Origin of the sequence: Nocardioides sp. GY 10113 (assembly GCF_004919105.1) — a bacterium.
Lineage (GTDB): Bacteria > Actinomycetota > Actinomycetes > Propionibacteriales > Nocardioidaceae > Nocardioides.
Genome location: NZ_STGK01000011.1, coordinates 57359 through 171281 on the forward strand (window position 1 = coordinate 57359; position 113923 = coordinate 171281).

Genomic DNA, 113923 nt, shown 5'->3' on the forward strand with positions numbered 1-113923 from the left:
CAGCGACGGCACCAGGCGTCGCGGCACCGGTCGGGTCGCCCAGCGCGCCGCGTGCACGCCGAACGGCGCGAACCTGGCGAGGTACATCACCGGCGCCAGCAGCGCGATCTCCACGGCGAGGGCGTCGTCGAGGACCGGTGCGTCGAGGATCAGCCCACGCACGCGGCCCGGAGCCACCACGGCCGTCTCCAGGGCGATGTTCGCGCCCAGCGCGGTGCCGCCGACGACCGCCTGCTGCGCCCCGAGGTGGTCCAGGAGCGCGACCACCTGCTCGGCGAAGCCGGTCACCGAGTAGCTCAGCGGGTCGGCCGGCCGGTCGGACCGGCCGTGGCCCAGCAGGTCCGGCACGACCACGTGCAGGCCCGAGGCCGCCAGCGACCGCGCCAGCCGGGCCTGGACCCGGCGCGGCGCGAGCACCGGCGGCACCAGGACCAGCCAGGCCTCACCGGCGCCGTACTCGGTGTACTCGATGCGGTCCCGGCCCCGGGCGGTGTCCAGGAAGTACTGTCCGACCTGCTCCGAGGCCAGGATCCGCTGCGCCATCGTTCCCCCTGTGCTGCCCGTTCCGGCGGCTAGCCGACCGACGGGATGGTGATCGCCTGGGCGCGGTTCGCGGCGCAGACCACGGCCCGCAGCGAGGCGGTGACGATGTTGTGGTGCAGGCCGATGCCCCACACGATCTCGCCGGCCACCTCGCACTCGACGTACGCCGCGGCCACGGCGTCGCCGCCCGAGGAAAGCGCGTGCTCGGCGTAGTCGAGGACCCGGATGTCGGCGCCGGCCTGGCGCATCCCGTCCACGAACGCCGCCACCGGGCCGTTGCCCTCGCCGGAGAAGACCCGCTCCTCGCCGCGCACCACCAGGTGCACCTGCTGCTGGTCGTCGCCCTCGCCGTCGGTGACCGAGGACCAGCTGGTCAGCGAGTACGGCTCCTCGCGCTCGAGGTACTCGGCGCGGAAGATGTCCCAGATCTGCTGCGGGGTGACCTCGCCGCCGGCGGTGTCGGTGTGCGCCTGGATCACCCGGCTGAACTCCATCTGGGCCCGCCGGGGCAGGTCCAGGCTGTGCTCGGCCTTCAGCACGTAGGCGACGCCGCCCTTGCCGGACTGGCTGTTGACGCGGATGACGGCCTCGTAGGTGCGGCCGACGTCCTTCGGGTCGATCGGCAGGTACGGGGCCTCCCACGGCACCTCGCCGACGGGCTTGCCCTGCTCCTCGGCGATCCGGTCCAGGTCCTCCAGGCCCTTCTTGATGGCGTCCTGGTGGGAGCCCGAGAAGGCGGTGTAGACGAGGTCGCCCGCGTAGGGGTGGCGCGGGTGGACCGGCAGGTTGGTGCAGTACTCCACCGTCCGCCGGATCTCGTCGATGTCGGAGAAGTCGATCTGCGGGTCGATGCCCTGGCTGAACAGGTTCATGCCCAGGGTGACCAGGTCGACGTTGCCGGTGCGCTCGCCGTGCCCGAACAGGCAGCCCTCGACGCGGTCGGCGCCGGCCATCAGGCCGAGCTCGGTGGCGGCCACCGCGGTGCCGCGGTCGTTGTGCGGGTGCAGCGAGATCGCGGAGAACTCGCGCCGCGACAGGTGCCGGCCGAAGTACTCGATCTGGTCGGCGTAGGTGTTCGGCGTGGACATCTCCACGGTCGCCGGCAGGTTGAGGATGATCTCCCGGCCCGCCTCGGGCTGCCAGATGTCCGAGACCCGCTCGCAGACCTCGAGCGCGAAGTCGGTCGGCGTCTGGGTGAAGATCTCCGGGCTGTACTGGTAGCCGAAGTCGGTGCCGGGCAGCAGCTGGTCGGCGTACTTCATGACCCACTCGGTGCCGCGGGTCGCGATCGCGATGCACTCGGCCTCGGTGACGCCGAAGACCACGCGCCGGAACAGCGGCGCGGTGGCGTTGTAGAGGTGGACGGTCGCCTTGTCGGCGCCGACCAGGGACTCGACCGTGCGGCTGATCAGGTCCTCACGGGCCTGGGTCAGCACCGAGACCCGTACGTCGTCGGGGATCCTGTCGCCCTCGATGAGCTGGCGCACGAAGTCGAAGTCGGTCTGGCTCGCGGCCGGGAAGCCGATCTCGATCTCCTTGTAGCCCATCTTCACCAGGAGGTCGAACATCTTCATCTTGCGGGCCGGGCTCATCGGGTCGATGAGCGCCTGGTTGCCGTCGCGCAGGTCGGTGGAGAGCCAGCGCGGCGCGGCGGTGACCCGCTGGTCGGGCCAGGTGCGGTCCGGCACGGTGACCGGCTCGAAGGCGGTGTAGCGGTGGTAGGGCATACCGCTGGGCTGCTGAGCGGGGATGGTGGTCATGAGTTCCTCGGCTGGGGATGTCGACACTGATGCAGGTCGAGGGGTGGCGCCGGGCACGCGACTCACTCCGCAGCGAGGGGTCCGGCTTCAGACCTCGCTGCGGCTACTAAGGAGGAGCGCGCGCATCATGACCCCACCAGGGTAGCGCACCGCGGCCCCTACGCTGTCCGGGTGTCCCGCCTCCTGATCGTCCACCACTCCCCGACCCGGTCGCTGGAGCGGCTGCGCGACGCGGCGGTCGCGGGCGCCCACGACGAGGAGATCACCGGCGTCGAGGTGGTGGTCCGGCCCGCGCTGGAGGCGAGCGCCGAGGACGTGCTGACCGCGGACGGCTACCTGCTGGGCACCAGCGCCAACTTCGGCTACATGAGCGGGGCGCTCAAGCACTTCTTCGACTCCACGTTCCTGGCCGTGGGCGGCGCGCTCGATGACTCCGGCGCGGCCGGCGGCGGTGCCGGCACCGGCGGGGCGACGGCGGGGCGGCCCTACGGGTTGTGGGTGCACGGCCGCTACGACCTGACCGGCGCGGTCCGGTCGGTCGGCTCGATCGTCGGTGCCCTGGGCTGGCGGCAGTCCTACGACGTCCTCGAGGTGCTCGGCGCCGTCGACGAGGCGTCGGAGCGGGCCGCCTACGAGCTGGGCGCTACCATCGCGGCACTGCTGGCCTGACCGGGTCGGCACGCGACGAGGAGGGCCGATGCGGCGAAGCGTGATCGCGCTGCTCGCCGTGCCCGTCCTCCTGCTCGGCGCGTGCGGCACCCAGCCGCAGGGCGGCAACTCCGACCCCGCGCAGGTCGACTCGGTCGAGCAGCCGGAGGTCGGCGCCTGCCGGGCGCTCACCCCCGACGACGTCAGCCGGCCGGCCAACGCGACCCTCACCGTGGACTGCGCGGAGAAGCACACCGCCGAGACGTTCGCGGTCGGCGACCTCCCGGCGAAGTTCACCAACGCCGAGTACGACGCGCAGGACCTCAGCGCCTGGGCCTACCAGACCTGCTCGGACGCCTTCGCCGAGCACCTGGGCGCCGACGAGAGCACGGTGCTGCGCACGATCCTCAGCTGGGCCTGGTTCCGCCCGTCGGAGAAGGCGTGGGCCAAGGGCGCCCGCTGGTACCGCTGCGACGTGGTCGGCGGCAGCGCGACCAGCACCGCCTACGCCCCGCTCCCCGAGTCCACCCACGGCCTGCTCGCGGGGCGGCCCAACGACCGGTGGATGGTCTGCGCCCGGGGCAGGTCGGTGCCCGAGGGCGAGAAGGTGCCGTGCTCGCGCCAGCACGACTGGCGCGCGGTGACCACGATCAAGCTCGGCGAGGAGGACGATCCCTACCCGGGCGACACCGTCGTCGACTCGCGCACCCGGGCGTACTGCCAGAAGTCGATCAGCGCGTGGCTCAACTACCCGGCGACCTTCGACTTCACCTACACCTACTTCCACCGCGCCGAGTGGGAGGCGGGCAACCGCCGGTCGGTCTGCTGGGCGCAGACCGATGCGTAGCCGCCGGGCCCTCGGCACGGTCGCGCTGCTGATCGCCGCCGGCGGGATGCTCGTCGCTTGCACCGACGACGACCCGGACGGCTCCGAGGGCCCGCGCTCCGCGGAGTCGTCGAGCGCCGCGGCCGAGTCCACGGCGCCGACGCCGACGCCGGCCGCCCGGCCGCCGCGGACGCCGAAGGTCGGCGCGTGCTACCGGATGGCCTTCGACGCCGCGCTGGCACCGACCAGCGGCGCGCGGCCCAGGGACTGCGCGGAGCCGCACACGGCGGAGACCTACCGGGTCGGGTCGCTGGACACCCTCGCCGACGGGCACCTGCTCGCGGTCGACTCCGACCGGGCACAGCAACAGGTGGCCGAGGCCTGCCCGGGGCGACTCTCCTCCTACGTCGGGGGCGACCTCACCGACCTGCGCCTGAGCATGGTCCGGCCGGTGTGGTTCACCCCCACCGTCGCGGCCTCCGACAAGGGAGCCAACTGGTTCCGCTGCGACGCCGTCGTGGTCACCGGCAGCGCCGGCCTCTTCCGGACCACCGGCAGCCTGCGCGGCATCCTCGACGGCGCGCGCAGCGACGAGGTGGCGATGTGCGGCACCGCCGCACCGGACGCGGCGGCCTTCGACCGCGTGCCGTGCGCCGCCCGCCACTCCTGGCGCGCGATCTCGGTGGTCACCTTCGTCGCGCGCGACTACCCGGGCGCCGCCGCCGCCCGCGAGCGCGGCCAGGGCACGTGCGAGGACGCCGCCGAGGCGCTGGCCGACGACCCGCTCGACTTCGAGTGGGGCTACGAGTGGCCGACGAAGGCGCAGTGGGGCAACGGCATGACGTTCGGGCGGTGCTGGGCGCCGGACTGACCCCGCGCGGGGGCGCTAGACGAAGACGATCTGCGCGCCCTCGGCGATCTCGATGAAGTCCGACGCGCTGATCACGCCCTCGACGCCGGGGTGCAGGTCCGCCGCGATGATCTTCATCATGTCGTAGCTGAGCTTGCAGGCCCACATGTGCACGCCCGCCGCGTGGATCATGTCGAGGAACTCGGGGATCTCCGGGATGTCCTCGTCGGCCAGCTGCTTCTTCATCATCTTGGTGCCGATGCTGGTCATGCCCGGCAGGCCGCCCATGCCCTGCGGCATCGACTTGTACTCCCACCCGCGTCCGAGGCGTGCGAGCTCGGGCATGTGCATCGCGGTGTTGCCGAGCATCGTGAACTTCAGGTTGTCGTTCATCTTGCGGTTGACGATGTCCAGGCCCCAGAAGGTGAAGAAGATGTGGACCTCGACGCCCTCGCTGAGCGCCGCGTTGCCCATGATCAGCGCCGGGTAGGCCATGTCCAGGTTGCCCTTGGAGCAGATGAAGGCCATCTTCCGCGGACCGCTGTACGCCGGCACGGAGGCGCCGTCCACGGCGCCGCCCGGCTGCGCGGCGACCGCCGGGCGGTCGCCGAAGTCCGGCATCACGAAGCCCTCGGGGATGGTGGTGGCGGTCATGTCGCTTCTCCTCTCACACGCAGCCGACGGGCTTGGGCAGGCCGGCCAGCCAGGCCATCTTCTTGGCCGGCTTGCCGGGGTAGAGGCGGTAGAGGTCGCGGACCTCGAACCCGCCGACAGTCTGCATCCGGCGCAGCGTCGGGGTGTTGCCCTCCTCGCCGGCGTCCTTGCGCATGAACAGCAGCGGCGCGAGGTGCTCCTCGTCGAGCTCGACGCCGATCAGCGCAGCCAGGTCGTGGGCCAGTTCCTCGCTCCACTGGTCGCGGACGGTGAAGAACCCCTCGTCGTCGACGTCGAAGGATCGACCGTTCAGGGTGTTGGTGGGCATCGCAGGCTCCTCCTCGATCCGGCTCAGGCCGACTTCTTGCCGGACATGGACATCTTCACCGGGACCGGCAGCCGGTGGCCCGGCAGCAGCATCCGCCAGTAGATCTGCTCGAACGCGAGCTTCCCGAGGTGGTTGGCCCGGGTGTTGCGCAGCAGCGACATCGGTCCGACCCCGGCGAGCGGGAAGGTGCCGGGCAGCGGCTCGGTGTCGTAGTTGAAGTCCAGCAGCAGCGCCTTGCCCCGGCCGGTCTCCAGGAAGCAGTTGGCGTGGCCGTCGAAGGCGTTCGGCAGCGGCCTGTCCTCGATCGCGGCGAGGAAGTTGTCGATGAAGAGCTCGGTGGCGAAGTGCGCGACCGAGCCCGCCTTGGACGTCGGGATGTTGCTGGCGTCGCCCAGCACGAAGATCCGCTCATGCTCGGTGGAGCGCAGCGTGTGCTTGTCGACGGGGACGAAGCCCATGTCGTCGCCCAGCCCCGAGTCGATGACGAACCGGGCGCCGGTGTGCGGCGGCACCGTGACCAGCAGGTCGAACGGCAGCGCGCGGCCGTCGTACGAGTTCAGCGTGCTGGCCTCGTTGTCGACCCGCTCGACCGCGAAGTCCGCGGCCAGCCGGATGCTGCGGTCGTCGAGGAGGTCGCCGAAGGTCCGCGAGGCGATCGGCTTGGTGAACGCCCCGTCCAGCGGGGTGACGTAGGTGATGTCGACCAGGTGCCGGATCCCCCGCCGGCGGAAGTGGTCCTCGACCAGGAAGGCGAACTCCAGCGGGGCGACCGGGCACTTGATCGGCATCTCGGCGACGTGCACCAGCAGCCGCCCCTTCTCGAAGGTGCGCAGCTTGTCGCGCAGCGCGGTAGTGCCCTCCAGGGAGTAGAACTCGTGCACGGTGTCGCGCCACAGCGGGCCGTCGGCGACCCCGGGCACCAGGTCGGGGCGGGGATGGGAGCCGCTGGCGATGATCAGCCAGTCGTAGGTCAGCTCGGTCCCGTCGCCGAGCTTCACCGACTGGGCATCCGCGTCCACCCGCTCGATCTCGGCCTGGACCATCTCCACGCCGTCGGGCAGGAACGCCCGGCGGCTGCGGACCACCCGCTTCGGGTCCATCCAGAACGGGATGAAGAGGTAGCCCGGCTGGTAGTGGTGGTCGTCGTCGCGGTCGACGATGGTGATCCGCCACTCCTCGTCGAGCTTGTCGCGCAGCAGGTTGGCGGCCATCGTTCCGGCCGTCCCGGATCCCAGGATCAGCAGCTGAGGCATGTCCCCATCGTCTCGGCCGCGGGCAGCGGCGGTTAGGGTCCGACGCCCCTGAAGGCCGCCGCGGAGGTCCTTGAGGAGCGGGACCTGCGACCCCGTTGCCGCGGTGCACGGAGAGACCGGCCAGTGGGTGATCTCCCGACCCCCGCCCCAGGCCTGGTCGGCGTCCGCTCAGTGGCCCGTCAGCGGACCAGGTCGGCGAACCAGACGGTCCGGTGGGTCCAGTTCTCGGCGCCCAACCGGATCCCCGAGCAGACGATGACCACCACCTGCGGCGGGCCGCCGGTCGCGTAGACCCGCGCCACCGCGTCGGGGTCCTCGGGTGTGACCACGATCCTCTCCGCCGTCCGGTAGCAGGCCATCCGCCCGTCGGCGTCCTCCAGCACCATCAGGTCGCCGACCCGGTAGGAGTCGAGCAGTCTGTTGCCCATCGCGGAGCCGTCGGACCAGGTGTGGGTGGTCAGCCCGACGAGGCCGCGACGCGACCCCGGCTGGGCGCCGTCGGCGTCCCAGGCGAACTCCTGCTTCGCGGCGCTGGTCAGCGGCGGTACGCCGAGCACGCCGTACTCGTCGCGCGGAACGGGCCGCACCACGTCGTCCTCGACGATGCCGGGGATCGTCAGCGACGAGGGGACGAAGCCGCCCCGCGCTGCCGAGCGGCACTCGTCCAGCAGCCTCTGCGGGCGCAGCGGCGACGCACCGGGGGCTGCCTCCGGGGCTGCCGCGACCTCCGTCGCCGTCTCCGGCGGCACCGGAGCGGGGTCCGCGGCCTCGTCACCCGAGCCGAGCAGGAGCCAGGAGACGGCGACCAGGCCGACGATCGCGGCGACCACCACGACCACCACGGCCACCCGCAGCCGACGCTCCACCGGCTCCCTCCCCTTCGACGTCTCGGACGCTGACACGTGCGGACCCGGTCAGAAGCCCAGCTTGCGCAGCTGCCGCGGGTCGCGCTGCCAGTCCTTGGCGATCTTGACGTGCAGGTCCAAGTAGACGGGCGTGCCGAGCAGCGCCTCGATCTGCTGGCGGGCCTCGGTGCCGACCTTGCGCAGCCGGGCGCCCTTCCTGCCGATCATGATGCCCTTCTGGGAGTCGCGCTCGACGTACACGCTGGCGTGGATGTCGAGCAGCGGCTTGTCCTCGGGGCGGTCCTCGCGCAGGCCCATCTCGTCGACCACGACGGCGATCGAGTGCGGCAGCTCGTCACGGACGCCGTCCAGCGCCGCCTCGCGGATCAGCTCGGCGGCGAGGATCTCCTCGGGCGCATCGGTGAGGTCGCCGTCCGGGTAGAGCGGCGGGCCCTCGGGCATCAGCCCGACCAGGAGCTGGCCGAGCAGGTCGATCTGGTCGCCGGAGACCGAGGAGACCGGGACGATCTCGGCCCACTCCGTACCGGTGTCGCGGCCCAGCGCGGCGATGTCGAGCAGGTGCTCCGCCAGCCGGTCGGGAGCGACCAGGTCGGTCTTGGTGGCCACGGCGATCTTGGTGGTCCGCCGGACCTTGGCCAGCTCCTCGACCAGGAACCGGTCGCCGGGACCGACCTTCTCGTCGGAGGGGAAGCAGACCGCGACCACGTCGACCTCGGCCCAGGTCGTCTTCACCAGGTCGTTGAGCCGCTCACCGAGCAGCGTGCGCGGACGGTGCAGGCCGGGGGTGTCGACCAGCACCAGCTGACCGTCGGGGCGGTGCACGATGCCGCGGACCACCGTGCGGGTGGTCTGCGGCTTGTCGGAGGTGATCACGATCTTCTGCCCGACCAGCGCGTTGGTCAGCGTCGACTTGCCGACGTTGGGGCGGCCCACGAAGCAGGCGAAGCCGCTCCGGTGGCCCTCGGGCACCTCGGCGCCGCCGAGTCCGGTCATCCCGGTGACGGGCGCGGGCGGCGGGAGGGCGCCGAAGTCCTCGTCGAACTCGGCCTCGTCGTCCCAGTCCTCGTCGTCCTCGTCGTCGTCCTCGTCGTCGTCCTCATCCGCTGAGCCCGCGAGGTCGTCGGCGTCGAGGTCGTCCTCGTCCACCTCGTCCTCGGCGAACTCCTCGGAGTCGGCGACGTCCTTGGCGTCCTCGAGCCGCTCGACCTCCGCGAGGTCCGGCCGCTCGCCCTGCTGCTCGTCCTGCTGCTCGGTCATCGTTCCGCCTTCACTCGGCCTTGGCCCGGGCGTCGTCGTAGTCGGCCCAGATCTGCTCGTCGCTCTTGCCTGCCGCCTTGCCGGCGCGCCAGATGGGGCCGGGGTCGACCGCACGGGGCTGCCGCTCCTTGACCGCGCGCCAGTACCCCATCACGTCGTAGTGGGTGCTGGGCATCTTCCGCTCGCGCATCAGGTGCTTGCGGATCGCGCGCATCTGGGCGGACTCCCCCGCCATCCAGAAGTAGCCCTCGCCCTCGGGCCAGTCCAGCCCCTCGACGATCTCGGCCAGGCGGCTGGTGCCGTCCTCGGCCGGCGCGGTCCAGCTGACGGAGGCGCCCTCGGGCAGGTACGACGCGAGCTCCTCGGGCAGGTCCGCGGCCTCGGCGTGCACGTGGACCGGGATCCGGCCCACGTGCGCCTCGGCGATCCGGGCCATCGCCGGCAGCGCGGTCAGGTCGCCGACCAGCAGCAGCCAGGCGGCGTCCGCCGGTGCGTCGAAGGAGCCCTTCGGCTCGCTGATCGTGACCTGCTGGCCGACCGGGTCGCCGGCGCCGCCGAGCGCCCACTCGGTGACCAGCCCGACCGCGTGCACCACGACGTCCAGCACCAGCTCGGCGCCGTCGAAGGAGCGGACCGTGTAGTAGCGGGACTGGAACTGGCCGGGCACCACCAGGCCGACCCACTCGTCGGGGATGCCGGTGGACTCGAACCGGGCCAGGCCGGGACCGCCCAGGGTCAGCCGCACCAGGTGCGGACTGATCCGCTCCCGTCGTACGACGTCGGCGGTGAACTGCTGGGCACGGACACTCACCGGCCCAGGCTAGCGGGGGCGGTCGTGAACGCGGTCATCGCGCGCGGCCGCCCCGGCCGGCCGTCAGGGGCCGGTACCGCGGAGGTTCCCGCCGACGAAGCCGCCGCCGGACGTTGCTCGCGACGGTCCACTCCGCCGAGCCCCCACCGAGGTGGTCGATCCGCACACCGCTGCGGTGCGCGGAGCCGGACGACCCGGGCGTGCTCGGAACGGGACTCAGAACTGGTGCCGCAGCGGGTACCCGCTCGCCCCGTCGACGGTCTTGGTGGCCAGCACGTGGTGGAGCTGGATCTCGTTGCGCTCGAACGCGATCCGCGACCCCGCCATGTAGAGGCCCCACACCCGAGCGGTGCCCTCGTCGGTCTCGGCGACGCAGGCGTCCCAGTTCGCGGCGAGGTTCGCCGACCAGCCCGCCAGCGTCTTGGCGTAGTGCACCCGGATGTTCTCGTGGTGCTGCACCTCCAGGCCGGCGTTCTCGGCCGCGCGGACGATGGTGCCCGAGCCGGTCAGCTCGCCGTCGGGGAAGACGTAGCGGTCGATGAACGCGCCCGCGGTCGGCTTGCCGCCGCTGTAGTGGCGGGTGATGCAGTGGTTGAGCAGCCGACCCTGCGGCTTGAGCCGGCCCTCGATGAACCCGAAGTACGACGGGTAGTTCGCCACCCCGATGTGCTCGGTCAGGCCGATCGAGCTGACCGCGTCGAAGTCGGTCTCGGGCACGTCGCGGTAGTCGGAGAACCGCACCTCGGCGACGTCGTCGAGCCCCTCCTTCTTGATCGCGTGGGCGGCCCAGTTGGCCTGCTCACGGGAGAGGGTCACGCCGAGCGCCTTGACGCCGTAGTGGCGCGCCGCGTGGCGGACCATTCCGCCCCAGCCGCAGCCGAGGTCGAGCAGCCGCTGGCCGGGCCGGAGGTCGAGCTTGCGGCAGATCAGGTCGTACTTGTGCTCCTGCGCCTCCTCCAGCGTCGCGTCCGCCGTCGGGTAGACCGCGCAGGTGTAGGTCATCGACGGGCCGAGCACGTACTCGTAGAAGGTGTTGGAGACGTCGTAGTGGTGGTGGATCGCGTCGGCGTCCCGCTCCTGGGAGTGCCGTCCCCACCTGCCGAGCGCCCGCAGCCCCTCGAGCCGGTGGCGCCACGCGGGCAGGTGCTCCTGCGGCGGCGGCGCGGGCGGGACCAGGTTGCCCAGCCCGAGCGTCCGGACCAGGGCGAGCAGGTCCCCGGGCTTCGGCAGGCCGAAGTCGGTCATGTCCTTGAGCAGGCTGAACGCCGGGTACGGGTCGCCGGGGTGACAGCCGTGCAGCACCAGGTCGCCGGCGACGTAGGCGCGGGCCAGGCCGAGGTCGCCCGGGGCGGTCAGGATGTAGGCCAGACCGCGCTCGTTGACCAGCTCCAGCCCGAACTCCGAGTCCGGCGGTCCGGCCTGGCTGCCGTCGTACGCCTTGAACCAGAGCGGGAGCCCCCCAGGGAAGAAGGACTCGATCGTCGGCGCGATGCCACGGGTGGTGCTCATCGACTCTTCACCGCCTTGTCATAGAGGTTGGTCAGCCGGTCGTCGGGGTCGTAACGCTGCTTGAGCGCGGACAGGTTGTCGGTGTTGTACAGCGCCGCGAACTCCTCGGGGCCGTAGAACGCCTCGGAGTAGAGCGACTTGTGGCCGCCCAGGGCGTGCACCTTCGCCTCGATCGCGCGGTTGCGGGGCGCGTCGACGGCCTCCGGCCCGACGTGCACGGTGCCCCAGAAGCCGACGTTGACGTAGAGCCGGCCCGGATCCAACGGGTACGTCGACCAGCGCCCGCCGTCACTCGCGCCGGTCGAGACCAACGGGCACAACCACACCGGCCGCATCCCCACCTCGGCGTCGAACCAGTCCAGGAACTCCCCCAGCGCGTCGACCGGGACCTCGATGTCCTGCACCACCCGCTCGCGCTGCGGCCGGCCGGCACGCCGGTCCAGCCGGTCCGCGACGGCGAACCGACGGTCCAGGTGGAGCAGCCTCATGTAGACGTCCGAGCGCCGCCAGCGCCGCGGCCAGAGCCGGCGGATCCTCGGGTTCTGAGCGCCGAACGCACCCGAGCACCAGAACCAGTCGGTGTCCCAGCGCCACAGGTAGTCGTACATCGTCAGGAGGTCGGTCTCGCGCTCGGCGACCGAGCGGAAGTAGACCTGCTGGCCGGTGTAGTCGCTCGGCCCCGCGACCCCGGGGACCTCCGCGGGGTCGTCGGTCCAGCGGGCCAGGGTCAGGTAGTACTCCCCCGGCGCGAAGGCGACGCCGTCCATGCCGTGGACCGGCTGACCCTCGTGCTCGCCCGTCGCGGCGACGGTGGCCATCGCCTTCTCCAGCAGGCCCGTGTCGTCGAACCGGAGATGGCGCAGCGCGACGAGGCCCGGCACGGGCTCCAGCCGGATCCGCAGCCGCGTGGCGTAGCCCAGGGAGCCGTAGGAGTTCGGGAAGGCGTCGAAGAGCGCGTCGCCCGGTCGGGTGGTGACCACCTCGCCGGCGCCGGTGAAGACGTCCATCTCCAGCACCGACTCGTGCGGCAGCCCGTTGCGGAAGCTGGTCGCCTCGATGCCCAGGCCCGTGACCGCGCCGCCGAGGGTGATCGTGCGCAGCTGCGGGACGACGTAGGGGATCAGGCCGTGCGGCAGCGTCGCGTCCACCAGCGCCTCGTAGGTGCACATGCCCTGCACCTCGGCGATCGGCCCGAACGGGGTCTCCGGCAACACCTCGATCACGGCGTCCAGTCCGGAGACGTCGAGGCCCGGGGCGGCGGTCGCGGACCGCGCCCGGAACAGGTTGGTGGTCGGCTTGGCCAGCCGGACGGGGGCGCCCTCGGGGATGGAGGCATAGGATTCCGCCAACCGGGCGACGGCCCGGCGGTGATCTCCCCAGGACCGGTAGGGCATGCCGGTCAACCTACTCCCCCGTAGGTGTCGTCGGGGTTTCAGTTCCGCGAAACCTGGCGTCGTACCAGGTCAGAGGCTCAGCGAGCCGCCGATCGCGCCGCGCGGGTCGCCGGTGTGGACCAGGACCCCCGAGCCACCGGCGACGTCGCCGAGCGCCGCGGCGTCGGCGTCGGCCAGCGCGCCGGACTCGCCGAGCACCACGCAGGCGTCGACGCCCGAGGCGCCCGAGGCGACCGCCATCGCGACCACGGCCTGCACCGCGCTCAGCCGCAGCGAGGGCAGGTCCACCGTCGCGGCGGCGTAGGTGCGTCCGTCGGTGTCGCGCGCGGCGGCGCCCTCGGCGGCACCGATCCGGGCGCGGGTGGCGCGGGCCAGCGTGACCAGCTTCTTGTCCTCGGCCGACAGGTCAGTCATCGTCGGTCCCCTCCTCATCGTTGGCGCGGTCGTGGGCGCGGTCCCTGACCAGGTCTCGCGCGCGGTCCGCGGTGCGGGCGATCAGCACCGTGCCGATCCGGTTGCGGCGCCCCGACGCCTGCTCGGCCTCGAAGCGTAGGCCGTGCGCCTCGACCACCGAGCCAGGGATCGGCACGCGGCCCAGGTGCTTGGCGAGGAGGCCGCCGACGGAGTCGACGTCCTCCTCGTCGACCGAGAAGCCGAACAGCTCGTCCAGGTCGTCGACCGGGTAGCGCGAGGGCACCCGGAACAGCCCGGCCTCGAGCTCCTCGACCTCGATCTCGGCCGCGTCGTACTCGTCGGTGATCTCGCCGACGATCTCCTCGAGCAGATCCTCGATGGTGATCAGGCCGGCGGTGCCGCCGTACTCGTCCACGACCACCGCGACGTGCTGGCGGCGGGCCTGCATCTCGCGGAGCAGGTCGTCGACCGGCTTGGACTCCGGCACCCAGTGCACCGGGCGCATGATCTCCTCGACCCGCTGGGTCAGCTCGACCTCGGGGTCCTCGAAGTCGCGCCGTACGACGTCCTTGAGGTAGGCGAAGCCGCGGATGTCGTCGAGGTTCTCGCCGACCACGGGCATCCGGGAGAAGCCCGAGCGCAGGAACAGCGAGAGCGCCTGGCGCAGGTTCTTGTGGGACTCGATGTAGACCACGTCGCCGCGCGGGACCATCACCTCCCGCAACGTCGTGTCGCCGAGCTCGAAGACGGAGTGGATCATCTTCCGCTCCTCGGCCTCGATCACCTCGGTGGCCTCGGCGAGATCGACCATCTCGCGCAGCTCGGTCTCGGTGGAGAACGGGCCCTCGCTGAACCCGCGACCGGGGGTGATCGCGTTGCCGAAGGCGATCAGCAACCGCGGGATCGGTCCCAGGACCCTGGTCAGCACGGCCAGCGGCGCCGCGGAGTAGAGGGCGACCCGCTCCGCGTGCTGACGCCCGAGCGTGCGTGGGGCGACGCCGATCACCACGAACGAGACGACCAGCATCACCGCGACCGAGACCGCGAGGCTGGTCCACCAGTCGCCGATCTCCTCGGAGAAGAACAGGGTGACCAGCACGATCGCGGCGACCTCCCACAACAGCTCCAGGAGCAGGGCCGTGTTCAGGTGCCGGGGCGCGTCGTCGAGGACGCTGACCAGCCGGCGCGCGCCGGCGCGCCCCTCCTCGACGAGCTCCGCCGCGCGGGCGCGCGAGAACGAGGAGATCGCCGCGTCGGCGGCCGTGAAGAGTCCGGCGAGGACAACGAGGAGGGCAGCCGTTCCCAGCTGCCAGATATCACCGCTCGACATGTCGTCAGGCGCGCCACTTCGCGAGGAGCTCGTCCTGGAGACCGAACATCTCCTTGTGCTCCTCCGGCTCGGCGTGGTCGTAGCCGAGCAGGTGCAGGATGCCGTGGACGGTGAGCAGCTCGAGCTCGGCGAGGGTGCCGTGGCCCGCCTCGGCGCCCTGGCGCTCGGCCACCGCGGGGCACAGGATCAGGTCGCCGAGGACGCCCTCCTCGGGCTCCTCGTTCACCTTCCCCGGACGCAGCTCGTCCATCGGGAAGGCGAGCACGTCGGTCGGCCCCTCCTTCTCCATCCACTTCTCGTTGAGCTCCGCGATGGTCGCCTCGTCGACGGCCTTGATGCAGAGCTCGGCCTGCGGGTGCACCCGCATCCGGTCCATCACGAACCGGGACAGCTCCGAGAAGTGCTTGACGTCGAGGCCGCTGCCGGACTCGTCGAGGATCTCGATGCTCACTTCTCCATGCCCTTCTTCTGGGTCTTGGGGCGCTTGCGGGGCGCCGTGCCGGCGGCTTCCTGCTGCTTCTCGGCGTCGAACGCGTCATACGCCGCCACGATCCGGCCGACCAGCTTGTGTCGGACCACGTCCTGCGCGGTCAGCCGGACGAAGGCGAGGTCCTCCACGCCGTCGAGGATCTCCTCGACGACCCGCAGACCCGAGGAGGTGCCCGAGGGCAGGTCGACCTGGGTGACGTCGCCGGTGACCACGATCTTGGAGCCGAAGCCGAGCCGGGTCAGGAACATCTTCATCTGCTCGGGCGTGGTGTTCTGCGCCTCGTCCAGCACGATGAAGGAGTCGTTGAGGCTGCGGCCACGCAGGTAGGCCAGCGGCGCCACCTCGATGGTCCCGGCCGCGAGCAGCTTGGGGATCGACTCGGGGTCGATCATGTCGTGCAGCGCGTCGTAGAGCGGGCGCAGGTAGGGGTCGATCTTCTCGCTGAGCGTGCCCGGCAGGAAGCCGAGCTTCTCGCCGGCCTCGACCGCCGGCCGGGAGAGGATGATCCGGTTGACCTGCTTGGCCTGGAGCGCCTGGACGGCCTTGGCCATCGCCAGGTAGGTCTTGCCGGTGCCCGCGGGGCCGATGCCGAACGTGATGGTGTGCTGGTCGATGGTCTCGACGTAGCGCTTCTGGTTCAGCGTCTTGGGCCGGATCGAGCGGCCGCGGTTGGAGAGGATGTTGAGGCTCAGCACGTCCGCCGGGCGCTCCTCGCCGCCGCGCTGCTGGCGCAGCATCGTCGCGACCCGGTCCACCGTCTCGGGGGTGAGCCCCTGACCGGTGCGCAGGATCGCCACCATCTCGTCCAGCAGCCGCTCGGCCAGCATCACCTCGTCCGGGTCGCCGGCCAGCGTCACGCGGTTGCCGCGGACGTGGATCTCGACCGCGTAGGCGCGCTCGACCTGGGCGAGGTGCTCGTCCCCGGGGCCGAAGAGGCTGACCATGTCGATGCTGTTGGGCACCACCACGGTGTGGCGGGTGCCGGTGGGGCGGGAGGGGGCGTGTTGGTCGCTCATCCGGGCTTTCTGCGAGTACGGCGGAAGGGTGCCCTCCATGGTACGCGAGGGCACCGCCTGCCAGCGCGGCCCGGGATCAGCCCGCCGCGAACGGCAGGTCGCCGCCGGCCAGCAGGTGCAGGTGCGCGTGGAAGACCGTCTGCCCGGCGCCGGCGCCGGTGTTGAAGACCAGCCGGTAGTCGTCGTGGCCCTCGGCGATGGCGACGGCGCGCGCCGCCGTGACCATCTCGGCGGTGGCCAGCGGGTTCGACTCCGCGATGGCCGCCGCGTCGGGCTGGTGCTCCCGGGGCACCACCAGGACGTGCAGCGGCGCCTTGGGGGCGATGTCGCGGAACGCCACCGTGCGCTCGGTGGTGTGCACGACCTCGGCCGGGATCTCGCCGGCGACGATCTTGCAGAACAGGCAGCTGGGGTCGGTCGGCACGTCCGCGGCGGTCTCGGCAGTCACGGTGCCCAGCCTCCCAGACCCACCGATTCGGTGCCACGCCGTGTCAACCCTCGGCCGGGGTCGCACGTGTGACTAGCGTGACCGTCCATGCAGCCGTCGACGGAGCGCTGCCCGGCCTCGCGGCGCCCACGGGGTACGCCGTGAGCGACGAGCGCGCCCGCGAGGAGGCCCAGCGGGAGGCCGACGCGGCCGTCGAGGAGCTGTACCGCCATCACTGGGACCGCATGGTGCGGCTCTCCTACCTGCTGGTGCACGACGAGGGCATGGCGGAGGAGATCGTGCAGGACGCGCTCGTGGCGCTGCACGAGAAGTGGGACCGGATCGACGACCACGACCACGCCGCCGCGTACCTGCGCCAGACCGTGGTCAACCGGTCGCGCTCGGCGCTGCGCCACCGCTCGGTGGTGCAGCGCTTCCTGGCGCGCCAGACGGGCACGGACGAGGCGCCGAGCGCGGACCAGCCGGTCCTCGCCGACGACCACCGGCACCTGATCCTCGGGGCGCTCGCCGAGCTGCCGCGCCGCCAGCGCGAGGTGCTCGTGCTGCGCTACTACCTCGATCTCTCCGAGGCCGAGATCGCCGACACGCTCGGCATCAGCCGGGGCGCGGTGAAGAGCCACGCCTCACGCGGGTCCGCGGCGCTGCGGACCGTCCTGGACCGTCTCGGGCCCGATGTGAGGGGAACCTGACCATGCCCGACCGTCCCGACCAGCCCGAGGCCGGCGACCCGCGATCCCGCGAGGCCCCGGCCCCGGACGAGCTCCGTTCCACCCTGCACCACGCCGCCGCGGGCCTCGCGCCGGGCGACCGGCTGGGCGACGTCCGACGGCGGATCCGGGCCCGGGCCACGACTCGCGCACCGCGCCGGTGGCTGCCGGTCGCCGTCGGGGCCGCCGTGGCCACCGCGGCGGTGGTGGTCGCCGCGGTCACCGTCGGCCAGGTGACCGGCGCCGCGAGCCGACCACCGGCAGCGGGACGGACGCCGACCGCGGCCACCGCCGGCGGCCCGGTGGCGCTCTACTTCGTCGCCGAGACCGCCACCGGGCCCCGCCTGTTCCGGGAGTTCGCGACCCTGCCCGGCGTCGTCTCCACCCCGGACGGCGCCACGCCGTCGGCCACCGACGCGACGGTGCTGGCGGCCCTCGGCGGGCTCGCCGCCGACCGCGGGCCGGCGGACCCCGACTACCGCACGCTGTGGCCCGCGGGCGCGTTCACCGCCGCGGCGGTCCGGACCGGTCAGGTCGTCGTGGACCTCGCGCCGGCGGCGCTGCGCCGTCCGCCCGGCGTCTCCCGCGGCGAGGCCCTGCTGGGGCTGCAGCAGGTCGTCTACACGGCCGAGGCCGCGATCGGGCGCGCCGTACCGGTCAGGTTCACCGTAGGCGGCGAACCGGCTCCGACCGTGCTCGGCCTGGGCACGCGGGGCACCGTCGACCGCGACCGCCAGTACGCCGTCACGGCGGTGGTCAACATCAGCGACCCGGCCGAGGGCCAGCGCGGCGGCGACACCCTGACCGGCGGCGGCACGATCGGCGAGTACGTCCCGGCCGTGCGCTGGACGCTCACCACCGCTGGCGGCAGGGTCGTCGAGCAGGGCCGGGCCAGGATCCTGGCCGCCGGAGAGGGCGGCACCACCGAGCACGCCCGCGGCTGGGAGACGCCCCCGATCGATCTCGCCGGCCTGCCCGCCGGCGAGTACACCTTCACCGCCCTCGTGCGATCCGTCGGACAAGGCTCCGGCGCGCCCGCCACCTTCACCGACGACCGCACGGTGGTCGTGCCGTGACCCACCCGCTCGCCCCACACCCCACGGAGGTCCCACCGATGCACCGAACCCACCGCCGCCCCCCGCATCCGCCGTCGGGGCGGACCATGGCGACGCTCGCCGCGGCGGCGCTCGCGCTGGTCACGCTCGGCGGGTGCGGGGACGACGCCGGCAGCGACGTCACCGACACCGCCACGGACGGCACGGTCAGCGAGGGCCCCAGCAGCGAGACGACCGTGCCGGCGGGCGACCTGCTGGTGACGCCGTTCTACGTCGGCCAGACCCCGCAGGGCGACCGACTGTTCCGCGAGCTGCACCGCGGCGCGAGCCCGGCGGACGTGGTCGGGTTCCTGATGGACGGCGCCGCGGACCCCGACTACCGGACGCTGGTCCCGGCCGGCAGCCTGGCCGAGGGCACCGGGCTGGACGGCACGGGGAGCGACGGCGCGTACACCGTCGAGCTGGCCGGCGCCTCGTGGACCGAGCGACCCGCCGGGATGAGTGCCGCGGAGGCGCGGTTGGCCGTCCAGCAGGTCGTGTGGACGCTGCAGACGGTGCAGACCGGCGACGAGTACGACCCCGGCGCCCGCAACGACGCGCCGGTCGACTTCGTGCTCGACGGCGAGAAGGTCGACTACCTCGGCCTGCCCAGCGGTGCGACGGCGAAGCCGGAGCTGAAGGTACTCGCGCTGGTCAACGTCGTCACCGGCTTCGAGGCGGGGCCGCTCTCCGGCGACAGCGCGCCGGTGACCGGCCTGGCCAGCTCGTTCGAGGCAACGGTGCCCTGGCAGGTCCTCGACGCCGACGGAGCGGTGGTCGTCGACTCGTTCTCCACCGCCGACGGCTGGATGGACCGCCTCTACCCCTGGACCGCCGAGCTCGACCTCACGGCGCTGGGGCCGGGCGACTTCACGTTCGTGGCGGCCACCGACGACCCCTCGGGCGGGGAGGGCGGCGGGCCGACCCAGGACACCAAGGAGTTCACCGTCGAGTGACGGTGAGCCGGCGGTGAGCCGGCGGTGAGCCGGTGGTGAGCCGGTGGTGAGCCGGCGGTGAGTCGTGTGCTGAGCCGGTGGTGAGTCGTGTGCCTGGGAACCCGCTCTGGGCGGGCGTCAGGCACACGACCCGGGCGGGGCCCTGCGGGCTGGATGTAACACGCCGTTGTACGCACTACCCGGTCGTCGTGGGCGCTTGGAGCCCGTTCGAACGGGCTCGAAGCGGCGACAACGGCCGACCAGAGCCGGGTACGGCGTGTTACATGTCCAGCCGCGCCCCCAGCGGGTCCACGGCCCCTGTCGCACTCACGCGGGCCGACGGCCCGGTTGAGCGTGGCCGGCTCCGCTGATCACTCTCGGGCGGCCGAGGTGCAGGTACGGCGCGGCGCCGACACGGGCGACGGTGGCCGCCCGACCGCTCCCCAGGTCCGCCCCGGCGTGGTGGCCGGCCGGCCGATCAGTCGCCGGCGCCCCAGCGCGCGGTCCGCGACAGCAGCGCGGCCGCCGCGGCGACCCCGGCCGTCGAGGTGCGCAGGACCTCGCTGCCGAGCCGGCAGGAGACGGCACCGGCGGCCACGAACCGCGCGACCTCGTCCTCGGTCAGGCCGCCTTCGGGACCGACCACCAGCAGGATCTCCCCGACCGACGGCTCGGCGATGGCCGCCAACGGCTCCTCGGCGTCCTCGTGCAGCACCACCGCGAGGTCCGCGGCCGCGACCAGCTCGGCCACCGTCGTCGTCGTGGCCAGCGGCTCCACCTCCGGGTGCCACGACCGGCGCGCCTGCTTGGCCGCCTCCCGAGCGGTGGCGGCCCACTTCGCGTGGGACTTGGCGGCACGCTCGCCCTTCCAGACCGCGACGCTGCGCGTGGCCGCCCACGGGACGATCCGTGCGGCGCCGATCTCGGTCAGCACCTCGACCGCGAGCTCCCCACGGTCGCCCTTGGGCAGCGCCTGGACGACGGCGAGTCGCGGCATCGGCTCGGGGTGGTCGGCCACCGCGGTGACGGTCACGTCGAAGGAGCGCTTGTCGGTGCGAGCCACCTCGCCGGTCGCCACCCGCCCCAGGCCGTCGGCCAGCAGCACCGACTCCCCCACCCGCAGCCGGCGTACGACGACGGCGTGGTGTGCCTCGTCCCCCTCGACCGTCACCGTGGCGCCGGCGGCGACACCGTCCAGCGACGGCACCAGGTGCTGCGGCAGGGTCATCGGCGAGCGCCCGGCATCAGTGCCCGAAGGCGTCGCGGAACCGGCCGAAGAGCCCCTTGTGCGCCGCGCGTACGTCGCCGGTGGGCTGCTCCTCGTCGCGGAGCCGGGCGAGCTCGCGGAGCAGCTCCTCCTGGCGGGCGTCGAGCTTGGTCGGGGTCTCCACCGCGACGTTGACCACCAGGTCGCCCCGTCCGCCGCGCAGGCCGGGCACGCCCCGGCCGCGGAGCACGACCTCGTGACCGGACTGCGTGCCCGCGGGCACCGCGAGCTCGAACTCGGTCTCGACCGCGGTCTCCTCGGCGTTCTCCAGGTCGGCCTCGAGCGTCGGCAGCGTGAGCGTGCTGCCGAGCGCCGCGGCGGTCATCGGGAGCGAGACGGTGCAGTGCAGGTCGTTGCCGTGCCGGGTGAACGTCGGGTGCTGCGCGACGTGGATCTCGACGTACAGGTCTCCGGCGGGCCCGCCGCCGGGGCCGACCTCGCCCTGCTCGGAGAGCTGGACCCGGGTCCCGGTGTCCACGCCGGCGGGGATCTTCACCGTCAGCGTGCGGCGCGAGCGGACCCGACCGTCGCCGGCGCAGTCGCGGCAGGGGTCCTGGATCACCGAGCCGTAGCCGCGGCAGGCCGGGCACGGGCGCAGCGTCCGGATCTCGCCGAGGAAGGAGCGCTGCACGTGGGCCACCTCGCCCTGGCCGTGGCAGGTCTCGCACGTCACCGGGTGGCTGCCGGCCGCGGCGCCCTCGCCGTTGCAGGTGGTGCAGCGCACCGCGGTGTCGACCTTGAGCTCGCGGGCGACGCCGAAGGCCGCCTCGGCCAGCTCGACCTCGAGCCGGATCAGCGCGTCCTGACCGCGTCGGACCCGGGACCGCGGACCCCGGCCGCCACCGCCGCCGGCCGCGCCGCCGCCGAAGAAGGCATCCATGATGTCGGTGAAGGAGAAGCCGGCGCCCTGCCCGCCGAAGCCGCCGCCGAAGGGGTCTCCGCCGCGGTCGTAGCTGGCCCGCTTCTGCGGGTCGGAGAGGACCTCGTAGGCAGCCGAGACCTGCTTGAACTGCTCCTGGGCCTCCGGGTCCGGATTGACGTCCGGGTGCAGCTGGCGAGCCAGCTTGCGGTAGGCCTTCTTCAGGGTGGCGTCGTCGGCGTCCCGGTCGACACCGAGGAGCTCGTAGAGGTCCTGGGACACGATCTGGTTTCTTCCTTCAGCTCTCGTCGAGGATCCGCGACACGTAGCGCGCGACGGCGCGCACGGTCGCGATCGTGGTGGGGTAGTCCATCCGGGTGGGGCCGACGACGCCCAGCGAGGCGAGGCCGTCCCCGGGGCCGTAGCCGGAGGTCACGACGCTGGTCGAGGCCAGCTCCTGCACGGGGCCCTCGGCGCCGATCCGCACCGTCACGGTGTCGCCGGAGCCGGCCTCACCGAGCAGCTTGAGCAGCACCACCTGCTCCTCCAGCGCCTCCAGCAGCGGCCGGATCGCGCTGTCGAAGCTGCCCCCGAAGCGGGCCAGGTTGGCGGTGCCGCCGACCACGATCCGCTCGTCGGAGCGGTGGTCGCTCATCGCCTCCACCAGCGCCGGGACCGCGGCCTCGGTGGCGGCGGTGACCGGCTCGTCACCGGCCAGCAGGTCGGTCAACGCGGCGACCGCATCGGCGATCGTCTCGCCGGTGGCGGCGAGGTTGAGCCGGGTCCGCAGTCGGCCGAGCTCCTCGTCGGAGATCGCCTCGGCGAGCTCGACCACCCGCTGCTCGACCCGCCCCGTGCTCAGGATCAGCACGGTGAGCAGCCGCGTCGAGGTCATCGCGACGACCTCGATGTGACGCACCGTCGAGCGGGACAGCGTCGGGTACTGCACGACCGCGACCTGCCGGGTCAGCTGGGCGAGCAGACGCACCGACCGGTGCACGACGTCGTCGAGGTCGACGGCGCCGTCGAGGAACGTGGTGATCGCGCGACGCTCCGCCGTGCTCATCGCACGGACGGTGGTCAGCCGGTCCACGAAGAGCCGGTAGCCCTTGTCGGTCGGCACCCGCCCCGCGCTGGTGTGCGGCTGCGCCAGGTAGCCGGCGTCCTCCAGCGCTGCCATGTCGTTGCGGATCGTCGCCGGCGACACGTTGAGCCCGTGGCGCTCGACCAGCGCCTTGGACCCCACCGGCTCCTCGGTGGCGACGTAGTCCTCCACGATCGCCCGGAGCACGGCGAGCCTGCGGTCCTCCTGCATGCCCACCTCCTGGATCTCGACACCCGACACAACCGGCCGGACGGGGGCCGTCTGCTGGCACTCCGCCCGGATGAGTGCCAATCCTACCGTCGTCGCCGAGGAGGGCCACCTCGGCGCACCCGAGGCCGTACGGTGGGGCGGGTGAGACTCACCGAGATCGCGGACCGGGTGTGGGTCGGCCGCTACCCCTGGTTCGACGTCAACGTCGCCGTCGTCGGTGGGCGCGACGGCCTCGTCGTCGTCGACACCTACGCCTCCGAGGCGTCGGCGCGGACGGTCGTCGACGAGGTACGCGCGCTGGGGGCCGGAGCGGTGCGGGCGGTGGTCAACACCCACGAGCACTTCGACCACGTGCTGGGCAACCACGCGTTCCGACAGGCGTTCCGGCCGGCGGGCGGTGAGCTGCCGATCCACGCGCACGAGGAGGCCGCCGCCCGGACCGCCGCGGCGGTCCGCGCGGTCCAGGACTCCCCCGGCCACGAGGACGACCCGGACTGGGCCGACCTGCGGGCGACCACGGTCGTGCCGGCGGACCACCCGTTCTCCAGCGCCGCGGCGATCGACCTCGGCGATCGCGTGGTCGAGCTGGTCCACCCCGGCCGCGGCCACACCGGCGGCGACCTGGTGGTCCGCATCGGCGACGCCGACGTGCTGCTGGCCGGCGACCTGGTCGAGGAGTCCGGACCGCCGGCGCTCGGCGACGACTCCTTCCCGATGGACTGGCCGGCGACGCTGGACCTCGTGCTCGGGCTGACCACCGCGGACACGGTGGTCGTCCCGGGCCACGGGGCCCCGGTGGACCGCCGGTTCGTCGAGGACCAGCGCGACCTGCTCGGCACCGTCGCCGAGACGATCCGCGACCTGGCGACCCGCGGGGTTCCCGAGGCCGACGCACTGGGCGCCGCCGCCTGGCCGCTGCCCGCCGAGGCGCTCGCCGACGCCGTACGGCGCGGCTACGCGCAGCTGCCGGCCGTGCGCCGCACGCTGCCGATGGCCTGAGCCGCTCCCCCCGCGCCGGCCCGCGGCGTCAGCACGCGGCGTCAGCACGCGGCCAGGCGCGCCAGGGCGTCCGGGACGGAGACCCGCCCGTAGGTCTGCACCAGCAGGCCACCCGCGGCGCGCTCGGCGTGCTCGCGGGCGGCGACCTCGCGGAACCAGGCCGGCACCTCGCCCTGGCGCCGCTCGACCAGGCCGACCCAGCGCAGGATGTCGGCGGGCACCGAGGGACCGGGCAGCGCCACGCTCTCGCCGTCCAGGACCGCCTCGCGCAGCTCGATCGCGCTGGCCAGGGGGTGCAGGGTGGCCGTGAGGTTCTCGTGCACCCGCGCGTCCGTGGCCTCCAGCCGCACGTCCGGGTCCGCCACCGCCCCGGCCGCGCCGTACCGGAAGCAGGAACGCAGCCGATCGGCGGCCGCCGCCTCCTCCGCCCAGGTGCTCGGGCCGTCGCGGAAGGAGCCCAGATCCCCGCGCGGGCCGTCGGGGAGCGCCAGCCGGGTGATCGCGTGGGCGTTGACCGCCTCCAGCAGCGCCAGCGGGTCGCCGGCGGGCAGCCGGACCTCACGACGCGGCGGCCAGAGGTCGAGGTGGCTGCAGTCGCCGTGCGGCCCGCCGACGTGGAAGACGTAGACGTCCGGGTAGGTGGGCCGCCGCGAGCGTCGCTCGGGGCGGACGTCGTAGAAGAGCGCGATCGCCAGCTGGGTGAGCAGGCCCGCGCCGAGCGCCCCGAGCGGCTCGCGGACCACCACGCCGTACCGGTCCGAGGCGGTCCAGCCCGGGAAGAGGTCCTCGGGCGTCGCCTCCTCGCCGTCGACGCTCACCGCGAACTGGTCGGGGTAGAGCTGGTCGGCGACGTGCACGCCGCCGATGCTCCCCCAGCCCCGAGGCCGGGCTGTTGCGCGGCGATCACGCGACTGTGACGCGTCGAACCCGAAAACCCGGCCACCCGCCGACACGCCTCCGCCGGTTCGGGGGCCGGTGATGAGAGTGTCTTCGGTCGTGGCAGACCGATACGGCACCGATGTCCTGGCCGGCGACTGGAACGTCCCCAAGCGGGGGCGGGCGGTGGAGGCCCCCGCCGACCACGGGCTGGTCGTGGAGGAGGTCACCAGCGACTGGTGCGGCGAGATCGTCGCCGTCGACCGCGACCTGCACACCGTCACGCTGGAGGACCGGCGCCGCAAGCGGCGTACCTTCCCGCTGGGCCCGGGCTTCCTGCTCGAGGGCAAGCCGGTGATCCTGGTCGCGCCCGTGCGGCAGAAGGCGCCGGCCAAGCCGACCCGGACCGCGAGCGGCTCCATCGCGGTCCACGACGCCAAGGCGCGCGTGGCGCGGGCCAGCCGGATCTTCGTCGAGGGTCGCCATGACGCCGAGCTCGTCGAGAAGGTCTGGGGCGACGACCTGCGGATCGAGGGCGTGGTGGTCGAGTACCTGGGCGGCGTCGACGACCTGGCCGACCACCTGGTCGGCTTCAAGCCCGGCCCGCAGCGCCGCGTCGGCGTGCTCGTGGACCACCTGGTCAAGGGGTCGAAGGAGTCCCGGATCGCCGAGGCGATCCGCCGCGGACCGCACGGCAAGGACGTCGCGATCGTCGGCCACCCGTTCGTCGACATCTGGCAGGCGGTCAAGCCCGACCGGCTCGGCCTGAAGGCGTGGCCGACGATCCCGCGGAACATCGAGTGGAAGAAGGGCGTCTGCCAGCACCTGGGCTGGCCGCACCGCGACCAGGCCGACATCGCCCGGGCCTGGCAGCACATCCTCTCCAAGGTGAAGTCCTACGACGACCTGGAGCCGGCGCTGCTCGGGCGGGTCGAGGAGCTGATCGACTTCGTCACGGCGCCCTGAGGGCGCCGCCGCTCAGCGCACGATCCGGCCGTTGCCGTCCCGCAGCGTCGCGGAGGCCAGCATCACGATCCCGTCGACGATCCCCCAGAGGATGAACGCCGGGAAGGTCGCGAAGCCGATGAAGGCGCACATCAGCGGCAGGCTGATCAGGGTGCCGAGCAGCTGGGTCAGGCCGATCCCGACGTTGCCGGCGTAGAGCCGCCCGATGCCCGGCAGGCTGAACAGCGACAGGACGAGCTGCAGCACGCCGGCCACGACCTTGGACTTGTCCGAGAGCGGCAGGCCGCTGATCGGGTCGATCCCGTACGGCGCGTGGACGACGGGGTACGCCGCAGGCGGCTGCCCGTTCGGACCGGGTGGCATCGGCTGCCCGTAGGGCAGGTAGCGCTGCTCGCCCGGCTCGGGGTCGCCCGGCTGCCACTGGCTCATGGCCGCATCGTAGGCGACCTCGAGGCGTCTCGGCCCGGAGCCACGCTCAGCCCAGCAGGTCGCGGACCACCGCGTCGGCCAGCAGTCGCCCGCGGCGGGTCAGCACGACGCGGTCGCCCTGCTCGGCCGGGTCCAGCACCAGCCCGTCCGCGACCAGCGTCGGGATCGCCCCGGTCGCCGGCGCCACCGCCACCGGCAGCCCCTCGCGCAGCCGCACCTCCAGGAGCACCCGCTCCAGGCGACGGGTCTCGGCGTCGAGCACCTCACGGCCCTGGGCCGGCGTGCGCTCGCCGCGGATGCGCTCGGCGTAGGCGACCGGGTGCTTGACGTTCCACCAGCGGACGCCGCCGACGTGGCTGTGCGCGCCCGGCCCGACGCCCCACCAGTCGCCGCCCGTCCAGTACCCGATGTTGTGCCGGCACCGGGCGTCGTCGTCGCGCGCCCAGTTGGACACCTCGTACCACCCCAGGCCGGCGGCGGTGAGCGCCTCGTCGGCCTGCACGTACTTGTCCGCCAGGTCGTCCTCGTCGGGCATCGGCAGCTCGCCGCGGCGGACCCGGCGCGCCAGCGCCGTGCCCTCCTCCACGATCAGCGAGTACGCCGACACGTGGTCCGGCGCGCAGGCCAGCGCCGCGTCCAGGGAGGCCGCCCAGTCCGCGGCGGACTCCCCCGGCGTGCCGTAGATCAGGTCCAGGCTGACCTGGTCGAAGCCGGCCGCGCGCGCGGCGGCGACCACGCCGGGCACGCGCTCGGGGTCGTGGGTGCGGTCCAGGACCGCCAGCACGTGCCGGACGCTGGACTGCATGCCGAACGAGACGCGGGTGAAGCCGGCGGTGCGCAGCCGCTCCAGCCGGTCGAGGTCCACCGAGTCGGGGTTCGCCTCGGTGGTCACCTCCGCGCCCGCGGCCAGCCCGAACTCCTCGTCGATCGCCGCCAGCACGGCGCCGAGCGCCTCCGGCTCGAGCAGCGTCGGCGTGCCGCCGCCGACGAACACGGTCTGCACCGGCAGGTCGACGTCGCCCAGCACCTGCCGCGCGCGTCGTACCTCGGCGACGGCCTGGTCGGCGAAGGTCGCCCGGGAGACGCCGGGGCCGAGCTCCTCGGCGGTGTAGGTGTTGAAGTCGCAGTAGCCGCACCGCACCCGGCAGAACGGGACGTGCAGGTAGAACCCGAAGGGACGCTGGCCGAGCTCGGCCAGCGCCGCGGCGGGGAGGGAGCCGTCTTCGGGGACGGGCTCCCCCTCGGGCAATGCGGACGGCACCCCTGAATACTCACACGGCCCCCGCTCGACGGGCACATCGAGCGGGGGCCGTGCGGGACACCGGGAGCGGCGCCCCCGGGATCAGCTGTAGAAGGAGTCGATCAGGCCCTTGTTGTTGGACTCCACGACCGCGCGCTTGACCTTGAGGGACGGGGTGAGCTCACCGGACTCGATGGTGAGGTCGTGGTCGAGCAGCTTCCACTTCTTGATCGTCTCCCAGCGGTTCAGCTGGGCGTTGAGCGCGTCGACGTACTCCCCGACCATCGCCTCGACCTTCTCCGAGCGCACCACGTCGGTGTACGACGCGCCGGCCATGCCGTTCTCCGCCGCCCACGCGGCCATGGCGTCGGGGTCGAGCGTGATCAGCGCGGAGACGAAGTTCCGCTCGGCGCCGAAGACCATGAACTGGCTGGCGTAGGGGCACAGCGCCTTGAACTTGGCCTCGATCGCCGGCGGTGCGACGTACTTGCCACCGGAGGTCTTGAAGAGCTCCTTGATCCGACCGGTGATCTTGAGGAACCCGTCCTCGTCGATCTCGCCCTTGTCGCCGGTGCGCAGCCAGCCGTCCTCGGTGAACGCCTCGGCGGAGGCATCCGGCCGGTTGTGGTAGCCGGCCATGATGTGCGGGCCGCGGAGCTGGACCTCGCCGTTGTCACCGATCCGGACCTCGGAGCCCGGGAGGGCGGGGCCGACGGTGCCCATCTTGTAGTCGTTGGGGTGGTTGACCGTGGCGCCGGCGGCGTTCTCGGTCATCCCGTAGCCCTCGAGGATCAGCACGCCGGCCGCGTGGAACCAGCCGGCGATCTCGGGGTTGAGGGCCGCGGAGCCGGAGATGAAGAACTTCACCCGGCCGCCGAACCGCTCGCGCACCTTGCTGAAGACCAGCTTGTCCGCGACGGCGTGCTGCGCCTTGAGCAGCGCGGGCACCGACTTGCCGGCCAGGGTCAGCTCGTCGACCTTGGTGCCGACGCCGAAGGCCCAGTTGAAGATCTTCTCCTTCAGACCGCCCTCGGCCTGCTGCATCATCACGATCCGCGCGTGGGCCTTCTCGAAGATCCGCGGCGCGGCGCCCATGAAGGTCGGCTTCACCACGCCGAGGTTGTCGACGATCTTGTCGACGCGGCCGTCGATGGCGGTCGGGAAGCCGCAGGCCATCTGGGCCGAGGTCAGCACCTTGCCGAAGACGTGGGCCATCGGCAGCCAGAGGAACTGCAGGTCGTCCTCGTGCAGGATGTCCTGGGCCTTGATCGCCTCGCCCTCGTAGACCCACGCGCGGTGCAGCGTGCGCACGCCCTTGGGCCGGCCGGTGGTGCCGGAGGTGTAGATCAGGGTGGCCAGCTGGTCGGCGGGGATCGACTTGGCGATGTCGTCGATCGCGGTCGGGTGCTCGGCCAGGTAGGCGTCGCCCAGCTCCGCCAGGGCGTCCAGCGAGAGCACGCCCTCGCCGTCGGCGTCGGCGTCGTCGAAGGAGACGACCTTGACGATCGCCGGCAGCTCGGACCGGTGGGCCTCGATCTTCTCCAGCTGCGAGGCATCCTCGATGAAGACCACCCGGCACTCGGCGTCACCGAGGATGAAGGCCGCGTCGTCGGGCTTCGTCGACGGGTAGACGGTCGTGGTGGCGCCGCCCGCGCACATCACCGCGAGGTCCGCCAGGACCCACTCGTAGCGGGTGTTCGAGACGATGCCGACGCGCTGCTCGGACTCGAGGCCGAGCGCGAGCAGGCCGGCGGCGAGCCGGCGCACCCGGTCGCCCGCCTGACGCCAGGTGACGGACTCCCACGCCTCGCCGACGGGGAACCGGAACGCCTCGGCGTCCGGGTTCACCTCGACGCGGTCGAGGAACTGCACGGCGCAGTTCTGCGGCATGTGGTCGATGAAGCTGGTGTCGTACGTGATGGCCATGACGCTCCCTGCGCGTGATGTCGTCTGTCCCGAGTCCGAGGTGGATACGGGAGAGTAACCTAGATCACTCCGGACTCGGGCGCGACGTGACCCCCGGCACGCGATGTTCGTGCGATCTGCACAGACGCGGCCGGTCAGCCGCGTGCGAGGTACTCGTCCATCACCCGCCGGGGCAGCTCCGCGAGGCCGTCGATCGCCGCCAGCTCGGGCAGCCGCGACCGGTCCAGGTTGAGCGCCACGAACAGGTCGACGACCGTGATCCCGTGGGCGGGCACCGACTCGACGACGATCTCCTGACCCGCGGCGACCTCGCCCGGCTCCAGCACCCGGAGGTAGGGCCCCGGGCGCAGCGCCTGCGTGAAGCGGCGCACCCACTGGCTCTCGTCGTAGCCCTGGTCGCCCATCCAGCCCTTGAAGACGTTGCACGGGGTACGCACGGAGGCGACCTCGAACAGCGCCTCGCCGATGCGCCACCGGGTGCCGATCACGGTCGCGTTCAGGTCCAGCCCGACGGTGGTGAGGTTCTCGGCGAACATGCCGGAGGCGATCGGCTGACCCAGCTCGCCCTCCCACCAGTCGAGGTCCTCGCGGGCGTAGGCGTACACCGCCTGGTCGAGGCCGCCGTGCACGTCGGCATGGCCGACCTGGTCGCCCTCGAGGCCGAGCCGATGCGCTCGGACGGGTCCCTCGACCGCGGTCTTGGCGGTCGCGGTGCGGAGGGTGCGGCCGCCCCACTCGACCTGCTGGGGCATGCCGACGCTGACCGCTTCGAGGTGTGCCATGCGCCCATTCTGGTGGCGGCGGCCGACCACGTCACATGCATTCCGGTCGGTGTCCGACGGCAGGACCGACCGGCGCGCTCGGGACGCGATCAGTCCTGGACCGCCTTCGCGACGGTGATGCAGCGGGTGATCCCGCTCCGCTGGTCGGGACCACCGGAGCGGTGCAGACGGTGGGCTGCGAGCACGCTGCGGACGACCACCCAGTCCCGGGCGCGGTGCTCGTCCAGGTCCGCGGTGTCGACCAGCGTGTGGAACCGGCGCCGGATCCCGTCGCGCACCGAACCGAACGCCCCCGGCGCGGCGTACTCCTCGAACCGGTGGCGCAGCATCGGCTCGAGCTCGTAGTGGGGGTCGCCGTTGACCGGACGGGGCGCGATCGCCACCCAGGTGCCCTCCTCCGCGCGGGGCAGCACGTTGCCGTAGTGCAGGTTGCCGTGCACGACGGCCGTCGGCGGCTCGGCGGCCAGGTCCGCTGCGAGCGCGAGCGCCTGGTCGACCATCCGGCGGGGCATCGGCAGCGAGGCGGCGTCCGCGGCGAGCGCCGCCCGCCACTCCCGCAGGTACGACGGCAGCGACCGCAGCTGGGGCATCGGCGCGACGTGCAGCGCGACGTAGAGGCCACCCACCACCTCGCAGGCCTGCTCGTCCCAGTGGTCGGCGAGGTCGACCGGCTCCAGGCGCTCCAGCAGCAGCGCCCGCCGCCCCGGATCGGCGCGCAGCAGCCGGACCGCCCCGCGACCGCGCCAGCGCTGCAGCGCCAGGTGCTCGTCGTCCGCCGCCGGCGCGGGTCGGGCGTCCGCGCGGGTCACCTTCAGCACCGCCGGACGACCGTCGCCGGTGCGGACCGGCCGCACGTCGGCCCGCCGGCCCGCGACGCTCGGCCCGTCCGGCGCCAGCTCCCAGGCGTCGGTCAGCGCGTCGAGGTCGGTCACGCCCCGACCCTGCCAGAGGCGGGGTCGGGGCGGGACGGGAGGAGGCGCGGCAGCGGGCGTCCGCGGCCCTCAGGGCAGCTGTACGTACCCGTGGCGCATCTTCCACAGGAAGTACTTCTCGAAGCCCAGCTTCATCAGGTGGGCCTGCGGTCCGGGGATCAACACCCCGTGCTTGCGCGGCGGCAGCATCTTGTCGGCCAGGATCACCACGCCGTTGTTCCCCGCGTCCATGACGCAGACCGCCTTGATGTCGCCGAACTCCTTGCGCGCCTCCGGCACCTCGCCGCGGATCTGCGCCGCGATGTTCCGCGCGGCCGTGTGCGCCATCTGCTCGGTCGGGAAGCCGGTCTTGGGGATGCCCACCGGGGTCGGGGTCTGCCACGGCACGTCGACCGCTGCGGCCACGCCCACGGCGTACACGTCGTCGTACTTCTCCGACTGGTAGGTGTCGCGGACCCGGACGTAGCCCTTCTCGTCGGCCAGGTCGGGGGTGTCCTTGAGGAACTCCTGCCCGAGGAACGGCGGCACCACCATCGAGTACGCGAACGGCAGCCGGGTGCCGTCGGCGAGCTGCATCATCCCGTCGTCGATGTGGTCGAGGCCGACGGAGATGTGCGCGTCGATGCCCTCCTTCTTGAGGAACATGCCGAGCAGCTGCTCGCCGTGCGGGAGCCCGCCGATGCCGAAGTGGCCGAGGAACGGCTCGGAGGTGACGTAGGAGAGCTTGACGTCCTTGTGCAGCCCGGCCTTCTTCAGCTGGTAGGCGGTGTTGAAGAGGAACTCGTACGCCGCGCCGAAGCAGCCGGCCGACTGGCTGGCCGCGACCACGATGTCGCCGGGGTCCTCGAGGTAGCGACGCCAGCCGGCACCCGCGCGCTCGGCCTCGGGCAGGGTGGTGATCGTGTAGGCGTTCTCGGCGAAGCCGGGCACCACGTCGGTCTTGTTGTGGTAGCCGGTGGCGATCACCAGGTAGTCGTAGCCGAGCCGGCGCCCGTCGGCCAGGACGACGCGGCGCTGGACCGGGTCGACCGCGACGGCGGCCTCGTGGACGAAGACGATCCCGTGCTCCTCCAGCGTCGGCACGACCGGGAACGTGATGTCCTCCCGGTCGCGCTTGCCGAAGGGCAGCCAGATCAGGCTCGGATTGAACAGGAAGTGGTCATCGGGGGCCACCACCGTGACGTCGACGTCTCCGTGCAGCTCGTGACGGACGGCGAGGGCCGCGGTCAGGCCCCCGAAGTTCGCGCCGAGCACCAGCACCCGCTTGCGCATCGCGCACCTCCTGGATCGGTTCTGTGTCCGATTCCAGGGTGACCCCCCGGGGGGATGTTGAGCAGGGGCGAAGGTCCCCCGACCGAGGGACCTGGACCGCCTACTTCTTGGGCTTGTCCCCCGCCGGGCCCGTGGTGGAGAGCGCGGCCACGAAGGCCTCCTGGGGCACCTCGACGCGGCCGACCATCTTCATCCGCTTCTTGCCCTCCTTCTGCTTCTCCAGCAGCTTGCGCTTCCGGGAGATGTCACCGCCGTAGCACTTGGCGAGGACGTCCTTGCGGATGGCGCGGATCGTCTCGCGGGCGATCACCCGGGCGCCGATCGCGGCCTGGATCGGCACCTCGAACTGCTGCCGCGGGATCAGGTCCTTGAGCTTGCCGGCCATCATCACGCCGTAGGAGTACGCCGCGTCGCGGTGCACGATGGCGCTGAACGCGTCGACCGGGTCGCCGTGCAGCAGGATGTCGACCTTGACCAGGTCCGCGGCCTGCTCGCCGGTGCGCTCGTAGTCGAGGCTGGCGTAGCCCTTGGTGCGCGACTTCAGCTGGTCGAAGAAGTCGAAGACGATCTCGCCCATCGGCAGGATGTAGCGCATCTCGACGCGGTCCGCCGACAGGTAGTCCATGCCCTGGAGCTGGCCGCGCTTCTCCTGGCACAGCTCCATGATCGTGCCGATGTAGTCCGAGGGGCTCAGGATCGTGGCGCGCACGATCGGCTCGCGCACCTCGGCGATCTTGCCCTCGGGGAACTCGCTGGGGTTGGTCACCTCGTGCTCGGTGCCGTCCTCCATCTGCACCTCGTAGACCACGTTGGGCGCGGTCGAGATGAGGTCGAGGTTGAACTCCCGCTCCAGCCGGTCGCGGGTGATCTCCATGTGCAGCAGGCCGAGGAAGCCGCACCGGAAGCCGAAGCCGAGCGCACCGGAGGTCTCCGGCTCGAAGGTGAGCGCGGCGTCGTTGAGCTGGAGCTTCTCCAGCGACTCGCGCAGCACGGGGTAGTCGTCGCCGTCGATCGGGTAGAGGCCGGCGTAGACCATCGGGTTGGGGTGCTGGTAGCCGCCGAGCGGCTCGGTGGCGCCGCCGTGCTGGGAGGTGACGGTGTCACCCACCCGCGACTGGCGCACGTCCTTCACGCCCGTGATCAGGTAGCCGGTCTCCCCCACGCCGATCTCGCCGGACTTGACCTGCTCGGGGCTGATCACGCCGAGCTCGAGCATCTCGTGGGTGGCGCCGGTCGACATCATCTTGATCCGGTCGCGGTGGCTCAGCTTGCCGTCGACCACCCGGACGTAGGTGACCACGCCGCGGTAGGTGTCGTAGACCGAGTCGAAGATCAGCGCGCGGGCCGGCGCATCGGCGTTGCCGACGGGGGCCGGGGTCTGCTTCACGATCTCGTTGAGGACCGCCTCGACGCCCTCACCGGTCTTCGCGCTCACCTTGAGCACGTCGGACGGGTCGCAGCCGATGATGCCGGCCAGCTCGGCGGCGTACTTCTCCGGCTCGGCGCTGGGCAGGTCGATCTTGTTCAGCACCGGGATGATGTGCAGGTCCGCACCCATCGCCAGGTAGAGGTTGGCCAGCGTCTGCGCCTCGATGCCCTGGGCGGCGTCGACCAGCAGGATCGCGGCCTCGCAGGCCTGCAGCGACCGGGAGACCTCGTAGGTGAAGTCCACGTGGCCGGGGGTGTCGATCATGTTGAGCACGTAGGTGCCCGGCTCGGCGCCCTGCTCGTTGCCCTCGGCGACGCGCCACGGCATCCGCACGGCCTGGCTCTTGATGGTGATACCGCGCTCGCGCTCGATGTCCATCCGGTCCAGGTACTGGGCGCGGGCGGCGCGCGGGTCGACCACCTCGGTCAACTGCAGCATGCGGTCGGCCAGGGTCGACTTGCCGTGGTCGATGTGCGCGATGATGCAGAAGTTGCGGATGATCGACGGGTCGGTGCGGCCCGGCTGGGGGGCGGCGGCGTTCGGGACTGCGGGCATGGTGCCCCCATCCTCCCAGAGCGGGGCGGCCCACGCTAAACGGTGCCGCCGAAACCCCGGGGCCGGCGCCCGCCACCGGGCGTCGCGGGCCGTCGGCGCATGGCGTCGGCCACACTGTGCGGGTGAGCACCGCCATCCCGACCGCCCTCCCGCACGGCCGGACCGCCCGCCGCCTGGAATGGGCCCACCTGCCGCCCCACGTCCGGGCGCTGGTCGAGCGGCAGTGCGGGTCCCCGGTGGTCGAGGCCGTCTCGCAGACCGCCGGCTTCACGCCCGGCTTCGCGTCGCTGCTGCTCTGCGAGGACGGCACCCGGCACTTCGTGAAGGCCGCCTCCGCCCGCGCGCAGCGGATGTTCGCGGAGTCCTACCGCACCGAGGCACGCCGACTGCGCACCCTGCCCCCGGGCACCCCGGCCCCGCGGCTGCGGTGGGTGCACGACGCCGACGACTGGGTGGTGCTCGGGATCGAGGCGGTCGCCGCCCGGCCACCGCACCGTCCCTGGCAGCCCGACGACCTGGCGGCCGCGTCGGCGACCGTGACGGCGATGGCCGACCTGCTCACACCCGCCCCGGTCGGCCTCACCTCGGCCGTCGAGGAGTTCGCCCCCTGGCTCGAGGGCTGGCGCGGCATCGAGCACCCGCAGGCGGCGGAGTTCCGCGATCTCGCCGGGCGGTACGCCCACGTGGTGGCCGGCGACACCCTGGTCCACACCGACATCCGCGACGACAACCTGCTGTTCCTCGGCGACGGCACGGTGCTGCTGTGCGACTGGAACTGGCCCGTGGCGGGTGCGGCCTGGCTGGACTCGCTCCTGCTGCTGCTCGGGCCGCGCGGGGACGGGCTCGACGTCGAGGCCCACATCCGCAACCACCCGCTGCTGTCGGCGGTGGACCCGGAGGAGATCGACATCGTCCTGGCGCTGGTGCTGGGCTACTTCGTCGCCTCGGCGGCGCAGCCGGTACCGTCGTTCTCGCCGTACCTGAGGGAGGCCCAGGCCTGGCAGCGCGACGTGCTGCACGACTGGCTCACCGAGCGACGGGACCGGACCTGATCGGGCTGCCCCGGCCCGGCGGCGCTCGATTTGGGGCGGGCACCGGCCACTGTTAGCCTTGTTCGTCGCGTCAGGACGTGTCACGACCACGCCCCGACGCCCTCCGGACCGAACCAGTAACTTATCGATCCCCCGGGATCCCGATCTTCAACGAGGCAGACACACCGTGGCGAACATCAAGAGCCAGATCAAGCGGAACAAGCAGAACGAGAAGGCGCGCGAGCGCAACAAGGCCGTCAAGACCGGCCTGAAGACCGCCGTCCGCAAGTTCCGCGAGGCCGCCGAGGCCGGCGACAAGGACGCCGCCGTCATCGCCGGTCGCAACGCGACCCGTGCGCTGGACAAGGCCGTCTCCAAGGGCGTCATCCACAAGAACCAGGCCGCGAACCGCAAGTCGGCGATCATGAAGAAGGCCGCCTCCCTCTGACCTTCCCTGGCTCCGGTCCGGAGTCGACCGCCGAGCGGCGGGAGCTCGCAGCAACGCTGCTTGAGCTCCCGCCGCTCGTGGTTTTCGCGGGGGCCGGCAGCGCGGCGCGACGACGGCGCCACGACGGCGCGACGCGCTCGGCCGATCGGCTCAGCGGCGGTGGTCGCGCAGCGCCGCCACGGTGAGCACCAGGCGCTCCAGCGTGTACGACGCGTCGCTGGCCGCGCCCTTGAGGTCCGCGTCGGCGCGCGCGATCTCCTGCAGGGCCCGGCCGATGCCGTCGGGCGACCAGCCGGCGGCCTGCTTGTTCAGGTTCTTCGCCTTCCACGCCGGCATGCCCTGGACGCGCACGCCGCCGACGTGGTTGGCCAGCGTCCGGGTCTGGGCCGCGATGGCCGAGAGGATGTAGACCTCGGAGGTGCCGGCCTCCAGTGCCCAGCGGAGCTCGCCGAGGGCGCGCTCCCGCTGGCCGGCGAGGATCGCGTCGGCGATCTCGTAGTTCTTCACCTCGGCGCGGCCACCGAAGTAGCGGCGCACCTTCTCCTCGTCGATCCGCTCGCCCGGGAAGTCGTTGGTGAGCTGGTCGACGGCCGCCGACAGCGAGCGCAGGTCGGCGCCGACGGCCTCGGTCAGCACCTGGGCCGCGGCCTTGTCCAGCCGGGCACCGAGGCGCTTGGCCTCGCCGACGGCAAACTCCGGCATCTCCCAGGGCTTGATCTCGGCGGACTTGATCTCGGTCACCCCGGCGGCCTTGCGCAGCTTGGCGAGCACCCCGCTGCCCTTGGCGCCGCCGCCGTGCACCAGCACCAGCGCGACGTCCTCGGCGGGGCCGGCCGCGTAGTCGAGCAGGCCGGCCACCGACTCGTCGGGCAGGTCCTCCAGGCCGCGGACGACCACGCAGCGCACGGACGAGAAGAGCGACGGCGCCGCGAGCTCGCCCAGCGTGGCCAGGGTCAGCTCGGCGGCCGCCGCCTCGGAGAACTCCGACTCGGGGTCGTGGCCGCGCACCGCGGCCTTGACGTCGGCGACGGTGCGGGCGGCGAGGAACTCCTCCTTGCCGGTGATCAGGACGACCCTGCCCAGGACCTCGGCGACGCGCATGGCGCCAGCCTCCCACACGGGCCCGACGCCTCACCGCTCGGTGGCGACCTGCAGCCGACCGCCGTCGCCGAGCAGCACGGCGACCCCTCCGGACCGGTCGGTCCGGAGGACCGTCGCCCCGGCGGCGGCCAGGGCATCGACGGTCTCCTCGGCGGGATGGCCGTAGTCGTTGTCCGCGCCGACGGAGATCACGGCCACCCGGGGCGCGAGCGCGCCGAGCCAGCCGAGGTCCTGGTGACGGCTGCCGTGGTGGGGCACCTTGAGCACGTCCACGGTCAGTCCCTCGAGCCGTCGCTCGAGCGCCTGCTGGGCGGGCGGCTCGACGTCGCCGGTCAGCAGCAGCCGTACCCCGGCGACCTCCACCAGAAGGACCACGCTGGCGTCGTTGGCCGAGGAGCCGTCCCCGGCGCCGCCCTGCGGCGCGGTGAGCGCCGGCGCCAGGACCTGCACGGTCGCGGCGCCGATACGCCGGGACGCGCCGTAGGGAGCCAGGTCGAGCGGGACCCCGGCCCGCCGCGCCCGGTCGGCCACCGCGCGCACCCCGGCGGGCGGGTCCAGCACGCCCGTGGCCTCGATCCGTCCGACGGCCCGGCCGTCGAGCACCCCGCCGAGCCCGGCCACGTGGTCGGCGTGGAAGTGGGTCAGCACGACCAGCGGGACCTCGCGGACCCCGAGCCGGTCCAGGCACCGGTCGACGAGCCGGTCGTCCGGCCCCGCGTCGACGACGATCGCGGCACCGGGGCCGACGGCCACGGCGAGCGCGTCGCCCTGGCCGACGTCGCAGGCCGCCAGCAGCCAGCCGCGCGGCGGCCAGTCGCCGGTCCCCCACCCCGCGGACCCCGGCCACGCGCGCCCGGGGATCCCGAGGACGACCACCAGCAGCCCCACCAGCACCGGTACGCCGACGGCTCGGCGCCGCAGCAGCGCGGGCGCCACCGCGGCCAGCGCGACGCAGAGGACCACGAGGGCGCCGAGGGCGACCGGCCCGGTCCCCCAGCCGAGGGAGGCGCCGGGCAGGCCGGCACCGACCCGGGCGACGACGACCAGCCAGGCCACGCACCAGCCGGCGAGGACGCCGACGGCCGCGCCCGCCGCGGGCCAGGCGAGCCCGACCAGGCCGGCGGCGAGGCCGAGCACCGTGGCCGGGCCGACCGCGGGAGCCGCGGCCAGGTTGGCGACCACGGCCACCAGGCTCACCTCCCCCGAGATGGCGGCGACCAGCGGGGTGCAGGCGAGCTGGGCCGCCAGGGGCACGGCGACCGCCTCGGCGACGCCGGGCGGCAGCCAGCGGGCGAGTGCCGCGGTCAGCGACGGCACCAGCACCACGATCCCGGCGGTGGCGAGCACCGACAGTGCGAAGCCCGCCGAGAGCGCCAGCCCCGGGGAGAGCAGGAGCAGCGCGACCACCGCCACCCCGAGCGCCCGTAGGCCGCGGCGGCGCCCGTCGCGGCCGAGGGCGAAGAGCCCGACGGCACCCATCGCGGCGGCCCGGAGGACGCTCGGCTCGGTACGGGCGAGCAGCACGAAGCCGGCGATGCCGACCAGCCCGAGCACCGGCAGCAGCCGCCCGCGGACCCCCACCGCCCGGGCGAGCACCAGGAGCAGGCCGACCACCAGGGTCAGGTTGGTGCCGCTGACCGCCGTCAGGTGGGTCAGCCCCGTCGTCCGGAACTGCGCCTCGAGGTCGGCCGGCAGGGCCGCGTCGTCGCCGTCGACCAGTGCCGGCACCAGCGCCGCCTGGGTCGGCGGGCGCCCCTGGACCGCGTCGCGGATCGAGGTACGCAGCGCGGTGGCGGCGCGCCACCACACGTCGGGGCGTTCGGTCACCTCGGGCGGCCCGGCGCCGGTGAGGAGGGCGACCAGGCCGGCGTCGTCGGGCACCGCGAGCCGGCCCCGCGTCCGCACGGCGGACCCCAGCGGCACCTCCGCCCAGCGCGGGTCGCCGAGCACCAGCACCGTGCCACCCGTCCGCACCGCCGCACCTCGCGCGCTGACCGCGGAGAGCCCGACCCGCACGACCACCTGGTTCCCGGAGGGCCCCGCGACCGTCCGCGGGTCGGAGGACACGGTGCCGGTGACGACGGCGACGGCGCGTTCCTCGGCGTAGGCGCGGACCGGGCTGTGCTCGCTCGCGCGGTGCCGCAGCTGCGCGCCGGTGGCGACCGCGAGGGCGACCAGGCCCAGCGCCAGCGCCCCGCGGGCGCGCCCGCGCCACCGGGTCTGCCGGGCGCGCGTCAGCAGGGCGGCGCCCAGCAGCGCGCCGGCGCCGGCCAGCGCGGCCCACCACCCGGCGGTGCCGAGCACCGCGACGGCGATCCCACCCGCCCAGGCGCCCAGACCGAGGAGCGGGACGCGGAGGTCCTCCGCCGCCGGTCGGCGGTCCCGCCCCACGTGAGAGCCGACCGCTAGAGCGTGACGTGCGGGCGGAGCGTGGCCAGCGTCTTCTCCCCGATGCCGTCAACCTCGAGCAGCTCCTCGACGCTGGTGAAGACACCGTGCTCGGTGCGCCAGGCGATGATCGCCGCCGCCGTCACCGGTCCGACCTCCGGGAGCTCCTCGAGCTCGTCGGGGGTGGCGAGGTTCAGGTTGACCAGGGGCGCCGGCACCCCGACCCCGGACGCGACCGCCCCGGCGGTCGAGGGCGGCGCCGCCCCCACGGCGCCGACGAGGATCTGCTCGCCGTCGACCAGCGGCCGGGCCAGGTTGATCCCGGTCAGGTCGACGCCGCCACGCGCGCCGCCGGCGGCCTCGAGCGCGTCGACGACGCGGGCCCCGGGGTCGAGCACGACGATCCCGGGGCGGCGCACCCTGCCGGCCACGTCGACGGTCAGCGGGGCCGGCGCGCCGCCGGCGTCGCCGGCGACCTCGGTGGCACCGGCGACGGTGGCACCGGTGGGGACCTCCAGCAACGGGGCAGCGGCGTCGATCGGCACGGGCTCGGGCCGTGGGCGCTCCCGGGTCACCCACCACGCAGCGACCGCCAGCCCGACGGCGACCACGACGGCCACCACGGCGAGGTGGGCCGGCTGCCACCCACGGTGTCCCCCGGGCAGCCATCGCGACCACCGCGCGTCCCGCGTCAGCCCGCCGTCGCGGCGGGCGGCGTGCCGTCCGGGCGCCGGGATCCGGGGCGGCGGGGACGCCGCCGGCGCGGCAGGGGCCGGGGTGGTCGCGGGGGCCGCGGTCGGGAGCTGGCGCACGTGGGTCACCCAGTCCGGCGGCCCACCGACCGACGCGTCGCGCACGATGTCGGCGTCGCCGGCCGCGAGGTCGGCCGCGAGCGCCTCCAGGCGGCGTGCGGCGACCTCGGCGCGTACGCGGTCGGTGGGTCGGTGATCGGCTGCCCGGCGCATGCCCGGACGCTAGGCGGCACCGCCGCCCGCGGGGCCGCCGCGCAGCCCGACTGGGGATGACGGGCGGCGATCGTCGCCTCTGTGGAGGAGAACCGGGCCGCGGTGATCCAGCCGGTGACCCAGCCGGTGACCCTGCCGGTGATCCAGCCGGTGACCCAGCCGGTGACCCAGCCGGTGATTCAGCCGATGACGGGCGCGATGCACACCGCGAGCATCCCGGGGCCCACGTGCGCCCCCAGCACCGCGCCGAGCTCGCGGCAGCGCACCGGTGCCACCAGCCGATCCCCCAGGCGCTCGGCGATCCGCTCGGCGAGCTCGCCGGCCCGTTCCTCGGCATCGAGGTGGGCGACGACCACCTCGACCGGCCCGTCCCCGGCGGCCTCGACGGCGAGCGCCTCCATCCGGCTGATCGCGCGGGCCGCCGTACGGACCTTCGCGACCGGCACCACCTCGCCGTCGCGGATGGTCAGCAGCGGCTTCACGGCGAGGACACCGCCGACGACGGCGGCGGCCCCGCCGACCCGGCCACCGCGGCGCAGGTACTCCAGCGAGTCGACGTACAGCAGCGTGGTCGTCGCGTCGGCCCGCCGCCGCGCGGCCTCCTCGGCCTCGTCCAGCCGGCCTCCGGCGGCGAGCACCGCCGCGGCGGCCTCGAGCGCGAAGCCGGTGGCGGGGCCGATCTGGCGCGTGTCGAGGCAGCGCACCTCCACCCCGGCGTCGCGGGCACCGAGCGTGGCGGACTCGACGGTGCCGCTGACCTCCCCGGAGACGTGCAGCGACAGGATCCCGGTGGCGCCCTCGGCGGCGAGCCGCCGGTAGGTCTCGGCGAAGACCGCCGGCGCGGCCCGCGAGGTGGTCACCGGCCGCTTGTCGCGCAGCGCCGCGGCGATGGCCTCGGGGGTGGCCTCCGGGGCCCCCTCCTCGAAGCACTCGTCACCGATCACCACGAGCAGCGGAACGACCGTGACCCCCAGCTCGGCCACCCGTTCGGGCGCGAGCTCGGCGGTGGAGTCGGTGACCAGGACGATCGGCATGCGGCGAAGGCTAGTGTCCCGAGCTCGAGATCCGCACCGATGGTCGCACCCTGGGCGCGCCCTGTCGGCAGGGATCTCGCGGCCGGGACACCGGCAGGGGCACCGACCGGTCCGCCGGGCGAGCGCCCGGCGGTCCGGCTGCGTGGCGCTGGACCGGTGTCGGCCTCAGACGACGATGTTGACCAGCTTGGGCGCCCGCACGATGACCTTGCGGACCGCGCGGCCGTCGATCGCGCGCTGCACGCCCTCGTCGGCCATCGCGGCGGCCTCGAGGTCGCCCTCGGAGATGTCCGGCGCGACCTCCAGGCGGGCCTTGACCTTGCCCTGGATCTGGACCACGGCGGTGACCGCGTCCTCCACCAGGAGCGCGGGGTCGACGGTCGGCCAGGCGGCGCGGGCGACGGTCGGGGCGTGGCCCAGCCGCTCCCACATCTCCTCGGCCGTGTACGGCGCCACCATCGACAGCAGGATGGCCACCGCCTCCGCGGCCTCGCGCACCGCGGGGTCGGCCGGGCCGCAGCCGGAGTCGATCGCCTTGCGCGTGGCGTTGACCAGCTCCATCACCCGGGCGACGACGACGTTGAACCGGTAGGACTCCACCAGCTTCTCCGCGTCGGCGACCGTGCGGGCGGTGACCTTGCGCAGCGCCAGGTCACCGGCGGCGACGTCCGCGCCGGGCTCGGAGGTGACGTCGCCGGCCAGGCGCCAGGCGCGCTGCAGGAACTTCGCCGAGCCGGCCGGGGAGACGTCGGCCCAGTCGATGTTGTCCTCCGGCGGGCTGGCGAAGACCAGCGTCAGGCGCACCGCGTCCACGCCGAACTCGGCCAGCTGCTCACCGAGGTTCACGCCGTTGCCCAGCGACTTGCTCATCTTGCGGCCGTTGTTGATGACCTTGCCCTGGCTCAGGTACGCCGAGAACGGCTCGTCCCAGGTGAGCAGGCCCGCGTCGCGCAGGGCCTTGGTGAAGAACCGGGCGTACAGCAGGTGCAGCACCGCGTGCTCGTCGCCGCCGATGTACAGGTCGATCGGGCCCCACGCGTCGGCCAGCGCGGAGTCGAAGGCCTGGGTGTCGTCGTTCGGCGACAGGTAGCGGAAGAAGTACCAGGACGAGTCCACGAACGTGTCCATGGTGTCGGTGTCCCGGGTCGCCGGGCCCCCGCACGTCGGGCAGGTGACGTTCACCCAGTCGTCCGCGCCGCCCAGCGGCGAGGTGCCCTTGGGCTTCAGGTCGGCACCGCGCAGCTCGGGCAGCTCGACGGGCAGCTGGTCCTCGGGGACCGGGACCTCGCCGTCGACCGGGCAGTGGATGATCGGGATCGGCGCACCCCAGTAGCGCTGGCGGGAGAGCAGCCAGTCGCGCAGGCGGAAGTTGACGGTGCCGGTGCCGTGCTGGCCGGCCTCCAGCAGCTCGATGGCGGCGTGGATCCCGGCGTCCTTGTCCGCCGTACCGTCCAGGGGCCCGGAGTTCACGTAGGTGCCGCTGCCGGCGGTGGCGACGCCGGAGACCGCCGGGTCCTCCTCGCCGGTGCCGACGACCATCCGCACCGGCAGGTCCATCGCCCGGGCGAAGTCCAGGTCGCGCTGGTCGTGGGCGGGCACCGCCATGATCGCGCCGGTGCCGTAGTCGGCCAGCACGTAGTCCGAGGCCCACACCGGGATCTGCTCGCCGTTGACCGGGTTGGTGGCGTGCACGCCCAGGAAGACGCCGGTCTTCGGCCGGTCGGTGGCCAGCCGGTCGATGTCGGAGGCCTTGCGGACCTCCTCGCGATAGGCCTCCAGCGCGTCCCGCTGCTCGGCGGTGACCAGGCGCTCGGCCAGCTTCGCGTCGGCGGCGACCACCATGAAGGTGGCGCCCCACAGCGTGTCGGGGCGCGTGGTGAAGACCGTGATCGGGTCGTGGCCCTCGACGTCGAAGGTGACGTGGGCGCCCTCGGAGCGGCCGATCCAGTTGCGCTGGGCGTTGACGACCTTGCCGATCCAGGTGTCCTGCAGGTCGTCCAGGCAGTCGTAGAGCTCCTGGGCGTAGGCGGTGGTGCGGAAGTACCACTGGGTCAGCTCGCGCTTGGTCACCTCCGCGCCGCAGCGCTCGCAGGTCCCGTCGGCCAGCACCTGCTCGTTGGCCAGCACCGTCTGGTCCTTCGGGCACCAGTTGACCGGGCTGTTCTTCCGGTACGCCAGGCCCTGCTCGCGCAGCTTCAGGAACAGCCACTGGGTCCACCGGTAGTACTCCGGGTCCGAGGTGTGCAGCCGGCGCGACCAGTCGAAGCTGACGCCGTACCGCTTCATCGAGGCGAACTGGGTGTCGATGTTGCCGTAGGTGTAGGTCGCCGGGTGCTCGTCGTTGCGGATCGCGGCGTTCTCGGCGGGCAGGCCGAAGGAGTCCCAGCCCATCGGGTTGAGCACCTCGTAGCCGCGCAGCCGCCAGTACCGCGAGATCACGTCGTGGATCGCGAACACCTCGGCGTGACCCATGTGCAGGTCACCGCTCGGGTAGGGGAACATCGTCAGCGCGTACTTCTTCAGCCGCTCGCCCGAGAGCACGGCGGCGTCGTCGGCCCGGAAGGGGTCGATCTCGTCCCAGACCGGGAGCCACTTCTCCTCCACCGCGAGGGCGTCGTACGACGCGGGGCCGGACTCCCCCGGCGCCGTGGTGTCGCTGGGGATCTGCTGGTCGGTCTGCTCGCGCATCTGTTCTCTCTCGTGCTCCGCTGGTGGTGCGCCGGACATGCAAAAGCCCCTCGCGCTGCAAGGGGCGGCCGCGTCGTTCGTGAAGGTCGGGGAACGACGCGGCTAGATAAGGAGAAGCGTCCGGATGGTCACCTCTCTAGGGTACCGCCTCCGACCCCGAGCGCGTGCCTCCCAAGGCGGCGCCGTCGCGAGCGGCGTTTCCGGCGCGTAGCAGGCGCGGACCTGGGAGGCACGCCCTAACCTCGTCACCCATGACGCTCCCCGACATGTTCAACCTGGATGGCAAGGTCGCCATCGTCACCGGCGCCTCCTCCGGCCTCGGTGTCTCCTTCGCCCGCGCGCTGGCCGAGGCCGGGGCCGACGTGGTCCTCGGCGCCCGCCGCGTGGACCGCCTGATCACGACCGAGAAGCTGGTCACCGAGGCCGGGCGCCGCGCGCTCAGCGTCGGCACCGACGTCGCCGACCCCGACTCCTGCACCGCGCTCGTCGAGGCCGCGATGGAGGAGTTCGGCGCCGTCGACATCCTGGTCAACAACGCCGGCGTCGGCACCGCCGTCCCGGCCACCCGGGAGACCCCGGAGCAGTTCCGCCAGGTGATCGACGTGAACCTCAACGGCTGCTACTGGATGGCGCAGGCGTGCGGCCGGGTGATGCGGCCCGGCTCCAGCATCATCAACATCTCCTCGGTGCTCGGCATCACCACCGCCGGACTTCCCCAGGCGGCGTACGCCGCGTCGAAGGCCGGGCTCAACGGGATGACCCGCGACCTCGCCCAGCAGTGGACCGGCCGCAAGGGGATCCGGGTGAACTCGATCGCGCCGGGCTTCTTCGCCTCGGAGATGACCGACCAGTACCCGCCGGGCTACCTGGAGCAGCAGCAGACCCGGATCCCGATGGGCCGCAAGGGCGACCCGGCGGAGCTGGCCGCGACCGTGGTCTTCCTGGCCTCCGAGGCCTCGGGGTACATCACCGGGCAGACGCTGCCGGTCGACGGCGGCATGACGATCGCCTGAGGGCGTCGGGGAATCCCCGGTCGACCGGGGATTCCCGGGCGTGACGGCCAGTGCAATGGCCGTCACGCACCGGAACTGGCCGTCCGGTGTGACCCATGAGGTTGCTGAGGCACACGCCCGCGGGCGTCGACACCCGCCACCACGACGAGGCCCCGGACGCCGACGGCGCCCGGGGCCTCGATCACGCTCGAGCAGCCGCTCAGGCCCGGTAGGCCACGCACACGGCCGGCCGCGGGTAGTCCCCGCCGTCGGGCCAGGTGCTCGCCGGCGCGTCGAACGAGGCGCCCGAGACCTCGCCGGGGTGCTGCGGCGCGAAGAAGAGCGACCGGTCGCCGTCGTACATCAGCGGACCGCAGCACTCCGCGCCCTTCGGCACCGACAGGAACTGCTTGACCTGGCCGCGGTTCGGCCCCGCCACCGGGACCCGGAACAGCCCGTCGTTCGCGCCGAGCGCGTTGCCGTCGGTGGCGATCCACAGGTTGCCGGCGCTGTCGAAGGTGACGTTGTCCGGGCAGCTGATCGGGCTGACCTGGTCCTTCGGGAAGCCGCCGAAGTAGGTCTCGGGGGCCTCCGGGTCGCCGCAGACCAGGAGCAGGTCCCAGGTGAACTCCGTCCGGTCGTGGTCGCCGCGCTTCGGCGTCATCTCCAGGATGTAGCCGTTGCGGTTGCCGGTCGCCGTGGTGAGCTCGCTGACCGGGCTGGAGCGCACCATCGAGGTGGTGATCGGGTTGGCCTCGTCGGGCGGGAAGGACGCGCCGCGGTTGGAGTTGTTGGTGAGCGCCGCGTAGACCTTGCCGTTGACCGGGTTGATCTCGACGTCCTCGGGCCGGTCCATCTTGGTCGGGGCCAGCAGGTCGGCGGCGTGCCGGGTGAAGATCAGCACCTCCTCGACCGTCATCCCCGGCACGTACGACGTCGTGTCGGTGCAGAGCGGCAGCCACTCGCCGGTGCCGTCGTAGACGCCGTCCTCGGTGCCGTCGCCGGTCAGTCGGGCGACGTAGAGGGTGCCCGTGTCCAGCAGCCCCTTGTTGTGGGCGCGCGCCCTGCCGCCCCGACCCCGCCAGAACCTCTCGGCGGAGACGAACTTGTAGAGGTAGTCGCCGCGCTCGTCGTCGCCCATGTAGACCACCGCACGGCCGGACCGTGACAGCGTCACGTTGGCGCCCTCGTGCTTGAACCGGCCCAGCATCGTGTGCTTGACCGGGGTCGAGGTCGGGTCCATCGGGTCGACCTCGACCACCCAGCCGAAGCGGTGCGGCTCGTTCGGCTCCTTCTCCAGGTCGAACCGGTCGTCCACGGCGTACCACCGGCGCGGGTCGCTCGAGCTCTGGCCGATGCCGTACCGGCTGTACGACGTGGACAGCTCGGTGCCGTCCGCCAGGGTCGGCCCGGCCGGCACCGCGCCGGGGGTGTTGAAGTACTGGTTGAAGTTCTCCTCGCCGGACAGGATGGTGCCCCACGGGGTGAGGCCGCCGGCGCAGTTGTTGAACGTGCCCTTCACCTTCGAGCCGCTCGCGTCCGCACCCGTCTTCAGCAGGTCGTGGCCGGCCGCGGGCCCGGTCAGCCGGAACGTCGTGTCGGCGTTGATCCGACGGTTCTTGGTGGCCTTGCGCAGGTCGGTCTCGCGGCGCCAGGAGCCGGGCGTGCGGCCCCGCTTGATGGTCACCACGGACAGGCCGTGGGTGTAGATCCCCAGCCAGGCGATCTCCTCGGCGGTGTAGGTGCCCGAGGGGTACATCAGGGTGATGTCGTCGTACTCGTGGTTGACCACCATCAGCGCGGTGTCGCGGCCCATCGGCACCACCCCGACGTAGTCGTTGTTGTAGCCGAACTGCTTCTTGACCGCGTCGACGGTCAGCGCCCGCGGGTCGAACGCCGGCGCCCCGGGCAGCACCGGGTCGCCCCAGCGGATGATCACGTCGTGGTCGAAGCCGTCCGGCAGGCCCACGGCGTCGTTGCGGTTCGGCGGCACGGCGACGAAGTCGGCGCGGGCCAGCGGCCCGCCGGCCCTCCTCGGCGCCGCGCGCCGCTCGACCACGTCGGCCGCGGCGGCGGCCGCGGTCCCGGCGGCCCCGCTGAGGACCAGCGCGCCGCCGCCGATCGCCGCGCCGCGGAGCACCGTGCGTCGGCCGACGGCCTTGGCGATCTCCTCGCCGATGGTCGGGTGGTCGGTGGGGTTGGGGACCGGCTGGTCGCAGGCGTTGCCGCAGCGGTAGAGGCAGGTCAGGTAGGAGCGGGAGCCGTGCCGGTGGCCGGCCCGCTCCTCGAGCGGGATCAGCGGCAGCGGGGTGCGGTGGTCGGGGTGCACAGTTGACATGGCTCGGAGCCAACCGGCGGTCGGTGAATCCGGCCCCGTCGCCACGTGTCCGCGGCATGAACCGCCGATTTCGGGGCGGAGATCCATGTGATGCGCGGCCTGCGCGCCGACCCCGGGCGAGCCGGCGCCGTTCGGGACCGAGACCCGGGTAGCGTCCGCGGGTGGCCAGTCCCCGCCGATCCAGCTCCCGCCGACGAGGCGGCGCCGCGCGCCGCCGGGGCGGGACGCGACCCTCGCCGCGGCCGTTGCCGGTCGCCGGGCCGGGCGAGCGGCTGTGGGTGCTCGACGTCCCCTACGGCACGCAGGTCGACGGCGCCATCTGGCACCCGGCGGTCAAGACCCACCTGTACGTCGGGCGCGCGCTGCCGGCGCACCTCGCGCCGTACGCGCCGGGGCCGCACACGCTCGGTCGGTTCATCGAGAACACCCTCAACCCCGACGCCCCGGCGGCGCCCCCGATCCCGGACCCGCGCGACGCGCTCGAGCCGCGCCGGATCCAGTTCGAGGCCGCCGACGCGATCGCGGAGCGCGCCGCCGCCGGCGGGCGGCTGTTCCTGCTGGCCGACGAGCCCGGCGTCGGCAAGACCATCTCCGCGGTGCTCGGGGCGACGGCGGTGGGCGACCTGCGCGGTGCGCGACGGGTGCTGGTGGTCGCCGACCGACCGGCCGCGATCACGATCGGCCACTGGTGCCGCACCATCTCGGCCCTCGGCGACGGCGGCCTCGAGTGGGTCGTGATCACCTGGGACCGCCTGGAGAAGGTGACCGACCACGCGTGGGACGTGATCATCGCCGACGAGGCCCACGCCCTGCGCCGTACGACGACCAAGCGGTGGAAGCTCTGGGCCCGCATCTCGGGACACGGCAAGCCGCACGACCGGGCGCCGTTCGTCATCGCGACGACCGCGACCCCCGGGCACACGCCGCTCGAGCTGCCCTACCTGGCGCCGGCCTACGCGCAGGTCCTCGGGGAGCCGATGCGGGAGTGGGCCTCGGCGACCCGGCCCGGCGACGCCTTCGCCACCGCGCTCGAGCGCCACGGCGTCGGCGTGGAGCAGGGGCGCTACGGCGCGACCTGGACCGCCGACCCCGCGCGCCGCGCCGCCGACCTCAAGCTGGTCCGCGGCTGGCTCGCCGAGGAGCGGCCCCCGGCGATGCTGCACCGGGCGGCGCCGTGGGGACCGGTGCCGATCTCCGGCATGCCGGTGACGCTGACGCCGGCCGAGCGGGCGGCGTACGAGGCCGAGTGGGGTGAGTTCTGCCGCGAGATGGACATCGCCCGGCGCGGCCGCAACGTCGCGAAGGGCCGCGCCGCGCTGCTGCGGTTCCGGCAGAAGGCCGGCCTGATCCGCGTCGCCTCGACGGTCGACTGGATCGCCCAGCAGGTCCAGGCGGAGCGCCAGGTGGCGTGCTCGGTGGAGTTCGTCGCGACCGCCGCCGACCCGATCACCGACCGGCTCCGCGACGCCGGCATCGAGGTCGCCACGATCTACGGTCGCGACCGGTTCGACGCCGAGGCCGAGCGGCTCCGGTTCCAGACGGGCGAGGCGAAGGTCTGCGTCTTCACCACGGTCGCCTCGATCAGCCTGCACGCCGGCGAGACCCTCGCCGGCGGCCGCCAGGCGAGCACCGAGCCGCGGGTCGGCCTCTTCCACCAGGCGCGCTTCTCGGGCATCGCCGGCCGGCAGGTGACCGGCCGCACCCACCGCGACCACCAGGTCTCGCCGTGGCACATCGCGTACGCCGAGGGCACGGTCGAGGAGAAGGTCGGCAAGGTGATGGTGGAGCGGATCGCCGCGGCCTCCGACACGGTGGGTGGCGACACCACCGGCCTCGCCGCCCTCGCCGAGCTGCTCGGCGCCGACTGGCTGCCCGCCGCGTCGCTGACCGAGGGCGCCTGAGGGACGTCGCCGAGCTGGCGTGGCCGGCGCGGGCGCCGTCCCGGGCTACCGCCAGAAACCCCGGTGCGGACCGGCGGCCTCGTCCTCGATCAGGGGGCCCACCACGTCGATCTGCCGGCTGCCGGCGCCGAGGACCACGCGACACGGGTGCGTCAGCGTCGGGTTGTCCGGGTGGTTCCCGGTGAGGTCGAGGAGGCCGGCCTCGGAGAGGCCGTAGACCACTCGACCGATCCCGGACCAGTAGATGGCACCCGCGCACATCGCGCACGGCTCGCAGGACGTGTACAGGGTGTGCCGCGGCAGGTCGTCGTGCGCGATGGTGCGGGACGCCAGGCGGACGAGGTTGGTCTCGGCATGGCCGGTCACGTCGTTCTCCGTCGTGACGCTGTTCTCGGCCTCCAGCACGACGAGGCCGTTCGGTGCGACGAGCACCGCCCCGAACGGGTGGTTGCCGTGGTCGCGGGCTGCCTGGGACACCGCGATCGCGCGCCGGAGGTGGTCAAGATCGGACGTTGCCATCGGTTCGACTCCTGGTGGTGGGGCGCCGACGCTAGCGGTCCGGCCGGTCGGTGATCTCCTCGTACTCCGGGTGCTTGTCGATCCAGCCGGCCACGAACGGGCAGTGCGGGATGATCCGCTTTCCCCGCTCCCGGACGTCGGCGAGCGCGAAGGAGATCAGGCGCCCGGCGAGCCCGCGGCCGCCGTACGCCTCGTCGATCTCGGTGTGCACGAAGTCGACGTGCTCGTCGTCGGGCAGCCGGTACTGCGTGAGCCCGATCCGCCGCTCGCCGTCGAGGATCTCGTAGCGGTGCCGTTCGGGCGCGTGGCGCGTGTGGATCCGGTCGGTGCTGGTCTCCCCCGCGGCGGGGCCGGTCGCGTGGTCCGTCACGCCGCCATCATGACAGCGCCGGCCCCACCGCAGGGCTGATCCGCCCGACCACCTCGCCCAGGTCGACCTCGCCGCCGTCGACGCCGGGAGCGGTCGCCCGGACCACCACCTCGTCGCCGTCCTCGAGGAAGCCACGGACCGTGCCGTCGGGCAGGGTCAGCGGCTCGGCGCCGTTCTCGGTGAGCTCCAGCAGCGAGCCGGCCTGGTCGGGCGCGGGGCCGCTGACGGTGCCCGAGGCGAAGAGGTCGCCGCAGCGCAGTGTGGCCCCGTTGACCGTCAGGTGCGCCAGCTGCTGGGCGCCGGTCCAGTACAGGGAGGCGGCCGGCGGCGCGGAGATCACGGCACCGTTGACCAGCACCTCGAGCTGGAGATCCAGGCCCCACGGCTCGGCGTCGGTGTCGTCGAGATAGGGCAGCGGCCTCGGGTCGCGCGGCGGCGGCGCCACCCGCGCCGCCTCCAGCAGCGCGAGCGGCACCACCCACGGGGAGACCGAGGTGGCGAACGACTTGCCCAGGAACGGCCCGAGCGGCACGTACTCCCACGCCTGGATGTCCCGAGCCGACCAGTCGTTGACCAGGCAGACGCCGAAGACGTGATCGGCGAACGCGCGCATCGGGACCGGCCGGTCGGCCGGCACCCCGACCACGAACCCCACCTCCGCCTCGAGATCCAGGCGTCGGCTCGGCTCGAACGCGATGCTCGCGTCCGGGCAGCGCACCTGACCCGAGGGACGGGTGATCGGGGTACCGGAGACCACCACCGTGCCGGCGCGGCCGTGGTAGCCGATCGGCAGGTGGCGCCAGTTGGCGGGCAGCGCCGGCTGCCCCGGCCGGAACAGCCGGCCCACGTGCGCGGCGTGGTGCTCGGAGGCGTAGAAGTCGACGTAGTCGGCGACGGTGAAGCCCAGCATCGGCCGGGCCTCGGCGAGCGGGGTCCGGTCGGCTCCGGTCTCGTCCCAGCGCAGTGCCGCCTCCAACGCGTCGGCCCAGACCGCCGGCCCGGCGCTGAGCAACGGGTCCAGCGAGCCTCCCGCCAGGAACGGTCCCAGGTCGGGGCGGTCGCCGCGGGCGAGGGTGCCCAGGTCGAGCACGTGGTCGCCGGCGCGCCAGCCCACCCGTCGTACCCCGCCGTGGTCGAGGTAGACGCCGAATCCGCTCATCGCGGCGCCTCGGTCTCGAGGCTCGGCGCCGGGGCGCCTCGCACCTCAACCAGCGGCACCACCTCAACCACCTGCCCTTCCACCGGCCCAGGTCCAGGCGTAGGCGCCGTCGTCGCAGGCGGCCCCGCCCTCCCCCAGGTCGAGCGGCCGGAAGGTGTCGACCATGACCGCGAGCTCGTCGAACCGCTCGGCGCCGAGGCTGGCCTCGATCGCCTGGGGCTGCGGGCCGTGCGGGTAGCCGCCGGGGTGCAGGGTGATCGAGCCGATGCCGATCCCCGAGCCCTTGCGCGCCTCGTAGTCGCCGGCGACGTAGAACATGACCTCGTCGGAGTCGACGTTGGAGTGGTAGTAGGGCACCGGCACCGCGAGCGGGTGGTAGTCGACCTTGCGCGGCACGAAGTTGCAGACCACGAAGTTGTGGCCCTCGAAGACCTGGTGCACCGGCGGCGGCTGGTGCACGCGGCCGGTGATCGGCTCGAAGTCGGCCACGTTGAACGCGTAGGGGTAGAGGCAGCCGTCCCAGCCGACCACGTCGAACGGGTGGTGCGGCAGCACGTGGACGGTCCCGGCGAGCCCACCACCGGCCCCCGGGCCGCTGCCGCGGTGCTTGACGTACACCTCGAAGCCGCCGTCCGCCTTGTAGTCCCGGTCCTCCTCCTCGTGCGGCGGCGTCGGCGGGCGCAGGTCGCGCTCGCAGTACGGCGCGTGCTCGAGCAGCTGGCCGTAGCGGGAGAGGTACCGCTTCGGCGGGCCGATGTGGCTGTTGCCCTCGATCGCGTAGAGCCGCAGCGGCGCGTCGCCGGTCGGCACCCACCGGTGGGTCGTCGCGCGCGGCATCACCACGTAGTCGCCGGGTCCGACGACCAGGTCGCCGAAGACCGTCTCCACCAGGGCGGTGCCGTCCTCGACGAAGACGCACTCGTCCCCGGTGGCGTTGCGGTACAGCGGCGAGGGGGCGCCGGCGACGACGTACCCGATCCGCACGTCGGCGTTGCCGAGCAGGAGCCGTCGCCCGGTGACCGCGTCCGTCTTGGCCACCGCCTCGGCGTCGACCAGGCCCGCGGCGTCGGCGAAGAGCAGGTGCGGGGTCAGGTGGCGGGGCAGCAGCGGCGTGTTCGCCGTGGTGGCCTGCTCCGGCAGCGCCCACGGGCGGGCGTCCACCAGGGCGGAGGGGACGTGCCGGTGGTAGAGCAGCGAGGAGTCCGAGGAGAACCCCTCCTCCCCCATCAGCTCCTCGTAATAGAGCTCACCGTCGGGCCCGCGGTGCTGGGTGTGCCGCTTGGGCGGTACGTCGCCCATGCGCTGGTAGTGCGCCATGTCGCTGCTCCGTCCTCAGAGGTTCCCGCGCTTCTCCTGCTCGCGCTCGATCGCCTCGAAGAGCGCCTTGAAGTTGCCCTTCCCGAAGCCCAGCGAGCCGTGCCGCTCGATCAGCTCGAAGAAGACCGTGGGCCGGTCCCCGATCGGCTTGGTGAAGATCTGCAGCAGGTAGCCGTCCTCGTCGCGGTCGACCAGGATCCCCCGGGAGGCCAGCTCCTCGATCGGCACCCGGACCTCGCCGATCCGTGCCCGCAGCTCGGGGTCGGAGTAGTAGGAGTCGGGGGTGTCGAGGAACTCGATGCCCGCCGCCCGCATCCGGTCGACCGCCGCCAGGATGTCCTCGCAGGCGAGCGCCAGGTGCTGGGCGCCCGGGCCGCCGTAGAACTCCAGGTACTCGTCGATCTGGCTGCGCTTGCGGGCGATGGCCGGCTCGTTGAGCGGGAACTTCACCCGGTGGTTGCCGCTGGCCACGACCTTGCTCATCAGCGCCGAGTAGTCGGTGGCGATGTCGTCGCCGACGAACTCGGCCATGTTGGTGAAGCCCATGACCCGGCGGTAGAAGTCCACCCACTCGTCCATCCGGCCCAGCTCGACGTTGCCGACGACGTGGTCCAGCGCCTGGAAGACCGAGGCGTCCCCGTCGCCGCGCGCCATGGTGGAAGAGCGGGCCACGTACCCGGGCAGGTACGGGCCGTCGTACCGGCTCCGGTCGACCAGCGTGTGGCGGGTCTCGCCGTAGGTGGCGATCGCGGCCAGACGGACGGTGCCGTGCTCGTCGCTCACGTCGTGCGGCTCGACCAGGACCTGCGCGCCGACCGAGCGGGCGTGCTCGATGCACCGGTCCACGTCGGGCACCTCGAGGGCGATGTCGGTGATCCCGTCGCCGTGGCGCGCGTGGTGGGCGGTGACCGGACTGTCGGGGGCGACCCCGCCGGTGACGACGAACCGCACCGCACCGCTGGTCAGCACGTAGGCGTGGTGGTCGCGGTTGCCGGTCTCGGGGCCCGAGTAGGCGACGAGCTCCATCCCGAACGCCGACTGGAAGAAGTGCGACGTCTGCACGGCGTTGCCCACCGCCCACACCACCGCGTCCCAGCCGGTGACCGGGAACGGGTCGGAGGCGTCGTCGTACTCGACGAGCCCGATCAGCCGGCGCAGCTGGTCGAGGTCCAGGTGGGCCAGGCGCTCGGCGTCGGTGAGGTGGTCGGCGATGGTCATGGGTCTCCCTCCACGGCAGTACGAAACGACGCCCATGTGATGCGCGTCACCTGCGAGCAAAGCCGGTCGCGCCCCGCTGCACAACCTGTCCACCCGGAGGTACACCGACGGCCTAGTGCGACCGGAAGTTGCGGCCGTGAACTAGTCTCTGAGCACAGCACTGCCGCCGGGAGGTACGACATGGAGCTCGACCAGCTGGACCTCGCCCTGCTCACCGCCCTGCGGGACCGGCCCCGGGCCGGGCCGCTGGAGCTGTCCCGGCTGCTGTCGGTGGCGCGGGCGACCGTCCAGGCGCGGATCCAGCGCCTGGAGGACGCCGGGGTGATCACCGGCTACGGCCCCGACGTCGACCTCGAGGCCGCCGGCCACCCGCTCTCGGCGTTCGTCACCCTGGAGATCGCCCAGGGCGCCCTGGAGGAGGTCGCCTCCGAGCTGGAGGCGATCCCCACCATCCTCGAGGCCTACGTGACCACCGGCACCGCCGACGTGGTCTGCCGGGTCGCGGCAGCCGACCACGCCGACCTGCAGGACACGCTGCTGGACCTCAACCGGTCCGGCTCGGTGGTGCGCTCCACCAGCGTGGTCGTGCTCGGCACCCTGATCCGGCCACGGGTGCTGCCGTTGCTGCGGCGGACGGCGGCGAGCCGCGCCAGCCGCTCGCCGTCGTACCGCTGACGTTCCGGCCGGCGCTAGGAGCTCGCCGCCGCGCGCAGCACCAGCCGGGTGACCACCTTCGGGTGGCTGACCATCGGGACGTGGGAGCTGTCGACGCTGGTCACCGTGGCGCCCGCGCGGGCCGCCATCGCCCGCTCGGCCTCCGGCGGGATGATCCGGTCCTGGTTGGCGACCAGGTACCAGCTCGGGATCTCCGCCCACGCGGGCGGACCCGACGGGGCGAAGAGCGTGGAGACGGCCGCCGGCCGCTGGCTGACCCCCATGAACCGCGCCTCGCGGCGCGACACGTCCTGGGCGAAGAGCCGGTGGAAGGCGTCGAGCCGGATGGTCGCGTCGCCGTCGCCCTCGGGCGCCCCGGGGTAGGGCCGGAAGTCGAGGTGGTCGGCGACCTCGGTGTGGCCGCCGCCGAGCTCGTTGGCGGCCGCGAGGCTCTCTCCCTCCGCGGGCGCGTAGGCCGCCACGTAGACGAGCGCCTTCACGTTCGGGCTGCCGGTGGCGCCGTTGGTGATCACCGCACCGCCGTAGGAGTGCCCGACCAGGACCACCGGGCCGGGGACGGTGGCCAGGAACTGGCGCAGGTACTCGCCGTCGCCGACCGGGTTGCGCAGCGGGTTGGAGAACGCGAGAACGGGATAGCCCGCCTCGAGCAGCCGGCCGGCGACGCGGCTCCAGCCGCTGGAGTCGGCGAACGCTCCGTGGACGAGGACGACGGTGGGCTTGGCGGGCGTGGCGACCCGGGCGGGTGCGGCCGCCGGGGCAGGTGCGGAGGTCGCGACGTCGGCCGTGGTCAGGACGGCGCCGACGAGAGCGGCGGCGACGGCCAGGACGCCGACGGTGCGGGATCGGAAGGATCCTCGGATGGCGGTCATTGGACGGACTCCTCGGGTCGAGTGGTGTGATCCGTCCAGCCTCGGCCGGAGGCCGGGACTACGGACCACGTGATCCGCGTAGTCGCTGCTCCTCGCAGGCGGTCCGCCACTCCCGCGGGGTCATCCCGTAGGCGTCGCGGAACCGGTGGGTGAAGTGGGCGTGGCTGCGGAACCCCCAACGGTGGGCCACGGCGGCGATCGTGCGCCGCCGCGCTCCCGGCTGGCCGAGCTCGCGCCGGGCGGCCTCGAGGCGCTCCCCGATGAGCCACTGCTCCAGCTGCAGTCCGGCGCCGGCGAACACGGCGTACAGGTGGCGCAGCGAGATCCCGTGCGCGGAGGCGATGGTGCCGGGCCCCAGGTCAGGGTCGCCGAGGCGAGCGCGCGCGAAGGCCTGCACCCGCAGGACCAGGGTGTCCTCGAGCGCCTCGGGGGCCTCGGGGCTCTCGGCGGCCGTGGCGAGCAACGCCCGGGCCAGGCGCAGCGTGGTCCGGCCGACCAGCCCCGCCAGCGGCGCGTCGTCGAAGTCCTCGGCATGCCGGGCGAGGTCGCCGAGGTGCTGGGCGAAGAGGCCTCCTAGCGGCGCGGCGGCCAGGCGCCTGCGCGCGTCGCGAATCGTGATCTGGGGCATGTCGAGCGCCTCCAGCGGGATCTCGATGCACCAGGGCCACCACGGGCGCCTCGTCGGAGCGCGCTTGGCCCTCGGTGCGGGTCGAGGTCATCGCCGAGATCCGGGTGTGGAACAGGGTCACCGGCCCCAGGCCCCAGCAGTCCATGCGCACGTACGGAGGCCTCGGCCCCAGGTGCACCGTGTGGCTGGCGTACGCAGCCTCCGCCATCACCGTCGCGACGAAGTCCGCACGGTCAGGCTCCGCCACCGTTCTGCTGTCGAGCGCGAGCACGCGCGCCTCCTCACTCCTCCCGGGCAGAAGTGTGGGAGGAGCGAGGAGTCGCTGGCAAGGGTCAGGCGCTGTCCTGCCAGGGCTGGGCGACCTGGGCGTGCTCGAGCGCCCACGTCAGCGCGTGGTCCGCCACGGCCTCCCAGCCGGGCGCTGCGCACGTCCAGTGATCGCGGCCCTCGAGCTCGACGTACTCCGTCAGGGCCGGCGAGTGCCGGTAGTGCTTCGCGTTCGACCGGTTCACCGACGGCGGCATGATGTGGTCCTTCTCGCCGGCGATGAAGAGCAGCGGCGCCCGATCGGCCTTGTAGTCGACCCAGGTGTCCTGGTGTCCGGGCTTGAAGTTGGCGAACAGCCCGTACTCCCAGACCCAGTGCCCCGGGGCCGCGATGGCGTAGCGCTCCCAGACCGCGAGCGACTCCTCCTCGGTCAGGGTGTTGGTGAAGGCGTAGCGGAACTCCTCGGCGGTGAAGCCGACCGCCTTGTGCCGGTTGGCGGGGTTCTTCAGGGCCGGGAGGAGGGAGCGGGCCTGCGAGATCGGGCTGACCCTGACGCCTTCCGTCGGGGCCGAGTCGATGACCACACCGGCCGAGCCGAGGCCCCGGGCCAGGAGCAGCTGGGTCAGGGTGCCGCCGAAGGAGTGCCCCACGACGATCGGCGGCACCTCGACCGACTCGATCACGCTCGCGAGGTGGTCGACGGTCTCCCGCACGGTCAGGTTCGCGATCACGTCGGGGTTGTCGCGCAGCGCCTCGACCTCGATCTCGAAGCCGGGGTACGCCGGCGCCAGCACGGTGAGGCCCTTGGCCTCGTAGTACGCCACCCAGCCCTCCCAGCTGCGGGGCGTCATCCACAGCCCATGGACGAGTACGACGGTGTCAGGTGCGGTCATGTCGGTTTCCTCTCTCTGGAGACGTCAGGAATCGATGAAGGCGAGCAGCTCGGCGTTGAGCCGCTCGCGGTCGGTGTCGGGCAACGCGTGCCCGCTGCCCTCGTAGACGGAGAGCACGGCGCCGTCGACCATCGCGGCCGAGCGCTGGCCGCCCACCTCGAACGGCACGATCTGGTCGTCGTCACCGTGGATGACCAGCGTCGGGACGTCGACCTTCTCCAGGTCGGGGCGGAAGTCGGTGGCCGAGAAGGCCGCGATGCACTCGTAGGCCGCCCGATGACCGCAGGCCATCCCCTGCAGCCAGAAGGCGTCACGGAGCCCCTGGGACACGTCGCCCCGACGGTTGTGGCCGAAGAACGGCCCGTCCGCCAGGTTGCGGTAGAGCTCGGAGCGATCGGCGGCCTCCCCCGCCCGCAGGCCGTCGAACACGTCGATCGGCAGTCCCTCGGGGTTGTCGTCCGCGTGCAGCATCAGCGGCGGCACCGCCGCGACCAGTACCAGGCCGGCGATCCGGGCGCTTCCGTGCCGCGCGAGGTAGTGGAGCACCTCGCCGCCGCCGGTGGAGTGACCGACGAGCGTGAGCTCGCGCAGGTCGAGCGCCTCGATCAGGCAGGCGAGGTCGTCGGCATAGGTGTCCATCTCGTTGCCGTCCCAGGTCTGGCTGGACCGGCCGTGGCCGCGTCGGTCGTGCGCGATCGCGCGGTGGCCGTGCTCGGCCAGGAACCGGGCCGTCGCCTCCCATGCGTCGGAGTTGAGCGGCCAGCCGTGGCTGAGCAGCACCGGTGTGCCGGTCGAGCCGTAGTCGCGGTAGAAGATCTCGGCTCCGTCGTCGGTGGTCACGGTCGGCATGGGCACTCCTGGGGGGACGAGCGGATGGGGTCGCCACCAGGCTGTCCGCCGGACCCGCGGACCGGACCACGTGAACCTCGTAGTCCGCTGCGGTCGCCCCGGCCCGCCCGCGAGCGCGGTTCAGCCGCCCGCGGCCAGCCGGTCGGCGAGCTGGCGGCGCGAGGTGACTCCGAGCTTCTGGAAGACCTTGCGCAGGTGGTAGTCGACGGTGTTCGGGCTCAGGTAGAGGTTCGCCGCGATCTCGGCGTTGGTCCGGCCGGCGGCCGCCTGCTCGGCTACCGACTGCTCGCGGGGCGTCAGATCGTGACCCGGGCCGCCGGCCCTCGGGTCCGGACGCAACCCACACGCCTCCAGCTCGGCCCGAGCCCGCGGGAGGAACGTGTCCGCCCCCGATCGCTCGAGTATCCGGATCGCCTCCTGCAACCGCCGCCCGGCCTCGGCTCGTCGGCGGGCGCGGCGCAGCCACTCACCGTGGACCAGCAGCGTCCTCCCCAGATCGACCTCGGCCTCCGTGCTGGCGAGCGCCTCCTCGGAGGCGAGGAAGTGCTTCTCCGCCTCCGCGCCGTCGGCGACCAGAGCGGCCGCCCGCTCCGCGACGCCGCGACACCACGATGACTGGTTGGCGGACGCCAGGGCTGCGAGCCGCGCGGCCGCGGCGCGGGCCTCGGCGAGGTGCCCGCAGCGCGCCGCGGCCTCGACGTAGTCGGGGAGCTGGAGCGGCGTGACCTGGAGGAACGGGTCCTCGATCAGGGGACGGAGCCGATCGAACGCGTCCCGGTAGCCGCCGTCAGCCAGGTCACGCGCGGCGACCGCCGCGACGGCGGCGGACCCCACCCCGCCGAAGCCGATCGCCGCCGCCCCCTCACCGATCGCCAGGACCACGTCCCGCGGCGAGCCCGTCCAGGCCATCACCGCCGCGTTGATCACGTTCTCCGCGCCGTACCCGATGGTGCGGCGGACCTCGCGGACCGCCTCGGTGAAGGCCACGGCCCTGGTCACCGTGCCGCCGCTGAGCTCGGCCAGCGACATGATCCAGAGCAGCGCGTCGAGCGCCTGCAGTGCGCCGGCATCCCGGGCGAGCGCCGCGGCGCGGCCGAGCGCCGCACTGCGGCCCGCCTCGTCCCACAGGAACGCGCCCAGCGCGGCGAGCGGTACCCCCATCTCCAGGTACTGCTCGTCCGGGAGCGCGAGGAGCGCACCGAACGCCACCCGCGCCGGCCCCACGGCGTCGGCGTACGGGAGCTCGATCAGGGCCGCGAGGCCCCGCAGGACCTCCGCGAGCGGACCGTCCGCCGCGTCGGCGCCCTCGGCGAGCCGGCGCCCGACCCCACTCGGCGTGACGCCCCGGGCGGCCCGCTCCGTGACCGCCAGGGTGTCGAAGGCCCGCAGCAGTGCCCGCTGTTCGAGGTCGGGCGCACGGCCCCGGAACAGGTCGGCCGCGGCGACCAGGGTCGCCGGTGCGGAGCTCAGCGCAACGGGGTCGGCGTTGAACAGCGACAGCGCCGCCCGCACCTGGAGCGTGCGACCACGCAGCACCGGATCGACGCCGGCCGTGCCCGTCTCGGCGTGCCCGTCGAGGTGGTCGAGCAGCCGCGCTGCGAGGTGGGCGGCGCCCGCACCCAACGCCGCCTCGGCTGCGCCGACCCGGCGAGCGTCGCGAACCGGTCCGTCCGGGGTGAGATCCGCGGCGCGTGCCAGCGTGGTGGCGCGCGACAGGACGCCGCCCCGCCGTCCGGCCAGGTCGGCCACCTGCTCCAGCCGGTCCGCGACGCCCGCGTCGGTCCCCACCGTCGCCCGGGCGGCATGCCAGGCCTCGCGCTCGACCAGCCCGAGCTCTTCGGCCGCGACCGCCAGCGCGGCGTGCGCCCGGCGCCGCGCGGGGCCGCCGGCGGCGTTGTACACGGCCGAGCGCACGAGTGGGTGCCGGAAGCGGACGACACCGCGCACCTCGATCAGTCCGGACGCCTCCGCCCCGTCCAGCGCCTCGGCGCCGAGTCCGTGCACCGCCGCCGCCGCCGCGAGCAGGTCCACGTCACCCGTGGCGTCGGCGGCCGCGAGCAGCACCCACGTCGCCACCTCGGCCCCGGCCGCACGGACCGTACTGGCGTAGTGGGACTCGAGACGGCGCCCGATCGGGACCGGCTCGCTGGACACCCCGAGCTCGGCGAGCATGGCGGGCGAGAAGGCCGTCGCCAGGTCGATGAGCGCCAGCGGGTTGCCACCCGTCGCGTGCGCGATCTGCGCCGCTGCCGCGGGGTCGACAGGGCCGACGGCCGTGGCCGCGAGCAGTTCGAGGGCCGCCTCCGGCTCGAGGCCGCTCAGGGTCAGCTCCGGGACGCCACTCAGCCGCTCGACCAGTCCGGCCTCGTCGCGGCCGGCGAAGAGCAGCGCCACGGGCTCGACGAGCAGGCGCCGCGCGACGAAGGCGAGGGCGTCGAGGGTCTCGGGGTCCATCAGGTGGGCGTCGTCGACGCGGCACACCAGAGGGGACGCCGTCGCAGCCCCGGCGAACAGACCCAGCAGCCCGAGCCCGACCAGGTACCGATCGGGAGCCGGGCCGTCGGCCAGCCCGAGAGCGATCTCGAGGGCCCGCCGGTGCCGTTCCGGTACTCCGTCGAACGCACCCTCGAGGGGACGGCACAGGCGCTGCAGGCCGGCGTACGGGAGCGCGGACTCGGCTTCGAAGCCGTCGGCGGCCAACACCCGGAACCCAGGCCCGGAGCCGCCGCGGCGCAGGAGCGTGGTCTTGCCGATGCCGGGCTCGCCGATCAGGAGCAGCGAGCCGCCGCGCCCGTTGCGGGCGTTCCCGAGCAGCAAGGAGAGCCGGTGCAGCTCCTCCTCACGACCGAGGATGCCTGGGGACCTCTCGGGCGGGCGGTGGGGAGAGCTGTCGGGCGCAGATGTGGCCATGCCGCCTCCTGGGACGTCCCGGGCCCTCAGGATGACAGGGCCGCTGCCCGGGGACTTGTCCGACCGCGCTCGATCCTTGCGCCACCGTGCGTCCGCGCGTGGTTCGCGTGGTTTGGGCGTCGACCGGCTGTGGGTACCTCACCGGTACGTCGGCGCACGGGCGCCGCCGAGTCGAAGGGCAGGTCGCGGGTGCGGGAGCAAGGAGCAGGAACCGGCGAGGGAATCGCCCCGATCGGGCTGGGCGCCGACCCGGCGCAGCGCTGGGCGCCGCTCACGGACGCCGCCTCGGCGGTGGGCCGCGACCCGGTCGCGGCGCTCGGACTGGCCGACCGGGTCGCCGACGAGGTTCCGCTGCCCGGGGCCGGCGACACACTGGGGCGCTGGTCGGCGCTCGCCACCCTGGGGGCGACCGACCTCGCGGTGGCCCGGGCGCTCGAGCCGCACCTGGACGCGGTCGCGATCCTCGCCGAGGCGGGGCGCGAGGACCTGGCGACGCCCGGGTCCACCTGGGGCGTCTTCGCCGCCGAAGGCCCCGGCCGCCAGCCCGAGGCCGCACCGGACGACCGCTGCCGGTGGCGCCTCGACGGCGTGAAGCCCTGGTGCTCGCTCGCCGGGGACCTGACGCACGCACTGGTCACCGCGTGGTGCGGCGACCGGCGTGGGCTCTTCGGCGTCGAGCTGCTCGAGCCGGCGGTCGAGGTGCTCCCCGGGGAGGAGTGGCCGGCCCATGGCCTGGCCGAGATCCGCAGCACCCCGGTGCGTTTCGTCGAGGCGCCGGCGCAGCCGGTCCGAGAGCCCGACTGGTACCTGGACCGCGACGGGTTCGCGTGGGGCGGCATCGGCGTTGCCGCGATCTGGTACGGCGCCGGCGTCGCCTTGCTCCGCCGGATGCAGCGCCAGGCGTCGGAACGACAGCTGGACCAGGTCGGCGAGATGCTGCTGGGGCGCGCCGACGTGGCCCTCTCCGCGGCCCGCGCGGTGCTCGCGGACTCGGCACGGGCGATCGACGAGGGGGCCGCGGACGGCGAGCGGGGCGCGACGCTGGCGCTGCGGACCCGGCAGGTGGTCCACGACGCGGTCGAGAGCACGCTGCGCGGGGCGGCGCACGGCATGGGCCCGGCCCCCCTCACCCGGGAGCGGGAGCACCTGCGCCGCGTCTCCGACCTCGGCGTGTACCTGCGCCAGCACCACGCCGAGCGGGACCAGGCGGCACTCGGCCGCCGGGTCGCCGCGGAGCAGCCGTGGTGACCCCCGCGTTCACCCACGACGCCGCCGGGACCCCGGCGGAGGCCTGGTCGCGTCCGGAGCGGGACGCGCTTTCCCTGCTGGAGATCGACCGCTACCGGCACCTCGTCGTCGTCGCCGCGCACCCCGACGACGAGTCGCTGGGTGCCGGGGGCCTGGTCGCGACCGCCGCCGCCCGCGGGCAGCGGATCACCCTGGTCCTGGCGACGGCGGGCGAGGGAAGCCACCCGCGGTCCCCCACGCACACGCCCGGGATGCTCGCGGCGGTGCGTCGCGCGGAGGCCGACGCGGCGCTGGCGCAACTGGCGCCCGGTGCGCGCCTGGTCTTCCTCGGGCAGCAGGACGGCTCGGTCGCCGACGGCGAGGACGCGCTGGTCGCCGCCCTCGTCGACGAGATCGGGCTGGCCGGTGCGGACACCCTGGTGGTGGCGCCGTGGCGCGGGGACGGACACCCGGACCACGAGGCGGCCGGGCGCGCGGCGGCGGCCGCCGCCCGCCGTACCGACGCCCGGCTGGTGGAGTACCCGATCTGGTGGTGGCACTGGGGCACGCCCGAGGAGGCGCCCTGGCACCTGCTGCGCCGCCTGCCGCTGGCCCCGGAGGCCCGCCGGCGCCGCGACCGGGCGGTGGCCGCCCACCGCAGCCAGGTCCGACCGCTCTCCGTGGCCCCCGGCGACGAGGCGCTGCTCTCCGAGCGCGTGCTCGCCCACTTCCGGGGCGGGAGCGAGCACTTCGTCGTGGATTCCGTGACCGACGACCGCCTGGACCGGTTGCACCGCGCAGAGCCGGATCCCTGGGGCACCGACCGCCGCTGGTACGAGGAGCGCAAGCGGCGGCTGGTCCTGGCGAGCCTGCCGCGGCGTCGCTACGCGCGGATCCTCGACCTCGGCTGCTCCACCGGCGCCCTCACCGCAGACCTGGCCACCCGCCTCACCCCCGACGGTCATCTGCTGGCCCTCGACGCGAGCCAGGCGGCCGTCGACGCGGCGCGCGAGCGACTGGCGTCGGCCGACGAGCACCGGGTAGGTATCCGGCGTGGCGAGATACCCCGGGACCTCCCGGACGGTCCGTTCGACCTGGTGGCCCTCTCCGAGGTCGGCTACTTCCTCAGCCCGCGCGACCTCGACGGGCTGCGCGAGCGCGTCGCCGACCTCGTCGACCCCGAGGGCACCGTCCTCCTGTGCCACTGGCGCCACCCGATCGTGGGATGGCCGCTGGACGGACCCCAGGTGCACCGCGCCTTCGAGGACGCCTTCCCCCTTCCCGTGCAGGCGCGCTACCGGGACCGGGACGTCGAGCTCCTGATCCTGTCGGCCGACGAGAGCTGGCCGGCGCCGTGACCGCGAACAGCCACGGGTGGGCGCTCCGGGTGGTGATCCCGGCGCACAACGAGGCCGGCCTCCTGCCGGGCTGCCTGCGCTCGGTGGCCGAGGCCGAGCGGCACCTCGCGCAGGCCGGCCGCGGATCCGCGCCTCCGGTCGACGTGACGGTGGTCGTCGACGCGAGCACCGACGGCACGGCGGAGGTGGCCGCCGCGCACGGCGCCGCCGTCCTGGCCGTCGACACCCGCTGCGTCGGCCTCGCTCGCGCGGCGGGCGTCGACGCCGCGGCCCGGGGGCGGGAGGCGCGGCCGAGCGAGGACGTGTGGATCGCGATGACCGACGCCGACACCACCGTCCCCGCCGACTGGCTCTCCGCGCAGGTCGAGATGGCACACTCCGGGATCGAGCTGTTCGTCGGCCGCGCGCACCCCGACCCCGACGACCTCCCGCCCCGAGCGGTCGAGCAGTGGTGGCGCCTGCACGCCGATCCCGACGAGCTCCAGATCCATGGCGCCAATCTCGGCTTCTCGCTCGCGGCGTACCGCCGGACCGGCGGCTTCCGACCGTTGCCGGAGCACGAGGACGTCACCTTCGTCCAGGACGCGCTCTCGGCCGGCCTGACCTGGACGCACGCCGGCCCGTGGGTACGCACCTCCGGGCGGCCCTCCGGCCGCGTGTCCGGGGGCTTCTCCGGTCACCTCCGCACGCTGCTGCCGGACGGCGCCGCCGGCCTGTAGCGCGAGCGCCCCGAACACCTCCTCACCGTGGCCGCCGTACCTGAACCGGTCAAGAATCTCGCCGCTCTCTCAGGATTCGTTAACCCCCCGGGGGGTTGTGCTACGTTCTCGCGCAGACATCCCCCCGGGGGGTTAGAGACGAAGCAGAAGGAGACGCCGCCGTGGCGCAGTTGACGGAGACGCCGCCGTCCATCAAGACCGGACCTGGCCCGCTGGGCCGGCTCGGCATCTGGGTGACCGAGCACCGCAAGCTCGTGACGATCGTGTGGGTCGCGATCGTCATCGGCCTGGGCATCTTCGCCCCGGCCGTGGAGAAGAACCTCTCCGGCGCCGGCTGGCAGGCCGACGGCTCCGAGTCGGTCGCCGTGCGCGAGCTCGCCGAGGAGCACTTCGGCGGCAACGCCAGCCACGCGATCCAGGTCGTCGTGCACAGCACCGACGGCTCGCTGGAGTCCGAGGAGGGCCAGGAGGTGCTCGGCGAGGTCGTCGACATCCTCGAGGCCGAGCCGCGGCTCGCCGAGGTGTTGCAGCCGATGCCCGGCGTGAGCCTGTCCCAGGACGGCTCGACCGCCGTGGTCCTCGCCGGCGCCGGCGTGGACACCAACGAGATGGTCAAGGTCGCCACCGACCTCAAGGAGGAGCTCCAGGAGCTCTCCACCGACGCCGTCCAGGTGAACCCGACCGGCTCCTCGCTGCTCTGGTCGGACTTCAACGAGGCCAACCTCGAGGCGATGATGACCTCGGAGATGTACTCCTGGCCGGTCACCATGGCGATCCTGGTGCTCGCCTTCGGTGCGCTCGTCGCCGCGGGCCTCCCGCTGCTGCTGACGCTGGCCGGACTGGTCGCCTCCGCCGGCTCGCTGGTGCTGCTCAACGAGTTCATGCCCGTCTCCATCTGGGCGATGAACTTCGCGATGATGTTCTCCCTCGCCCTGGGCATCGACTACGCGCTGTTCCTCGTGGTCCGCTACCGCGCCGCCCGCGAGGGCCACAACAAGACCGCCCGTCAGGCCGTCGCCGAGACGATGGACACCGCCGGCAAGGCCGTGCTCCTCTCCGGCGCCACCGTGCTGATCTCGCTCTCCGCCGTGATGCTGGTCCCCTCGCCGTCGTTCCGGTCGATGGCCGGCGGCATCATGATCTCGGTGGTCTTCATCCTGGCCGCGACACTGACGTTGCTGCCGCTGGTGCTGTTCAAGCTCGACCACAAGATCAACAAGTTCGCGCTGCCCTGGGTGCACACCGGCGAGCACCGCTCGCCGAGGTTCCAGAAGTGGGGCGAGCACCTGTGGCGCCACCCGCTGGCCTGGGGCGTGGGCTCCGTCGTCGTCCTGGTCGCGCTCGCCGCGCCGATCCTGGGCCTGAAGACCGCGATGCCCTCGATCAAGGTGCTGCCCGAGGACGCCAGCGCCCGGGTCGGCTACGACCTGGTCCAGGACGCGTTCGGTGACGGCGCCCCCGGCATGCTCCAGGTCGTCGCCGACAGCGAGGACGCCGAGGCCACCTCGGCCGCCCTGGCCGCCGACGCCGGCATCGCCGGCGTGATGCCCGCCGTGCCCGCCGCCGACGACAGCGACCTGGTCCTGATCCAGGCCTCGCCGACCGTCGACCCCTCCGACGAGGAGCTCTTCGACATCGTCGACCGGCTCCGCGCCGACCTGCCCGACTCCGCCCAGGTGGGTGGCGCCGCGGTCGAGAACATCGACCTGAAGAACCAGCTCGACGAGTCCACCCCGATCGTGATCGCCGTGGTCCTCGCGCTCGGCTTCCTGCTGCTCCTCTTCGCGCTGCAAGCCCCGCTGATCTCGCTGCTGGGCACCCTGGCCAGTCTGCTCTCCACGGGCGCCGCGTTCGGTGTCGCCAAGCTCGTCTTCCAGGACGGCCACGGCTCGAGCCTGCTGGGCTTCGAGCACCAGGGCTTCCTGGACGCCTGGGCGCCGGTCTTCTTCTTCGCGATGATCTTCGCGATCGCGATGGACTACACCGTGTTCCTGCTGGCCTCGGCCAAGGAGCACTGGGAGCGCTCGGGTGACGCCAAGGAGGCCATGGTCGGCTCGCTGGCCCACTCCGGCCGAGTGATCTTCGCCGCCGGCGGCGTGATGGTGGCGGTCTTCTTCACCTTCGCGCTCTCCGGCCCGCTGCCGCCCAAGGAGATGGGCGTCATCCTCGGTGTCGCCGTCCTGCTGGACGCCTTCCTGGTCCGCCTGGTGCTGCTGCCGGTGATGCTCCGGATGGCCGGCAAGGCCGCCTGGGCCACCCCGGCCTGGCTGAAGCGGATCCTGCCCACCATCACCTTCGCCCACGACTGAGCCGGACGAGAGGAGCACAGACGATGAGTGCGATGAACATCGACCGCGCGGTCTTCTTCATGGCCGGCACGCTGGCCCTGGTCGGCGCCCTGCTCGCGGCGACGGTCTCCCCGTGGTGGCTGCTGCTGGTCGCCTTCGTCGGCGCCAACCAGCTGCAGGCGAGCATCACCGGGCTCTGCCCGGCCGCGTCGATCCTGCGCCGGGCCGGCATGCGCTCAGGGTGTGCCTTCGAGGCGCGCCGCTGACGCACCGGCGAACCAGACCCGACGGCCCGGCCTCCCTCCCGGAGGCCGGGCCGTCGGCGTCCCCGGGGGCCTCGACGCGGCTAGGTTCGTCGCCATGCACCTCACCGACGGCGACCAGATCCGCAACCTCCTCGGTCGCTACTGCCACCTGGTCGACGCGGGCGACTTCGCGGGCGTCGGTGAGCTGCTCGCCCGCGCCACGCTGTGCGGCGAGCACGGCACGCCCCTGGCCCGGGGCAGCGCCGAGATCGCAGCGTTCTACGAACGACTCGTCCTCCGGTACGACGGCAGGCCGGGCACCCAGCACGCGGTGGCCAACACGGTCCTCGAACCCGCGGGCGACGGCGCCCGGGCCACCTCGACGTACGTGGTGCTGCAGGCGGTCGAGGGCCTCCCCCTGCAGCCGATCATCACCGGCACCTACCGGGACACGTTCGCGCGGGACGAGACCGGCTGGCACTTCACCGAGCGCCGCTTCGCCGCCGGCCTTTCCGGCCGCCTGGACCGGCACATGGCCGGCCGGGCCGGCGGCTCCTAGACGGCGCGCACCGGCACGCTGGCGTAGCCGGCGACGTTGCTCATCGACACCCGCCGCAGGCCCTCCCGGTCCACGTCGTAGCGCGGGACCAGGTCGAGCAGGAGCTCGAGCGCGATCCGGCTCTCCATCCGGGCCAGCGCGGCCCCGAGGCAGGAGTGCACGCCGTAGCCGAAGCCGATGTTGGGGCGACCGGTGACGGGTCGGTCGATGTCGAACCGGTCCGGGTCGGCGAAGGCGCGCTCGTCGCGGTTGGCCGAGCCGACCAGCAGCATCACCGCCGACCCCTCGGGGATCGTGACGCCGTGCAGGCGGACCTCGCGCATGCTGCGGCGCACGTTGTACTGCGCGGGCGCGTCGAAGCGGAGCGCCTCCTCGACCGCGGCCGGGATCCGGGAGCGGTCCTCGCGCAGCGCGGCCCACTGGTCGGGATGGTCGGCCAGGGCGACGAGCGCGCCGCCGACCAACTTGGTCACGGTCTCCGCGCCCGCGCCGCCGAGCAGGCTGAGGAAGCTGGTGATCTCCAGGTCGTCCAGGCGTGTCGACGCGCCGTCCTCGTCGCGCGCCACCTCGGCCTCGACCAGCGCGGTGATCATGTCCGGCTGCGGATCCGATCGCCGCCGCCCGATCAGGTCGAGGAAGTAGGCGCCCATCTCCGCCGTCGCCCGCTCGCCGGCCGGCCCCATCTCCTCCTCGCCGGGCTCGCGGTGGAGCGCGGCGTCCAGCCAGTGCCGGATCTGCTGCCGCTCCCCCTCCGGGATGCCGAGCATCCGGCTGATGATCTCGACCGGGAAGAGCGCGGCGAAGTCGGCGACCCCGTCGAAGCCGGCCGGGTCGCACTCGGCGAGGAACCCGCCGATCGTCTCCCGGGCCATGGGCTCGAGGGCCGCGATCGCGCGCGGGGTGAAGACCTTGTTGACCAGCGCCCGCATCCGACGGTGCTCGGGCGGGTCCATCATGATCATCATCGGCAGTCCGCGCCACCTGCCCGAGTGCACGGAGGCCACGTCGACGCCGTAGGCGGAGGAGTAGGTCGCGAAGTCCTTCTGGGCGGGCGCGACGTCGTCGTACCGGCTCAGCGCGTAGAAGTCGCGCTCGGCGTTGTAGTAGACCGGCGCCTCGTCGCGCAGCCGCCGGTAGGCCGGATAGGGGTCGGCGAAGTACTCCTCCGAGAACGGGTCGAACAGCGCGCCCACCGGGTCAGGCCTCCGCCGGCAGGCCGAGGCCCGGACCGAGACGCTCACGGGCGAGCCGCGCCAGCGGGACGTCGACGCCGAGCTGATCGGCCATCTCGATCGCGAAGCCGAGGTCCTTCTCGGCCAGGCCGCGCAGGTGGCCGAAGACGCCGGTCCAGAAGTCGTCCGGGGCCAGGGACGCGGTGGTGTCGCGGTACATGATCGCGCCAGGGCCGCCGGTGATCGCATCGGTGTGGCGGACCACCTCGCCGAGCGCGACCAGGTCGAGGCCCGCAGCCTCCGCGAGGCGCTGTGCCTCGGTCGCTGCGCAGAACGACGCGTAGTGCATCAGGTTGCGGGCCAGCTTGAACCGGGTGCCCGCGCCGATCGGTCCGGCGTGGACGACCTTGCCGGCCATCGCGTCCAGCACCGGCCGGACCGACGCGAACGCCTCGTCGGTGCCGCCGACCATGATCGCCAGACGACCGTCGGCGGCGCCCATGGAGCCGCCGGAGACCGGGGCGTCGACCACACGGACGCCGTACGGCGCGGCGAGGGCCTCGAGCTCGGCCGGGGTGCCGGGAGCGACCGTGGAGTGGATCACGAAGGTGAGCGGCCGCTCGCGGGGCACCTCCAGCACCTCCGCCAGCACGCTGCGCACCTGCGCGTCGGTGTTCACCTGCACGCAGAGCACGTCCGCGGTGGCCAGCTCCGCCAGGCCGCCGGCCGGCTTGGCACCCGCCGCGACCACCTCGGCGACGCGATCCGGGGCGAGATCGAAGACCTCGAGGTCGAGCCCGGCCTCACCCTGACGCGCCGCCAGGCAGCGGGCCATCGGCCCGCCGATGTCGCCGAGCCCGACGAAGCCCACCCGCGTGCTGTCCGCCACCGTCTCACCCTCCACCGCGCCTCAGCCGGTGGTGCGACGTCGCACCGCCGGATCCTCGGTTCTTCCAGCCGGTCACTGGACACCTGTCCAAACGTAGGCGCCAGGTCGCCCGAGGACAACAGGAAAAGAGAACTTGTTCTACCTTCCGGCCGATCACCGGAACGACCACTGGAACAGGTTCTACTCCCGGGTCTACTGTCCGGACATGGACCTCGAAGCGATCGAGTCGATCAAGCGCCTCAAGCACCGGTACTTCCGCACCCTCGACCTCAAGCAGTGGGACGAGTTCGCCGACTGCCTCGCCGAGGACGTCCGGGCCCGCTACGGAACCATGGCGATGGGCGAGCCGCTGCACTTCGACAGCCGCGCCGGCGTCGTGGACTGGATGCGCGAGCAGCTGTCCGGCGGCACGATCACCGTGCACGTCGCCCAGCACCCGGAGGTCGACGTGGACGGCGACCGGGCGAGCGCCTCCTGGGCGTTCGAGGACACCGTCATCGTGCCCGACTTCAAGGTGGTCATCCGCGGCGCGGGCTACTACTCCGACGAGTACCGCCGCGACGCCGACGGCTCCTGGCGGATCGCTGCCACGAAGTACGAGCGCATCTACGAGGCGATCACCTCGCTCGACGACACCCCCAGCTTCCGCCTGCTCGCCAACCGCTGGGACTCCTCGCTGGCCCACCACGGCGGCTGAGCGCCGGGCCTCCTCAGGCCCGGGCGTCGGGCACGGCGGACCGGGACGGGTCGGCGTCGGGGAAGAACCGGCGGGCCCAGAGGCTGACGTAGACGAGACCGACCAGCACCGGCACCTCGATCAGCGGTCCGACCACGCCGGCCAGCGCCTGGCCGGAGGCGACCCCGAAGACCCCGATCGCCACCGCGATGGCGAGCTCGAAGTTGTTCCCCGCGGCGGTGAACGAGACGGCGGTCGCGCGCCGGTAGTCGAAGCCGAGCGCCCGGGTGAGCACCATCGAGCCACCCCACATCAGCACGAAGTAGGCCAGCAGCGGCAGCGCGATCCGGGCCACGTCGAGCGGCTGGTTCGTGATCGCGTCGCCCTGCAGCGCGAACATCACCACGATGGTGAACAGCAGCCCGTAGAGCGCCACCGGACCGATCCGCGGCAGGAAGGTGGTCTCGTACCACTCCCGCCCCCTGGCCCGCTCCCCCAGCGTCCGGGTCAGGTAGCCGGCCACCAGCGGGATGCCGAGGAAGATCAGCACGGACCTCGCGATGTCCCACATCGAGACCTCCAGCGCGGCCTGGTCCAGGCCCAGCCACCCCGGCAGGACCTGGAGGTAGAAGTACCCGAGCAGGGCGAAGGCGAGGATCTGGAAGATCGCGTTGAGCGCGACCAGGATCGCCGCGGCCTCGCGGTCACCGCAGGCCAGGTCGTTCCAGATGAGGACCATGGCGATGCACCGCGCCAGACCGACGATGATCAGGCCGGTGCGGTACTCGGGCAGGTCCGGGAGCAGGAGCCAGGCCAGCGTGAACATCAGCGCCGGGCCGAGGACCCAGTTGAGCGCGATCGAGGTGACCAGGAGGCGCCGGTCGCCCGTCACGTGGCCGAGCTCGTCGTACCGGACCTTGGCCAGCACGGGGTACATCATCACCAGCAGCCCGATGGCGATCGGCAGCGAGACCGAGCCGATCTCGACCGCGGCCAGGGCGTCGTCGAGGCCGGTGACCCACCGGCCGAGCAGCAGGCCGGCCAGCATCGCCACGCCGATCCACACCGGCAGGAACCGGTCGAGCGTCGAGAGCCGCCCCATCACCGCCGCGTCGGCGGCCGGCGCCATCGACCGGCGGTCAGCCACGCGGCGCCCCCGCGACCTCGGCGGCCGGCGCGAAGAGCCCAGCGAGCGCCGCCATCGCCTCCGGGCGCGCCCGGTAGTAGACCCAGGTCCCCCGCTTCTCCCGGTCCAGCAGGCCGTTCTCGTGCAGGACCTTCAGGTGGTGGCTGATGGTCGGCTGCGACAGGTCGAACGCCGGCGTCAGGTCGCACACACATGCCTCCTGGCCCTCGTGGGAGAGCACCAGGGAGAGGAGGCGCAGGCGGGCGGGGTCGGCGATCGCCTTGAGCATCGGCACCACGGCGACCGCCCGCTCCGCGCTGATCGGCTCCCCGGCCAGCGGGACGCAGCAGGCGACCGGGTCGTCCGCGAGCGGCAGCGCGACGGGGGCGGCATCCGACTTAGACATACGTCAATATTGCCCGCGGTCGATACCCCCGGCAACCCGCCGGGCCGTCGGCTCGCCCGTCACGCGCGCTTCAGGGTCGACCCCGCTGCGCCCCGTGGTGGGCGTAGCCGTCGGCGTCCGTGGTGAACTCGGCGCCGCTGTAGCGACGCAGCACCCGCTCGACCTTGCGGACCAGGCGGCGATCGGCCGCGTCGCGGAGCACCGGGATCCGGCCGGCGACGGCGTACGGGACGACCCGGGTCGCCAGGTAGAGGCCCGCTGCCACCGCCCGGGCGCGGTCCGCGCGGGTGACCGGCACGCCCATGGCCGCGGCGCGGTCCTCGTCGCCGTCGAGGTAGGCGTTGAGCAGGAAGAGCGTCGACATGCTCCGCTCGAACGGCGTGCGGAAGGAGTTGAGCCGGGACTTCTCACGCTCGATGTCCGCGCTCATCGTGGCCCGCACGAGGCGACCGCAGGTGTCGTCGTCGAAGTCCCGGCGCAGGGTGGCGTGTCGGGTGGCCAAGGCGTCCACGATCACTGGGGGCTCGGTCGGCAGCAGGTCCTCGGGAAGGCCCAGCAGGAAGCAGCGATAGCGCGCGAACTCGACCCGCGCGCGCTCGTCGGCGGTGAAGGCGGTGCGTCCCCGCCTGACCGCGCGCAGAGCCAGGAAGAACGCGCTGGTGAAGCCCGCGGGCATCTGGTCCGACTGCGGGATCGGCACCCCGTAGACCGAGCTGTCCCACTGCGCGCGCTGCATGATGTTGAAGCGCACCATCGAGTGCATCAGCCGGACCATCGCCGCGGAGGCGAAGGCCGCCCCGCCACGGTCCAGCGCACCGGGCAGCACCGAGGAGATGAAGAACGCAGCGGTCTCGTTGGCCCGCTTGCCGGCGGTCTTCTCCGAGAGTCCGCCGGTGATCGCCATCGGCAGCGCGGCGTACGTGTTCATGAAGGTGCCGAGCAGTGCCCCCCGGATCACGTAGGGCAAGAGGTGCGCGGCGAGGTTGCGCTCGAGCGCCGCGCCACGCGCGACCAGCTCCAGGTCGATCCAGTCGGGCACCCGCTCCATGTCGGCGAGGAAGGCGGCCAGCTCGGGCGGCGCGCCCTCGACCGCGTCGACCCCGCGCTCGCACGCCACCACCAGCATCTCGACCAGTCGCTGGAACCCGTGCTCCGGCATCAGCGAGGCGTAGGCGTCCCCGACCCGGTCCCCCAGCATCGTGTAGCCGGCGATCCGCTCGACGAGCTCGGCGTTGGCGAGCAGCCGCGGCCGCTGGTCCTCCATGTCGGGTCGCATCTGCGCCGGCACGTCCAGGTCGGTGGTGAACCGGTACGGCATCGAGGAGAAGTCGATCGACCCGTAGATGAGCGGTAGATCCACCTTCTGCGACGCGGCCGCGGACCGGAGGTCGGGGGTGTCGGCGACGGTCATGCGGCCTGCCTCTCGCGGGTGCGACCACTGAGCCGAACGTAAGCGATTGCTCGCGTCTCAGCAAGGACCTCGCCGCGCCGAGCCAGGGCTGAACAACGGACCGGGCACCGGGCCGAACGCAGGCGGCACGCCAGCCCACATCGAGGGGGCGTCAGGCAGGCGCCGCCGGGGATCTACCCGCGAGCGCCGGTCGGCTCCTCGGCCTCGACCTCGTCGAAGACGGCGACGACGCCCCGCAGGTAGCGCTCGACGACCGCGCGCTCCGCGTCCGTGAAGGACCGGTCCAACCGGTCGAGGGCGACGAACATCGGCAACAGCTGCGAGAGCACCTCCTCGCGCCCGTCGGGGGTGATCTCGACCTCGGTACGGCGCCGATCCCGCTCGTGCGGCCGGCGCCGGACGTGGGCTCGCTGTGCGAGGCGGTCGACCAACGCGGTCGCCGCGGCCGTGCTGACGTCCAGGATCCGGGCCAGCTCCGCCGGACCGAGGGGGCGACTCATGAGGTGCTCGAGCGCCACGAGGTCACTGGTCGTGAGCCGGGCCCGCCGAGCGATGACGTGGCGCAGCCGGCCGCCCCGCTCGATCGCCGCCCGCAGCGCCTGGAGGCTTCCGTCCTGCGCCCAACCCTCGACGAAGGAAGTCCCGGGGCCTGTCATTTGCTCACCCACCTAGTTGCTAGATTGCTTAACCAATCTAGCCCATCGAAGGAGCATCGGTGCCCCTTACCTCCCGCATCACCGGCCGCCGCGCAGCGTGGGCCTACTCCGTCGTCCCGATCCTCCTGGCGCTCGCCGTCATCGGGGGGATCGGTCAGGCCGAGCACCAGGCGCAGCCGACCGACTGGCTCCCCGACGACGCCGACAGCACCGCGGCCGCACTGCTCCTCGACGAGCTGCCGGAGGCCGACACGACCGCCGCCCTGGTCCTGTGGACCGCCGACGCCGGCGAGCTCACCGACGACCAGATCGCCGCGTTGCGCCGTCAGGCACCCGACGGCCAGCTGGTGCCCGCGCCCGACGGCACCGCTGCGATGACCGTGGTCACCCTCGACCAGGGGGACGCCGACACGGTCGGCGAGCAGGTCGGCGCTCTGCGCCAACAGCTCGACGGGGACGCGCCCGCCGGCGTGACGGCCCAGGTGACCGGGCCGGCCGGCATCCAGGCCGACCTCGGCGCGGTCTTCGACGGCGCCGACCTGCGACTGCTGCTGGCCACGATGATCATCGTCGCGGTGCTGCTGGTGATCACCTATCGCAGCCCCGTGCTCTGGCTGGTCCCGCTGGTCGTGGTGGCCATCGCGGACCAGACCGCCGTCGTCGCCGCCACCCGGACGCTGGAGGCCGTCGGGCTCCCCTGGGACGGGACGACCACCGGCATCCTCTCGGTGCTCGTCTTCGGCGCGGCCACCGACTACGCACTGCTGCTGATCTCGCGCTACCGCGACGAGCTGCGCTCGACCGAGTCGCGGCACCAGGCCATGGCCCACGCCCTGCGCCGGACCGCCGAGGCGGTCCTCGGGAGCGCGATCACGGTCTTCCTCGCGGTGCTCACGCTCCTCCTCTCGCTCACGCCCGCGACCCGTGGCCTCGGGTTGGCCTGCGCGGTCGGCATCGTGATCGCCGCCGCCTTCGCGCTCGTCGTGCTGCCGGCGACGCTCGTGCTCTTCGGCCGCTGGATCTTCTGGCCGATGGTGCCCCGCCCCGGCGACCTCCCCGCCGCCCAGCGCACGTCGATCTTCCACCGCACCGGTCGCATGGTCGCCCGGCGCCCCGCCGGCGTCGTCGCCGTCACCCTCGCACTGCTCGCCGTCCTCGCCAGCGGCATGCTCGGCGTGCGCGTCGGCCTCGACCAGGCCGACCAGTTCCTGGACGAGCCCGAGGCGATCACCGCGGCGCAGCGTCTGGCCGAGTCCTTCCCGGCCGGGACCGTCGAGCCGACGACGGTGGTCACGCGAGCGCCCGCGGCGGAGGTCCTGGCCACGATCCAGGGGACCGAGGGCGTCGAGTCGGCCCGGGTCGCCCTGCAGTCGGACGGGATCAGCGAGATCGAGGTGATCCTCACCGGGGAGCCGGGGTCCGAAGCGACCTCGGCCACCATCGACGACCTGCGCGGGGAGCTCGCCGGGACCGCGGCCACCCATGTCGGCGGCGCCGAGGCCGAAGGCATCGACGACCGCGCCGCGGCACAGCGCGACCTCAAGGTCATCGTCCCGCTGATCCTGACGATGGTGCTCGTCGGGCTCGTCGTGCTGCTCAGATCGCTCGTCGGACCGGTGCTGCTGGTGCTCTCCGTGGTGGCCACCTACGGCGCCGCGATGGGGGCGTCCTGGTGGCTGTTCACCGGGGTGCTCGGCTTCGCGGCACTCGACACCCTCGTGCCGCTGTTCGCGTTCCTCTTCCTGGTGGCGCTCGGCGTCGACTACAACATCTTCCTCGTCACCCGGGCGCGCGAGGAGGCGGCCGAGCACGGCCCGCGCGAGGGCATGCTGCGCGCGCTCACCGTGACCGGTGGGGTGATCACCAGCGCCGGCATCCTGCTGGCCGCGGTGTTCGCCGTCCTGGGCGTCCTGCCGCTCGTGGCGCTGGCACAGCTCGGCACCATCATCTGCCTCGGCGTACTGCTCGACACCCTCGTCGTGAGGACCCTCCTCGTCCCGGCGATCGGGGTGCTGCTCGGCGAGCGGTTCTGGTGGCCGCGTCGGGTCGGCGACCGTTCCGAGCACCAGGACGCTGCCGCTCTCGTGTCGTGACCGGCGGCGGGCGGGTCGGCGCGGACGACCGTCAGTCGGCCGCGCCGACCTGACCCGCGACCCAGTCCCCCATCCGCCGCACCGCGGCGGGGTCGGCGCGGGTCCCCGGGCGCACGTGGGTGGGCCGTTCCCGGCGGTCGTGCCACAGCCCGCCCCCGGGGAGCGGGGGCTCCTGGGCCGCCAGCCACACCGTGGTCTCGGCGCCCGCGTCGGCGTCGCGGAGGAACGGACCCACCAGTCGGCTGAAGGTCGGCAGCGACTCGGCCAGGCCGGGCGTGTCGACCCATCCCGGATGCGTGGCGTAGACCTCCACACCGGCCGCGCGCCAACGGTCCTGGAGCACCGGCAGCAGCTCCACCTGGGCCCGCTTGCTGCGGGCGTAGGCGGTGGTCCCCGAGTACTCCCCGGCCCGGTACTCCGGGTCGTCGTCGCGCAGCCGCTGGGCATACATGCCGCCCGAGGTGACCAGCACGACCCGGGCGCCGCGACCGGCCATCAGCGGCAGCAGGAGATCGGTCATCAGCACGGGGCCCAGCACGTGCAGCGCCATGGTGAGCTCGTGCCCCTGGGGCGACTCCGTGCGCGTGGCCGGCAGCGCACCGGCGTTGTGCACGAGCACGTCGAGCCGCGGGATCTCGGCGACGAGCCGGGCTCCGAGGCGTCGTACGTCGTCGAGGTCGGCGACGTCGCAGCGGTGGACCTGCACGACACCGCCGGGGACCCGGTCGAGGAGCTCGGCACGCACCCGCTCCGCCTTGTCCGTGCTGCGCACCACGAGGTGCACCGTCGCGCCGAGGCGGAGCAGGCCGAGTGCGGTGGCGAGGCCGAGGCCGGAGGTCGCCCCGGTCACGGCGGCGTGCTGACCGGCGAGCGCGCCGGCGGGCGGGTCGGCCGGCCAGGCCGACAACCGGCGCCGCACCGCCGGGCCGATCCGGGAGAACCCGAGTGCCACGGACCGGTCGAGCGCGGTGTCCGCGGCCCGGCCCAGGGCGTCCGTGACGCCCCGCCGTTCGGGGCTCATCCGGTCGCCCTCGCGTCCAGCACCCGGCGGAGCTGGGCGGCGGTGTCGTCACCCAGCCGCTTGAGGAACGGGCCCAGCAGCGGGCCGACGACGCGGGCCAGGCCGGCGAACTCGAACTCGGCGCGGTAGTCCACCACGCTGCCCGCGGCGGACCGGGCGACGGTCACCGTGTCGGTGCTGGTCACCGTGCTGTTGCGACCGACCACGACGAAGGTGAGGTGGTCCGCGTCGACCCGCTCCACGACGTAGTCGAGCTCGGTCTCGCGCCCCAGGAACCGGGACACGTTGCGGTACCGGGTGCCGACCCCGCCGTCCCCGCTGACCCGTTCGCAGCTGACCGTGCCGGAGTCCCACTCCTCCGCGCGCGAGAAGTCGAGGAGGTAGGCGAACACGTCCTCGGCCCCCCATCTCGTCGGTACGCGTCGTCGGACCACCTGCGTCATGACTCACCAATCCTCAACACTCTGTCTAGGTTACTGTTGAATTATGCCTGCCGAAGCCAAAGGTTCCGGTCCGATCGACGCCGAGGTGCTCGTCGTGGGCGCCGGGGTCGCGGGACTCCGCTGCGCCGCCGAGCTGCACGAGGCCGGTGTCGACGTGCGGGTGCTCGAACGCTCCGCGGCCGTGGGCGGCCGGATCCGCACCGACGTCGTCGACGGCTTCCGCTGCGACCGGGGCTTCCAGCTGCTGAACCCGGCCTACCCGGCGGTCCGCCGGTACGTCGACGTGCCCGCCCTCCGGCTGCGGCAGTTCGGAGCGGGGGCGCTGGTACGGCGCGAGGGCGCCCTGGCCACCGTCGCCGACCCTCGCCGCGCGCCGCGGCTCGTCGTCCCGACGCTCCGCTCGGGCCTGATCTCCCCCCGGGAGGTGGCCGCGCTGGCCCGGTGGTTGGCTCCCGTCCTGACCCGGCCGCGCAGCGTCCTGGAGGCGCCGGACACCACGCTGTCCGCCGCGCTCACCGAGGCGGGTGTCACCGGACCGCTCCGGCGCGAGCTGCTCGAGCCCTTCCTGGCCGGCGTGCTGGCCGACGCCGAGGGCGTCACGTCCGCCACCTTCGCGCGGCTCCTGCTGCGCTCGTTCGCCCTGGGCGCGCCGGGCGTCCCGGAGGACGGCATGCGGTCGCTGCCCGAGCAGCTGGCGCGCCCGCTCGGCGACCGGGTCACGACCGGCATCGAGGTCGTCGGCGTACGGGCCGGAGCCGCCGGGGTCGAGGTCGACGCCGGCGACCGGACCTGGCGCGCGGAGGCCGTCGTGGTGGCCGTCGGCGGCGAGGCGGTGGCGCGGCTGACGCCGTTGCCCCCGGTGCCGACGAAGTCCCTGACGACGTGGTGGTTCGCCAGTGACGCAGCGCCCGCACCGCTGCCGCTGATCGCGGTCGACGGGCGGCGGCGCGGCCCCGTGCAGAACGCGTTGGAGCTGACCTCGGCCGCGCCCAGCTATGCGCCGGCGGGACACCACCTGGTCGAGGCCACCACCCTGGCGCGCGGCACGGACTCCAGCGAGGAGGCCGCCGAGGGCGAGGTCCGCGCCCACCTGGCGGAGATCTACGGCATCGACACCCGCGCCTGGCGGCTCGTCATCCGCCACCACGTCCCGCACGCCCTGCCCAGTCAGCCGCCGCCGCTGTCCGCCCGGCAGCCGGTCGAGCTCTCCGACAGGCTCCTCGTCGCCGGCGACCACCGCGACACGGGCTCGATCCAGGGGGCGTTGGTGTCGGGGACGCGCGCCGCGCACGCGCTGCTGCGGCGCCGGGGCCCGGCCCACCGTCCCGCCGCGACCTGAGGCCACCGGCGCGACGGTGACGCCGGCCAGCGCCGCCGTGGGCCCGGCGCGCACGCCGGGCCCACGGCGCAGCCGCGATCAGCGGTGCTGCTTCGCCTTCGTGGCCTTCGTGGCCGGCTTGGCCGACCTGACCACCTTCACGGTCACCGGAACGGCCGAGGAACCGAGCGCCGTCGGCGATCCCAGGTAGGTCGCCCGGTAGCGGTGGGCGCCCAGCGCCGGCCGCAGCCGGACCGACGCCGCGCCGGACGTCAGCCGCAGCACCCGGATGGTCCGGCCGCGGTCGGTGATCCGCACCTTGCCGGCGACGAAGGTCGGCGCCACCCGCACCCGGAGGGTCACCGCACGGCCCTTGACCACCTTCGTCGCCGAGGCGCTGAGGCGGGTCGTCGTGCGCATCGAGGCGGCGAAGAGCCGCTGGGCCGCGCCGAGCTCGACCAGCTGGGTCTCGCCCGTGGCGTCGTCGAGCCCGTCGTTGTCGGTGACCGCGAAGACACGACCGTCGGCCGTGATCCCCAGCCCCTCGACCTTCTCCTGCGTCCAGCCGTGGAAGGCCCGGAGCGCGGGCAGCACGTCGACGGCGAGCCGCTTGGTCACCGGCGTGACCGCGTCCGGCGTGCCCGCCGGAAGGTCGACGGTGTAGACCCGCTTGAGCGCGGCGCGGTCGCCCTGGAGCTTGTCCCGCTCGATGACGGCGACGGTGTTCCGGTCGATCGCGACGATCTCGGAGAGGCCGATCCAGTCGCCCTCGACGTCGGTGGTCTCCAGCTCGTAGCCGAACCAGGTCCAGGTGCCCGCTGCGACGTCGTAGCGGCCGATCCGCGCGGCCGTCTCGCCGGCGAGCGCACGCTGGAGGACGACGTACACCTGCTCGCCGGCCCCGGTGCCGGTGGCCGTGACGCCCTCGATCCCCCACTTGCCCAGGCCGGCGGCCACCTCCTCGGGCAGGGCCAGCGACTCCTGGATGACGCCGGCGGCGTCGGTGCGCAGGATCTGGTTCGCGTCGCCGGTCTTGCCCTCGACGCCGACCCAGAAGCCGCCCTGCGGGCGGGCGAAGAGGCCCTCGATGTCGATCTGCGGCGCGGTGACGCCGTCGGTGGTGACGGTGACGACCCCGTCGATCACCGCCGGCTTCGCACTGACGTCGACGGCGTAGATGCGCCCCGTCGCGTACGCCGAGTCGCTGGCCGCGTAGAGCCGGTCGGCCTGCCCGGGCACCCCCGTGAGGGCGCCGAGCGCGCCCCACCCGATCGGCGCACCGGTGCCGGCGGCCGGGTCCTCGGCCGACTCGATGGTCGGGAACTGCGGGACCGCGCCGGCGGCCAGGTCGTGCAGCCGGTAGAGGCCGACGGTGGCCCGCACGCCGGCGTCGGCGTCGTCCACCTCCGAGGAGACCACCAGCAGGTCGCGCTCGGGGACCGGGAGCAGGCCCTCGGGCCCGTTGGTGGTCGGCAGGGCCTGCCGGTACGCGGGCGCGGTGGGGTCGCTCAGGTCGTAGACGGCGACGAAGTTGCTCCGCTCGGAGCCGACGAAGCCGTAGGTGGTGCCGTCGTACTCGGCCACCGTGAGGCCCTCGGGCTCGGCGCCCTTCTTGGCCGCGCGGTCCTCGTTGTGCAGCCCGAGGCGGGTGGCGTGCCGCTCGAAGGTGTTGCCGGCGTCCCAGGCCACGCTGCCGTCGGTGCTGTCGAAGACGGTCCAGCCACGGGTGCCGCCCTTCCAGTCGCCCTCGTTGGCCGTGGCGAGGTAGCGCTCGTCGATCCAGTGCACGGAGTCGGGCTCGCGGGGCTCGGTGATCGTGTCCGCCTGGTCGAAGAGGCCGTCCTTGGTCGCGTCGATGCCCTCGACGGTCGCGTCGCCGGCACTGAAGACCTTCTCGACGTCACCGCTGGGGAGGTCGATCAGCACGATGCCGTTGTTCTCCTGCAGGCTCAGCACGAGCAGGTTGTCGGCGTTGATGTCGACGTACTCGGGCTCGGGGTCCTCGGGGGTGTCGATGCCGGCAGCGACGAGGGCGGGCAGGGCGTCGCCGCCCTCCTCGGTCAGCGGCACCGTGCGGATCCCCCAGGTCGCGGGGTCGGCGTCGGCGACGTCGATGATCTGCACGAATCCGGCGGGCAGCTGCGGCAGGCCGCCGTCGCCGGCGTCCTCGTCGCGCTGGTTCTCCATGGCGATCGCGGCATAGGCACCGTCGGGGCTGACCGCGATCGAGTCGGGCTGGCCACCGAGGTCGATGGAGCGCACCCGCTCCTGGTCGGAGAGTCGCACGACGTCGAGGCGCCCCGAGGGTGCCGTGAAGCTGCCGCCGCTGGTGTCGACGACCACGAGCACGTAGCCGCCGACGACCGCGACCGAGGTCGGTTGGTCGTCGGCGTCGCCGAGCTCGCTGAGGTCCAGCGTGCCGGCGCCCACCGGGTGGGCCGGATCGGTGATGTCGAGGAACCCGATCCGCTTCCCGGCGGCATCGGTGTAGACGACCGTCATCCCGTCCTCGCTGACGGCGGAGATCTCCGCGACGGTCTCGTCGGTCGGATCGACGCCCTCGGGCACGTTGTGGAACACCGGGTACGTCGCCACCCGGTCGAACGCGCTGCCCGCCCCGGCGGTCGGGGCTGCGGTCGGGGCTGCGGTCGGGGCGGCGTCGGCGGTGCTGGACAGGGTCAGCGGCAGCAGCCCGATGGGCAGCGCGGCCACGGCCATCGCGGCCAGGCCACGGGTTCGCGCGGAGCGGTGATGCATGAGGTGCCTCTCGTCTCGGCAACGTGTCCGGGACGGCCGTCCGCCCCGTCGGTCGTTGCGGAGGCTTTCGGCAGCCGGCGACGATGCCGTGGCAACCGGGTGAACGCCACCCGAAGATCGCGGGGCGTTCCGCGATCTTCGGGTGGCGTTCCGCGAACCCGGCCGGCGTCGGGCGCGGCTCGGTGGCACGCCCTGCCCGTGCCCTCCCCCGCCGTCGGGCGCCGGTGCGCCCTACCATCGCGTCTATGTCCAGCCACGAGGTGCCACGTGGCCGCCCCGACGGGAACCGGGTGGGCCGGGGCGGCCCACTCGCGCGGCTCTGGTGGATCGGCCTGCCCCTGGTGCCGCTCCAGGGCTACCGGCTCAAGCGGACGCTGCCGCGCTTCGCCGACGCCGACGGCACGACCGGCCGGGTCGGCTCGGGCGCCCGGCGCCTGAGCGTCGTCGCGCTCGGGGACAGTGTCACCGCCGGATACGCGCTCGATCACCACCGCTCCTCCATCGCCGGCCAGCTGGCCCTGCGGCTCGCCGAGCGGTACGACGCCACGGTCGACTGGCGGGCCTGCGCCAGGTCGGGGGCCACCGCGGGGGAAGCGTTGGAGCTGGTCTCTCGCGAGGCGCTGGCCGGAGCCGACCTGGTGTTCGTCTCCATCGGCGTGAACGACCTCAAGAACCTCCACAGCACGACCCGCTACCGGCGCGAGCTCGAGGGGCTGCTCGACGAGGTCCTCGCCGCCGCTCCGCGCGCCCAGGTCTGCCTCCTCGGCATCCCGCCGCTCCAGCACTTCCCGGCGTTCCCCCGACCGCTGGCCGATGCCCTCGGCTGGCGGGGCCGGGTCTTCGACGCGATCGGTGTCCGAGCGATCCGCGCCCGCCCGAGGACCTTCCGCATCGAGACCGACGAAGCACTCGGACCGGACATGTTCGCCGGCGACGGGTTCCATCCCAGCCCCACCCTGCATGCCGCGTTCGCGGACGCCGTCATGGCGATCCACCGCCTGCCCGCGGAGGACTCGGGAAGCCCGGGGCGAGGGGCTGACTGACCTTCCGACCGCCGATCGCGCGCCGGATGCGGCGGCGTGACGCCGGCCAAGCCCGAACGCCGATCCGCGTGCGGTGCCGGCGGCGGGTCGTGTGCCTGAGACATCGGCATAGCGGGTTGCTGGGCACACGACCCCACCCGCGCCCGGACTCACCCCGGGTCGTGTGCCTGAGACACCGACATACCGGGGCCCCAGGCACACAACCCCACCCACGCCCAGACTCACCCCGAGTCGTGTGCCCCAGACACCGACATACCGGGGCCCCAGGCACACAACCCCACCCACGCGCGCCGGCAGATCCACCACCGCCGCCATCGCCACCACCACCGAGCGCGTCACCCTGGGCGGACGGCCGAGCCCGCAAGCTTCGAGTCCCACCGGCACGGACGCCCAGCCCACCACCGGGTGCGTGACCTCACCACACCGCACAGCGGCGCGCCGACCGGGACCGCGCCAGGAACCTCATCGCAGCAGGGTCCTCCCCGTCGCGGTCAGCGCTCTCCCGTCGCGGTCAGCGCTCGGCCGCCGCGGCGGCCGCGGCGGACGCGGCCCGCTCGACCCACCTCGGCACGTCGCCGTAGCGCTGGCTGGGGATCAGCTCGCCGGCAGCGCAGCAGTCGATCAGCTGGGCCATCCGCCGCTCGCGGGTGGCCTCCTGCTTGGCCGAGGTCACCCAGGCGGTGCAGACCTTGCGGTAGGTCACCGTCGACGCCGCCCAGAACGCACTGGCCGCGGGAGACGCAGCCAGCCGGGTCGCGTAGGCGTCGGGGAGCGCGGCCGGGAGGCCGACGTGACTGTACGCCTCCTCGTCGCTGCGACGCTGCTCCCAGATCGCCAGTCCGCTGGGCTGCATCCTGCCCTCGGCGCGCAGCTTCTCGACGAGGTCGATGTTGACCTTGCTCCAGCGTGAGGTCTTCTTGCGCGGCGTCCATCGCTGCCGCCGGGTGTCGGCGTCGATGCGCTGGACGACCGAGTCGATCCATCCCCAGCACAGTGCCTCGGGCACCGCCTCCTCCCACGTGAGGCCGCGGTCGGGCACGTGCGCCCTGTTGAGCCCCATCCACAGCTCGGTCTCGGTGTCGTGGCAGAGCGCCAACCACGCGCCGAACTCCTCAGGACCCGCGAAGAAGCGCGCGGGTCGTTCGGGCGTGCCGCCCATGCGCCCCGGGAGGTCGTCCGCTGCCTGGCCGTGCGTCATGGCAGGAGCCTGTCACCGAGTGCCGACACCCCCTCGGTCGGCCACCCCGTCATCCGTCGAGCAGAGCCAGCTCGTCGGCGGTCAGGTCCAGGGCCGCAGCCGCGGCCGAGTCGGTCACCGACGAGGCACGCTTGGCGCCGGGGATCGGGATCACCACCGGCGACTGGGCCAGCTCCCAGGCGAGCGCGACCTGCTGGGGGCTGACGCCGCGGTCGTCGGCCACCCGCGCGAACGCCGGGTGGTGCGCGGCCAGGTCCTTGGCGTCTCCGAGGCCGCCCAGCGGGCTCCACGGGAGGAAGGCCAGCCCGAGCTCGGCGCACACGTCGATCTCTGGGCGGCTGCTGCGGAACTTCGGGGAGAACTGGTTCTGCACGCTGACCAGCGCGTCGCCCAGCTCCGCATGGGCGGCCCGGATCTGGGCCTCGTTCGCGTTGGACAGCCCGATCATCCGCACCTTGCCGCTGTCCCGGATCTCCGCGAGCGTCCCGATCACCTCCTCGTACGGCGTCGCCGGGTCGGGCCGGTGGTGCTGCCACAGGTCGATCCGCTCCACCCCCAGCCGCTCCAGCGACGCGTCCACCGCGGCGAGCAGGTGGGACCGCGAGCTGTCCGTGGCCCAGCCGCCGCCCTCGGTGCGCACGTGGCCGCCCTTGGTCGCCAGGAACACCCGGTCCCGGACGCCGAGCTCGTCGAGGAGCGAGGCGACCAGCCGCTCGTTCTCCCCCTGGGCCCGCTCGCCCTTCTCCTCCCCGGGGCCGTAGGCGTCCGCGGTGTCGAAGAGCGTCACACCGGCGTCCAGTGCGGCGCTCACGGTGTCGAGCAGCTGCTGGCGCGGCTGGGTGCCGGTCTGGTCGAAGGTCATCAGGCCGAGGCCGACCGCGCCCACCTCGACGCGCCCGACGGTGTCGTTGCCGATCGTCCGAGTCCTCATGCCCCGCTCCTACCCCGCGGGCCGGGTACCGAACCCTGTCGGCGGCGGGACCTTCGCCCCGCGGGGTCACGCTCGTCTCCCCTGGCGCGCGCCCTCGGCCGCGGGGATGCTCGAAGGATGGAGTCCCTCCGACGCAACGCCGTGCTGCTGGAGTTCGCGGCCGGGACGGCGCTGCTGCTCCTCGGCTCCGCGTTGTGGCTGCTCGGCTCGGGGGCGGCGGACCTGGCGTGGCTGGCCGCCACCCTCCTCGGGCTGGTCGCCTCGCTGGCCACCACCGTCGACGCGGTACGCCGCCGGCGTCCCACAGTCGACGTGATCGCGCTGCTCGCGCTGGCCGGCGCGCTGGCCGTCGGCGAGCTCTTCGCCGGCGCTGTGGTGACGGTGATGCTGGCCAGCGGACAGCTGCTGGAGGCACGGGCCGAGGCCCGCGCCCAGCGCGAGCTGCGGCTGCTGCTGGAGCGCTCGCCCCGCACCGCCCGCCGGTACGGCGACCGCGGCGGCGACGGCGGCGTGACCGAGGTGCCGGTCGAGCGGGTCGCCCTCGGGGACCGGCTCCTGGTCCGCACCGGCGACGTCGTCGGCGTCGACGGGCGGCTGCTGGGGCCGGCGACCCTGGACGAGTCGACACTCACCGGGGAGCCGCTGCCCCGCGAGCGCGCCGCGGGCGAGGAGGCCCGCAGCGGCGCGGTCAACGCGGGCGGGCCGTTCGACCTGCTGGCCACGGCGTCGGCGGCGGAGTCGACGTACGCCGGCCTGGTCCGCCTCGTCCAGCAGGCGCAGGCGTCCTCGGCGCCGTTCATCCGAGTGGCCGACCGGCTGGCCGTGCTGTTCGTGCCGCTGACGCTGCTGCTGGCCGGCGCCGCCTGGGCGGTGGCCGGCGACCCGGTGCGCGCGGTCGCGGTGCTGGTCGTGGCAACGCCCTGCCCGCTGCTGCTGGCCGCGCCGATCGCCTACATCTCGGGGCTGTCGCGGGCGACCCGCGCGGGAGTGGTGGTCAAGGGCGGCGGCCCGCTGGAGCGGCTGGCGGCGGCCCGGGTGGTCCTCTTCGACAAGACCGGCACCCTGACCCGGGGCCGACCCCAGCTGGTCGAGACGGTCACCGGCGACCCGGACCGGGTGGGCGCCGAGGAGCTGCTCGCGCTGGCGGCCTCCCTCGACCAGATGTCGCCGCACGTGCTGGCCACCGCGATCGTCTCCGCGGCCACCACGCGCGGTCTGCCGCTGCAGCTGCCGGCCGACGTCGTCGAGGAGCACGGCTACGGCCTCACCGGCCTGGTCGGCGGCCGCCGGGTGGCCCTCGGCCGCCGCTCCTGGATCGCCCCGGACCCCGCGCCCGCCTGGGTCGACCGCGTGCTGCGGCGCGCCGCACTGGACGGCTCGCTGACGGTCTTCGCCGCGGTCGACGGGAGGCCGGCCGGCGCGTTCCTGCTCGAGGACGTGATCCGACCCGACGCGCCGCGGATGGTCCACGGGCTGCGCGCAGCCGGGATCGAGCGGGTGGTCCTGGTCTCCGGCGACCGTGCCGACGCCGCGGAGTCGGTCGGCAGGATCGTCGGCGTCGACGCGGTCCGCGCGGAGTGCGACCCGGGCGAGAAGCTGGCGGTGATCGGCGCCGAGCGGGCCGCCGGCACCACGCTGATGGTGGGCGACGGGGTCAACGACGCCCCCGCGCTGGCCGCCGCCGACGTCGGCGTGGCGCTGGCCGCGGCCGGCGCCACCGCCTCCTCCGAGGCGGCCGACGTGGTGCTCACGGTCGACCGCGTGGACGCGCTCGCCGACGCCATCCTGATCGCCCAGCGCTCCCGGCGGATCGCACTGCAGGCCGTCGGGGTCGGCATGGGGCTGTCCCTGGTGGCGATGCTGGTCGCCGCGGCCGGCTACCTGCCGCCGGCCCTCGGCGCGCTGCTGCAGGAGGCGATCGACGTGCTCGCGATCGCGCTGGCGCTGCGCGCGGTCCTGCCCGGCCGGACCCACACCGTGACGCTGCCCGCCGGCGACGTGGCCGCGGGGACGGCACTGCGCGCCGAGCACGACGCCGCGCTCGCGGTGGTCGAGGAGATCCGCGAGGTGGCCGACCGGCTCAGCGCGCAACAGCCCGACCTGGCGGCGGCACGGCACCTGCAGGAGCGGCTGCGTAGCGAGCTGCTCCCCCACGAGCGCGCCGACGAGGAGCGCCTCGTGCCGATCGTGGCCCGCGCGCTGGGCAGCGCGGCGACGTACTCGCTGAGCCGGACCCACGCCGAGATCGAGCACCAGGTGGTGCGGATCGAACGGCTGCTGGACCAGCTCCGAGCGGGCGACGTGCACCCCGAGGACGTGGTGGAGCTGCGGCGGATGCTCTACGGCCTGTACGGCGTGCTCCGCCTGCACAACGCCCAGGAGGACGAGACCGCGTTCAGCCTGCTGCCGCCCGAGTCCCGCACCGGCCGCTAGCCGCGCGAGGTGCTCGCGGCGCGCGGGTCCTCCGGAACCGCCGTGCTCGCTGCTGCCCCGTATCGAGACCTCACCGACTCCCCAGCCGGCAGACGGCGCGCACGAGTCCCCGCACGACGCATGGGCCCCGCCGAACCCGAGTCGGCAGGGCCCATGACGTCGGGGCGTCGTCAGACCGCGTGGTAGATCAGCGTCGGCCGATCGGCGGAGAGCGCCTCGGCGGCCAGACGGCCGAGGTCCTCGACGTCCTCGGCCACCGCGCCGTGCGCCCCGATCGCCCGCGCCAGCGCCGGCATGTCGGGCCGGGCGAGGTCGACCGCCTGCGGGGCGATGCCCCGGTCGACCATCTGCTCGCGGATCTCGGCGTAGCCGCCGTTGTCGACGATCACGACCGGGATCGGCAGGCCCTGCTCCGTGGCGGTGATCAGCTCCTGGATGGAGAACATCGCCGCACCGTCGCCGAAGACGGCCACCACCGGCCGCGCCGGGTCGGCGATCTTGGCACCGATGGCCGCCGGCAGGCCGTAGCCCAGGGTGGCGTACCCGGTCGGGTACAGCAGGCGGTTCGACGGCGTGAACGGCCAGTAGTGCACCGTGCCGTAGTAGGTCACCTGCGAGCTGTCGCCCGCCACCACCGTGTCGCCCGGCAGCGCCGCGCGCAGCACCCGCTGGATCTCCGCCCACGGGCCGGCGTCGGCCTCCGCACCGGCGTCCACCGCGGCCCTGTCGGCCGGGTCGACCGTCCGGGCGGCGAACGCCTTGCTCCGCAGCACCTCGACCAGGTCCGCCAGCACGACGGACGCGTCGCCGACGAGCGCGAGGTCCGCCTGCACGTTCTTGTGCATCTGTGCGGGGTCGAGGTCGATCCGGACGACGATGCGGTGCGCCCCGCCCGGAGCGACCACGCCGCCCCAGAGGTCGGAGTCACCCAGCTCGCTGCCGACCACCACGACCACGTCGGCGTCGTCGATCAACGCATGCGCGGCCTCCAGCCGGATGCCGGCGCCGAGCGACGAGGGGTGGTCCTCGTCGAGGATCCCCTTGCCGTTGACCGTCGACAGGACCCGGATGCCGAGGTCGGCCAGCGCCCGCACCTGCTCGCCGGCGCGGCGCGCACCGCCGCCGACGATCAGCAGCGGTCGCGCGGAGCCGTCGAGCGCGGCCGCGATCTCCTCGACGGCGGCCGGATGGGCGCCGGTCGGACCCGGCAGCGGGCGCGCCGCGACGGGGCGCCGCTCCCACGTGCCCTCGAGGACGTCGACCGGGATCTCGAGGTGCACCGGGCGGGGCCGCGCGGTGGCGAAGCCCTCGAAGATGGCCGCCACGACCTCGGGGATCTCGTCGGCCGACTCCACCCGGATGCTGCGCCCGCAGACCGCGTCGAGCGCCGCCTGCTGGTCCTTCACCTCGTGCAGCCAGCCGATGTCCTTGCCCACCGTGCCGCGGACCGGGCCCGGCGAGATCGCGAGCACCGGCACCGAGTCGGCGTACGCCGTGGCCAGGGCGGTGATCGCGTTGGTGATGCCGGGGCCCGAGGTGGTGATCAGCACGCCGGGGCGGCCGCTGGTGCGGGCGTAGCCGTCGGCGGCGTATCCGGCACCCTGCTCGTGGCGCGTGACCACGTGCCGGATCCCGGAGTCGGGCAGGTAGCGGTAGAGCTCCAGGTTGTGGGTGCCCGGGATGCCGAAGACGTCCCGGACGCCGTGCGCCACGAGGGCGTCGATGACGGCAGCGCCGCCGGTGATCAGGTCAGTCGTCATCACAGCACCTTCGAGAGGAACGAACGGGTCCGCGCATGCCGCGGGTTGGCGAAGACGTCCTCGGGGGCGCCCTCCTCGACGATCACGCCGCCGTCCATGAAGACCACCCGGTCGCACACCTCGCGGGCGAAGCCGATCTCGTGGGTCACCACGATCATCGTCATGCCCTCGGCGGCCAGGCCCTTCATCACGTCGAGCACCTCGCCGACCAGCTCGGGGTCGAGCGCGGAGGTCGGCTCGTCGAACAGCATCAGGTCCGGCTCCATGGCCAGCGCCCTCGCGATGGCGACGCGCTGCTGCTGGCCACCCGAGAGCATGCTCGGGTAGTGATGCGCGCGCTCGGCCAGGCCGACCCGCTCGAGCAGCGCCAGCGCCTGTTGGCGCACCTCCGCCTTGTTGCGCCGCTTGACGTAGACCGGCGCCTCCATCACGTTCTCCAGCGCCGTGCGGTGCGGGAACAGGTTGAAGCGCTGGAAGACCATGCCCACGTCGCGCCGGGCCGCTGCGATCTCCTTGCGGCGCAGCTCGTACTTCTTGCCGTGCGCGCGGCGGTAGCCGACCAGCTCGCCGTTGACGCTGATCTCGCCGCCGTCGATGCGCTCGAGGTGGTTGATGCAGCGCAGGAAGGTGCTCTTGCCGGAGCCGGAGGGGCCCAGCAGCGAGACGACCTCGCCGCGGCGCACGGTGAGGTCGATGCCCTTGAGGACCTCGTTGTCGCCGTACACCTTGCGGACGCCGACCGCCTCCACCATCGGGATCGTCTCGGTCACAGCTCCGCTCCCCTCACCCGCGCCTTGCGCGTCTTGCCGGACGGGGCATGTCCCCTGTTCATCCGCTTCTCCAGTCGGCCCTGGACGATCGTGAGGACCGTGGTCAGGGAGAGGTACCAGATGCTCGCCACCATCAGGAGCGGGATCTGCTGGAAGTTGTGCCCGTAGATGAGCTGGGCCGCGGTGGTCAGGTCGACCACGCCGATCACGAGGACCAGCGACGTCTGCTTGAGCATCGTGATGGTCTCGTTGGCCGTGGGCGGGATGATCAGCCGCGACGCCTGGGGCAGGATCACCCGCCGGTACGTCGTGACCGGGCTCATCCCGAGTGCCTCGGCGGCCTCGGTCTGCCCCTTGTCCACCCCGCCGATGCCGGCGCGCACGATCTCGGCCATGTAGGCGGCCTCGTTCAGGCCCAGCCCGAGGACGGCGGCGACGAACGGCGTGATCACGGCGTTCGTGTCCCAGCTGACGAGCTCGGGCCCGAACGGGACACCGAGGCTGATCTGCGGGAGCACGGAGGCCAGGAAGAACCAGAAGAAGAGCTGGACCAGGATCGGCGTGCCGCGGAAGAGCCACACGTAGCCGGCCGCGGACCAGCGCAGCACGGGGTTCTCCGACTGGCGCATGACCGCCAGGACCGTGCCCAGCGCCACGCCGACGAGCATCGCGATCACGGTGATCTTGAGCGTCGTGAGCAGGCCGTTCAGGATCGACGCCTCGAAGAGGTAGCCGAACACGAGGTCCCAGCGCAGGGCCTCGTTGGTGGCGAGGAACTGCACCGCCACCGCGGCGTAGACCGCGATGACGGCGACAGCGACCCATCGCCAGGGGTGGCGGAGCCGGACGATCGGCTCCTCAGCGTGGTGCTCCAGCACCGGGGTCTCGGTGCTCATGTCACTTGCCCGAGTTGATCGGAGCCCCTTCGAGCGACTGCTCGGTCAGGTTCCACTTGGCCAGCAGCTCGTCGTACGCGCCGTTCTCCTGGAGGACGAGCAGGGCGGCCTGGACGGCGTCGCGCAGCGCGGTGTCGTTCTTGGGGACCGGGATGCCGACCGGGAGCAGGCCGAACGGCTTGGACATCTCGAATGCCTCGGGGTCCTGCTTGACGTTGTAGGCGAGGGTCAGGTCGAGGGCGAGGACGGCGTCGGCGCGGCCGGCCTTGAGGGCCTGGACGGCGCTCGCCTGGTCCGGGAAGGGGGCCTTGTCGAGCGCCTTCTCGCCAGCCTTCGTGCAGTCGGCGCTGATCTCGTCCGCGACGATGTCGCCGGTCGCGCTCTTCTCCACCGCGACGGTCTTGCCGCACAGGTCGGACTCGACGGCGAGGCCCTCGGGGTTGCCCTTGACGGTCATGAAGGCGACGCCGGAGTTGAGGTAGTCGACGAAGTCGACGTCCACCTGGCGCTCGGCCTTGTCGATCATCGAGGTGAGGCCGAGGTCGAAGCGGCCGGCCTTGAGGCCGCCGATGATGCCGTCGAAGTTGGTGTTGTTGAACTCGAACTCCACGCCGAGCACCTCGCCCAGCGCCTTGCCGAGGTCGGCGTCGAAGCCCAGCACGGTGGTGTTGTCGGTGTCGAAGTACTCCATGGGCGGGAAGCTGATGCCCGAGGCGACCTTGACCACACCCGCGTCAGCGATGTCGGCGGGGAGCAGCGCAGCGGCCGCGTCATCCTTCTCGACGGTCTTCACCTGGGCGGTGGGCTCGGCGGCGCTCTCACCGCTGGCCTCCGGGGCCGCGCACCCGGTCGCGAGGAGCGCCAGACCGGCCAGGGCGGGAAGGGTGTTTCGCAGTCGCATGATCTCCACTCCAAGTTTTCTCTTGTGCAACAAACGTTGTTCTGCAAGCATCGTGGGCCAGATCACATCTCGTCAACGGCCGTGACACACTTGTGACAACAAAAGTTGCCCCAGAAGGGACAGTCGCCATGCGCCCCGTCGCCGTCTCCCCCACCCACGAGCGCCACATCGGGCCCAAGCTGCGCGCCGCGCGGACCGCGCTCGGGTACACGCTCGACCAGCTGGCGCAGGCGACCGGACTGACCAAGGGATTCCTCAGCCGGATCGAGCGCGACGAGACCTCCCCGAGCGTCGCCACGCTGCTCACCCTGTGCGAGGTGATGAGCATCGACGTGGGCTCGCTCTTCTCCGTGCCCGAGGTCGCACTCGTCCGCGGCGCGGAGGCACCCGCGATCAACCTCGGCGGCAACGGGCTCTCCGAGCGACTGCTCACCCCCCGCGGCCAGTCCAAGGTCCAGCTCGTCCGGTCCACCATCGAGCCCGGGGGCAACGGCGGGGACGAGCTCTACACCGTCAACTGCGATTTCGAGGTGCTCCACGTGCTGTCCGGGAGCGTCGAGGTGCGCTTCCGCGACCGCAGCCACCGGCTGGAGGCGGGCGACGCCCTCACCTTCTCCGGCGGCGAGCCGCACACGTGGACCAACGCCAGCACCGACCCGGCCGAGGTGGTGTGGGTGCTCGTACCGGCCCCGTGGAGCGGCAGCGCCTGACGGGACGGACCGGGACCGGGACGCGGATCGACTCTCGGCGGTCAGCCGGCCGGGCGGGGGTCCAGCAGGGCCGCCAGCGCGGCGGCGTACATCCGGGACTTGATGGTGCCCAGCGTCCCACCGGCCTTGGCCGCGTTGGCCTGCGCCATCTCCATCGCAGCGGGGAGGACGTCCGCCTCCGCGGTCGCGTGGTCGACCACGCCGCGCGCGACGGCGTCACCGCCGCCGTACCGGCGCCCGGTGACCATCGCCTCGTGGGCGGTCTGCGGGGTCAACCGGCTCTGGACCAGCGCACTCATCCCCGGGGAGAACGGGATGTCGATGTCGACCTCCGGCAAGCACCAGAAGCCGCGGTCCTCACGCATCACCCGGAAGTCGTGGCACAGCGCGAGCATGGCGCCGGCAGCGAAGGCGTGGCCGGGGATCGCGGCCACCGTCACCACCGGCAGCGATAGCAGGCGCGCGTACATCCGCTGCACGTCGCCGACGTAGGACTCGAACCGATCGGGATGAGCCCCGAGCCAGTCCAGGTCGAGCCCGTTGGAGTAGAACTTGCCGCCCGAGGCGGAGGTGACCAGCGCCCGCGGACCGGAGGCCCGCTCCACCTCGGTGAGGGCATCGGCGACCGCCGCCAACCAGTCCGGGTGGAAGCGGTTCTCGTCCTCGCCGAGGTCGAGGACGAAGACGTTGTCGGTGCGGTCGAGCGTGGGCATGGCACTCCTCCGGGCGATGGCGGCGACCGGGTCAGGATGCCAGGCCGCCGACCACGGTCGGCGACACCCCTAGTTCCCGACCCCGGGGCGCGGCCGCCCGTCCGGATCGAACAGCGCGTCGTAGAGCCGTGGCGCCCAGGTCAGCTGGAGCGCGGTGAGCTCGGGGGCGGCCAGCCGGCGCAGCCGACCAGGGGGCCGCTCACGGTCGTGCTCGCCGGCCGCGAACTCCTCCGCGCGCTCCACCACGCGGCGCCGGCGACGCTGGTGGCCGGGGAGGACCCGGCTCACCGACCGCGGCACCGGCACGGGACGGCTCGGGCGCTTGGCCGAGATGACACCGCGCACCCCCGTGAGCTGGTCGCGCCCGGCTCCGTCGTACCAGGCATCGAGGGCGTCGGCACACGACACCATCGCGTCGAAGAGGTCGTGGGGATCCTCGGGCACCTCGTCGGGGTGGCAGCCGAGGTGCTCGGCGACCAGGGTCCGGAGCAGCACGCGGGGGAAGGAGTCGGCGGGCGCCGGGTCGCCCGCCGCGCCGCGCTCGTCGATCACGGCGCACGCGATCTCGCTGTCGCTGGTCCACGACCGGCGGTTGAGGTTGTCCGAGCCGACGCTGGCCCAGCGGTGGTCGATGATGCAGGTCTTCGAGTGCACGTAGACCGGCATCCCGGCCTCGTTGGTCAGCCCGAACACGGCGACCCGGTCGCCGCCGGCCTCGAGGATCCTCTGCATCGCCAGGAAACGACCGTAGAGCTGCGGCACCTCGGCCGCGGCGCCCTCGCGGTCGGGCACCATCGGCAGCACGACGATCAGCCGCAGGTCCGGGTTGTCACGCAGCGCGCCCGCGAAGTGCTCACCGACCTCGGCGGACCACAGGTACTGATCCTCGACATAGACCAGGCGCTCGGCCCGTGCGATCGCCTTGGTGTTGCCGAGCATCACCGACCGCTCCCCCTCGGGCGCGAAGTCGTAGGGCTTCGGAGCGATGACGGGGAAGGTCCTCATGATCTGCACGACCTCGTTGCCGCCGGGGCGCCGCGGCGGGGGCGGCGCCTGCGCGCCGAGCGGCGCGGGCACCAGCTCCTCGCGGTGCAGCAGGCTGGTCAGCAGCCGCCCGGGGTGCGCGGTCAGCGGAGTGCTGTCCTCCCAACGCTCACGGAACGTCGTCTCGACGTCGTGGACCGCCGGCCCCTGGATCGCCACCTGCACGTCGTGCCAGGCGGGGCGGGGGCCGTAGGCGCTTGCCATCTCCACCGGCTGCGCGTCGCCGCGGTGCCGGTCGTCGTCGCGCCGGCCGTGGCACAGGTCGATGCCGCCCACGTAGGCGATGTCGCGCGCGGGGTCGGACGCGTGACGGATCACCACGAACTTCTGGTGGTGCGACCCGCGGGTGCGGACCCTCATGTCGCGCAGGCACTGGCCACCGGCCTCGCCGATCTCCTCGCCGAGATGGCGGTGCAGCTGGGAGTTGAAGCCGAGCCGGCGCCAGTGGGAGCGCCAGAGCAGCCCGCGGACGTCGACGCCGCGCCGCGCGGCATCGACCAGGGTGTCGTTGAGGGTGGACCGGGGGTCGTCGGTCAGTCGCTGGTCGGGGTCGCCCTGCCAGTCCGCGAAGTAGAACCGGTCGCCGGGGCCGAGGGCGCAGATCCGCTCGTGGAGCTCGGCGAAGTAGTCGCGTCCGTGGACCAGCGCACGGACGGAGTTGCCGCTGCTCCACGCCGTCCCGTCGCCCCGCACCGCGTCGATCACGGTGTGCGGGTTCTCCCGCTCCGCACTTATGAGGAACCACTGCGTCACATCCACGACGGCCATTCTGCTCAGCCTCGACCCGCTGCACACCGTCACGGGCTGGAAAGGTTCGCCCGCAGGTCAGACGCGGGCGTACCGGGCGCGCGCGAACGAGTAGACGCCGTACGCCGCCAACCCGAACGCGATCACGATCAGGACCACCACGCCGGCGGGCAGGTCGCGCAGCGACTTCAGCGCCCCGTCGAGCCCGGTGGCCTCGCCGGCCTTCTGCCGCACGGCCGCGACCACGAACAGGACGCCGACCGCGCCGAGCGAGATGCCCTTCGCGACGTACCCGATCCGTCCGGCGACGACCGCCCAGCCGCCCGGGTGCTCCTCGAGGTCGTCGAGGAAGCCCCGCGTCCACCCCTTGTAGACGTGATAGGCGCCGATGCCGGCCACGATCACCCCGAGCAGTCCGACCAGCACCTGGCCCGCGGGGGCGTCCATCAGCGTGCGGGTGAAGTCCTTGGTCTGCTGGTTGCTGGAGGTGTGCCCGCCGAGCGCGAAGGTGAGGGTCGTCCACGCCAGCGCGCCGTACATCACCGCCTTGCCGCCGGCCTTCGCCTTGTCGGTCAGCTCCTCACCGGTGACGACCTCGGTGAGCTGCCAGAGCGCGAGCAGGCCGAAGCCGACCGCCAGCAACCACAGCAGGACCTCCCCGAACGGCTGCCGGGACAGCGTCGCGACGGCGCCCGACTGGCTCGCCTGCGCTCCCGAGCCCATGGTCACCTGGACCGTGAGCCACGCCAGCACCAGGTGCAGCACGCCGCTCGCGGCGAACCCCGCACGCGCGCCCCACTCGACGACCGGATGGTCGTTCGCACGGGCGACCGCTCCCTTGGCGGAGCCGCTCGCGCCTGCCGCGCCTGACCCTGACCTGTGCTGACCCGTCGACGTCTGCCTCACGTGAGGAGGTCTACCCGTTTCCGGCCGCTGCTACGCCTCGGCCGTCGAAGGAGCCGCCGCCCGACACCGCGGGGCGGTCCTCCGCCGAAGGCGCTCGGCAAGGTCCCCGGCTCCGCCGCGGGTCGGCCGGCCCGGCGAGGTCGGTCGGGTCGGTCGGTCGGGTCGGTCGGTCGCGCGGCGTGATGGGCAGGTCTGCCCAGCGGTACGACGGCGCACCAGCAGCACCGCCGCCACAGCGTCGGTCACCTACCCCGCTCTCCCACCCGGTAGGAGGGCGCGAGCCGGCCCGAACCCCACCACGCGCCGCCGTCGTCGCTCCAGTGGTCCATCGGGTCGACATCCGGGTGCTCGGTGACCTCACGGAGCAGCTCAGTGCCCGAGTGGGCGTTGCCGGAGGTCGCGGCGGCCAGGAGCGCCTCCTCGCCCTGGTCGGGCGTGAAGCCGGGCGGCACCACCAGGACGTGGAGCAGGGTCCGGTCCGAGGTCGTCAGATGGATCAGGTGCGTGTCGTCGCGGGGGAAAGCGCCGACCTTGACCGACCGCCCCCCGACCCGGACGACGCGCGGCACCGCGTCCCAGTCGGGCGGTGACACCAACGCGCGCACCACGCGACCGAGGGTCCGCGGGAAGTGATCGACGAGGTCGGCCAGCTCCACCGCCAGGTCGCGGCTCTGGGGCCACCACCCGCCGTCCAGGTGGTTGCCGTCCGCGGTGCGGGCCATCCGGAGCCGCAGCGGGGATCGGCTCGCCGCGATCGGCTCGGCGACGGCGACGAGGTGAGGACCGTTCGACGTCGCCATGGCGGCCCGCCTCTCGACCGGCACGGGACGTCCGGGATGGAGGCCACATCTTCGGTCGGTCCCCCTGAGCCTACTCCGACGGAGCAAGGGTCCCGGCGGCCCGCCGCGAGACGTCAGAGGCGGCTGGCGAGCCGGTGGTACGCCGCGTTCCAGCGCAGCTCGCGCTGGAACGACCGGGGCGTGGTGTCGGCGTCGATCACCACGATCTCGGTCCCGGTCATCTCCGCGAAGTCCTCCAGCACCTCCACCCCGATCGCCTTCGACAGCACGGTGTGGTGCGGGGCGCCGGCCATCAGCCAGGACTCCGCCGAGGTGGACAGGCTCGGGCGGGGCTGCCAGACGGCGCACGCGACGGGGAGCATCGGGAGCGCCGCGTCGGGCTCGACGACGTCGACCTCGTTGACCGTCAGCCGGAACCGGTCGCCGAGGTCGGACAGACCGGCGACGACGGCCGGGCCGGGGTCGGCGGTGAACCGGAGCCGGACCGGGTCCTCGCGACCGCCGATCGCCAGCGGGTGGATCTCCAGCGACGGGCGGGCCGAGGTGATCGTCGGGCACACCTCGAGCATGTGGGCGCCGAGGATCTTCTCCTCGCCGGGCACCAGGTGGTACGTGTAGTCCTCCATGAACGAGGTCCCGCCCGGCAGCCCGGCGGCCATCACCTTCGTGGCGCGCAGCAGGACCGACGTCTTCCAGTCCCCCTCGCCGCCGAAGCCGTAGCCGTCGGCCATCAGCCGCTGCACCGCGAGTCCCGGCAGCTGGCGCAGACCTCCGAGGTCCTCGAAGTTGGTGGTGAAGGCGCCGAAGCCGCCGTCGGCCAGGAAGGCGCGCAGCCCCAGCTCGATCCGGGCGCCGTAGCGCAGCGACTCGTGCCGGTCGCCGCCGGGCAGCAGCTCGACCGCGACCGAGTAGGTGTCGGCGTACTCGTCGACGAGCTTGTCGATGTCGGCGTCGGCGACCTGGTCGACGACCGCGACCAGGTCGTTGACGCCGTAGGTGTTGACCGAGACGCCGAACCGCAGCTGGGCCTCGACCTTGTCCCCCTCGGTGACGGCGACGTCGCGCATGTTGTCGCCGAAGCGGGCCAGCCGGAGACTCCGCAGCTCCTGCCGGCCGAGGCACGCCCGAGCCCACTGGCCGATCCGCGCCGTGACCACGGGCGACTCGACGTGGCCGGCGACGGTCTTGCGCGGCACGCCGATCCGGGACTGGATGTAGCCGAACTCCCGGTCGCCGTGGGCGGCCTGGTTGAGGTTCATGAAGTCCATGTCGATGGTCGCCCACGGCAGCGCCGCGTCGGCCTGGGTGTGCAGGTGCAGCAACGGCTCCTGCAGCGCGTCCAGCCCGGCGATCCACATCTTCGCGGGCGAGAACGTGTGCATCCACGCGATCACGCCGACGCACTCCGGGGCGCTGTTCGCGGCGAGCATCTGGCGGTGGATCGAGGCCGCGTCGAGCAGCACGGGCTGCCACACCACCCGCACGGGCAGCCCCGGCGTCGCGGCCAGCCGGTCGGCGATCGCTCGCGACTGGGCGGCGACCTGATCGAGGGTCTCGGGGCCGTAGAGGGACTGGCTGCCGGTGAGGAACCAGACCTCGGGCACACCGGTGGATCCGGCGGTGGACGTGGCCGACAGGGTGGTCATGTCAGGGAACTCCGTTCGGGGGGACCGCGCTGCTCAGCGCTGGCCGTAGACGTTCTGGTAGCGGTCGTAGAGGGAGTCGATATGGTGCGCGGCGACCGGGACCGGCGTGCCGAGCTGGCGGGAGATGTGGACGGTCCGCGCGACGTCCTCGCACATCACGGCCGCCTTCACCGCCGCCCTGGCGGTGGGGCCGATGGTGAAGACGCCGTGGTTCTGCATCAGCACGGCCGGAGAGCGGCTCCCCCGCAGCGTCTCCACGATGCCGCGGCCGATCGAGTCGTCGCCGATGATCGCGAACGGCCCGACCGGTATCTCGCCGCCGAACTCGTCGGCCCCCATGGTGAGGACGCACGGCACGGGCTCGGCGCGCGCGGCCCAGGCCGTGGCGTACGTCGAGTGCGTGTGCACGACGCCGCCGACGTGCGGCAGGTGGCGGTAGACGTAGGCCTGCGCCTCGGTGTCGGAGGACGGCGCGTGCTCGCCCTCGACGACGCGACCGTCGAGGTCGCAGACCACCATGTTCTCCGGGGACAGCTCGTCGTAGGAGACGCCACTCGGCTTGATCACCAGCAGGTCGTGGCCGGGGACGCGTGCCGAGACGTTGCCGGCGGTCCACACCACCAGCCGGTAGCGGGTGAGCTCGGCGTGCAGCGCGCAGACCTCGCGGCGCAGGGCGGCGATGGTCTCCGCGACGTCGGCCACCGCGGTGGTGGGCGCGGTCATGGTCAGGCCTCCTTGCTCGCCACGGCGGCACGACGCAGCGCCTTGAGCGTGCGCATCGCGGTGGAGTGCCGCCCGAACTGGTCGTGGAGCTCGAGGTAGATCGCGAACAGCCGGTCGTAGGCCTGCGCGCGGGCCTCGTCGGGGACGTAGACCGCCGTGCGGACCTTGCCCATCGCCTTCGCCGCGGTCGGCACGTCCGGGTAGCAGCCGGCCGCCACCGCGGCGTGGATCGCGGAGCCGAGCGCGGGCCCCTGCTCGGAGTCGATGACCGACAGCGGCAGGCGGGTGACGTCGGCGTAGATCTGCATCAGCAGCGGGTTCCTGGCCAGGCCGCCGGCGACGATGAGCTCCTCGACCGGTACGCCGCTGTCGCGGAACGTCTCGACGATCACCCGCGTCCCGAAGGCGGTCGCCTCCAGCAGCGCCCGGTAGACGTCCTCGGGCCGGGTGGCCAGCGTCTGGCCGATCACCAGCCCGGAGAGCTCGTGGTCGACGAGCACCGAGCGGTTGCCGCTGTGCCAGTCGAGCGCGACCAGGCCGTGCTCCCCCACCGCCTGACGGGTGGCGAGCCGGGTCAGGTGCTCGTGGACCGACTCGCCGGCCGCTCCGGCCGCATCGGCGCACCAGCCGGGCACGCCGTTCGCGACGTACCACCCGAAGATGTCGCCGACGCCGCTCTGCCCGGCCTCGTAGCCCCACGAGCCGGCGACGATGCCGCCGTCGACCACCCCGCACATGCCGGGCACCTCGCGCAGCACCTCGGCGCTCATCACGTGGCACGTCGAGGTGCCCATGATGGCGACCATCTGGCCCGGCCGCACCGCCTGGGCGGCGGGCGCGGTGACGTGCGCGTCGATGTTGCCGACGGCGACGGCGATCCCCTCCGGGAGCCCGGTCCAACCGGCGGCCTCCGCGGTCAGTCGACCCGCTCGCTCACCCAGCTGCCCGATCCGGTGGGCGACCTTCTCCTCGACGAACGACCCGAATCCGGGGGCGAGCGCCTCGAGGTAGTCGCGATCGGGGTAGTGGCCGTCCTGGTAGATGCCCTTGTACCCGGCGGTGCAGGCGTTGCGGACGTACTCCCCGCACAGCTGCCAGACGATCCAGTCCGCCGCCTCGACCCACCGGTCCATCAGGTGGTAGAGCTCGGGGTCCTCCTCGAAGAGCTGCAGTCCCTTGGCGAACTCCCACTCCGAGGAGATCAGGCCGCCGTAGCGGGGCAGCCAGGCCTCGCCGCGGTCGGCGGCCAGCCGGTTGATCCGGTCGGCCTGGGGCTGCGCCGCGTGGTGCTTCCACAGCTTCACGTAGGCGTGCGGCCGGTCCGCGTGGCCGGCCTCGTCGAGCGGGGTGCCGTCGGCCAGGCACGGCACCATCGTGCAGGCGGTGAAGTCGGTCGCGATCCCGACCACCTCGGCCGGGTCGATGCCGGCCTGGGCGACCGCCGCCGGGACCGCGGTCCGCAGCACCTCGCGGTAGTCCTCGGGCACCTGCAGCGCCCACTCGGGCGGGAGGCCGCGGCCCGACGGCAGGTGGGTGTCGAGCACCGCGTGCGGGTACTCGTGCACGGCCGTGCCGAGCTCGGCGCCGTCGGCGACCCGGACCACCACCGCCCGTCCCGAGAGGGTGCCGAAGTCGACCCCCACCACGTACTGCTCCGGTTCCGACATCGGTGTCACTTCCTCTTCCTGGCTGGGGGGATCGACGCGCTGCTGGCCCGCACCACGAGCTCGGGCGCGATCAGCCGGTCGGGGCAGGTCTCCCCGGCCAGGGCGGCCCGGATGATCTCGATGGCGCGCTGCCCGACCGCGGTGAAGTCCTGGCGCACGGTGGTCAGCGGCGGGACCAGGTACGCCGCCTCGGGGATGTCGTCGAAGCCGACGACGCTGATGTCGCCGGGGACCGAGCGCCCCGCCTCGGACAGCGCACGGAGCAGCCCCAGCGCCATCTGGTCGTTGGCGCAGAACACCGCGGTCACGTCCTCGCGGCGCGCGATCTCGGTGCCGGCCTCGTAGCCGCTGCGCGCCGACCAGTCCCCCTCGATCGGCGGCGCGGGGCGCAGCCCCGCGGCGTGCATCGCGTTGCGCCAGCCGGTCTGGCGGGAGCGCGACTCGGTCCACGACGGTGGCCCGCCGAGGTGCAGGATCTCGGTGTGCCCGAGCTCGATCAGGTGCGCGGTGCCCAGCTCGGCGCCGGCCACCTGGTCGACGCCGACGGTCCATCGGGTCCGGGACGGGTCGCCCTCGACCACGAGCACCGGGGTGCCGAGGTCCTCCTGTTCCCGGGCGACGGCGAGGGCGTCGTCGGTGCCGCCGATGAGGACGATGGCCTCGACGCTCTGGTCGCGCAGGTGGTCGATCGCGTCGACCAGCTCGTCCCGGGTCAGGCTGGGCAGGTTGGCCGAGCTGACGAAGTAGCCGGCCTCGCGGCCCGCCGCCTGGATCGTGCGGTGCACCGTGGTCGGCCCCCAGTAGCCGCCACGCGAACCGACCACGCCGATGGTGGCGGAGCGACGCGTGACCAGGGCGCGGGCGGCGGAGTTGGGCCGGTAGCCGAGCTGGCGGACCGCGAGGAGCACCCGCTCCCGGGTCTCGGGCCGCAGGTTGCCCTGGCCGTTGACGACGCGCGAGACGGTCTGGAGCGAGACGCCGGCGAGGCGTGCGACGTCCGCCATGACCGGGGTCCGCTCGAGCGGACCGCGCCCGATGATCTCCGTCACCGCTGCCGCCGGGTGGCGAAGCGCTGGACGAGCACGAAGGCGAGGAGCAGCACGCCGGTGATGATCCGGACCCAGTACGAGCTCAACGTGCCGTCGAAGGAGATGAGCACCCGGATCAGGCCGAGCACGAGCACGCCGAGCAGCGAGCCGACGACGTAGCCGCGCCCGCCCGTGAGCAGCGTGCCGCCGATGACCACTGCGGCGATGGCGTCGAGTTCGGTGCCGACGGCATGCAGGCTGTTGCCGGAGAGGATGTAGAACGAGAACAGCAGCCCGCCGAGCGCGGCGCAGAAGCCGCTGATCACGTAGACGCCGACCTTGGTGAACCCGACCCGCAGACCCATCAGCATCGCCGAGCTCTCGCTGCCGCCGATCGCGTACACGGTCCGGCCGAACCGGGTCCGAGCCAGCACGTAGATCCCGATCGCGACCACGACCAGCGCGACGATCGCCGTCCACCGCAGGTAGTAGTCGCCGACCCGGACGGTCTTGAACGCGAACTCGGTGAAGGTCGCGTCCTTGATCGAGATCGACTCGACGCTGATCAGGAAGGTCAGGCCGCGGGCCAGGAAGAGCCCGGCGAGCGTGGCGATGAAGGGCTGGATGTCGAAGTAGTGGATCAGCAGCCCCATCAGCAGGCCGAAGAGGATGCCGGTGCTGAGGACCGCCCCGATCGACAGGTACGGCGACCAGCCCATCTCCAGGGTCTTCGCCGCGATCATGGTCGACAGCGCCACGACCGACCCGACCGAGAGGTCGATGCCGCCGGTGAGGATCACGAAGGTCATGCCGACGGCCAGCACGATCAGGAAGGCGTTGTCGATCAGCAGGCTGAGCAGCACCTGGGGGTCGGCGAACCCCTCGTAGCGGACGCCGCCGACGGCGAACAGCCCGAGGAACAGCGCGAGCGTCGCGAGGACCGGGTAGTAGCGCGACGGCGGCGTGTAGCCGCGGACGCGGTCCCAGAGCGAGTCGGCGGGGACGGTGGCGGTGCTCATGCGGCGGATCCCTTCGCGAGGACGGGGACGGCGGGGCCTCGCCGGCGGACCCGGAGCAGCGCCCGTGCCCGGGGCGACTGCAGGAGGCAGACGGCGATCACGACGACGGCCTTGAACAGGTAGTTCGCCTCCGACGGGATGCCGATGTTCGGGATCGTGCGGGCCAGCGTCGCGATGAAGAGGGCGCCGATGAGGGTGCCGGTCAGCGAGAACCGGCCGCCGGCCAACGAGGTGCCGCCGATCACCACCGCGAGGATGGCGTCGAGCTCGATCCACAGGCCGAGGCTGTTGGCGTTGACGGAGTTGGTGTTGGCCGCGATCACCAGGCCGGCCACCCCGGCGCAGAAGCCGGAGAACGCGTAGACGGTCCAGATGATCGTGCGCGAACGGACCCCCGCCAGCCGGCTCGCCTCGGGGTTGATGCCGACCGCCTCGATCAGCATCCCCAGCGCGGTACGACGGGTCAGCAGCGCGGTGAGCACGAAGACCGCGAGGGCGAGGATGAACGCGACCGGCAGGGTGAGCACGTACCCCGAGGCGAGGTCGCTGAAGTGCGGGTTGTTGACGGTGGTGATCTGACCGTCGGTGATGGCCATCGAGATGCCGCGACCGGCGACCATCAGGATCAGCGTCGCGATGATCGGCTGGATGCCGGCCACCGACACCAGGAACCCGTTCCAGGCACCGAGCAGGACGCAGACGACGACGGCGTACGTGATCGCCATGACGGCGGTCGACAGCGCCGCCTCGTCGCCGGCGCCCACGATCCGGGTGCAGGCGACGGCGGCGGCGATGGCGGCGATCGCCCCGACCGAGAGGTCGATGCCGCGGGTGGCGATCACCAGCGTCATGCCGAGCGCGATCAGCAGCACCGGGGCGCTGTTGCGGACGATGTCGACGAGGTTGCCGTAGAGGTGGCCGTCCTGGATCCGGACGTTGAGGAACGACGGGTTGGCGATCAGGTTGACCACCACCAGCACGCCCAGGGCCAGCGACGGCCACAGGAGCGGGTGACGCAGCATGCGCTGCGCGGTCGTCAGCGTCTCAGGCATCGGACGCCTCCTCCAGCCGGGACTCACCAGCGATCGTCTCCAGCACGTCGGCGACGGTGACGTCCTCGTTGACGCGCTCGTCGATCTTGCGTCGGTCGCGCATCACCACCAGCCGGTCGCTGAGGCGCAGCACCTCCTCGAGCTCGGCGGAGATGAAGACCACCGACATCCCCTGGGCGGCGAGCGCGGCGACCTCGGCCTGGATCTGCGCCTTGGCGCCGACGTCGATGCCGCGCGTCGGCTCGTCGAGGATCAGCACCTCGGGCTGGGTGATCAGCCACCGGGCGAGCAGGACCTTCTGCTGGTTGCCGCCGGAGAGGTTGCGCATCAGCAGGGTCGGGTCGGCGGGCCGGATGTCGAGCGCCTCGACGTACCGGTCGACGAGCTCGTTGCGCGTCGCCTGCGGGATCGGCCGCAGCCAGCCGCGCGAGGCCTGCAGGGCGAGCAGCATGTTGTCCGCGACGGTGAGGTCGCCGACCACGCCCTCGGCCTTGCGGTCCTCGCTGGAGAACGCCACCTTGCGGTCGATGGCGTGCCGCGGGCTGCGGAAGCGGCGGCGCTCGGAGCGGACGGTGATCTCGCCGGTGTCGCAGGTGTCGGCACCGAAGAGCAGCCGGGCGAGCTCGGTCCGGCCCGAGCCGAGCAGGCCGGCCAGGCCGATCACCTCGCCCTCGTAGAGCGCGAGGTCGGTGGCCTCCAGGGAGCCCTTGCGGCCGATGCCGAGCGCACGGAGGACGGGCTCACGCTCGCCCGAGGTCTCGCGCGTCCCCCGTCGCTCCAGTCGGTCCAGCGACTCCAGCTCCCGACCGATCATCAGCTTCACCAGCTCCAGCTGGCTGGTCGCGGAGACCATCCGCTCCTCGACGAGCCGGCCGTTGCGCAGGATCGTCATCCGGTCGGCGATCTCGTAGACCTGGTCGAGGAAGTGGGAGACGAAGACGATGGCGACCCCCTGGTCGCGCAGCCGCCGCATGACCTCGAAGAGCTTCTCGACCTCGTCGGCGTCGAGGCTGGAGGTCGGCTCGTCGAGGATCAGCACCCGGGCCTCGACGTCGACCGCCCGCGCGATCGCCACCAGCTGCTGGATGGCGATGGGGTGGTCGCCGAGGAGCGAGGCGGGGTCCACGTCCAGGCCGAGACGCTCCAGCGTCTCGCGGGCCTGGCGATTCATGGCGCGCACGTTGATCGCGCCGAACCGCCGCGGCTCGCGGCCCAACAGCATGTTCTCGGCGACCGAGAGGTTCGGCACCAGGTTGACCTCCTGGTAGACCGTGCTGATGCCCGCGGCCTGCGCGGCCGCGGGCGAGTGGAACTCGCGCTCCTCGCCATCGACCAGCACCTGGCCGGCGTCGATGCTGTAGACGCCGGTGAGGGCCTTGATCAGCGTCGACTTGCCCGCGCCGTTCTCCCCCATCAGGGCGTGGACCTCACCCGGGTGGATCCGCACGGAGACCTCGCTCAGGGCCTGGACCGCGCCGAAGGTGATGGAGATGTCCCGCATCTCGATGACAGGTCGGCCGCGGTCGACGGCTGCCGCGGAGGTCTGCACGTCCATCTGCGTCATCTCGTTCCTCTCCCCTGCTGACTGCTCGTGCTGCCGGCGACACGGACGGCCCGTGGTGCCGGGCCCGCCCGAAGATCGTTCGAGCGGGCCCGGAGTCGCGTGGCCGGTGCTACCGGGGTCGTCCGGTGTCAGTACTGACGGTCCGGCAGCGCTTCCTTCGCCTCGGCCTGGGTGAAGGTCGTCTCCTCGGTCAGGATCCGCTCCTCCACCTCCTCGCCGGCGACGACCTTCTGGGCGATCTCCATCAGCTGGGGACCGAGCAGCGGGCTGCACTCGACGATGTAGTTGATCTCGCCGTCGGCGAGCGCCTGCATCCCGTCGTGCACCGCGTCGACGGTGATGATCATGATGTCCTTGCCCGGCGTGAGCCCGGCCGCCTTGATCGCCTCGATGGCGCCCAGGCCCATGTCGTCGTTGTGGGCGTAGACGACGTCGATCGTGTCGTCGGACTGCAGGAAGGACTCCATGACCTTCTTGCCTCCGTCGCGGGTGAAGTCGCCGGTCTGGGAGGCGGTCACCTTGATGGACGGATCGGCGGAGATGACGTCCGCGAAGCCGTCGGCACGGTCGATGGCCGGTGCGGCGCCCGTGGTGCCCTCGAGCTGGACCACGTTGATGGTGCCGTCGCCGTCGACGTCGGCATCGCCGGCGTTGTCGACCAGCCACTGGCCGGCCTTCTCGCCCTCGACGACGAAGTCGGAGCCGAGGAACGACTCGTAGAGCGAGGTGTCGTCGGAGTCGACGGCGCGGTCGGTCAGGATCACCGGGATGCCGGCGGACTTGGCCTCCTGCAGCACCGCGTCCCATCCGGTCTCGACGACCGGGCTGAACGCGATGACGTCCACCTTCTGCTGGATGTAGGACCGGATCGCCTGGATCTGGTTCTCCTGCTTGCCCTGGGCGTCGGTGAACTTCAGCTCGATGCCGGCGTCCTCGGCGGACTCCTGGATCGACTTGGTGTTGGCGGTGCGCCATCCGCTCTCGGCGCCGACCTGGGCGAAGCCCATGACGATCGTGTCGTCCGAGTCGGAGTCGGGCGAGTCGGCGCCGGCTCCGCATGCGGTGAGCGCGAAGGCGCTCAGGGAGATCGCGCTCGCCGCGATCAGGGTCTTCTTGATCACTGCTCATCCTCCAGATCAGGGGGCTCGGGCCCTGTGTGACCTCTGTCACTGTTGGTCGAGTGTGAGCGCTAACATTCGAGCGCGTCAAGGCTCTCCGGCAGATTGGCCGGGCAAAATGTGAGCGCTCACCCGATTCACCCGAGCGCGGGCCTCAGGCCTGGCGCCGCGACCTCGAGAAGGCCCACTGCAGCGTGGCCGCGTAGGTGTCACCCGGCGCGACCTGGGCAGACGGCCACGCGGGCCGGTTGGGCGTGTCCGGGTAGAGCTGCGGCTCGAGGGCGATCCCGTCGCCCTGCCGATACCTCACGCCCGAGGTCGAGGCGGGCGAGCCGGCGAGGAAGTTGCCGGTATAGACCTGTAGTCCCGGCTGGTCGGAGGACAGGTCGAGCCGGATCCCCGAGCGCGGGGACTCCAGCGAGGCGTGCCGGCGCATCCCCGTACCCCGGACGACGAAGTTGTGGTCGATGCCTCCGGACCCGAGGACCTGCGGATGCCCCGAGCGGACCACGGCCCCCAGGCGCACCGGGGTGCGCAGGTCGAACGGGGTGCCGTCGACCGGGGCGTGGTCACCCACGGGGATGCTGCCGCCGTCCACCGGCGTGTACTCGTCGGCCGCGACCGTCAGCAGGTGGTCGTCGACGGTGCCCGCGCCCTCGCCGTCCAGGTTGAAGTACGCGTGGTTGGTCAGGTTCACGACCGTCGGCGCATCGACGGTGGCACCCATCTCGACCCGGACGACGTCGCCGGCCACGACGTAGCGGACCGTCGCGACCACCTCCCCCGGGAAGCCCTGGTCGCCGTCCGGGCTGACCAGGCGCAGGGTGACCTCGTCCGGGCCGTGGGCGACGACCTCCCAGACCCGGCGGTCGAACCCGTCCGGCCCTCCGTGCAGGCTGTGGCCGCGGTCGTGGACGCCGACCACCACCTCGCGCCCGTCCAGCGGGAAGCGTCCGTGCGCGATCCGGTTCGCGTAGCGCCCCACCGTCGCACCGAGGTAGGCGCCGCCGGCCAACCGGTCCTGGATCGTTGCGTGGCCGAGGACCACGTTGCGGCGTACGCCGCCCGGGCCGCTGACCTCGAGGCGGTGCACCGACGCGCCCAGCGTGAGCGCCTCGAGCACCACGCCGGGGGCTCGTCCGAGGGTGATCCGGTGGACCGCGCGACCATCGTCCAGGACGCCGACCTCGGTCGGTCCGGCAGCGTCGATCACGGTGTGAACGTTAACATCACGCGGACCGCGGCGCGGCCGTCGAGGAGCGGACGACGAGCTGCGGCGCCACCAGGGCGGCGACGGGTGCGACCTCGCCATCGAGGGTGCGCAGCGCGAGGTCGACCGCCCGACGCCCCAACACGGAGAACGCCTGGCTGACGGTGGTCAGTCCCGGCCAGAAGTACGCCGCCTCGGGGATGTCGTCGAAGCCGACCACGCTCACCCGGCCGGGTACGTCGAGGCCGCGCTCGTGCAGCGCCTTGAGCACGCCGAGCGCCATCCCGTCGTTCGCCGCGAAGACGGCCGTCACGTCGGGATCATCGGCGATCAGCACGCCCGCCTCGTAACCGCTGCGCGGGGACCAGTCGCCGGCGATCTCGGGCCCCGGCAGGAGGGACCGCGCCTCGTGGGCAGCGCGCCAGCCGTCGCGCCGCTGCCCGGCCTCCACCCAGTCCGCCGGCCCGGTGACGTGGGCGACGTGCCGGTGGCCGAGGTCGAGGAGGTGGTCGGTCGCCAGGCGGGCGCCGGCCTCCTGGTCGATGCCGGCCGCCATCGGCTCGCCCTCACTGACCCCCTGGACGAGCACCACCGGGACCGGCAGCTCCAGCGAGGTCACCAGCGCCGTCGCGTCGCGGTGCGCGACCGCGACGACCAGCGCCTCGACCGCCTCGTCGAGGAGCCGGTCGACCGCGCTCCGCAGCGACCCGGCGGAGAAGTCCGACAGGCCGACCAGCGAGAGGTCGTACCCCGCGGCGTGGCAGGCCTCCTGGACGGAGACGGCGATCATGCTCGGCCCGTGCAGCGCGAGGTGCGCCGAGATCATCCCGATCCGCCCGGAGCGGTTGGTCGCCAGCATCCGCGCGGCGTTGTTGCGCCGGTAGCCCAGCTGCTCGATGGCGTCCAGCACCCGAGCGCGGGTCTCCTCCTTGACCAGCGGCGACTCGTTGAGCACCCGGGACACCGTCTGGTGCGAGACGCCGGCCAGCTCCGCGACCTTCGCCATGCTCGGCGACCGCTCCCTGCTCCGACTCCCCGACGCGCTCATGCTCGGCATCGTAGTTGCGAGCCGCGCGCGATGGGCCGCGGCAGCCGGGCCGGCAGGCGCTACAGCCCCAGCTCGTAGGCGGGCCCCACCGGGCGCCAGTCCTGGGGCAGGTGGTGGTAGTACGGGGCCAGCATCCCCGGCGGCGTCACCACCTTCCGGAAGCCCCGGTCCCGCAGCCGGGGCGCCTGCCGCCAGACGAACTCCCCCGGGGTGAAGTCACGGAACCGCGGAGTCACGTAGTCCAGCAGCACCTGGGCCACCTCGCCCTCGCGCCGGATCAGCACCACGCCCACCGTCTCATCGCCGGTCTGCACCTGGAACGCGAGATCGCCCTCCCCCAGCCCGCCGGCCGAGAACCCGGGCTGGTGCCGCGCGATGTCGGCCTCGTGCACACCGAGGAAGTGGCGCAGGTAGGCATCGCCGGCGCCGACCTCGAGCACCTGGTACGCCGCCTCGGAGTGCCGGCCGCGGAGCATCCTGGTGATGAAGAAGATGTTGATCGCGCTCGTGGCGAGGTTCATCCCGACCATCGGCCACACGGCGACCAGCGCGTTGAAGATCACCAGGATGACCGACGCGGACAGGTTGAGGAGCCGGAACCGCAGGACCCGGGTCTGCAGCAGCGAGACGATCAGCAGCGCACTCCCGAGCCAGCCGAACAGGCTGAGCCAGTGCTCGCCGAGCCAGGTCACCCGGGCAGGCTACCCCCGTACGGGTCGACGCGGCCGGCTACGCCCGGTCGGCACGCTCGAGTCGACCGGCGCACGACGTCCCCAGCGGACGAGGTGTCCCGAAACGCCAGAAGGCCGGACCATTCGGTCCGGCCTTCTGCCTACGGTGGAGGTGAGGGGACTCGAACCCCTGACCCCCTGCATGCCATGCAGGTGCGCTACCAGCTGCGCCACACCCCCGTGTTCTGTTGTCGTCCCCGTCTCCGGGCGACGAGAAGAACATTAGCAACACCGATTCTGAACGACGAAATCGGGGGCCACCTTCGCGCCGACGGGGCCTCCGGCACCGCGTCCGGTCACGCCGTGAGGTTGTACGCCGCGAGCCGCCAACCGCCCACGGAACGCTCCTCGAGCACCGCGTAGCCGCAGTTCTCCATGCCCCGCAGCTCGCCGCCGAGCTCCAGCGGCCACCCGAGGAACGTGACGATCCCGGTGCGGGTCGCGGCGCCGTGGGAGACCACGACGCCGGTCCCGTCCGTCCCGAGCGCCGCGACGGCGTCGTGCAGCGCGGCGACGAAGCGCTCGGCCACGGCCTCCGCCGACTCCGCCCCCACCACGTGCGACCAGTCGCCGGTCTTGAAGCGCGCGAAGCCCTCGGGATCGACCGCCGCGTACTCGGCGTGGGTGAGCCCCTCCCGCTCCCCCAGGTGGAACTCCCGCAACCGGGCGTCGTACGACGGCACGAGCCCGGTCTCGTCGGCGACCGCCTGGGCGGTGTCCCGGGCCCGGGACAGGTCCGAGGACCAGATCGCCGCGGGCCCGAACCCGGCCACCACGGGCGCCACGGCCTTGGCCTGCAGCCGCCCGGTGTCGTTCAGCGGCGCGTCGAGGTGCCCCTGGATCCGCTTCGCGGCGTTCCAGGAGGTCTGACCGTGGCGGAGCAGGACGAGGCGCCGCGGCACGCGCTCAGGCCCCGGCGTCGCCAGTGCCGTGCGGCGCGCGCACCTCGGCCGGCAGCTCGATGGTCGGGCAGTCGCGCCAGAGCCGCTCGAGCGCGTAGAACTGCCGCTCCTCGGTGTGCTGGACGTGCACGACGATGTCGCCGTAGTCGAGCAGCACCCAACGACCGTCGCGGGCGCCCTCGCGACGGATCGGCTTGGCCCCGACCTCGCGGAGCTTGTCCTCGACCTCGTCGACGATCGCGTTGACCTGACGGTCGTTGGCGCCCGAGACGAGCAGGAAGGCGTCGGTGATCGCCAGCTGCTCGCTGACGTCGAAGGCGACGACGTCGGTGCCGAGCTTGTCGGCGGCGGCGAGCGCGGCGGTCCGGATGAGTCCGACGGCGTGGTCGGTGGCGGTCATGCTTCTCCTGACGACGGCACTACGCGTCCGCGACGGGACGGTAGAGCCGGTGCTTGGTGATGTACTGGACGACGCCGTCGGGCACGAGGTACCAGACGGGCTGTCCCTGGGACTGCCGGCTGCGGCAGTCGGTGGACGAGATGGCCAGGGCGGGCACCTCGAGCATGGTGACCCGGTCCGGGGGCATCGCGGAGAGCGTGGACGGATCCATCTCCGCGCCCGGGCGGGTGCAGCCGACGAAGTGGGCGAGCTCGAACAGCTCGTCCGCGTCCCGCCAGCTGAAGATGTCGGTCAGCGCGTCGGCGCCGGTGATGAAGTACAGGTCGGCGTCGGGCCGCTCGGCGCGCAGGTCGCGCAGGGTGTCCGTGGTGTAGGTCGGGCCCTCGCGGTCGATGTCGACCCGACTGACGGTGAACCGCGGGTTGGCGGCGGTGGCGATCACCGTCATCAGGTAGCGGTGCTCGGCCGGGGAGACCTCCCGGGACGCCTTCTGCCAGGGGCGACCGGTGGGCACGAAGACGACCTCGTCGAGGTCGAACCACCCCTGGACCTCGGAGGCAGCGACCAGGTGGCCGTTGTGGATGGGGTCGAAGGTGCCACCCATCACCCCGATCCGGGGTCGCCGCGCCGGTGTCGGGCCGGTCATCGGACCGGCCTCATGCGGCCCTCATCGGACCCTCGGCCGGCCTCATCCGTCGCAGGCTCCGCTGCGGTCTCAGCTGTGCTCGCGCCCGCCGGCGAACGCCAGCAGGCCGACCAGCAGCAGGAGGAGGATGGCCAGCGTGCCACCGCCGACGACCCACGGGTTGAGCCCGCCCTCGGAGTGCTCCTCGGCGGCCTGGACGAGAGCGAGCGCGGTCTGGTTGATCAGCATGGTGCGGATCCTATCGAAGCGCGCGCCTGGCGCGGAGTCGGGCCGGAGCGCCGGCCCGGACGGCGGTCCGGACGGCGGCACCACCGGCGTCCGCGGCGGTGCTCAGTGGATCGCGAGGTCGACGCCCAGGAAGAGCAGCGAGAAGCGCAGCGTGCGGCCCAGGAAGACCGTCGGCAGGAAGATCCACATCGGCATCTTCAGGATCCCGCCCACGGCGGACATCACCAGCAGCGGCGGGATGCCGGCCGAGGCGGCGAGGAACATGATCCCGGCGGCGTACCAGGGCCGGCCGTGGGCACGCGCGACCCACTTCTCGTAGCCGGCCCGCACCTTGGGCGAGGAGAGCTTGCGCTGCGCCCACGCGGAGTCGATCCCGAGCCGCGCCGCCTGGTACCAGACGACCTTGCCGACCGTGGCGCCCGCCCCGGCGGCCACCCCCAGCCAGATCGCCTCCCCGGTGCCGGCCACCGCCGAGCCGGCGCCGACGATGTAGACCTCGATCGGCAGGAACGGGAGCAGTGCGGAGGCGATGCTGAAGGCGAACGTGGCCAGCCACAGGATCATCGCGCCGCGGCTCCCTCCCGGAGGGCACCGCCGACGGTCGGGACGGGAAGGCCGAGCTGGAGGAGCCAGCGCAGCGAGACGCACTTCAGCACCAGCAGGGCGATCGCGATCACCAGGCCGAGCCAGACCCAGCCGGTGACCAGGAGCAGCACGGCGAACAGGCCGGAGTTGGCGGCCTTGCCCACGCGCGACCAGTTCCACAGGTAGATCCGCCGGTCCACGACGTGGAAGTAGTTGGGGCTGCGGATCGGCCAGGCGAGGAAGGCCATCGACAGGTACATGTCGATCACCATGAACTCGAACAGGTAGACCGCCACCGGCAGCGCCACCAGCGTCATCGGCTCGTCGCTGAACAGGCCCGACGGCTGCAGCCAGGCCAGCCCGAGGTAGAACGCAGCGCAGCTGAGCCGGTCGCAGAGCATGTCGACGACCGCGCCGATCCGGGTCTCGCAGTCGAACCAGCGCGCCCACTCGCCGTCGAGGGTGTCCCCGACCCAGTACACGACCAGGCCCACCACGAGCAGCGTCAGGCTGCCCTCGTAGGCGCCCCACAGCGACAGCACCAGGGTGGCCACCGTGCGGACGAGGGTGATCGCCGTCGCCCCGGTGAGGAGTCGTTCAGTCGCCGGATCAGCCATGATCCGGTCCGGGGAGCCTGCCATGAGGCGCAACCTATCGCGCACTCCGTGGCGATCGGTCAACGCACCCCCGGAGCGCGCGCGAACGGTCAGCGAACGTGGCCGTCGCCGACCACGACGTACTTCGTCGAGGTCATCTCGGGCAGCCCCATCGGCCCCCGCGCGTGCAGCTTCTGGGTGCTGATCCCGATCTCGGCTCCGAACCCGAACTCGCCGCCGTCGGTGAACCGGGTCGAGGCGTTGACGAGCACCGCCGCGGAGTCGACCTCGGCCACGAACCGGCGCGCGGCCCCCTGGTCCTCGGTGACGATCGCGTCGGAGTGCTGGCTGGACCACGTGCGGATGTGCTCGATCGCCTGGTCGAGGTCGTCGACGACCCGGGCGGCGATGTCGAGCGACAGGTACTCGCGGGCCCAGTCCTCGTCCGTGGCCGGCTCCACACCGTCGTACGCCGCGAACTCCGCGTCGCCGTGCAGGGTCACCCCGGCGTCCTGCAGCGCGGAGACGACCCGCGGCAGGAACTCCCCCGCCACGTCGGCGTGCACCAGCAGCGACTCGGCGGCGTTGCAGACCGAGGTCCGGTGGGTCTTGGCGTTGACCACGATCGCGAGCGCCTTGTCCAGGTCGGCGGCCCGGTCGACGTAGACGTGGCAGTTGCCGACCCCGGTCTCGATCACCGGAACCGTGCTCTCCTCGACGACGGAGCGGATCAGCCCGGCACCGCCGCGCGGGATCAGCACGTCCACGTGGCCGCGGGCGCGCATCAGCGCCTTCACCGAGTCGTGGGTGTCCCCCGGGACCAGCTGGATCGCGTCCGCGGGCAGGCCGGTCGTGGCGACGGCGTCGCGGAGCACCGCGACGATCGCGGCGTTGCTGGCCTTCGCCGAGGAGCTGCCGCGCAGCAGCACCGCGTTGCCGGACTTCAGGCAGATACCGGCCGCGTCGGCGGTCACGTTGGGCCGGGCCTCGTAGATCATGCCGACCACGCCGAACGGCACCCGCACCTGCCGCAGCTCCAGGCCGTTGGCGAGCACGCCACCGCGGATCACCTCGCCGACCGGGTCGGCCAGGCCGGCGACGTCGCGCAACCCCTGCGCCATCCCCTCGAGGCGCTCGTCGGTGAGGCGCAGCCGGTCGATGATGTTGGCCGGCGTGCCGCCCGCCTCGGCCGCGGCGATGTCGCGCCCGTTGGCCTCCAGCACCTCCGTACGGCGCTCCAGGAGCGCCGCGGCCATGGCCGCCAGCGCGGTGTCCTTGCGGGCCCGGGTGGCCAGGGCCAGCTCCCTGCTGGCGACCCGCGCGGCGCGGGCTGCGTCGATGACGTCGTCGGCGATGCTCACCGGACCAGCCTAGTTGCGCGATCAGGCAACCTCCGGGTCGTCTCAACCGTCACACTCTCGCCAGACAACCCGAGAGGAACGACCATGTCATTGCACGCGTTGCACCGCCCCCACCGTCGCGGGCGTCCCCGGAGCCGGGCCGCGCTCCTCTCCGCGGCGCTGTGCGCCGTGCTCCCGCTGACCGCGCTCACCGCGCTGGCCGGGCCGCCCGGAGCCGGGGCCGCCGAGGACCCGCCGGTCGCACCGACGCTCCGCCTCTCGATGCCCGCCCGCCAGGTGGTCGAGTCCTGGGGACCGCGGGTCTACACCGACCTCGGCATCCGACTGCTCGTCGAGGGCGCGGACCTCGAGGTGCACCTCAACCGGTCCTCCTACGACGACCCGATCACCGCGTCCCTGAAGCTCTCCGACGGCTCGCTGAGGACGCTCGGCGACGACCTGACCCCCACCCTGAACCGGCTGCGCCGCTTCCTGGTGCTGCGCTTCGAACCACTGGGCGACCGCGAGCCGTTCACCCGGGGCCTGCGCGCCTGCCTGGGCCAGGTCTCCGACCGGGTGGACCCCGACGCCGCGCCGAGCTCGCCCTACCCGCGGTACTGCTACTACAACCCCTACAGCCTGGGCGCCGTGCAGGGCATCCCCG

Annotated in this window: 105 protein-coding genes and 1 tRNA gene (2 of these 106 cut by a window edge); 26 read left to right on the plus strand and 80 right to left on the minus strand. The window is 73.1% G+C overall.

The annotated features are described in order from the left end of the window. Both E8D34_RS14065 and leuA read right to left on the minus strand, forming a co-directional pair. Nucleotides 1-543: the 5' portion of an alpha/beta fold hydrolase gene (locus E8D34_RS14065; RefSeq protein WP_240771355.1), read on the minus strand. 360 nt of this gene lie to the left of the window's left edge; the window shows 543 of its 903 coding nt (coding positions 1-543); its start codon is at nt 541-543; its stop codon lies beyond the left edge, outside the window. A 29-nt stretch (nt 544-572) separates the two neighbouring features. Then, a complete protein-coding gene (leuA, locus tag E8D34_RS14070; protein ID WP_136595282.1) occupies nt 573-2303 on the minus strand; it encodes a 2-isopropylmalate synthase in 1731 nt (576 codons plus the stop codon). Nucleotides 2304-2474: 171 nt separating this feature from the next. Here leuA and E8D34_RS14075 point away from each other — a divergent pair, with 171 nt between their 5' ends. The 3 genes from E8D34_RS14075 to E8D34_RS14085 are packed head-to-tail and all read left to right on the plus strand — an operon-like array spanning nt 2475 to nt 4648. Further along, on the plus strand, nt 2475-2972 hold the full coding sequence (locus E8D34_RS14075) for a flavodoxin family protein (protein WP_136595283.1): 498 nt from the start codon (nt 2475-2477) through the stop codon (nt 2970-2972). Nucleotides 2973-3000: 28 nt separating this feature from the next. Further along, the gene (locus E8D34_RS14080; RefSeq protein WP_136595284.1) at nt 3001-3798 is read left to right on the plus strand and encodes a septum formation family protein; all 798 of its coding nucleotides are present in this window, start codon (nt 3001-3003) and stop codon (nt 3796-3798) included. Continuing rightward, on the plus strand, nt 3791-4648 hold the full coding sequence (locus E8D34_RS14085; RefSeq protein WP_136595285.1) for a septum formation family protein: 858 nt from the start codon (nt 3791-3793) through the stop codon (nt 4646-4648). Before E8D34_RS14080 ends, E8D34_RS14085 begins: the two co-directional genes overlap by 8 nt. Before the next feature lie 15 nt (nt 4649-4663). Here the strand turns inward: E8D34_RS14085 and E8D34_RS14090 are convergent, their stop codons facing one another. The 13 genes from E8D34_RS14090 to E8D34_RS14150 all read right to left on the minus strand — a co-directional run bounded on the left by E8D34_RS14090 (nt 4664) and on the right by E8D34_RS14150 (nt 16397). Further along, complete coding sequence (locus E8D34_RS14090; protein WP_240771356.1) at nt 4664-5281, minus strand: DsrE/DsrF/DrsH-like family protein; 618 nt, start codon at nt 5279-5281, stop codon at nt 4664-4666. A gap of 13 nt (nt 5282-5294) precedes the next feature. Then, nucleotides 5295-5609, minus strand: coding sequence for a TusE/DsrC/DsvC family sulfur relay protein (locus E8D34_RS14095; RefSeq protein ID WP_136595286.1), 315 nt, complete (start codon nt 5607-5609; stop codon nt 5295-5297). A gap of 23 nt (nt 5610-5632) precedes the next feature. Next, nucleotides 5633-6862, minus strand: coding sequence for an FAD/NAD(P)-binding oxidoreductase (locus E8D34_RS14100; RefSeq protein ID WP_136595287.1), 1230 nt, complete (start codon nt 6860-6862; stop codon nt 5633-5635). Between the two features lie 179 nt (nt 6863-7041). Continuing rightward, the gene (locus E8D34_RS14105) at nt 7042-7728 is read right to left on the minus strand and encodes a class F sortase (protein ID WP_168929440.1); all 687 of its coding nucleotides are present in this window, start codon (nt 7726-7728) and stop codon (nt 7042-7044) included. Nucleotides 7729-7776: 48 nt separating this feature from the next. Continuing rightward, entirely contained in the window at nt 7777-8721 is a 945-nt protein-coding gene (gene era, locus E8D34_RS14110) for a GTPase Era (protein WP_136595384.1), read from the minus strand. A 274-nt stretch (nt 8722-8995) separates the two neighbouring features. Next, nucleotides 8996-9796, minus strand: a complete 801-nt coding sequence (locus tag E8D34_RS14115; RefSeq protein ID WP_136595289.1) for a siderophore-interacting protein — start codon at nt 9794-9796, stop codon at nt 8996-8998. 216 nt (nt 9797-10012) lie between these two features. Continuing rightward, on the minus strand, nt 10013-11305 hold the full coding sequence (locus tag E8D34_RS14120) for a class I SAM-dependent methyltransferase (protein ID WP_136595290.1): 1293 nt from the start codon (nt 11303-11305) through the stop codon (nt 10013-10015). After that, nucleotides 11302-12699 (minus strand): FAD-binding oxidoreductase, encoded by a 1398-nt coding sequence (locus E8D34_RS14125; RefSeq protein ID WP_136595291.1) that lies wholly within the window; start codon nt 12697-12699, stop codon nt 11302-11304. Before E8D34_RS14125 ends, E8D34_RS14120 begins: the two co-directional genes overlap by 4 nt. Before the next feature lie 69 nt (nt 12700-12768). After that, a complete protein-coding gene (locus E8D34_RS14130; protein ID WP_136595292.1) occupies nt 12769-13113 on the minus strand; it encodes a cytidine deaminase in 345 nt (114 codons plus the stop codon). Beyond that, the gene (locus E8D34_RS14135; protein WP_136595293.1) at nt 13106-14443 is read right to left on the minus strand and encodes a hemolysin family protein; all 1338 of its coding nucleotides are present in this window, start codon (nt 14441-14443) and stop codon (nt 13106-13108) included. Before E8D34_RS14135 ends, E8D34_RS14130 begins: the two co-directional genes overlap by 8 nt. A gap of 4 nt (nt 14444-14447) precedes the next feature. Continuing rightward, nucleotides 14448-14894: an rRNA maturation RNase YbeY gene (gene ybeY, locus E8D34_RS14140; RefSeq protein ID WP_136595294.1), complete on the minus strand. Its 447-nt coding sequence runs from the start codon at nt 14892-14894 to the stop codon at nt 14448-14450. Further along, a complete protein-coding gene (locus E8D34_RS14145; RefSeq protein ID WP_136595295.1) occupies nt 14891-15949 on the minus strand; it encodes a PhoH family protein in 1059 nt (352 codons plus the stop codon). The genes ybeY and E8D34_RS14145 overlap by 4 nt, the downstream gene beginning before the upstream one ends. Nucleotides 15950-16025: 76 nt before the next feature. After that, a complete protein-coding gene (locus E8D34_RS14150) occupies nt 16026-16397 on the minus strand; it encodes a histidine triad nucleotide-binding protein (RefSeq protein ID WP_240771358.1) in 372 nt (123 codons plus the stop codon). 77 nt (nt 16398-16474) lie between these two features. Here E8D34_RS14150 and E8D34_RS14155 point away from each other — a divergent pair, with 77 nt between their 5' ends. The 3 genes from E8D34_RS14155 (at nt 16475) to E8D34_RS14165 (ending at nt 19154) form a co-directional block, all read left to right on the plus strand. Then, nucleotides 16475-17086: a SigE family RNA polymerase sigma factor gene (locus E8D34_RS14155; protein ID WP_240771359.1), complete on the plus strand. Its 612-nt coding sequence runs from the start codon at nt 16475-16477 to the stop codon at nt 17084-17086. Between the two features lie 2 nt (nt 17087-17088). Continuing rightward, nucleotides 17089-18180 carry a GerMN domain-containing protein gene (locus E8D34_RS14160; protein WP_136595296.1) on the plus strand — a complete coding sequence of 364 codons (1092 nt, stop codon included), beginning with the start codon at nt 17089-17091 and terminating at the stop codon, nt 18178-18180. Between the two features lie 86 nt (nt 18181-18266). Next, nucleotides 18267-19154, plus strand: a complete 888-nt coding sequence (locus E8D34_RS14165; protein ID WP_168929441.1) for a Gmad2 immunoglobulin-like domain-containing protein — start codon at nt 18267-18269, stop codon at nt 19152-19154. 457 nt (nt 19155-19611) lie between these two features. Here the strand turns inward: E8D34_RS14165 and E8D34_RS14170 are convergent, their stop codons facing one another. The 3 genes from E8D34_RS14170 to hrcA are packed head-to-tail and all read right to left on the minus strand — an operon-like array spanning nt 19612 to nt 22574. Continuing rightward, nucleotides 19612-20361 (minus strand): 16S rRNA (uracil(1498)-N(3))-methyltransferase, encoded by a 750-nt coding sequence (locus E8D34_RS14170; RefSeq protein ID WP_136595298.1) that lies wholly within the window; start codon nt 20359-20361, stop codon nt 19612-19614. Nucleotides 20362-20377: 16 nt separating this feature from the next. Continuing rightward, nucleotides 20378-21541, minus strand: a complete 1164-nt coding sequence (gene dnaJ, locus E8D34_RS14175; protein ID WP_136595299.1) for a molecular chaperone DnaJ — start codon at nt 21539-21541, stop codon at nt 20378-20380. A 16-nt stretch (nt 21542-21557) separates the two neighbouring features. Continuing rightward, nucleotides 21558-22574: a heat-inducible transcriptional repressor HrcA gene (hrcA, locus tag E8D34_RS14180; RefSeq protein ID WP_136595300.1), complete on the minus strand. Its 1017-nt coding sequence runs from the start codon at nt 22572-22574 to the stop codon at nt 21558-21560. Nucleotides 22575-22715: 141 nt separating this feature from the next. On the opposite strand from hrcA, the gene E8D34_RS14185 reads away from it, so the two are divergent. Beyond that, the gene (locus tag E8D34_RS14185) at nt 22716-23573 is read left to right on the plus strand and encodes an MBL fold metallo-hydrolase (RefSeq protein WP_136595301.1); all 858 of its coding nucleotides are present in this window, start codon (nt 22716-22718) and stop codon (nt 23571-23573) included. 41 nt (nt 23574-23614) lie between these two features. Here the strand turns inward: E8D34_RS14185 and E8D34_RS20805 are convergent, their stop codons facing one another. Further along, nucleotides 23615-24430, minus strand: a complete 816-nt coding sequence (locus tag E8D34_RS20805; protein WP_168929442.1) for a hypothetical protein — start codon at nt 24428-24430, stop codon at nt 23615-23617. A 139-nt stretch (nt 24431-24569) separates the two neighbouring features. Between E8D34_RS20805 and E8D34_RS14195 the strand changes: the two genes are divergently transcribed. Then, nucleotides 24570-25415 (plus strand): DUF3097 domain-containing protein, encoded by an 846-nt coding sequence (locus E8D34_RS14195; protein ID WP_136595302.1) that lies wholly within the window; start codon nt 24570-24572, stop codon nt 25413-25415. Between the two features lie 12 nt (nt 25416-25427). On the opposite strand, the gene E8D34_RS14200 is transcribed toward E8D34_RS14195, so the two are convergent. The 7 genes from E8D34_RS14200 to lepA form a co-directional block, all read right to left on the minus strand. Further along, a complete protein-coding gene (locus E8D34_RS14200; protein ID WP_136595303.1) occupies nt 25428-25844 on the minus strand; it encodes a TM2 domain-containing protein in 417 nt (138 codons plus the stop codon). 46 nt (nt 25845-25890) lie between these two features. Further along, on the minus strand, nt 25891-27105 hold the full coding sequence (hemW, locus tag E8D34_RS14205) for a radical SAM family heme chaperone HemW (RefSeq protein ID WP_136595304.1): 1215 nt from the start codon (nt 27103-27105) through the stop codon (nt 25891-25893). 81 nt (nt 27106-27186) lie between these two features. Next, nucleotides 27187-29010 carry an AMP-dependent synthetase/ligase gene (locus tag E8D34_RS14210; protein WP_206056727.1) on the minus strand — a complete coding sequence of 608 codons (1824 nt, stop codon included), beginning with the start codon at nt 29008-29010 and terminating at the stop codon, nt 27187-27189. A 134-nt stretch (nt 29011-29144) separates the two neighbouring features. Further along, complete coding sequence (locus E8D34_RS14215; RefSeq protein ID WP_206056728.1) at nt 29145-29792, minus strand: MOSC domain-containing protein; 648 nt, start codon at nt 29790-29792, stop codon at nt 29145-29147. Nucleotides 29793-29881: 89 nt separating this feature from the next. Then, a complete protein-coding gene (locus E8D34_RS14220; protein ID WP_206056729.1) occupies nt 29882-30724 on the minus strand; it encodes an aminoglycoside phosphotransferase family protein in 843 nt (280 codons plus the stop codon). Nucleotides 30725-30793: 69 nt separating this feature from the next. Beyond that, nucleotides 30794-31996 (minus strand): FAD-dependent oxidoreductase, encoded by a 1203-nt coding sequence (locus tag E8D34_RS14225; protein WP_136595305.1) that lies wholly within the window; start codon nt 31994-31996, stop codon nt 30794-30796. Nucleotides 31997-32096: 100 nt separating this feature from the next. Further along, nucleotides 32097-33980 (minus strand): translation elongation factor 4, encoded by a 1884-nt coding sequence (lepA, locus tag E8D34_RS14230; RefSeq protein WP_136595306.1) that lies wholly within the window; start codon nt 33978-33980, stop codon nt 32097-32099. Between the two features lie 122 nt (nt 33981-34102). On the opposite strand from lepA, the gene E8D34_RS14235 reads away from it, so the two are divergent. Then, nucleotides 34103-35032: a hypothetical protein gene (locus tag E8D34_RS14235; protein WP_168929443.1), complete on the plus strand. Its 930-nt coding sequence runs from the start codon at nt 34103-34105 to the stop codon at nt 35030-35032. Between the two features lie 166 nt (nt 35033-35198). Then, nucleotides 35199-35459: a 30S ribosomal protein S20 gene (gene rpsT, locus E8D34_RS14240; protein WP_136595308.1), complete on the plus strand. Its 261-nt coding sequence runs from the start codon at nt 35199-35201 to the stop codon at nt 35457-35459. 150 nt (nt 35460-35609) lie between these two features. Here the strand turns inward: rpsT and holA are convergent, their stop codons facing one another. The 5 genes from holA to leuS all read right to left on the minus strand — a co-directional run bounded on the left by holA (nt 35610) and on the right by leuS (nt 43635). Then, a complete protein-coding gene (holA, locus tag E8D34_RS14245) occupies nt 35610-36560 on the minus strand; it encodes a DNA polymerase III subunit delta (RefSeq protein WP_136595309.1) in 951 nt (316 codons plus the stop codon). A gap of 30 nt (nt 36561-36590) precedes the next feature. Next, nucleotides 36591-38951: a ComEC/Rec2 family competence protein gene (locus E8D34_RS14250; RefSeq protein ID WP_136595310.1), complete on the minus strand. Its 2361-nt coding sequence runs from the start codon at nt 38949-38951 to the stop codon at nt 36591-36593. Between the two features lie 14 nt (nt 38952-38965). Next, nucleotides 38966-39913, minus strand: coding sequence for a helix-hairpin-helix domain-containing protein (locus E8D34_RS14255; RefSeq protein WP_136595311.1), 948 nt, complete (start codon nt 39911-39913; stop codon nt 38966-38968). A 179-nt stretch (nt 39914-40092) separates the two neighbouring features. Further along, nucleotides 40093-40947 (minus strand): DegV family protein, encoded by an 855-nt coding sequence (locus E8D34_RS14260; protein ID WP_136595312.1) that lies wholly within the window; start codon nt 40945-40947, stop codon nt 40093-40095. 165 nt (nt 40948-41112) lie between these two features. Next, on the minus strand, nt 41113-43635 hold the full coding sequence (gene leuS, locus E8D34_RS14265) for a leucine--tRNA ligase (RefSeq protein ID WP_136595313.1): 2523 nt from the start codon (nt 43633-43635) through the stop codon (nt 41113-41115). Between the two features lie 251 nt (nt 43636-43886). On the opposite strand from leuS, the gene E8D34_RS14270 reads away from it, so the two are divergent. After that, on the plus strand, nt 43887-44648 hold the full coding sequence (locus E8D34_RS14270) for a 3-oxoacyl-ACP reductase family protein (protein WP_136595314.1): 762 nt from the start codon (nt 43887-43889) through the stop codon (nt 44646-44648). Between the two features lie 199 nt (nt 44649-44847). On the opposite strand, the gene E8D34_RS14275 is transcribed toward E8D34_RS14270, so the two are convergent. Continuing rightward, nucleotides 44848-46965, minus strand: a complete 2118-nt coding sequence (locus E8D34_RS14275; protein ID WP_136595315.1) for a PhoX family phosphatase — start codon at nt 46963-46965, stop codon at nt 44848-44850. A gap of 278 nt (nt 46966-47243) precedes the next feature. Between E8D34_RS14275 and E8D34_RS14280 the strand changes: the two genes are divergently transcribed. Continuing rightward, the gene (locus E8D34_RS14280; RefSeq protein ID WP_206056730.1) at nt 47244-48866 is read left to right on the plus strand and encodes a helicase; all 1623 of its coding nucleotides are present in this window, start codon (nt 47244-47246) and stop codon (nt 48864-48866) included. Between the two features lie 45 nt (nt 48867-48911). Here the strand turns inward: E8D34_RS14280 and E8D34_RS14285 are convergent, their stop codons facing one another. The 5 genes from E8D34_RS14285 to hppD form a co-directional block, all read right to left on the minus strand. After that, the gene (locus E8D34_RS14285) at nt 48912-49385 is read right to left on the minus strand and encodes a nucleoside deaminase (protein WP_136595317.1); all 474 of its coding nucleotides are present in this window, start codon (nt 49383-49385) and stop codon (nt 48912-48914) included. A gap of 31 nt (nt 49386-49416) precedes the next feature. Next, nucleotides 49417-49755, minus strand: coding sequence for a GNAT family N-acetyltransferase (locus E8D34_RS14290; protein WP_240771360.1), 339 nt, complete (start codon nt 49753-49755; stop codon nt 49417-49419). 7 nt (nt 49756-49762) lie between these two features. Continuing rightward, on the minus strand, nt 49763-50914 hold the full coding sequence (locus E8D34_RS14295; RefSeq protein WP_136595318.1) for a fumarylacetoacetate hydrolase family protein: 1152 nt from the start codon (nt 50912-50914) through the stop codon (nt 49763-49765). 63 nt (nt 50915-50977) lie between these two features. After that, a complete protein-coding gene (locus E8D34_RS14300) occupies nt 50978-52231 on the minus strand; it encodes a cupin domain-containing protein (protein ID WP_136595319.1) in 1254 nt (417 codons plus the stop codon). A 15-nt stretch (nt 52232-52246) separates the two neighbouring features. Continuing rightward, the gene (gene hppD, locus E8D34_RS14305) at nt 52247-53449 is read right to left on the minus strand and encodes a 4-hydroxyphenylpyruvate dioxygenase (RefSeq protein WP_136595320.1); all 1203 of its coding nucleotides are present in this window, start codon (nt 53447-53449) and stop codon (nt 52247-52249) included. Between the two features lie 180 nt (nt 53450-53629). On the opposite strand from hppD, the gene E8D34_RS14310 reads away from it, so the two are divergent. Further along, on the plus strand, nt 53630-54124 hold the full coding sequence (locus E8D34_RS14310) for an Lrp/AsnC family transcriptional regulator (RefSeq protein WP_136595321.1): 495 nt from the start codon (nt 53630-53632) through the stop codon (nt 54122-54124). 14 nt (nt 54125-54138) lie between these two features. Here E8D34_RS14310 and E8D34_RS14315 read toward each other — a convergent pair whose 3' ends face one another. From E8D34_RS14315 to E8D34_RS14335, 5 genes are all read right to left on the minus strand, one after another. Next, nucleotides 54139-54993: an alpha/beta hydrolase gene (locus tag E8D34_RS14315; protein ID WP_136595322.1), complete on the minus strand. Its 855-nt coding sequence runs from the start codon at nt 54991-54993 to the stop codon at nt 54139-54141. Between the two features lie 58 nt (nt 54994-55051). Next, nucleotides 55052-55621 (minus strand): helix-turn-helix domain-containing protein, encoded by a 570-nt coding sequence (locus E8D34_RS14320; protein WP_136595323.1) that lies wholly within the window; start codon nt 55619-55621, stop codon nt 55052-55054. Between the two features lie 332 nt (nt 55622-55953). Next, entirely contained in the window at nt 55954-56781 is an 828-nt protein-coding gene (locus tag E8D34_RS14325) for an alpha/beta hydrolase (protein WP_136595324.1), read from the minus strand. A gap of 24 nt (nt 56782-56805) precedes the next feature. Next, on the minus strand, nt 56806-57630 hold the full coding sequence (locus E8D34_RS14330) for an alpha/beta hydrolase (protein WP_136595325.1): 825 nt from the start codon (nt 57628-57630) through the stop codon (nt 56806-56808). A 120-nt stretch (nt 57631-57750) separates the two neighbouring features. Continuing rightward, nucleotides 57751-60540, minus strand: a complete 2790-nt coding sequence (locus E8D34_RS14335) for a LuxR family transcriptional regulator (RefSeq protein ID WP_136595326.1) — start codon at nt 60538-60540, stop codon at nt 57751-57753. Between the two features lie 129 nt (nt 60541-60669). Between E8D34_RS14335 and E8D34_RS21080 the strand changes: the two genes are divergently transcribed. The 6 genes from E8D34_RS21080 to E8D34_RS14365 all read left to right on the plus strand — a co-directional run bounded on the left by E8D34_RS21080 (nt 60670) and on the right by E8D34_RS14365 (nt 66936). Continuing rightward, the gene (locus tag E8D34_RS21080) at nt 60670-61788 is read left to right on the plus strand and encodes an acyl-CoA dehydrogenase (RefSeq protein ID WP_206056731.1); all 1119 of its coding nucleotides are present in this window, start codon (nt 60670-60672) and stop codon (nt 61786-61788) included. Beyond that, nucleotides 61785-63125 carry a bifunctional PIG-L family deacetylase/class I SAM-dependent methyltransferase gene (locus E8D34_RS14345; protein ID WP_168929444.1) on the plus strand — a complete coding sequence of 447 codons (1341 nt, stop codon included), beginning with the start codon at nt 61785-61787 and terminating at the stop codon, nt 63123-63125. Before E8D34_RS21080 ends, E8D34_RS14345 begins: the two co-directional genes overlap by 4 nt. Continuing rightward, a complete protein-coding gene (locus E8D34_RS14350) occupies nt 63122-63844 on the plus strand; it encodes a glycosyltransferase (RefSeq protein WP_168929445.1) in 723 nt (240 codons plus the stop codon). The genes E8D34_RS14345 and E8D34_RS14350 overlap by 4 nt, the downstream gene beginning before the upstream one ends. Before the next feature lie 161 nt (nt 63845-64005). Next, nucleotides 64006-66153 (plus strand): MMPL family transporter, encoded by a 2148-nt coding sequence (locus E8D34_RS14355; protein WP_136595329.1) that lies wholly within the window; start codon nt 64006-64008, stop codon nt 66151-66153. Between the two features lie 23 nt (nt 66154-66176). After that, nucleotides 66177-66398, plus strand: coding sequence for a DUF2892 domain-containing protein (locus E8D34_RS14360; protein ID WP_240771361.1), 222 nt, complete (start codon nt 66177-66179; stop codon nt 66396-66398). Between the two features lie 94 nt (nt 66399-66492). Beyond that, nucleotides 66493-66936 carry a nuclear transport factor 2 family protein gene (locus tag E8D34_RS14365; protein ID WP_136595330.1) on the plus strand — a complete coding sequence of 148 codons (444 nt, stop codon included), beginning with the start codon at nt 66493-66495 and terminating at the stop codon, nt 66934-66936. Here the strand turns inward: E8D34_RS14365 and E8D34_RS14370 are convergent. Both E8D34_RS14370 and E8D34_RS14375 read right to left on the minus strand, forming a co-directional pair. Continuing rightward, a complete protein-coding gene (locus E8D34_RS14370; RefSeq protein WP_136595331.1) occupies nt 66933-68129 on the minus strand; it encodes a cytochrome P450 in 1197 nt (398 codons plus the stop codon). The two genes, E8D34_RS14365 and E8D34_RS14370, sit on opposite strands and share 4 nt — an antisense overlap. A 4-nt stretch (nt 68130-68133) precedes the next feature. After that, on the minus strand, nt 68134-68997 hold the full coding sequence (locus E8D34_RS14375; RefSeq protein ID WP_136595332.1) for an NAD(P)-dependent oxidoreductase: 864 nt from the start codon (nt 68995-68997) through the stop codon (nt 68134-68136). A 205-nt stretch (nt 68998-69202) separates the two neighbouring features. Here E8D34_RS14375 and E8D34_RS14380 point away from each other — a divergent pair, with 205 nt between their 5' ends. After that, nucleotides 69203-69694, plus strand: a complete 492-nt coding sequence (locus tag E8D34_RS14380; RefSeq protein WP_136595333.1) for a nuclear transport factor 2 family protein — start codon at nt 69203-69205, stop codon at nt 69692-69694. Between the two features lie 13 nt (nt 69695-69707). On the opposite strand, the gene arsB is transcribed toward E8D34_RS14380, so the two are convergent. The 4 genes from arsB to E8D34_RS14400 form a co-directional block, all read right to left on the minus strand. Beyond that, entirely contained in the window at nt 69708-70802 is a 1095-nt protein-coding gene (gene arsB / locus E8D34_RS14385; RefSeq protein ID WP_136595392.1) for an ACR3 family arsenite efflux transporter, read from the minus strand. A 10-nt stretch (nt 70803-70812) separates the two neighbouring features. After that, a complete protein-coding gene (locus tag E8D34_RS14390) occupies nt 70813-71205 on the minus strand; it encodes a metalloregulator ArsR/SmtB family transcription factor (protein WP_136595334.1) in 393 nt (130 codons plus the stop codon). Between the two features lie 70 nt (nt 71206-71275). After that, the gene (locus E8D34_RS14395) at nt 71276-72616 is read right to left on the minus strand and encodes an oxygenase MpaB family protein (protein ID WP_136595335.1); all 1341 of its coding nucleotides are present in this window, start codon (nt 72614-72616) and stop codon (nt 71276-71278) included. A 173-nt stretch (nt 72617-72789) separates the two neighbouring features. Then, complete coding sequence (locus tag E8D34_RS14400; protein ID WP_136595336.1) at nt 72790-73272, minus strand: MarR family transcriptional regulator; 483 nt, start codon at nt 73270-73272, stop codon at nt 72790-72792. A gap of 59 nt (nt 73273-73331) precedes the next feature. Between E8D34_RS14400 and E8D34_RS14405 the strand changes: the two genes are divergently transcribed. Further along, the gene (locus tag E8D34_RS14405) at nt 73332-75365 is read left to right on the plus strand and encodes an MMPL family transporter (protein WP_136595337.1); all 2034 of its coding nucleotides are present in this window, start codon (nt 73332-73334) and stop codon (nt 75363-75365) included. Nucleotides 75366-75396: 31 nt separating this feature from the next. Here E8D34_RS14405 and E8D34_RS14410 read toward each other — a convergent pair whose 3' ends face one another. Together E8D34_RS14410 and E8D34_RS14415 are read right to left on the minus strand one after the other, a co-directional pair. Beyond that, nucleotides 75397-76386 carry an SDR family NAD(P)-dependent oxidoreductase gene (locus tag E8D34_RS14410; protein WP_136595338.1) on the minus strand — a complete coding sequence of 330 codons (990 nt, stop codon included), beginning with the start codon at nt 76384-76386 and terminating at the stop codon, nt 75397-75399. Further along, nucleotides 76383-76829 (minus strand): SRPBCC family protein, encoded by a 447-nt coding sequence (locus E8D34_RS14415; RefSeq protein ID WP_136595339.1) that lies wholly within the window; start codon nt 76827-76829, stop codon nt 76383-76385. The genes E8D34_RS14410 and E8D34_RS14415 overlap by 4 nt, the downstream gene beginning before the upstream one ends. 43 nt (nt 76830-76872) lie before the next feature. Between E8D34_RS14415 and E8D34_RS14420 the strand changes: the two genes are divergently transcribed. Continuing rightward, on the plus strand, nt 76873-78168 hold the full coding sequence (locus E8D34_RS14420) for an FAD-dependent oxidoreductase (RefSeq protein ID WP_136595340.1): 1296 nt from the start codon (nt 76873-76875) through the stop codon (nt 78166-78168). Between the two features lie 78 nt (nt 78169-78246). Here the strand turns inward: E8D34_RS14420 and E8D34_RS14425 are convergent, their stop codons facing one another. Continuing rightward, nucleotides 78247-80904 (minus strand): esterase-like activity of phytase family protein, encoded by a 2658-nt coding sequence (locus E8D34_RS14425; protein ID WP_136595341.1) that lies wholly within the window; start codon nt 80902-80904, stop codon nt 78247-78249. A 245-nt stretch (nt 80905-81149) separates the two neighbouring features. On the opposite strand from E8D34_RS14425, the gene E8D34_RS14430 reads away from it, so the two are divergent. Further along, the gene (locus E8D34_RS14430) at nt 81150-81947 is read left to right on the plus strand and encodes an SGNH/GDSL hydrolase family protein (protein ID WP_168929446.1); all 798 of its coding nucleotides are present in this window, start codon (nt 81150-81152) and stop codon (nt 81945-81947) included. A 511-nt stretch (nt 81948-82458) separates the two neighbouring features. Here the strand turns inward: E8D34_RS14430 and E8D34_RS14435 are convergent. Both E8D34_RS14435 and E8D34_RS14440 read right to left on the minus strand, forming a co-directional pair. Further along, complete coding sequence (locus E8D34_RS14435) at nt 82459-83145, minus strand: YdeI/OmpD-associated family protein (protein WP_206056732.1); 687 nt, start codon at nt 83143-83145, stop codon at nt 82459-82461. A 49-nt stretch (nt 83146-83194) separates the two neighbouring features. Further along, a complete protein-coding gene (locus E8D34_RS14440; RefSeq protein ID WP_136595343.1) occupies nt 83195-84076 on the minus strand; it encodes an aldo/keto reductase in 882 nt (293 codons plus the stop codon). A 117-nt stretch (nt 84077-84193) separates the two neighbouring features. Here E8D34_RS14440 and E8D34_RS14445 point away from each other — a divergent pair, with 117 nt between their 5' ends. Then, nucleotides 84194-86509, plus strand: a complete 2316-nt coding sequence (locus tag E8D34_RS14445) for a heavy metal translocating P-type ATPase (protein WP_136595344.1) — start codon at nt 84194-84196, stop codon at nt 86507-86509. Nucleotides 86510-86679: 170 nt separating this feature from the next. On the opposite strand, the gene E8D34_RS14450 is transcribed toward E8D34_RS14445, so the two are convergent. The 4 genes from E8D34_RS14450 to E8D34_RS14465 are packed head-to-tail and all read right to left on the minus strand — an operon-like array spanning nt 86680 to nt 90836. Continuing rightward, nucleotides 86680-88269, minus strand: coding sequence for a thiamine pyrophosphate-binding protein (locus E8D34_RS14450; protein ID WP_136595345.1), 1590 nt, complete (start codon nt 88267-88269; stop codon nt 86680-86682). Beyond that, nucleotides 88269-89021: an amino acid ABC transporter ATP-binding protein gene (locus E8D34_RS14455; protein WP_136595394.1), complete on the minus strand. Its 753-nt coding sequence runs from the start codon at nt 89019-89021 to the stop codon at nt 88269-88271. The genes E8D34_RS14450 and E8D34_RS14455 overlap by 1 nt, the downstream gene beginning before the upstream one ends. A 14-nt stretch (nt 89022-89035) precedes the next feature. Then, nucleotides 89036-89935 carry an amino acid ABC transporter permease gene (locus E8D34_RS14460; protein ID WP_136595346.1) on the minus strand — a complete coding sequence of 300 codons (900 nt, stop codon included), beginning with the start codon at nt 89933-89935 and terminating at the stop codon, nt 89036-89038. A gap of 1 nt (nt 89936) precedes the next feature. After that, nucleotides 89937-90836: an ABC transporter substrate-binding protein gene (locus tag E8D34_RS14465; RefSeq protein ID WP_168929447.1), complete on the minus strand. Its 900-nt coding sequence runs from the start codon at nt 90834-90836 to the stop codon at nt 89937-89939. Between the two features lie 128 nt (nt 90837-90964). On the opposite strand from E8D34_RS14465, the gene E8D34_RS14470 reads away from it, so the two are divergent. Then, a complete protein-coding gene (locus tag E8D34_RS14470) occupies nt 90965-91546 on the plus strand; it encodes an XRE family transcriptional regulator (RefSeq protein ID WP_136595348.1) in 582 nt (193 codons plus the stop codon). Nucleotides 91547-91587: 41 nt separating this feature from the next. Here E8D34_RS14470 and E8D34_RS14475 read toward each other — a convergent pair whose 3' ends face one another. The 23 genes from E8D34_RS14475 to E8D34_RS14580 form a co-directional block, all read right to left on the minus strand. Next, nucleotides 91588-92259, minus strand: coding sequence for an enoyl-CoA hydratase-related protein (locus E8D34_RS14475; RefSeq protein ID WP_136595349.1), 672 nt, complete (start codon nt 92257-92259; stop codon nt 91588-91590). Nucleotides 92260-92328: 69 nt separating this feature from the next. Continuing rightward, nucleotides 92329-94071 (minus strand): phospholipase D family protein, encoded by a 1743-nt coding sequence (locus E8D34_RS14480; protein ID WP_136595350.1) that lies wholly within the window; start codon nt 94069-94071, stop codon nt 92329-92331. A gap of 57 nt (nt 94072-94128) precedes the next feature. After that, entirely contained in the window at nt 94129-94956 is an 828-nt protein-coding gene (locus tag E8D34_RS14485) for a DUF1206 domain-containing protein (protein WP_136595351.1), read from the minus strand. A gap of 242 nt (nt 94957-95198) precedes the next feature. After that, entirely contained in the window at nt 95199-95756 is a 558-nt protein-coding gene (locus E8D34_RS14490; protein WP_136595352.1) for a DUF5994 family protein, read from the minus strand. A 113-nt stretch (nt 95757-95869) separates the two neighbouring features. Further along, nucleotides 95870-97402, minus strand: a complete 1533-nt coding sequence (gene araA / locus E8D34_RS14495; RefSeq protein ID WP_136595353.1) for an L-arabinose isomerase — start codon at nt 97400-97402, stop codon at nt 95870-95872. A 33-nt stretch (nt 97403-97435) separates the two neighbouring features. Beyond that, nucleotides 97436-98125, minus strand: a complete 690-nt coding sequence (locus E8D34_RS14500) for an L-ribulose-5-phosphate 4-epimerase (RefSeq protein WP_136595354.1) — start codon at nt 98123-98125, stop codon at nt 97436-97438. 2 nt (nt 98126-98127) lie between these two features. Next, complete coding sequence (gene araB, locus E8D34_RS14505) at nt 98128-99792, minus strand: ribulokinase (protein ID WP_136595355.1); 1665 nt, start codon at nt 99790-99792, stop codon at nt 98128-98130. Between the two features lie 5 nt (nt 99793-99797). Beyond that, on the minus strand, nt 99798-100841 hold the full coding sequence (locus E8D34_RS14510) for a LacI family DNA-binding transcriptional regulator (protein ID WP_206056733.1): 1044 nt from the start codon (nt 100839-100841) through the stop codon (nt 99798-99800). Further along, nucleotides 100838-101839, minus strand: a complete 1002-nt coding sequence (gene yjfF / locus E8D34_RS14515; protein ID WP_136595356.1) for a galactofuranose ABC transporter, permease protein YjfF — start codon at nt 101837-101839, stop codon at nt 100838-100840. The genes E8D34_RS14510 and yjfF overlap by 4 nt, the downstream gene beginning before the upstream one ends. Then, complete coding sequence (locus E8D34_RS14520) at nt 101836-102891, minus strand: ABC transporter permease (protein WP_206056734.1); 1056 nt, start codon at nt 102889-102891, stop codon at nt 101836-101838. Before E8D34_RS14520 ends, yjfF begins: the two co-directional genes overlap by 4 nt. Further along, nucleotides 102884-104455, minus strand: coding sequence for a sugar ABC transporter ATP-binding protein (locus E8D34_RS14525; protein WP_136595357.1), 1572 nt, complete (start codon nt 104453-104455; stop codon nt 102884-102886). Before E8D34_RS14525 ends, E8D34_RS14520 begins: the two co-directional genes overlap by 8 nt. Before the next feature lie 128 nt (nt 104456-104583). Continuing rightward, nucleotides 104584-105576 carry an ABC transporter substrate-binding protein gene (locus E8D34_RS14530; protein ID WP_136595358.1) on the minus strand — a complete coding sequence of 331 codons (993 nt, stop codon included), beginning with the start codon at nt 105574-105576 and terminating at the stop codon, nt 104584-104586. 151 nt (nt 105577-105727) lie between these two features. Beyond that, nucleotides 105728-106786, minus strand: coding sequence for an aldose epimerase family protein (locus tag E8D34_RS14535; protein WP_206056735.1), 1059 nt, complete (start codon nt 106784-106786; stop codon nt 105728-105730). Between the two features lie 16 nt (nt 106787-106802). Next, nucleotides 106803-107831 carry a LacI family DNA-binding transcriptional regulator gene (locus E8D34_RS14540; protein ID WP_206056736.1) on the minus strand — a complete coding sequence of 343 codons (1029 nt, stop codon included), beginning with the start codon at nt 107829-107831 and terminating at the stop codon, nt 106803-106805. A 59-nt stretch (nt 107832-107890) separates the two neighbouring features. Continuing rightward, nucleotides 107891-108523, minus strand: a complete 633-nt coding sequence (locus E8D34_RS14545) for a YgjV family protein (RefSeq protein WP_136595360.1) — start codon at nt 108521-108523, stop codon at nt 107891-107893. A 146-nt stretch (nt 108524-108669) separates the two neighbouring features. Continuing rightward, nucleotides 108670-108742, minus strand: a tRNA-Ala gene (locus E8D34_RS14550). Nucleotides 108743-108858: 116 nt separating this feature from the next. Continuing rightward, nucleotides 108859-109464, minus strand: a complete 606-nt coding sequence (locus E8D34_RS14555) for a histidine phosphatase family protein (protein ID WP_136595361.1) — start codon at nt 109462-109464, stop codon at nt 108859-108861. A 4-nt stretch (nt 109465-109468) separates the two neighbouring features. Continuing rightward, nucleotides 109469-109864, minus strand: a complete 396-nt coding sequence (gene rsfS, locus E8D34_RS14560; RefSeq protein ID WP_136595362.1) for a ribosome silencing factor — start codon at nt 109862-109864, stop codon at nt 109469-109471. 19 nt (nt 109865-109883) lie between these two features. Next, nucleotides 109884-110510, minus strand: coding sequence for a nicotinate-nucleotide adenylyltransferase (gene nadD / locus E8D34_RS14565; protein ID WP_136595363.1), 627 nt, complete (start codon nt 110508-110510; stop codon nt 109884-109886). Nucleotides 110511-110579: 69 nt separating this feature from the next. Beyond that, on the minus strand, nt 110580-110738 hold the full coding sequence (locus tag E8D34_RS20810) for a hypothetical protein (protein WP_168929448.1): 159 nt from the start codon (nt 110736-110738) through the stop codon (nt 110580-110582). A gap of 102 nt (nt 110739-110840) precedes the next feature. Further along, nucleotides 110841-111302, minus strand: a complete 462-nt coding sequence (locus E8D34_RS14570; protein WP_136595364.1) for a VTT domain-containing protein — start codon at nt 111300-111302, stop codon at nt 110841-110843. Further along, on the minus strand, nt 111299-111964 hold the full coding sequence (locus E8D34_RS14575; RefSeq protein ID WP_136595365.1) for a CDP-alcohol phosphatidyltransferase family protein: 666 nt from the start codon (nt 111962-111964) through the stop codon (nt 111299-111301). The genes E8D34_RS14570 and E8D34_RS14575 overlap by 4 nt, the downstream gene beginning before the upstream one ends. A 65-nt stretch (nt 111965-112029) precedes the next feature. Beyond that, nucleotides 112030-113280, minus strand: coding sequence for a glutamate-5-semialdehyde dehydrogenase (locus E8D34_RS14580; RefSeq protein ID WP_136595366.1), 1251 nt, complete (start codon nt 113278-113280; stop codon nt 112030-112032). Nucleotides 113281-113364: 84 nt separating this feature from the next. Between E8D34_RS14580 and E8D34_RS14585 the strand changes: the two genes are divergently transcribed. Beyond that, nucleotides 113365-113923: the 5' portion of a hypothetical protein gene (locus E8D34_RS14585; RefSeq protein ID WP_136595367.1), read on the plus strand. 1016 nt of this gene lie beyond the right edge of the window; 559 of the gene's 1575 nt are visible here — the first part of the coding sequence; it begins with the start codon at nt 113365-113367; its stop codon lies beyond the right edge, outside the window.

Bases quoted from the DNA above. Each gene is read 5' to 3' on its own strand.
- E8D34_RS14430 (WP_168929446.1), top strand. From the start codon at position 81,150: ATGTCCAGCCACGAGGTGCCACGTGGCCGCCCCGACGGGAACCGGGTG.
- arsB (WP_136595392.1), bottom strand. From the start codon at position 70,802: ATGGCGCCGGCCGCCGACGCGGCGGTGATGGGGCGGCTCTCGACGCTC.
- E8D34_RS14100 (WP_136595287.1), bottom strand. From the start codon at position 6,862: ATGCCTCAGCTGCTGATCCTGGGATCCGGGACGGCCGGAACGATGGCC.
- E8D34_RS14435 (WP_206056732.1), bottom strand. From the start codon at position 83,145: ATGACGCACGGCCAGGCAGCGGACGACCTCCCGGGGCGCATGGGCGGC.
- E8D34_RS14520 (WP_206056734.1), bottom strand. From the start codon at position 102,891: ATGCCTGAGACGCTGACGACCGCGCAGCGCATGCTGCGTCACCCGCTC.
- E8D34_RS14085 (WP_136595285.1), top strand. From the start codon at position 3,791: ATGCGTAGCCGCCGGGCCCTCGGCACGGTCGCGCTGCTGATCGCCGCC.
- E8D34_RS14125 (WP_136595291.1), bottom strand. From the start codon at position 12,699: ATGCCCTACCGGTCCTGGGGAGATCACCGCCGGGCCGTCGCCCGGTTG.
- E8D34_RS14525 (WP_136595357.1), bottom strand. From the start codon at position 104,455: ATGACGCAGATGGACGTGCAGACCTCCGCGGCAGCCGTCGACCGCGGC.
- E8D34_RS14315 (WP_136595322.1), bottom strand. From the start codon at position 54,993: ATGACCGCCATCCGAGGATCCTTCCGATCCCGCACCGTCGGCGTCCTG.
- E8D34_RS14160 (WP_136595296.1), top strand. From the start codon at position 17,089: ATGCCCGACCGTCCCGACCAGCCCGAGGCCGGCGACCCGCGATCCCGC.
- E8D34_RS14500 (WP_136595354.1), bottom strand. From the start codon at position 98,125: ATGACCGCGCCCACCACCGCGGTGGCCGACGTCGCGGAGACCATCGCC.
- E8D34_RS14480 (WP_136595350.1), bottom strand. From the start codon at position 94,071: ATGGCCGTCGTGGATGTGACGCAGTGGTTCCTCATAAGTGCGGAGCGG.
- E8D34_RS14380 (WP_136595333.1), top strand. From the start codon at position 69,203: ATGGACCTCGAAGCGATCGAGTCGATCAAGCGCCTCAAGCACCGGTAC.
- E8D34_RS14460 (WP_136595346.1), bottom strand. From the start codon at position 89,935: ATGAGCACCGAGACCCCGGTGCTGGAGCACCACGCTGAGGAGCCGATC.
- E8D34_RS14260 (WP_136595312.1), bottom strand. From the start codon at position 40,947: ATGCCGATCGTCCTGGTCACCGACTCCACCGCCGAGCTCGCGCCCGAA.
- E8D34_RS14310 (WP_136595321.1), top strand. From the start codon at position 53,630: ATGGAGCTCGACCAGCTGGACCTCGCCCTGCTCACCGCCCTGCGGGAC.
- E8D34_RS14540 (WP_206056736.1), bottom strand. From the start codon at position 107,831: ATGAGCGCGTCGGGGAGTCGGAGCAGGGAGCGGTCGCCGAGCATGGCG.
- E8D34_RS14215 (WP_206056728.1), bottom strand. From the start codon at position 29,792: ATGGCACACCTCGAAGCGGTCAGCGTCGGCATGCCCCAGCAGGTCGAG.
- E8D34_RS14410 (WP_136595338.1), bottom strand. From the start codon at position 76,386: ATGAGCCCCGAACGGCGGGGCGTCACGGACGCCCTGGGCCGGGCCGCG.
- E8D34_RS14335 (WP_136595326.1), bottom strand. From the start codon at position 60,540: ATGGCCACATCTGCGCCCGACAGCTCTCCCCACCGCCCGCCCGAGAGG.
- E8D34_RS14450 (WP_136595345.1), bottom strand. From the start codon at position 88,269: ATGACGACTGACCTGATCACCGGCGGCGCTGCCGTCATCGACGCCCTC.
- leuA (WP_136595282.1), bottom strand. From the start codon at position 2,303: ATGACCACCATCCCCGCTCAGCAGCCCAGCGGTATGCCCTACCACCGC.
- holA (WP_136595309.1), bottom strand. From the start codon at position 36,560: ATGCGCGTCGCCGAGGTCCTGGGCAGGGTCGTCCTGATCACCGGCAAG.
- E8D34_RS14170 (WP_136595298.1), bottom strand. From the start codon at position 20,361: ATGACCCTGCCGCAGCACCTGGTGCCGTCGCTGGACGGTGTCGCCGCC.
- E8D34_RS14320 (WP_136595323.1), bottom strand. From the start codon at position 55,621: ATGCCCCAGATCACGATTCGCGACGCGCGCAGGCGCCTGGCCGCCGCG.
- E8D34_RS14470 (WP_136595348.1), top strand. From the start codon at position 90,965: ATGCGCCCCGTCGCCGTCTCCCCCACCCACGAGCGCCACATCGGGCCC.
- E8D34_RS14570 (WP_136595364.1), bottom strand. From the start codon at position 111,302: ATGATCCTGTGGCTGGCCACGTTCGCCTTCAGCATCGCCTCCGCACTG.
- E8D34_RS14145 (WP_136595295.1), bottom strand. From the start codon at position 15,949: ATGAGCGACCAACACGCCCCCTCCCGCCCCACCGGCACCCGCCACACC.
- leuS (WP_136595313.1), bottom strand. From the start codon at position 43,635: ATGCGCGAGCAGACCGACCAGCAGATCCCCAGCGACACCACGGCGCCG.
- E8D34_RS14300 (WP_136595319.1), bottom strand. From the start codon at position 52,231: ATGGCGCACTACCAGCGCATGGGCGACGTACCGCCCAAGCGGCACACC.
- rsfS (WP_136595362.1), bottom strand. From the start codon at position 109,864: ATGACCGCCACCGACCACGCCGTCGGACTCATCCGGACCGCCGCGCTC.
- E8D34_RS14165 (WP_168929441.1), top strand. From the start codon at position 18,267: ATGGCGACGCTCGCCGCGGCGGCGCTCGCGCTGGTCACGCTCGGCGGG.
- E8D34_RS14490 (WP_136595352.1), bottom strand. From the start codon at position 95,756: ATGGCGACGTCGAACGGTCCTCACCTCGTCGCCGTCGCCGAGCCGATC.
- era (WP_136595384.1), bottom strand. From the start codon at position 8,721: ATGACCGGACTCGGCGGCGCCGAGGTGCCCGAGGGCCACCGGAGCGGC.
- E8D34_RS14390 (WP_136595334.1), bottom strand. From the start codon at position 71,205: ATGTCTAAGTCGGATGCCGCCCCCGTCGCGCTGCCGCTCGCGGACGAC.
- E8D34_RS14255 (WP_136595311.1), bottom strand. From the start codon at position 39,913: ATGCGCCGGGCAGCCGATCACCGACCCACCGACCGCGTACGCGCCGAG.
- E8D34_RS14130 (WP_136595292.1), bottom strand. From the start codon at position 13,113: ATGACTGACCTGTCGGCCGAGGACAAGAAGCTGGTCACGCTGGCCCGC.
- E8D34_RS14360 (WP_240771361.1), top strand. From the start codon at position 66,177: ATGAGTGCGATGAACATCGACCGCGCGGTCTTCTTCATGGCCGGCACG.
- E8D34_RS14090 (WP_240771356.1), bottom strand. From the start codon at position 5,281: ATGACCGCCACCACCATCCCCGAGGGCTTCGTGATGCCGGACTTCGGC.
- E8D34_RS14465 (WP_168929447.1), bottom strand. From the start codon at position 90,836: ATGCGACTGCGAAACACCCTTCCCGCCCTGGCCGGTCTGGCGCTCCTC.
- E8D34_RS14200 (WP_136595303.1), bottom strand. From the start codon at position 25,844: ATGAGCCAGTGGCAGCCGGGCGACCCCGAGCCGGGCGAGCAGCGCTAC.
- hppD (WP_136595320.1), bottom strand. From the start codon at position 53,449: ATGACCATCGCCGACCACCTCACCGACGCCGAGCGCCTGGCCCACCTG.
- E8D34_RS14420 (WP_136595340.1), top strand. From the start codon at position 76,873: ATGCCTGCCGAAGCCAAAGGTTCCGGTCCGATCGACGCCGAGGTGCTC.
- E8D34_RS14120 (WP_136595290.1), bottom strand. From the start codon at position 11,305: ATGAGCACCACCCGTGGCATCGCGCCGACGATCGAGTCCTTCTTCCCT.
- E8D34_RS14330 (WP_136595325.1), bottom strand. From the start codon at position 57,630: ATGCCGACCGTGACCACCGACGACGGAGCCGAGATCTTCTACCGCGAC.
- araA (WP_136595353.1), bottom strand. From the start codon at position 97,402: ATGACCACCCTGTCGGCCACGTCCACCGCCGGATCCACCGGTGTGCCC.
- hrcA (WP_136595300.1), bottom strand. From the start codon at position 22,574: ATGCAGGAGGACCGCAGGCTCGCCGTGCTCCGGGCGATCGTGGAGGAC.
- E8D34_RS14135 (WP_136595293.1), bottom strand. From the start codon at position 14,443: ATGTCGAGCGGTGATATCTGGCAGCTGGGAACGGCTGCCCTCCTCGTT.
- E8D34_RS14225 (WP_136595305.1), bottom strand. From the start codon at position 31,996: ATGCGCAAGCGGGTGCTGGTGCTCGGCGCGAACTTCGGGGGCCTGACC.
- E8D34_RS14210 (WP_206056727.1), bottom strand. From the start codon at position 29,010: ATGGCCATCACGTACGACACCAGCTTCATCGACCACATGCCGCAGAAC.
- E8D34_RS14415 (WP_136595339.1), bottom strand. From the start codon at position 76,829: ATGACGCAGGTGGTCCGACGACGCGTACCGACGAGATGGGGGGCCGAG.
- E8D34_RS14080 (WP_136595284.1), top strand. From the start codon at position 3,001: ATGCGGCGAAGCGTGATCGCGCTGCTCGCCGTGCCCGTCCTCCTGCTC.
- nadD (WP_136595363.1), bottom strand. From the start codon at position 110,510: ATGACCGGCCCGACACCGGCGCGGCGACCCCGGATCGGGGTGATGGGT.
- E8D34_RS14275 (WP_136595315.1), bottom strand. From the start codon at position 46,965: ATGTCAACTGTGCACCCCGACCACCGCACCCCGCTGCCGCTGATCCCG.
- E8D34_RS14395 (WP_136595335.1), bottom strand. From the start codon at position 72,616: ATGACCGTCGCCGACACCCCCGACCTCCGGTCCGCGGCCGCGTCGCAG.
- E8D34_RS20810 (WP_168929448.1), bottom strand. From the start codon at position 110,738: ATGCTGATCAACCAGACCGCGCTCGCTCTCGTCCAGGCCGCCGAGGAG.
- araB (WP_136595355.1), bottom strand. From the start codon at position 99,792: ATGTCGGAACCGGAGCAGTACGTGGTGGGGGTCGACTTCGGCACCCTC.
- E8D34_RS14365 (WP_136595330.1), top strand. From the start codon at position 66,493: ATGCACCTCACCGACGGCGACCAGATCCGCAACCTCCTCGGTCGCTAC.
- yjfF (WP_136595356.1), bottom strand. From the start codon at position 101,839: ATGAGCACCGCCACCGTCCCCGCCGACTCGCTCTGGGACCGCGTCCGC.
- E8D34_RS14440 (WP_136595343.1), bottom strand. From the start codon at position 84,076: ATGAGGACTCGGACGATCGGCAACGACACCGTCGGGCGCGTCGAGGTG.
- E8D34_RS14270 (WP_136595314.1), top strand. From the start codon at position 43,887: ATGACGCTCCCCGACATGTTCAACCTGGATGGCAAGGTCGCCATCGTC.
- E8D34_RS14285 (WP_136595317.1), bottom strand. From the start codon at position 49,385: ATGGCAACGTCCGATCTTGACCACCTCCGGCGCGCGATCGCGGTGTCC.
- E8D34_RS14400 (WP_136595336.1), bottom strand. From the start codon at position 73,272: ATGACAGGCCCCGGGACTTCCTTCGTCGAGGGTTGGGCGCAGGACGGA.
- lepA (WP_136595306.1), bottom strand. From the start codon at position 33,980: ATGCCCGCAGTCCCGAACGCCGCCGCCCCCCAGCCGGGCCGCACCGAC.
- E8D34_RS14475 (WP_136595349.1), bottom strand. From the start codon at position 92,259: ATGCCCACGCTCGACCGCACCGACAACGTCTTCGTCCTCGACCTCGGC.
- E8D34_RS14455 (WP_136595394.1), bottom strand. From the start codon at position 89,021: ATGGTGGAGGCGGTCGGCGTCCGCAAGGTGTACGGCGACAACGAGGTC.
- E8D34_RS14425 (WP_136595341.1), bottom strand. From the start codon at position 80,904: ATGCATCACCGCTCCGCGCGAACCCGTGGCCTGGCCGCGATGGCCGTG.
- E8D34_RS14575 (WP_136595365.1), bottom strand. From the start codon at position 111,964: ATGGCAGGCTCCCCGGACCGGATCATGGCTGATCCGGCGACTGAACGA.
- E8D34_RS14095 (WP_136595286.1), bottom strand. From the start codon at position 5,609: ATGCCCACCAACACCCTGAACGGTCGATCCTTCGACGTCGACGACGAG.
- E8D34_RS14295 (WP_136595318.1), bottom strand. From the start codon at position 50,914: ATGAGCGGATTCGGCGTCTACCTCGACCACGGCGGGGTACGACGGGTG.
- E8D34_RS14445 (WP_136595344.1), top strand. From the start codon at position 84,194: ATGGAGTCCCTCCGACGCAACGCCGTGCTGCTGGAGTTCGCGGCCGGG.
- E8D34_RS14325 (WP_136595324.1), bottom strand. From the start codon at position 56,781: ATGACCGCACCTGACACCGTCGTACTCGTCCATGGGCTGTGGATGACG.